Here is a 115,343-nt window from a genome sequence, read left to right on the forward strand (position 1 = left end):
ACCACGCACACCCGGCAGGCGTTCTTCGGGCGCAGGGTGTCGCCCTCGCACAGGGTCGGGACGTCCGTCCCGGCCGCCCGGCAGGCGTCCAGGATCGTGGCACCCTCCGGGACCCGCGCCGTCTCCCCGTCGATCGTGAACTCCAGCAGCCGGCGCGGTATCCCCAGCGGTGTGACGGTCATGCGTACGCCCCCAGACGGTCGATGGCGGACTCCACGGCGTTCCAGGCGGTCTGGCCGAGACCGCAGATCGAGGCGTCCCGCATGGCCCGGCCGACCTCGCGCAGCAGCGTGATGTCGGAGGCCGCCGCGGCACCGGTCCGCGTCACGATCCGGTGCAGTGCCTCCTCCTGCCGGACCGTCCCGACCCGGCAGGGCACGCACTGTCCGCAGGACTCGTCCCGGAAGAACTCGGCGATGCGCAGCAGCAGCCGGGGGAGGGGCACGCTGTCGTCGAAGGCCATGACCACGCCCGAGCCGAGGGTGGTGCCCGCCTCGCGGGTGCCTTCGAAGGTGAGCGGGATGGCGAGTTCGTCCGGCCGTACGAAGCCGCCGGCCGCCCCGCCCAGCAGGATCGCCCGCAACCCGTCCCTGCCCCCGGCCAGTTCGAGCAGCTCGCCGAGGGTGGCGCCGAACGGGAGCTCGTACACACCGGGCCGGTCGACGCTCCCCGACACGCAGAACAGCTTGGGGCCGGTGGACTTAGCCGTCCCGATCGCCGCGTACGCCGGGGCGCCCATGGTCAGGATCGGCAGGACGTTGACCAGCGTCTCCACGTTGTTCTCGACCGTCGGCTTCCCGAAGAGCCCCTGCTCCACCGGGAACGGCGGCTTCGAACGCGGCTCGCCCCGGAACCCCTCGATGGAGTTGAACAGGGCCGTCTCCTCACCGCAGATGTACGCCCCGGCACCGCGCCGGATCTCGATGTCGAAGGCGAAGCCCTGACCGAGGACGTCGTCGCCGAGGAAGCCACGGGCGCGCGCCTGCTCGACCGCGTGCCGGATCCGGCGGGTCGCCCGCGGGTACTCACCGCGGATGTAGAGGAACCCCCGGTGCGCGCCGATCGCGTACCCCGCGATCGTCATCGCCTCGACCAGGGCGTACGGGTCGCCCTCCAGCAGCACGCGGTCCTTGAAGGTGCCCGGCTCAGACTCGTCGGCGTTGCAGACCAGGTGGTGCGGACGGTCCGGCTGGGCCGCCGTCGCCTGCCACTTGCGGCCGGTGGGGAAGGCGGCACCGCCGCGCCCGACCAGACCGGAGTCGGTCACCTCGCGGATGACCCCGGCGGGGCCCAGGGCGAAGGCGTGGCGCAGGGCCATGTAGCCGCCGTGGGCGCGGTAGTCGTCGAGGGACGACGGGTCGACCACGCCCACCCGCCGCAACAGGATCAGACCCTCCTGCCCGGCCTGGGGTACGGCCGCGGCGGCCCGCGGTTCCTCAGGGGACGAGTCCGGGGCGACGGCCGCGAGGACGGCCGTCCCGGTCGTCGCCGGGGCCGACACGGCGGTGCGCACCGGATCCCCCGCCCGGATCGCGAGGGCGGCCGGGGCCCGTTCGCAGAGCCCGAGACAGGGGCTGCGCTCGACCCTGACACCGCCGCGCGCTCCTGCGCCGCGTCCCTTTCCGCTGTCGCCGCCGTCTCCTGCGCCGCGCCTCTCTCCGCTGTCGCCGCCGTCTCCTGCGCCGCTGTCGCCGTCTTCTTCTTCGCCGTGCCCTCCTCCTGTGCCGCCGTCCTCTCCCGCGCCCAGGTTCTCCTCCGTGCCGGCGAGCAGTTCGGCCGCTCCCGCCGTCGCGCACGCCAGGTCCGTGCAGACGTGCAGGACGGTCGCCGGGCGCGGCCGGACGGAGAACATCGAGTAGAAGGTGGCGACCCCGTACGCCTCGGCCGGGGGAACCGTCAGCCGGCGGCACAGGTAGCCGAGGGCGCCCTCGCTGATCCAGCCGATCCGGTCGTTGAGCGCGTGCAGTCCCGGCAGCAGCAGGTCCCGGCGGTCGCGGGCCTCCCGCCCGCCCCGCGCCCACCGCAGGTCCGCGTCCGAGCGGTCCGCGCCCTCCCACGAGGACTCGGGAGGGCCCAGCAGGGCGTCCACGGCGGCCCGTTCGTCGTCGGTCGGTTTGCTGTCGCCGAAGTGCAGGTCCACTTGCGTCACCTCACGATGGTCGCGACCGGGAGCTTGTCGATGCGGATCGCCGACGCCTTGAACTCCGCCGTCCCCGCGATCGGGCAGTTGGCCTCGATGGTCAGCTGGTTGGTGTCCACCTCGTCGGGGAAGTGCATGGTCATGAAGGCGAGGCCGGGCCGCAGCGCGGGGTCGATCCACACCGGTGCCACCACCGCGCCCCGCCGCGAGGAGACCCGCACCTCCTCGCCGACGACCACCCCGTACCGCTCGGCGTCCTCCGGGCACAGCTCCAGGTACTCGCCGCGCCGCAACGGGGAGGCGTAACCACCGCTCTGCACACCGGTGTTGTACGAGTCGAGGCGCCGGCCCGTGGTGAGCCGGAGCGGGTACTCCTCGTCGGTGAGGTCGACCGGAGGGTCGTGCCGGACCAGACCGAAGGGGGCCGGCGCCCCGCGCTCCGCCGGGTCCCTCTCCCACAACCTGCCGTGCAGATAGGGCGGTTCGAGACGGTCGGTGCTGGGGCAGGGCCACTGGATGCCGTGCTGCTCGGCGAGCCGCTGGTACGTCATCCCGTAGTGGTCCGGGGAGACCGACCGCAGTTCGTTCCAGACGGCCTCCGCGTCGGCGTACTTCCAGTCGTGGCCGAGCCGGGCCGCCAGTCCGCAGATGATGTCGATGTCCTCGCGGGCCGCGCCGGGCGGGGTCACGGCCCGGCGCACCCGCTGCACCCGGCGCTCGCTGTTGGTCGTGGTGCCCTCGGTCTCCGCCCAGCCGGCGGTCGCGGGCAGGACGACGTCGGCCAGTTCGGCCGTCCGGGTGAGGAAGATGTCCTGGACGACGAGGAAGTCCAGGGCCCGCAGCCGTCGTACCGCCTGCTCGCTGTCGGCCTCCGACTGGGCGGGGTTCTCGCCGATGCAGTAGACCGCCTTCAGCGTGCCCTCCTCCATCGCCTCGAACATCTCGGTGAGGTTCAGCCCGTAGTGCGGCTGGATGACGGTGTCCCAGGCCGACTCGAACTTCAGCCGGACGCCGGGGTCGAGGATGTCCTGGAAGCCGGGCAGGCGGTTCGGGATCGCGCCCATGTCGCCCCCGCCCTGCACGTTGTTCTGGCCGCGCAGCGGCTGCAACCCGGCGCCGTACCGGCCGACCTGGCCGGTGAGGAGGGAGAGGTTGATCAGGGCGCGGACGTTGTCGGTGCCGTTGTGGTGTTCGGTGATGCCGAGCGTCCAGCACAGCTGGGCGCGCTCGGCGCGGGCGTAGGCGTGCGCCAACTCCCTTATCGCACGCGCCGGAACGCCCGTGACCTTCTCCGCGAGCGACAGCGTCCACGGCTCGACGAGCGCCCGGTACTCCGCGAAGCCGGTGGTCGCCCGCTCGACGAACGCCTGGTTGGCGAGCCCCGCGTGGATGATCTCGCGGCCGATCGCGTGCGCCATCGGGATGTCCGTGCCGACGTTCAGCCCGAGCCAGCTCTCCGCCCACTCGGCGGTGGAGGTGCGGCGCGGGTCGACCGCGTACATCCGGGCGCCGTTCCTGATCCCCTTCAGCACGTGCTGGAAGAAGATCGGGTGCGCGAAGCGGGCGTTGGAGCCCCACATCACGATGACGTCGGTGTGCTCGATCTCCTCGTACGAGGACGTGCCGCCGCCGGAGCCGAAGGCGGCGGAGAGACCGGCGACGCTCGGGGCGTGGCAGGTCCGGTTGCAGGAGTCGACGTTGTTGGTGCCCATCACCACCCGGGCGAACTTCTGCGCCACGTAGTTCATCTCGTTGGTGGCGCGGGCGCAGGAGAACATGCCGAAGGCGCCGCGGGCCGCCGCCAGACCGCGGGCCGCCCGGTCCAGGGCCTCCTCCCAGCCCGCCTGCCGGAACGGCTCGTCGCGGGAGTCCCGGACCAGCGGGTGGGTGAGCCGGGTGTACGTCCGGTGCTGCCGTTGCCTCATGCGGCGCTCCTCAGCGCGAGCAGGTCCGAGATGGCGTGCACGGTGCGCAGGGTGGGCACCTGGACGCCGGTGATCTCCGCCAGTTCGACGACGGCCGCGAGCAACACGTCGAGTTCCAGCGGCTTGCCGCGCTCCAGGTCCTGGAGGGTGGAGGTGCGGTGGTCGCCGACCTTCTCGGCGCCCGCGAGCCGACGTTCGATGGAGACGCCGACCTCGCAGTCGAGCGCCTCGGCGACGTCGAGCGTCTCGCGCATCATGATCTCGATGACCCGCCGGGTGCCGCCGTGCAGGCACATCTGCCGCATGGTGGCGCGGGCCAGCGCGCTGATCGGGTTGAAGGAGATGTTGCCGAGCAGCTTGAGCCAGATGTCGTTGCGCAGGTCCGGCTCCACCGGGCACTTCAGGCCGCCTGCCTGCATGGCCTCGCCGAACCGCAGACAGCGGGCGGACACGGAGCGGTCGGGTTCGCCGATCGAGAACCTGGTGCCCTCCAAGTGCCGTACCACGCCGGGTGCCTCGAGTTCGGTCGCCGCGTAGACCACGCAGCCGACGGCCCGTTCGGGGGCGAGTACGGCGCTGACCGCGCCGCCCGGGTCGACGCTCTCGACGCGGTGGCCGTCGTACGGGCCGCCGTGCCGGTGGAAGTACCACCAGGGGATGCCGTTCTGGGCCGCGACCACCGCCGTGCGCTCGTGCAGCAGCGGCTCGATCAGCGGCCCGCACGCCGCGTACGCGTTCGCCTTCAGGCCCAGGAAGACGTAGTCGACCGGGCCGACCTCGGCCGGGTCGTCGGTGGTGTGGGCGTGCGCGGTGAAGTCGCCGCGCGGGCTCAGCACCCGTACTCCGTACTGCCTCATGGCCACCAGGTGGGGTCCACGGGCGATGAGGTGCACGTCGGCGCCCGCGCGGTGGAGCGCGGCACCGACATAGGCGCCGATCGCACCGGCGCCGAGGACTGCGACTTTCACGGAACACTCCGTTCGGTTTGAGGGATACCGCGGAGGCGGCCGACGGGCGGCCGAATCGTGTCGACGAAATATTGTCTACAGTATGGACTTGAGCCCGACAAGGGTCCCGACCATGACCGTTCGGCGCATTCTGGATACCGCTCACCGCATACGATCGAACCGTTGGGTTCTCAACTACCGTGCGGGGCCGTACCGTCCGGGTCTCATGAGCAGCCCCCCTGTAGCACCGCCGGGCTGGAGCCGCTGGCTCGTCCCGCCCGCCGCTCTCGCCGTCCATCTCTCCATCGGCCAGGCCTACGCCTGGAGCGTGTTCAAGCCGCCGCTCGAATCCGCGCTGAACCTGAGCGGCACCGAGAGCGCGCTGCCCTTCCAGCTCGCGATCGTGATGCTCGGGCTGTCGGCCGCGTTCGGCGGCACCCTCGTCGAGCGCAACGGACCGCGCTGGGCCATGACGGTGGCCCTGATCTGCTTCTCCTCCGGATTCCTGATCTCCGCGCTCGGCGCCGAGACGAAGCAGTTCTGGCTGATCGTCCTCGGCTACGGCTTCGTCGGCGGCATCGGCCTGGGCATCGGCTACATCTCACCCGTCTCCACGCTGATCAAGTGGTTCCCGGACCGGCCCGGCATGGCCACCGGCATCGCCATCATGGGCTTCGGCGGCGGCGCGCTGATCGCCTCGCCCTGGTCCTCGCAGATGCTCTCGTCCTTCGGCAGTGACAACGATGGCATCGCGCTGGCCTTCCTGGTGCACGGCCTCTCGTACGCCGTGTTCATGACCCTCGGAGTACTGCTGATCCGTGTCCCGCGCACCGAGAAGCCCGTCGTGGACGCGCCGAGCGCCTTCGAGGGCGTACAGGTCTCCGCGAACAACGCGATCCGCACCCCCCAGTTCTGGTGCCTGTGGGTCGTGCTCTGCATGAACGTGACCGCGGGCATCGGCATCCTGGAGAAGGCCGCCCCGATGATCACGGACTTCTTCGCCGGGAGCTCCACCCCGGTGTCGGTCTCCGCGGCGGCCGGGTTCGTCGCGCTGCTGTCCGCCGCCAACATGGCGGGCCGCATCGGCTGGTCCTCCACCTCCGACCTGATCGGCCGCAAGAACATCTACCGCGTCTACCTCGGCGTCGGCGCCCTGATGTACCTGCTCATCGCCCTGTTCGGGGACTCCTCCAAGCCGCTGTTCATCCTCTGCGCGCTGGTGATCCTCTCCTTCTACGGCGGCGGCTTCGCGACCGTCCCCGCCTACCTGAAGGACCTGTTCGGCACCTACCAGGTCGGCGCCATCCACGGCCGGCTGCTCACGGCCTGGTCCACGGCCGGCGTGCTCGGGCCGCTGATCGTCAACTGGATCGCCGACCACCAGAAGGACGCCGGCAAACACGGCTCCGACCTGTACACCCTGTCCTTCGGCATCATGATCGGGCTGCTGGTCGTCGGCTTCGTCGCCAACGAGCTCGTCCGGCCCGTCAACGCCCGCCACCACATCCCCGCACCGAGGGAGGCAGTCGATGTCGAACGACAGCAGCCGGCCTGAGCCCGACCGCCGCTGGCTGATCGCCGTGGCCTGGCTCTGGGTGGGCGCGCCCTTCGCCTACGGCGTGTACGAACTCGTACAGAAGGCCACACAGCTGTTCAACGGCTGAAGCGGAAGCATGTTCGGGCGTCCGGGAGTCTGCAAGAAGCCGACAACTCGGGCGCCCGTTTCCTGTGGCCTTACGTGCCGTCGTACCCGTGAGTCACTGAACAGACTGGTGGGCCCACACCGAGGCAACGAGGGGGACCCACCACCCATGAACGGCTCGCGCATCGCCGCCGTCGGCCACTACCAGCCCGCGAAGGTACTCACCAACGAGGACCTGGCGAGCATGGTCGACACCAGTGACGAGTGGATCCGCAGCCGGGTGGGCATCGACACCCGGCACATCGCGGGCCCCGACGAACCCGTCGACGAACTGGCCGCGCACGCCGCGGCCAAGGCCCTCGCCGCCGCCGGCCTCACCCCGGCGGACATCGACCTGGTCCTGGTCGCCACCTCCACCGCGATCGACCGCTCCCCGAACATGGCCGCACGGGTCGCCGCCCGGCTGGGTGTCCCGGGGCCCGCCGCGATGGACGTCAACGTGGTCTGCGCCGGCTTCACGCACGCGCTCGCCACCGCCGACCACACGGTCCGGGCGGGCGCCGCCACCCGTGCGCTGGTGATCGGCGCCGACAAGATGTCCGAGGTGACGGACTGGACCGACCGTACGACCTGCGTACTGGTCGGCGACGGGGCGGGCGCGGCCGTGGTCGAGGCGTGCGGGCCGGGCGAGGAGGCCGGGATCGGGCCGGTGCTGTGGGGATCCGTCCCCGAGATGGGCCACGCCGTGCGCATCGAGGGCACCCCGCCGCGGTTCGCCCAGGAGGGCCAGAGCGTCTACCGCTGGGCCACCACCCAGCTGCCGCCCATCGCCCGGCGCGCCTGCGAGAAGGCCGGGATCGCCCCCGCCGACCTGGCGGCCGTCGTCCTGCACCAGGCCAACCTGCGGATCATCGAGCCGCTCGCGCAGAAGATCGGAGCGGTGAACGCGGTCGTCGCGCGGGACGTCACCGAGTCCGGCAACACGTCGGCGGCCAGCATCCCGCTGGCCCTGTCCAAGCTGGTCGAACGAGGCAGCGTCTCGGCCGGCGACCCCGTCCTGCTGTTCGGCTTCGGCGGCAACCTGTCGTACGCCGGTCAGGTCGTGCGCTGCCCCTGAGGGGTCGGCCGAGGGGCTGGCCCCTGAGGGTCGGCCGAGGGGCTGCCCCTGAGGGGTCGGCCGAGGGGCGCGTGCCGCTCCGTGAGGCGCCCGATTCCCGCTTCCCCTGGCCTTTGGGCACCGTAGACTGTAGACGAAAGACAATCGATACTGAGTGTCCGCGTGTACGGGTGTCTGCCGAAGGGGGACCCGATGTTGTCTGCCGGACTGCCGCAGGGCGCGGTGCCGAAGCTCGAACGCCCCGGCCCGCTCCGCGACCGCGTGTACGAGGCGCTGCTCGAACTCATCACCACCCGCGCCCTCCAGCCCGGCCAGCACCTCGTCGAGAGCGAACTCGCCGGCCACCTGGGCGTCTCCCGGCAGCCGGTGCGCGAGGCGCTGCAACGCCTGAACACCGAGGGCTGGGTGGACCTGCGGCCCGCGCAGGGCGCCTTCGTGCACGAGCCGACGGAGGCGGAGGCCGACCAACTCCTCACGGTGCGCACCCTGTTGGAGGCGGAGGCCGCCCGGCTGGCGGCGGCCAACGCGGGCAGCGCGGGAGTGGCCGCGCTGGAGTCCCTGTGCGCCGAGGGCGAGCGGGCGGTCGCCGCGGACGACGTGGACACGGCGGTCGCCCTGAACGCCGCGTTCCACGCCAAGATCATGGACCTGGCCGGCAACACGGTCCTCGCCGGACTCGCCGCTCAGGTCGACCGCCGGGTCCGCTGGTACTACACGCCGGTGGCCCGCCAGCGCGGCCGCCAGTCCTGGATCGAACACCGTGCGCTGATCGCGGCGATCACCTCCCGGGACGAACAGCTCGCCACCACCCTGATGCGCGAACACACGGAGCACACCCGCCGCTCGTACCACGAGCGCGCGAGGTCCTGACCCTGGCCGGCACAGCGGGACGCCCCCTCCGGCGGGCGGACCCTGGCCGGCACAGCGGGACGCCCCCTCCGGCGGGCGGACCCTGGCCGGCACAGCGGGACGCCCCCTCCGGCGGGCGGACCCTGGCCGGCACAGCGGGACGCCCCCGGCGGCCGGTCGGATCCGGTCGCCGGAGGGGTGCGCGCGGGGCGGGGGAGGCGTTCAGGTCGCGGTCTGCGGCTGCACCGCCCCCGCTGTCGCGCTCGTGCCCGTTGCCCGGCCCGGCTGGCGGAGCAGCAGGGCTATCGCCGCCGCCACCATCGACACCCCGCCCGCCAGGGCGTACGCGCCGTTGTAGCCCCAGGCTCCGACGACCATGGAGCCCAGGCCGCCGCCGAAGAGGCCGCTGACCAGCTTGCCGCTGTAGACGAGGCCGTAGTTGGTGGCGTTGTAGTTCTCGCCGAAGTAGTCCGGGGTGAGGGCGGCGAAGAGGGGGTAGAAGGCGCCGCCGCCGAAGCCGGAGAGGAAGGCGAAGAACAGGAACAGCCACTCGCTCTTCAGGTCGCCGGCCCAGATCACGCCGAACTGCGCGAGGCCCAGGACGAGTATCACGAAGACCAGGGTCGGCTTGCGGCCCAGACGGTCGGAGAGCCAGCCGACCACGCCCCGGCCGACCCCGTTGATCACCGCCATCACGCCCATGGAGGAGGCCGCCACCAGGGGGCCGAAGCCGACGTCCTTCGCGAAGTCGACCTGGAAGGAGATGCCGAAGATCGAGACGCCGGCCGTCATGACGATGGAGATCCACATCAGCGGGAGCATGCCGGTGCGGATCGCCTCCTTGGGGGTGAACTGGCGTACCGCGGGCGGGTTCTTGGCGAGCGCCGTCGTGGTCTTCGAGCCCCCCGAGTGCGTGAGCGGGTCGATGTCGGCCGGCCACCAGTTCTTCGGCGGGTCCTTGAAGAAGAACGCGGTGACCAGGACCACGACCATCACGTAGGCGCCGATGAGGTCCAGGACGCGGTGGTAGTTCGCCGTGTCGAAGGCGTAGTTGAAGATGAAGATGAAGGGCAGCGAGCCGTAGGCGAAGCCACCGTTCACGAAGCCCGTGCGGGCGCCCCGGCGTTCGGGGAACCACTTGCCGACCATGTTGATGCAGGTCGCGTACACCAGGCCGGAGCCGAGGCCGCCGATCACGCCGAAACCGATGATCGCCAGCCAGATCTCGCTGATGTGGGAGAGGGCCAGGAAACCGATCAGGCACATGCCCGAGCCGGTGTACATGGCACGCCGTGCCGTGAGGATGCCCTTCTCGCGCAGCCAGCCCGCCGGGAAGGCGATGCCGGCCTGGAAGAACACCCAGACGCTCAGGATCCAGAAGGTGTTGGACTGCGTCCAGCCGTGCGCGTGGGACAGGGTGTCCTCGGCGGAGCCGTACGCGTACTCGAAGACGCTGATGGCCATCATGGCGATCCAGGGGAGGTACACCATGATGTTCCGGGAGTGGCCGAGGATGTCCCGGTCGGTCTCGCCGATCCGGTAGACACGGCCGCGGGCGTCCGTGACCTCGCGGTACGGGAGCCGTCCGGTGCCGGTGCTGTTCGTGGCTACAGGGTCTGCCGTCATGTCACGCCATCTCCTCGCCGAGCGGATGCGGGTTGGGGACGATGCGCCGGGCGCTGGGCCTGCCCGGTGCCTTGAGGAAGAGAGCCAGCACTGCGGAGGCCAGGCCGACTGAGCCCGCGAGGACGAACGCGCCGTGGTAGTCCCACTCACCGACGACGACCGCGCCCAGACCGGAGCCCACCAGGCCGGATATCAGCTTGGAGCTGTAGACCATCCCGTAGTTGGTGGCGTTGTTGTTCTCACCGAAGTAGTCCGCCGTCATGGCCGCGAAGAGCGGGAAGATCGCCCCGCCGCCGAACCCGGAGACCATGGAGCAGAACAGGAAGAACGGCATGCTGTGCAGCTGGCCGGAGACCAGCACCCCGAACTGGGCCGTGCCGAGGACGACACAGACGATGACGAGGGTGCTGCGGCGGCCGTACCGGTCCGAGATCCAGCCGATGACCCCGCGGCCGGTGCCGTTGACGATGGCCTTCAAGGACATGGCCGTGGCCACGATCCCGCCGGCGAACCCCATGTCCTTGCCGAACGGCACCTGGAAGGCGATGCCGAAGATGTTGATGCCGGCCGTGCAGAGCAGACAGAACCACATCATCCACAGGACGGGAGTACGGGCGGCCTCCTTGGGGGTGTACTGCTTCACCGCGGGCGGGTTCTTCTCCAACGCCCGCCTGATCCCCGGGTCCTGAGTGACCCTCAGCGGGTCGACGTGCGGCGGCCACCAGTTCTTCGGCGGGTCCTTGAAGAACCAGCCGGCCGACGCCACCACCAGGCACAGTCCGACGCCGACCGCGGACAGGACGGCCTTGTAGTTGCTCAGGTCGAGCACCGAGGTGAAGAGGAAGACGAACGGCACGGACCCGTAGGCGAAACCGCCGTTCACGAAGCCGGTCTTGCCGCCCTTGCGTTCCGGGTACCACTTGCCGACCATGTTCACGCAGGTCGCGTAGACCAGGCCGGCGCCGATACCGCTGCACATGCCGAAGCCGAGGTAGGCGACCACCACGTTCGGCGCGAACGCCAGCGCCAGATAGCCCAGCAGTGTGCCGGCCGCGCCGATCAGCATCGCGGTACGGGCGGGCAGCCGGCCGCTCTCCCGCAGCTGCCCGGCCGGGAAGGCCACGGCCGCCTGGAAGAACACCCAGACGCCCATCAGCCAGAAGATGTGCCCGCTGCTCCACAGATGCGCCTGGTGCAGCGTCTCCTCCGCCGACGTGAACGCGTACTCGGCGGAGCTGATGCCCATCATGCCCACCCAGGGCAGGACGACCATCCACTTCCTCGTCCGGCCCATGAGATCGACGTCTGTCTCGCCGATCCGGTATCTGCGGCCGTTGCGGTCCGTCACCTCCCTGAAGGGGACGGACGCCGTTAGATCGATGGATGACATGTTCGCTCAGCACCCCTTGCGTCGAAAGTTCTGGCCAGCGCCCCCTGTCCAATGCCTTTCGTGCGCGCACGGGTCCCGGGGCCGGCCGGGGACGCGCTCCGCCGGCCGGCCCCTTCCTCGGCTACGTCATGACGCGCCCCCCAGCAGCCCGGCCGCCCGCGCCCAGCGGTACTTGGCGCCCAGCACGGCCACCGGCCGTTCGGTCGTGTACGGGTACGCCACGACCCCCCGCTCGTACAGGTACTGGCAGGCCTCCTCGACCTCGACGTCCCCCGCGAGCGAGGCGACGACCGGCTTCTCGACGCCCCGCTCCCGGAACTCCGCGACCACGCGGGCCGTCAGTTCGGCGAAGACCATCGGCGGGGTGACGATGGTGTGCCAGTAGCCGAGGACGAGGGCGTGGATCCGCGGGTCCTCGAGTCCCAGCCGGATCGTCGCCTCGTACGTGGACGGCGGCTCGCCGCCCGTGATGTCCACCGGGTTGCCGGCGGCGCCGAACGGCGGGATGAAACGCCGGAACGCCTCGTCAAGGTCCGGCGGGATCTCCATCAGGGACAGCCCGTTGTCCGTCACGGCGTCCGACAGCAGCACGCCGCTGCCGCCCGCCCCCGTGATGATCACGATGTTGTCGCCCCGCGGGGTGGGCAGCACCGGCAGGCCACGGGCGTACTCCAGCATGTCGTTCAGGCCCGGCGCGCGGATCACGCCCGCCTGCCGCAGGATGTCGTCGTACACCGCGTCGTCGCCCGCGAGCGCGCCGGTGTGCGAACCGGCCGCCCTGGCACCGGCCGCCGTACGGCCCGCCTTCAGGACCACGACAGGCTTCTTCGGCACGGTGTTCCGTGCCGCGTCGACGAACGCGCGGCCGTCCTTGAGGTCCTCCAGGTGCATCGCGATGCACTCGGTGTGCGGGTCCTCGCCGAACCAGGTCAGCAGGTCGTCCTCGTCCAGGTCCGACTTGTTGCCGAGGCCGACGATCGCCGACACCCCGGTCTTCGTGGTGCGGGCGAAGCCGAGGATCGCCATCCCGATCCCGCCCGACTGGGACGTCAGCGCCACCCCGCCCTTCACGTCGTACGGCGTGCAGAACGTGGCGCACAGGTCCTGCCAGGTGGAGTAGTAGCCGTAGATGTTGGGGCCGAGGATCCGGATTCCGTGGCGCTCGCCGATCGCGACGATCTCGTCCTGGAGCTCCTGCTCGCCGGTCTCCGCGAAACCGGAGGGGATCAGGACGGCGTTGGGGATCTTCTTCCGGCCCACCTCCTCCAGCGCCGCCGCGACGAACTTGGCGGGAATGGCGAAGACGGCCACATCCACCTCACCGGGAACGTCCGTGACACTCTTGTACGCCTTGCGGCCCAGAATGTCATCGGCCCTGGGGTTCACCGGATGGATCTCGCCGGCGAAGCCGCCGTCGACGAGGTTGCGCATCACCGAATTGCCGATCTTCCCGGCCTCGTTGGAGGCGCCGATCACGGCGACCGAGCGCGGCCGCATCAGCCGGCGCATGGTCTCCAGGATCTCGTCGCGGGTGTACTTCCGGCGCGGTGGCGGCTGCTGGTCCGCGAGGATGATCCGGATGTCGGCGGCGACCGCGCCCTCCGCGGTGGCGATCACCGGGTTGAGGTCCACCTCGGCGATCTCCGGGAAGTCCGCGACCAGTTGGGAGACCCGGCGGATCTGCTCGGCGACCGCCCAGCGGTCCACCCCGGCCTGTCCGCGTACCCCGCGCAGCACCTCGGCGGCCTTGACGGAGTCCAGCATGGACAGCGCCTCGTCGGCGGAGACGGGCGCCAGCCGGAAGGTCACGTCCTTCAGCACCTCGACCAGCACCCCGCCGAGCCCGAACGCGACGACCTTCCCGAAGGTCGGGTCGGTGACCGCGCCGACGATCACCTCCGTGCCCTTCGGCAGCAGCTCCTGGACCTGGACGCCCTCGATGCGAGCCTCGGCGTCGTAGCCGCGCGCGTTCTCGATGATCCGGTGGAAGGCCGCGCGCACGTCCGCCGCGCCCTCGACGCCGACGACCACCCCGCCCGCGTCGGTCTTGTGCAGGATGTCCGGCGACACGATCTTCATGACCACCGGTCCGGCGAAGCGCGCGGCGTACGCCACCGCCTCGTCCACGTCGGTGGCCAGCTCCTCGCCCGGTACGGCGATCCCGTACGCGTCGGCGATCACCTTGCCCTCGGGCGCGGTGAGCGCGGCACGGCCCTGCGCGCGCACGGAGTCGAGGAGCGCACGGACCCGCAGCTCCCGGTCCTCTGCCATCACGTCAGATCACTCCGTTCGACTTGAGCAGGTGCAGCTCCTCGTCGCCGAGGCCCAGTTCGCCGATGTAGACCTCTTCGTTGTGCTCGCCCAGGAGCGGCGAACTGGTCACGTCCACCGGGGAGTCGGAGAGCTTGAGGGGGCTGCCGACGGTGACGAACTCGCCGCGCTCGGGGTGCGGGACGGTGACCACCATCTCGTTGGCGACCAGCGACTCGTCCTCGATGATCTCCTTGGTGGAGAGGATCGGCCCGCACGGGATGTTGTGGGCGTTGAGCCGTTCCAGGACCTCCCACTTGGGGAGTGTCGAGGACCACTCCTCGATCAGCTGGAACATCTTGCTGAGCTTGGGCAGCCGGGCCTCCGGGGTGGCCCACTCGGGGTCGTCCGCGAGTTCCGGCCGGCCGATGAGTCCGGTGATGGGCCGCCAGCCGACGGGCTGCACGATCACGTAGACGTAGTCGTTGGGGCCGCCGGGTGCGCACTTGACCGCCCAGCCGGGCTGGCCGCCCCCGGACGCGTTGCCGGAGCGGGGCACCTCGTCGCCGAAGTCCTCGTTCGGGTACTCCGCGAGCCGGCCGTGGGCGAGCCGCTGCTGGTCGCGGAGCTTGACCCGGCAGAGGTTGAGCACGGCGTGCTGCATCGCCACGTTGACGCGCTGGCCGCGTCCGGTGCGCTCCCGCTGGAGGAGCGCCGCCAGGATCCCGGCGACGGTGTGCACACCGGTGCCCGAGTCACCGATCTGCGCCCCGGTGGCCAGCGGCGGTCCGTCCTCGAAGCCGGTGGTCGACATCGAGCCGCCCATCGCCTGGGCGACGACCTCGTAGGCCTTGAAGCCGGTGTACGGGCCGTCCCCGAACCCCTTGATGGAGGCGTACACGATCCGGGGGTTGAGCTCCTTGATGCGGTCCCAGGTGAACCCCATCCGGTCCACCGCGCCCGGCCCGAAGTTCTCGACCATGACGTCCGAGCGCCGGATCAGCTCCGCCAGGATCTCCTTGCCGCGTTCGGTCTTGGTGTTGAGCGTGATGCTCCGCTTGTTGCAGTTGAGCATCGTGAAGTAGAGGGAGTCGACGTCCGGGAGGTCCCGCAGCTGCTTGCGGGTGATGTCACCGGTCGGCGCCTCCAGCTTGACGACGTCCGCACCGAGCCAGGCGAGCAGCTGGGTGGCGGACGGGCCCGACTGGACGTGGGTCATGTCGAGGACGCGAATGCCCTCAAGTGCCTTGGCGGTCATCGGCGTTCACCTCACTTGTACATGGTCTGGTTCATGGTTCCGGGGGCGTACGCGTCCGGGTCGACCCAGACGTTGATCAGCGACGGCTTGCCCGACTCGCGGGCCCGGCGCAGCGCGGGTCCGATGTCGGCGGGGTCGCGGACCTCCTCGCCGTGACCGCCCAGCAGCTGGGCGAACCTGTCGTAGTGGACGTCCCCGAGGGTGTTGCCGATCCGCTCGCGTTCCCTGCCGTACTTGGCGGCCTGGCCGTAACGGATCTGGTTCATCGAGGAGTTGTTGCCGACGATCCCGACGAAGGGGAGGTCGTAGCGGACCAGGGTCTCGAAGTCCCAGCCGGTGAGCGAGAAGGCGCCGTCGCCGAACAGGGCGACCACCTCCTTGTCGGGGCGGGCCTGCTTGGCGGCGAGCACGAAGGGGACGCCGACGCCGAGGGTGCCGAGCGGGCCCGGGTCCATCCAGTGGCCCGGCGACTTGGGCTGGACGACCTGCCCGGAGAAGGTGACGATGTCACCGCCGTCGCCGATGTAGATCGAGTCCTCGGTGAGGAAGTCGTTGATCTCGCTCACCAGGCGGTACGGGTGGATGGGGGACGCGTCCGACCGCAGGCTCGGCAGCCGCTTCTCCAGCGCGGTCTGTTCGGCGGCGCGCAGCTCGTCCAGCCACTCCTTGCGCCGGGAGGCCCCGCCGTTCACCCGGCCCGAGGCGGCCTCCGTCACCGACTTCAGGACCAGTCCGGCGTCCCCGACGATCCCGAGGTCGATGTCCCGGTTCTTGCCGACCGTGCGGTAGTCGAGGTCGATCTGCACGACGGTCGCGGTGGGGGACAGGCGCTTGCCGTAGCCCATCCGGAAGTCGAAGGGCGTGCCGACGATCACGATGACGTCGGCGTTGGCGAAGGCGTACCGGCGGGACAGCTGGAAGTGGTGCGGGTCGCCGGGCGGCAGGGTGCCGCGCGCCGCGCCGTTCATGTACGCCGGGACGTTCAGGGTGCGTACGAGGTCGATGGCGGCCGCGGTGCCCCGGGTCGTCCAGACCTGACTGCCCAGCAGGACGGCAGGCTTCTCGGCGTGCACGAGGAGGTCGGCGAGCTTCTCGATCGCCTCGGGGTCGCCGGCGGAGCGGGTGGAGGCCCGGTAGCCGCCGCTCTTGGGTACGCGCGCCCTGTCCGCCGGGACCCTGGCGTCCAGGACGTCACGGGGGATCTCCAGGAAGGACGGTCCGGGCGCGCCGTGGTAGCACTCGCGGAACGCCATCGACACCATGTCGGCGGCGCGCGCGGTGTCCGGGACGGTCGCCGCGAACTTGGTGATCGGCGCCATCATGTCGACGTGCGGCAGGTCCTGGAGCGAGCCCATCTTGTGCTGGGTGAGCGCGCCCTGGCCGCCGATCAGGAGCATCGGGGACTCCGCGCGGAAGGCGTTGGCCACCCCGGTGACGGCGTCGGTCGTGCCGGGGCCGGCGGTGACGACCGCGCACCCCGGCTTGCCGGTGACGCGCGCGTAGCCGTCGGCTGCGTGGGCGGCCACCTGCTCGTGGCGGACGTCGACGACTTCTATGCCCTCGTCCACGCAGCCGTCGTAGATGTCGATGATGTGGCCGCCGCACAGGGTGTAGATGCGGTCGACCCCCTCGGCCTTCAGCGCCTTCGCAACGAGATGACCACCGGATATGACGTCCTGGGTGTCGTCGGGCATGGCGAAGTCCTGTCCCTTCGTAGGGGGTTGGATGCCGTCTCGGTACATTGCATACAGTCGACGAATACTGTATGAACCTTGTTATCCCGCATCCGGTGGGTGGTGTCCAGGGGGCGTGCGGCACTTTCGAGACAGGAGCCGGAATGGACCTGTACGAACACCAGGCAAGGGAACTCTTCGAGGAACACGGCATCTCGGTTCCGAGGGCCGAGGTCACCGACTCGCCCAAGGAGGCGCGGGAGATCGCCCGCCGGCTCGGCGGGCGCGTGGTGGTGAAAGCCCAGGTGAAGACCGGCGGCCGGGGCAAGGCGGGCGGCGTGAAGTTCGCCGCCGACCCGGCTGCCGCGGAGCTGACCACCCGTCAGATCCTCGGCATGGACATCAAGGGCCACACCGTCGGCAAGGTGATGCTGGCCCGACCCGTCGACATCGAGGCCGAGTTCTACGTCTCCTACGTCCTCGACCGGGCGGCCGGCGGCTTCCTCGCCATCGCCTCCGCCGAGGGCGGCACGGAGATCGAGGAGGTGGCCGCGGCCCGGCCCGAGGCGGTGGCACGCATCCCCGTCGACCCCGCCAGGGGTGTCACGTCGGCGAAGGCCGCCGAGATCGCGGCGGCCGCCGGACTGCCGCCCCGGACGGTCGACGTGCTCGTACGCCTGTGGGACGTACTCGTCCTCGAGGACGCCCTGCTCGTCGAGGTGAACCCGCTCGTCCGCACCCGGCAGGGCCAGATCCTGGCCCTCGACGGCAAGGTCACCCTCGACGACAACGCCCGCTTCCGACAGGCCCGTTGGGGAGCCGACGGTGCCGGGCACCACGATCCGCTGGAGGCGGCCGCCGCCGCGAAGGGCCTCAACTACGTGAAGCTGGACGGCGAGGTCGGCGTGATCGGCAACGGCGCGGGCCTGGTGATGTCCACCCTGGACGCGGTGGCCGGCTGCGGCGCGCGGCCCGCCGACTTCCTGGACATCGGGGGCGGGGCATCCGCCCGGATCATGGCCGACGGACTCGCCGTGATCCTCTCCGACCCCGACGTGAGGTCCGTCCTCGTCAACGTCTTCGGCGGGATCACGGCGTGCGACGCGGTCGCCGACGGCATCGTCCAGGCCCTCGGCACCGTCCGGCTGACCAAGCCCCTGGTGGTCCGCCTCGACGGCAACAACGCGGCGCGCGGCCGGGCGATCCTCGACGCCCGCGCGCATCCCCTGGTCGAACAGGCCACCACCATGGACGGCGCCGCCCGCCGCGCCGCCGAACTCGCCCACAGCGCCTGAGGAGCCGGGACATGGCGATCTATCTCACCAAGGAGAGCAAGGTCCTCGTCCAGGGCATGACCGGCGGCGAGGGCATGAAGCACACCCGGCGGATGCTCGCCGCCGGCACCGACGTCGTCGGGGGCGTCAACCCGCGCAAGGCGGGCCGGACCGTCCAGTTCGACGAGCGGACCGTGCCGGTTTTCGGGTCGGTCGCCGACGGCGTACGGGCCACCGGCGCCGACGTCACCGTCGTCTTCGTGCCACCGGCCTTCGCCAGGGCCGCGGTGCTGGAGGCCGCCGACGCCGGAATCGGCCTCGCGGTGGTCATCACCGAGGGCATCCCGGTCCACGACTCCGTCGCCTTCACCTCGTACGCCCGTGCCCGGGGCACCCGGATCATCGGACCCAACTGCCCCGGGCTGATCACGCCCGGCCAGTCCGACGCGGGCATCATCCCGGCCGACATCGCCAGGCCGGGCCGGATCGGACTCGTCTCCAAGTCGGGCACGCTGACCTACCAGCTCATGCACGAACTGCGGGACATCGGCTTCAGCACCTGCGTCGGCATCGGCGGTGACCCGGTCGTCGGCACCGGTCACATCGACTGCCTGGCCGCCTTCGAGCAGGACCCGGACACCGAACTCGTCGTGCTCATAGGGGAGATCGGCGGCGACGCGGAGGAGCGGGCCGCCGCCTACATCCGGGAGCACGTCAGCAAGCCGGTCGTCGGCTACATCGCCGGGTTCACCGCGCCGGAGGGCCGGACCATGGGACACGCCGGGGCGATCGTCTCCGGCTCCACCGGTACCGCACAGGCCAAGAAGGAGGCACTGGAGGCGGCCGGGGTGCGGGTGGGGAGCACACCCACCGGGACGGCCCGGCTGGTGCTGGAAGTCCTGGCAGCGGGGGGCCGGTCATGAATCTGGTCCGCAAGCCCGGCACCGGCTGGGACGACGCCTGGACGCGCTGTCTCGCCGTCGCCCCCGAGGCCTTCCGGGACGACCGCGTCCTCAATCTCTGGGCCGCCGGCTGGCGTCCCGACGGCAGGCCGCTGCCCGCCACCAGTCCCGTGGACGGCAGCCCCGTCGCCGGCGCGCCACGCCTCGACCGGGACACCGCGCGGCGGGCCGTGCGCGCCTGCCTCGACCAGCACCGAGCCTGGCGGCACATCCCGCTGGCGGAGCGCCGGGCGCGGGTGGCCGCCACCCTGGACGCGCTGGCCGAGCACCGCGAACTGCTCGCCCTGCTCCTGGTCTGGGAGATCGGCAAACCCTGGCGGCTCGCCCAGGCCGACGTGGACCGGGCGGTCGACGGGGTGCGCTGGTACGTCGACGGCATCGAACCGATGCTGGCGGGGCGGGTCCCGCTGGACGGCCCGGTGTCCAACATCGCCAGCTGGAACTACCCGATGAGCGTGCTCGTTCACGCGGTACTGGTCCAGGCTCTCGCGGGCAACGCGGTGGTCGCGAAGACCCCGACCGACGGCGGGGTCGCCTGCCTCACCCTGGCCGTGGCGCTGGCCGCCCGGGAGGGCCTGCCGGTCACGCTGCTCAGCGGCAGCGGGGGAGAGCTGTCCGAGGCGCTGGTGCGGGCGCCCGAGATCGGCTGCGTCTCCTTCGTCGGCGGCCGGGACACCGGTGCCGCGGTGGCCACCGCCGTCGCCGACCTGGGCAAACGGCACGTACTCGAACAGGAGGGACTCAACACCTGGGGCATCTGGAACCTCACCGACTTCACCGCGTTCGCCGCCGCCGTCCCACGGCTCTTCGACTACGGCAAGCAGCGCTGCACGGCGTATCCGCGGTTCGTCGTCCAGCGCGAGCTGTTCGACGCGTTCCTCACCGCCTACCTGCCGGCGGTCCGCGGCCTGCGCATCGGCCACCCGCTCGCCGTCGCCGACCCCGGGGACCCGCTCCCGGAACTGGACTTCGGGCCGCTGATCAACGCGGTCAAGGCGAAGGACCTCACCGACCAGGTGGCCGAGGCCGTCGACCGCGGCGCCGTCCCGCTGCACCGCGGCAGCCCGGCCGACGCGCACTTCCTGCCCGGCCAGGACACCTCGTCGTACGTCCACCCGGTCACCCTCCTCAACCCTCCCCCCTCCTCGCCGCTCCACCACGCGGAACCCTTCGGCCCGGTCGACACGATCGTCCTCGTCGACACGGAGGCGGAGCTGCTGGCCGCCATGAACGCGTCCAACGGCGCGCTGGTCGCCACGCTCTCCACCGACGACGAGGCCACCTTCGCGCGCCTGGCCCCGCAGATCCGCGCCTTCAAGGTCGGCCACGGAAAGCCCCGCTCCCGCGGCGACCGCGACGAGCTCTTCGGCGGCTTCGGCGCGTCCTGGCGGGGCGCGTTCGTGGGCGGGGAACTCCTGGTCAAGGCGGTGACCCAGGGCCCGGCGGGGGAGCGGCTGCCGGGGAACTTCCCGGAGTACCAGCTCATGCCCTGAGGGCGGGCGGCGACCGCGGCGCGGGCCGCCGTACGGACGCGACCGCGCCGTGCGGCGACCCCGCGTGCCGGGCCCCGGCGCCCGCCGGGTAGCGGACCGGGCACAATCCGTGAGGACCGCGCCCACCTGCGGCTATGCCACGGGAAACGCAGGTGAAGGGCACTCCGAAAGCTTGGTATTGTTGTCCATGTCGCCGCGGGGAACACCCCCGGTCAGGCGGCAGACACCTGGTCCGGGTGGCGGAATGGCAGACGCGCTAGCTTGAGGTGCTAGTGCCCTTTATCGGGCGTGGGGGTTCAAGTCCCCCCTCGGACACAGAACAGATCAACACCCTCCTTGTGCGGGCCGAGCCGATGCTCGGTCCGCACAAGTCGTTTCGGGAGGGGGTTCAGCCGGTCTTGGCGCAGATCGCGTAGACGGCGGCGGTGTAGTGCGGTTCGTACCCGCCGTTCAGGAAGCCGGCGGTCCATCCGACGGGTGTGGTGCCGGAGACGACCGGGTTCGAGTGCAGCGCCGCGCCGTAGGACTGGGCGGTGCTGCCCGGCAGGTACCACCCGCCGCCCGTGGCGACCTCGCCGTCCGGGCAGCGGGCCTCGACGTCGACCATGTCCAGCACGCCGACGTCCTTGGTGGCGGTGACCACATGCGCCCCCGCCACCCCGTCCGCCCCAGCGGGCCCCTGGGCCCCCGTGTCCCCCTTGGCCCCGGTGTCGCCCTGGGGTCCCGTGGCCCCCTTCTCCCCTTGGGGACCGGTATCGCCGGTGTCGCCCTTGGCCCCGGCGTCGCCCTTGTTCCCGGTGTCGCCCTTGTCGCCCTTGGGGCCCTGCGGGCCGGTCTGGTTCCAGGTGACGGTGTCCTCGCCGTGGTGGCAGGCGGAGTCCGGTTCCACGAGGCGCAGCCGCCCGTCCGCGGCCACGCACCCGTGGATCGTGCCGTCCTCGGCGACGTACGACTGCTGTACGTCCCTGGCGAGGGCGAAGCCCGCCGAGGCCGGGACGATCACGACGCAGACGGCGGCAGCCGTCACGACGGCACGGCGAATGAGAGTCACAGGTCTCCCCGGAACTGTTGAGTCATCGACTTGACGACTTGCTCCCCTGGCATGCCCAACCACCCCGTGGGAAAACACCTGTCACCGGAGCGAGGCCTCCCGCCGGCGGCGGATCAGCGCAGGCCGGCGAAGAGGTCGTTCTCCGGTACGGCCGCGCCGGTGGTGTCCTGCACCCGCACGAAGGTCTCGACGCCCATCAACTCGGTGAACCTCTCCCGGCCCATCTTGAGGAAGAAGATGTTCTCGCCCTGGCTGGCGTGCGCGGCGAGCGCATCGAACTTCTGGCCCCCGAACGCGGTGGTGTCCACCCAGGTGGTGATCTCCTCGTCGGGAAGTCCGATCTCCGCCATCGCGGCGGCCTCGGCCGGATCCGGCTCCGGCAGGTCCGCACCGAACTCGCGCATGGTCTCCCCGAACCGCTGCATCATCGAGCGGGGTGCCGTCGTCCAGTACACCTTGGGCGTCGGTTCGGTCATGGCCAGCGCCGCCATCGTGATGCGGTGGGCCTGGATGTGGTCGGGGTGGCCGTAGAAGCCGTTCTCGTCATAGGTGACCACCACATCGGGCCGGTAGCGCCGCATGAGTTCCGCGAGCCGGGCGGCGCCCTCCTCCACGGGGGTCCGCCAGAAGGATCCGGGGGCGTCGTTGCTCTCCCAGCCCATCATTCCGGAATCGGCGTAGTCCAGCGTCTCGAGGTGGCTGATCTTCAGGACCTCGCAGCTCGCCTCGAGTTCCTGGCGCCGCAGCCGGGCGACGGCCGCCGGGTCGTGTCCGGGGTCGCCCGGCTTGACACCCCCCGGCCCGTCACCGCAACCGCCGTCGGTACACGTCACGAGGACGGTGCGGATGCCTTCCGCCGCGTACCGCGCGAGCACACCGCCCGTCCCGGTGGCTTCGTCGTCGGGATGGGCGTGCACCGCCATGAGCGTCAAGGGCCGGTCAGGCATGTAACGGTCCTCCTGGTGTGAAAAGGCCTCGGTCCGAGTTCCCCGCTCGCGCGGTACCGGTCTGTCTGCTGGTAGCAACGGTGCCCGCCGGACGGGCTGTTCCCGCGGACCCGGAAAGATTTACCGGCAGGCGGTTCACCTGGATCTTGCGTGTTTCATTTTTCTTGTTGCAAAGTTCTGTCTTTTTCTTGCGTAGATGTGTCTCCGATATTACGGTCCCCCGTGCGTCACCCGTGCCCCCCTGACGTAAGGAGTGGTTAGTGCTCCATTCCATCCGAGCTCTGAGACGTGCCCTCGTCCCGGCGGTCAGCACCGCGATGGTGGCTGCCGCAGGCGTCCTCGTGCTGGCCGCCCCACCGGCGTGGGCGGCGGCCGCCGCCACCGGCGGCAGCGGCGCGAGCCTGCCGTACGTCGAGGTACAGGCGGAGAACTCCGCCACCAACGGCACCGCCATAGGCCCGAGTTACACCCAGGGTCAGCTGGCCGACGAGGCGTCGTACCGCAAGGCGACGACGCTGCACGGCACCGGCGAGTACGTCACGTTCACCACGCCGGTGGCGACCGACTCGATCAACTTCCGGTACAGCATCCCCGACACCTCGGGCGGCTCGGTCCACACCGCCGCGCTGTCCCTGTACATCAACGGCGTCAAGCAGCCCGACTTCACCCTGACCAACGCCTACAGCTGGTACTACGGCAGCTACCCCTTCACCAACACACCTGGCAGCAACCCGCACCACTTCTACGACGAGGCCCACCGCCTGTTCTCCACCACGTATCCGGCGGGCACGACCTTCAAGCTCCAGATCGACCCGGGGGACACCGCCTCCTCCTACACGATCGACTTCGCCGACTTCGAGCAGGTCGGCGCCGCACTGACGGCGCCCTCGGGCTCGGTGTCCGTGACCAGCAAGGGCGCGGACCCGACCGGTGCGACCGACGCGACCAGCGCGTTCAACTCCGCGATCAGCGCGGCGGGCCCCGGCGGCACCGTGTGGATCCCGCCGGGTACCTACAACGTCCCCGGCCACATCAGCGTCAACAACGTCACGATCGCCGGCGCCGGCATGTGGTACTCCACCGTCACCGGCACGGCACCCGGCTTCTACGGCAACTCCGCGCCCTCGGCCAGCACCGGCGTGCACCTGCACAACTTCGCGATCTTCGGCGACGTGCAGGAGCGCAACGACAGCGCCCAGGTCAACGGCATCGGCGGCGCCATGAGCAACTCGACCGTCGCCAACCTGTGGATCGACCACATGAAGGTCGGCGCCTGGATGGACGGGCCGATGGACGGGCTGACGTTCAGCGGCATGCGCATCCGGGACACCACCGCGGACGGCGTCAACTTCCACGGCGCCGTCACCAACTCGAAGGTGACCGACAGCGACATCCGCAACACGGGCGACGACGCCATCGCCACCTGGGCGGACTCCGGCATCGGCGCCGACGCCTACGACACGATCTCCGGCAACACCGTCTCACTCCAGATCCTCGCCAACGGCATCGCGATCTACGGCGGCCACGACAACACCGTCAGCGGCAACCGGGTGGTGGACTCCGGCATCACCCAGGGCGGCGGCATCCACGTGGGCCAGCGCTTCTCGTCGACGCCGGTCGGCACCACCACCATCTCCGGCAACACCCTGGTCCGGGACGGCAGCCTCGACCCGAACTGGCAGTTCGGCGTGGGCGCGTTGTGGTTCGACGGCAGCCAGGGCGCGATCACCGGCCCGATCAACGTGACCAACGCACTGATCCAGCAGAGTCCCTACGAAGCCGTCCAGTGGGTCGAGGGCACCATCAGCGGCGTCAACCTCGACAACGTGACCATCGCCGGCACCGGCACCTTCGCCCTCCAGGAACAGACCGGCGGCGCCGCCAGGTTCACCGACGTCACGGCCACGGGCGTCGGTCACTCCTCGCCGGTGTACAACTGCTCGGCCGGGAGCTTCACGGTGACCGACGGCGGCGGCAACTCCGGCATCGGCTCCACACCGTACTGCGGTGGATGGCCGGCGCCGGTCTACCCGCCGTACCCCTCCGAAGGCGTGACGGCCGCCCCGGGCGCGCTCAACTTCGGCTCGGTCCCGACGGGTTCGGCCAGCGACGCGCAGACCGTGACGGTCTCCAACCCGACCAACAGCGCCGCGTCCGTCTCGTCGGTCGCCACCAGCGGCGACTACTCCCAGACCAACACCTGCGGCTCGTCGATCCCGGCGAACGGCTCCTGCGCCGTCAGTGTGAGGTTCGCGCCGACCGCGACCGGCAGCCGTACCGGCACCCTGACCGTCAACGCGGGTGGGGTCACCGGCACCGTCTCCCTCTCCGGGACCGGCACCGCGCCCGGCCCGGTGCTGACCACCGACCCGGCGAACCTGACCTTCGCCGCCACCGTCGTCGGCTCCCCGGCCACCGCGCAGACGGTGAAGGTGACGAACTCGGGCACCACGTCCGCGACCGTCTCGGCGGTCTCGGCGACCGGTGACTTCAGCGAGACCGACAACTGCGCCACCCTCGGGGTCGGCGCCTCCTGCACGGTGACCGTCGGCTTCAAGCCCACCACCGGCGGCTCCCGCACCGGGAACCTGACCGTCACCAGCAACGCCAACAACAGCCCGACCGTCGTCACCCTGGCCGGCAGCGGCATCGACAGCACCACCGACATCGCCGCCGGACGTCCGGCGACGGCGAGTTCCAGCAACAGCCCGTACGTCGCCTCGAACCTCACGGACCCGGACGCCGCCACGTACTGGGAGGGCACCGACGGCGCCTTCCCGCAGTGGGCCCAGGTCGACCTCGGCCAGAACTACGGCGTCGGCAAGGTCGTCCTCAGGCTCCCGCCGGCGACGGCCTGGTCGGCCCGCACGCAGACACTGTCGGTACAGGGGTCCACGGACGGCACGGCCTTCTCCACGATCAAGGCGCCGGCCGGGTACACCTTCGACCCGAACACCAACGGCAACACGGCGACCATCACGTTCGGCGCCGCCACGACGAGATACGTGCGGGTGAACATCACCGCCAACACAGGCTGGAACGCCGCCCAGTTGTCGGACCTCGAGGTGTTCCCCAGCGCCGGCGGCTCCTCGTCGGCGACCCTCACGGCCGACCGGGCCTCACTGTCGTACCCCACCCAGGCGCTCAACACCGCCAGCAGTGCGCAGACCGTCACGGTGACCAACACGGGCACCGCCGCCGCGACCGTCTCCGGCATCACCGTGACCGGTGACTTCTCCCAGACCAACACCTGCGGGACGTCGATCGCGGCGAACTCCTCCTGCACGGTCGCCGTCACCTTCACGCCCACCGCGTCCGGCACCCGCACCGGCGATCTCAGCATCGCCGGCAACGCGTCGAACGGCACCACCACGGTCGGGCTGACCGGCACCGGCGCCGGCGCCGGCCCGGTGAGCAGGAACCTGGCAGCCGGCGCGGCCACCACCGAGTCCAGCCACACCGACGTGTACCCGTCCTCCCACGTGACCGACGGCAACCAGGGCACCTACTGGGAGAGCTCGAACAACGCCTTCCCCCAGTGGGTCCAGGTCGACCTCGGATCCGCGCGGAGCACGAGCCGTGTCGTCCTCCAGCTCCCCGCGACCTGGGGAACCCGCCACCAGACGCTGACCCTGTCGGGCAGCACCGACGGCTCCTCCTTCAGCACCGTCAAACCGTCGGCCTCGTACACCTTCGACCCCACCACCGACAACACGGTCACCATCACGTTCACCGCGACCACCCAGCGGTACCTCCGGGTGAACATCACGGCGAACGACGGCTGGCCGGCCGGCCAGATCTCCGAGTTCCAGGTCTGGAACACCTGACCGGTTCGCGGGCGCCGACGGCTCATGCGGCCGACGTATAGTCGGCCCCATGAGCCGTTGGCAGGAGCTGACCGGGGGGACGTCCGGGACCGACTACGCGGCACGGTTCGCGGCGCTGGCCCGCAGCGGCAAGGACGTGCACGGGGAAGCGCGGTTCTGTGCCGCACTGGTGCCCGCCGGAGCCCGGGTGCTGGACGCCGGGTGCGGCACCGGCCGGGTCATGATCCGGCTCGCGGAGCTCGGGTACGACTGCGTCGGGGTGGATCTCGACGCGTCGATGCTGGCCGTGGCGCGGCGGCAGGCGCCGGAGCTGCCCTGGCTCCAGGCCGATCTCGCCACGTTCGAACCCGGACCGCTCGGCATCACGGCCGACTTCGATCTCGTGGTCGCCGCGGGCAACATCTTCCCCCTGCTCGCGGCGGGCACCGAGGCCGCGGTGGTCGGACGCCTGGCCGCGGCGCTGCGGCCGGGCGGTCTGCTGGTCGCCGGGTTCGGCCTCGACCAGGCCCATCTGCCGGTGCCGCCGGGCATCACCCTGCCCGAGTACGACGACTGCTGCGCCGCGGCCGGTCTCACCCTCGTCGACCGCTTCGCCACCTGGGACGCCGACCCCTACGACGACGGAGGGTACGCCGTCAGCGTGCACCGTCGCTGAACTCCCGGACCGAGCCGTCCCGGTGAGGTGGCCGGCGGCGCCGCTTCCCGTGCGCCGCCCGTGGAAACCCTGTGGAAGTCGTGTCAGTGGGTCCGCTTATGCTGCACCAGACGATCACGCGGGACCTGGGGAGGGCGCGGCATGTTCGGCAAGCTGTTCGGCAGAGGCGGGGAGAGACCGGCGGCGGATCCGCACGCGCTTCCCGCGCCGCGCAGGCAGAACGGGGTGTACAGGCTCCAGTCCCTCGGGGACACCCGGGTGATGGCGCTGGTGGTGGCGGCGGAGTCGGGTGACTGGGACGCGGTCAAGATGGCGTCCGCCCACTTCGACCTCGGCCGCGACCACCAGGTGCTGGGCGAGCTGAGCGACGTGGACGGGGTGCAGGGCTGGATCGGCCGGGTCGTCGAGGAGGACCCGGAGCACCGGGCGACCGCCCTGCTCATATCCGGCTCGCGCCACATCATCTGGGGCTGGGAGGCACGTACCTCCGCGCGTGCCTCGGACGTGTCGCGGGACCAGTGGCGCACCTTCTACGAGCGGCTGCGTACCGCCGAGGAGCACCTGCTCGAAGCCGCCGAGCTGCGACCGGAGTGGATCACGCCGTGGCGCCGTCTGCTCACCTCGGGCCGCGGCATGTCGCTGGGCGGCGCTGTCAACGAGGCCCGGCTCGGAGCCGCCCTGCGCCGTGACCCGCTGGACCTGGCGACCCACCTCGAGTGGGTGTCGTACCTCCAGCCGCGCTGGCACGGCGAGCCGGGCGAGGCCCTGGAGTTCGCCCGCGAGGCCTTCGCCGGTGCGCCCGACGGCCATCGCCTCGGCTGCGCCGTCGCCATGGCCCACATCGAGGACTGGGTGGAGGCGGACACCAAGAACTGCCTCGACACCCCGGAGATACAGGCCGAGTTGAGGGACGCGGCCAAGCGCAGCATCCTCCACCCGGGCTATCAGCGGCGCCCGGGCTGGCAGGAGGACTTCAACATCTTCGCCATGGCCCTGTCGCTGGCCTGCGAGAGCGTCGTGGCCCCGCGCGTCTACCACGAACTGGACGGCGCCTTCACCCGGTGGCCCTGGACGTACATGGCGCAGCCGGAGAAGGCGTACGCCCGTTTCCGGCGCCACGCCTGAGCCCACCGCGGCCGGACACCGCTCCCGTCCCGGACACCGCTCCCGTCCCGGACACCGCTCCCGTCCCGGACGCCGCTCTGGTCTCGGAACACCGTTCCCGTCACGTCCCATGCACCGGCCCGACGCACCGCCCCGACGCACCGCCCCGACGCCACCGTTCGATCACCCGACCCCGGACTCTGTGATGACTCTGCCCCACCCGCCCGTGAGCCCGGCCGGCGCCGACCGCACCTTCCAGGTGGATCTGCGCGGCCTCGTCGACCTCCTCTCCCATCACCTCTACTCCAGCCCCCGCGTCTACCTGCGTGAGCTCCTTCAGAACGCGGTGGACGCGCTGACCGCGCGGCGCAGCCTCGAACCGGGCGCCCCCGCCGACGCGTTCGGCATCCGCCTGTACGCGGACGGCGCGGTGGTACGGGTGGAGGACGACGGTGTCGGTCTCACCGAGGCCGACGTGCACACCTTCCTCGCCACCATCGGCCGCAGCAGCAAGCGCGCCGAGCAGATAGCCGAGCAACGCGCTGACTTCATCGGCCAGTTCGGCATCGGCCTGCTCTCCTGCTTCCTGGTCGCCGACGAGATCCACGTGGTCAGCCGCTCCGCCCGCACCCCCGACGCCCCTGCCGTGGAGTGGCGGGGGCGCGGCGACGGCAGCTACTCCGTCCGCACCCTCCCCGCCACCGCCCGCCCGCGGCCCGGCACCACCGTCACCCTGACGCCCCGCGCCGACACGGACGAATGGACCCGTCCGAGCCAAGTGCAGACGCTCGCCCGGCACTTCGGCTCCCTGCTGCGTCATCCGGTGACGTTCGACGACGGCCGGGGCGGCGGTGTACCCGTCAACCCCGAGCCCGCGCCCTGGGCGCGCACGTACCCCACGCCCGGCGCCCGCTCCCGGGCACTGGCCGCGTACGGCGAGGAGGTCTTCGGGTTCGCGCCGCTGGACACCATCGACCTCGACCTGCCGGCCGTGGGCCTGAAGGGCATCGCGTGCATCCTGCCCGAGGCGGTGCCCGCCGGGCGCCGGCACGGCCACCGCGTGCACGTCAAGGGCATGCTGCTGTCCGAGCAGGCCGAGGAGATCCTGCCCGAGTGGGCGTTCTTCGTCCGCTGCGTCCTCGACGCCGAGAGCCTGCGCCCGACGGCGTCCCGCGAGTCCCTGTACGAGGACGACACCCTCGCCGCGGTCCGTGACGCCCTCGCCGACCGGCTGCGCGCCTGGATCGCCCGGACCGCGGCCAGCGACCCCGACCTGCTCGGCCGCTTCCTCCAGGCCCACCATCTGGCCGTGAAGTCCCTCGCCGTGCACGACGACGAGATCCTGCGGATGCTGCTGCCCTGGCTGCCGTTCGAGACCACCGACGGACACGCCACCCTCGACGAGTTCGCCCGCACCCACCGCACCGTGCTCGTCACCTCCAGCGTGGAGGAGTTCCGGCAGGTCGCCGCGATCGCCGCGGCCGCCGGCCTCGGAGTCGTCAACGGCGGATACACCTACGACCGTGAACTGGTCCACCGGCTGCCGGAGATCAGGCCGGAGGTGAGCGTCGCCGACCTCGACCCGGCCACCCTCACCGCCCACCTCGACCCCGTCGACCGGGAGACGGAACTCGCCGCCTCCGCCTACCTCGCCCTGGCCCGCGACGCCCTCGCCGTCTTCGACTGCGACGTCGCGCTGCGCACCTTCCAGCCCGCCTCCGCGCCCGCCCTGCTCCTCGACAGCCGTGAGGCCCGGCACGAGCGCACCCGCTCTCAGCTCGCCCGCGAGCAACAGGGCGGCGTCTGGGGCGACATCCTCGGCCACCTGCGCCAGGAGGCCCCGCGGGCCCAGCTGATCCTCAACCAGCTCAACCCGCTGGTCCGCACCGCGGTGACCATCGACGAGCCCGAACTGGCCCGCACCAGCGCCGAAGCCCTCTACGGACAGGCCGCGCTGCTGTCCCGGCGTCCGCTCAGGCCCGCCGAGTCGAGCCTCATCAACCGCTCCTTCCTCGACCTCCTCGCCCACGCCCTCCGCAAGGACAGCTGACGATGCCCACCGCACCCCATCCCCAGAACACGGACGAGCTGTACCAGGCGCTCCAGGAGAACGACCGGCGTCCCTACGGCCGTGCCCGCACCGTCACCGCCGAGGAACTGGTCGACGTCGCCGAGCAGTTCGCGGAGCCTCGCCCGCTCGTGCACGCCCTGCTCGAACTCCAGGAGGCGTACACCTACGGCTCCGAACCCAGGAAGTCGCCGGTCGTCTTCGCCCGGCTGCTCACCCTCTTCGACGAGCAGCCCGACGTGTTCGACGAGCGGCTGCGCCACACACTGTTCTGGCGGTTCAAGTGGGTGGCCAACGCCCTGGTCGCGCTGCCGGAGATGCCCCTGCCGAGTCTGCGCCAGTGGCTCACCGAGATGCGCGACCGGTACGAGAAGGCCGGTCTCGAACTCCAGCCGTACTACGGCCAGGCCTACCGGCTGGCCGCACACGTCGGCGAGGACGCCGACCTGGCCTTCGAACTGTGGGCGGGACGGGCCCGCACCCGGCTCAGCGACTGCGAGGCCTGCGAGATCTGCGAACGCGCCCTGTACCACCTCACCGCGGGCGACGACGAACGGGCACTGCGCGTCTGGGAGCCCGTGCTGGCCGGCAAGGAATCCTGCCAGGAGGAGCCCGTCCGCTCCATCTCGTACGCGCTGCTTCCGCTGCTGCGCACCGGCCGTACCGACCGGGCCCGGGAACTCCATCTCACCGGCTACCGCGCCTGCCGCCGCAACCCCTCGATGTCCGGCGAGGTCGGCCGGCACCTGGAGTTCTGCGCGCTCACCGGCAACGAGGCCCGCGGCCTGGAACTCCTCGCGGAGAACCGGAACCTGTTCGACGACGTCGACTCGCCGCAGGACCTGCTCGCCTTCCTCACCGGCGTGGAGGTCCTCCTCCAGCGCGTCGAACTCCTCGGCCACGGCGACCTGCCCGCCGCCGGACCCGCGGGCCGCACCTGGACGGTGGCCGGCCTGGGCGCCGAGGTGCGCGGCCGGGCCGACGACCTCGCCGCCCGCTTCGACGCCCGCAACGGCACCACCGCCCACACCGACCGGCGACGCGCCCGCCTCGACCGCGCCCCCCTCCTGGACACGCTGCGACTGACCCTGCGCGCCCGCGACCTCGACGACGTCGCGCCGGCCACGCCGTCCGCCGCGCCCGCCCGCACGGCCACCGCCGTCCCCGAGCAGCTGACCGAACTCATCATCCGAGCACGGGAGCTGGACGAGAAGGGGCATCCCGACGCGACGGTCTGCTGGGCGCGGCTGCGAGCGCTCGTCGCCGCCCCCGGCTACGTGCACCCCGACGACCCCGCCGTGGGCCCGCTCGAACGGCTGCGCGCCGACCTGCTCGACGACGAGGCGAGCCGGGCGGCCCTGCGGGACAGGTTCGACGAGGCCGCCGCCCTGCACGAGGCAGCCGCGAGCCGGTACGACGAGGCCGGAGCGCCGGGACACGCGGTGCTCGCCCGCGCCTGCGCCCTGCTCCCCGCGGCCGGGATCCCCGCGGAGCACGCCGACGGAGCCGAGGCGAAGGCCGCCGCGCTGACCGCCGCCCACGCGGCCCTCGTCCGGCTGCACGAGGAGACGTCCGGCCTCGCCCCCTACCTGGAGGCCCGGCTGCTGCGGCTGCGGGCGACCGCGCTCGGACTGCGCCTCCAGACGTCGAGGAACGAGGAGCACGCCGCGCCGGTGTTCGCGGAGGTGGACCTGCTGCTCGACTTCGCCACCCGGCACGGCATCGCCGGACAGGTCTCCGGCGCCCTGCTGCTGCGGGCCAGCGCGCACGCCGTCTCCGGCGACCTGCCCGCCGCGGTCACCGAGATCGACGCCCTCCTCGACCGGCTCAAGGCGCACGGCCCCGCCTGGCACCTGCCCCGCACCCTGGGCCTGCGCGGCCGGATCCAGCTCGGTCTCAGGGACGCCCAGGCCGCGCACACGGACCTGGCCGAGAGCCTGCGGCTGGCCGCCGAGTGGCCGTCCGACACCGTCGACACCGCCCGGCTGCACGGTGACCTCGCCGAGGCCGCCCTGCACCTGGGCCGCCCGGACGAGGCGCTGCGGCACCTGACGCGCTCCGCGGAGCTGGAACTGCGCCACGGCAGCCGTTCGGACGCCTACTGCGCCTACAGCAACGCGGCCCGGCTCAGCCTCGACCTGGAACGCGTCGAGGACTGCATCGCGCTGCTCGACTCCGTGCTGGCCGAGCCGGACGTCGTCGCCGGGGAGGTGGACGACCGGCTCGTCGCCGAGTTGCGCCTGACCCGGGCCCGCGCGCTGCACGCCGGAGCGGACCTCAAGGCCGCCACCGCGGAGTTCGCCGCCCTCGCGGCCGAGTCGGCGGGCTGGGACGACGACCCGGGGAGCCACGCCGGGATCGCCGCCGAGACGGCCGTACTCCTCGCCGAGGGCGGCGAGTTCGGCCCGGCCCGGGAGGCCGCGGACCAGGCTCTCGCCGCCCATGCCCGGGCTCCGCGCTACGAGAAGCTCAGTAATTGCCTGCGCGAACTCGCCCGTCTCCAGGCCCAGCAGCAGGGCGCCGACGGCCTGGCCGACGCCCTCGCCCACCTGGCCGACGCGGGGCGGGTCGCCGACGAGGCCCGCGCCGCCGGGTACGAGGCCCACGGCCGCTCCCTGGACAGCGCCCTCGCCTACGAACACGGCCGGGTCAACGCCTACGCCGCCGAGTACGAGTCCGCCCTGGCCGCCCTCGACAAGGCCCTCGCCCTGCTCGGCGAACCGGAGGCAGGCGACGACCGTGCTGGTGAATGGGCCGAGTGCGTCCGGCTCGCGGCCGTGGTGGAGGGCAATTACCTGGAACGTGCCGACGCCGCCCTCTCCCGACTCGACGGCGCGGTCTCCCGGCTCACCGCACTCGGCCACACCGAGGAGGCCGCGGCGCTGACCTCCCTGGCGGCCCGCCTGCGCGACGAGGAGTGACCCGGCGGCCGAGGTGCCGGGGCGCCGAGCGCGCCCCGGCACCGCGACCGGCCGGCCCCGCGGTCGTGTCCGGCCGTTCGTGAACTTCGCACTCAGAAAGTCCGGTTGGCCTCGTTGACATGCCACCGGCGCACGCGTTTCACTCGACTCTCGTGCATGGCAACGTTGTCAGGCCGTGGGAGCGACCGGAACCGTTGCCTGTCGCCGGCTTTCCGGTGTTATTCGGCGCGCCGACACCTGATGTGCGAAGCACGAACTGCTGCGGAGGCAACCGATGGTGAGACCCCCACGTTCAGCCGCACCGACCGCCCCACCCAGATTCCGGCAACGCCTCGCCGTGATCTGCGTCCTGGGCATGGCACTCCTGCCGCTTCCGGCGATCGGAAGCGCCCAGGCGGCGGGCACCGCGACGCCGCCCCTGGTGAAGGACCCCGCGTCCCTCGTGAACCCCCTGATCGGCACCTCCGGTGCGGTGGACACCTTCCCCGGACCCGACATGCCGGCCGGCATGGTGCAGTGGGGCCCCGACACGACGCCCGACCGGCCCGACGGCGGCGGCTACGAGTACAACGACAAGAAGATCTCCGGCTTCAGCCTCACCCACGTGTCGGGACCCGGCTGTCCCGTCGCGGGCGACCTGCCCGTCCTGCCGGTGACCGGCGCGCTCTCGGGCAACCTCGGCACCACGTCCGTCGGCTTCAGCCACGACGACGAGCAGGCCGGCATCGGGTCCTACAAGGTCACCGACGCGAACGGGGTCAGCTCCGAACTGACCGACACCACCCGCGCCGGACTGGGCTCCTTCACGTTCCCGGCGGGGCAGCAGGCGAACCTGCTGTTCAAACTCAGCGGCGGCGCCACCCAGGTGGACGGCACCCGCGTCCAGGTGGTGAACGGCAAGGAGATCAGCGGCGCCATCGACAGCGGTCACTTCTGCGGCGCGGGCAACAGGTACACGCTGCACTTCGACATCAAGTTCGACCGGCCGTTCACGGCGAGCGGCACCTGGGTCGGCGGCACCATCACCCCCGACGCGACGTCGCTGAAGGCCGGGAAGGTCCGGCAGACCCCGCAGCCCTCCCGGTCGGCGCCGCTGAAGGAGAAGCACTTCACCGTGCCGGCGAAGCCGGCGCCGACGGTCCACGACAGCGCTGCCGCCAGAACCTCCGCCACCTCGCGGCCGTCCGCCACGGCCCGGGCCGCCCAGCCGCCCACGACCGGCGCGAACGGCATGTACCTGACCTTCGACACCGCCACGAACCCCACCGTGAAGGCGAAGGTCGGCATCTCCTACACGAGTGACGCCAACGCGGCCGCCAACCTCGGCAGCGAGATCGGCAACTGGAACACCGCCGCCGTGGAGCGGGCCAACCACGACGCCTGGAACGCCGTACTGAAGAAGATCCAGGTCGGCGGCGGCTCCGCCGACCAGCAGACGCAGTTCTACACCGCGCTCTACCACGCCCTGCTGCACCCGAACGTCTTCTCCGACGCCAACGGCCAGTACATGGGCATGGACAACCAGATCCACAAGCTCGCCAAGGGGCAGCAGGCCCAGTACGCCAACTACTCCGGCTGGGACACCTACCGTTCCCAGACCCAGCTGATGGCGCTGGTCGAGCCGAAGGTCGCCAGTGACGTCGTGACGTCGATGCTCAACGGCTACGACCAGACGGGCCTGCTGCCCAAGTGGGCCTCGAACAACGGCGAGAGCTACGTGATGGTCGGCGACCCGGCCGCCGGCATCATCACCGACGCGTACGCCTTCGGCGCGACGGACTTCGACACCGCCAAGGCCCTCGCCGCCCTCCAGCACGAGGCCACCGCCCCGAACAACGACCGCCCCGGCGAGTCGGTGCGGGACGCCAAGGGCTACCTCCCGCTGGACGAGAACGACTACAACTGCTGCAACTTCTACGGCCCCGTCTCCACGCAACTGGAGTACGACAGCGCCGACTACGCCCTCGCCGCGTTCGCGAAGTCGCTCGGAAGGACGGACGTCTACACGAAGTTCGCCACCCGCGCCCAGGACTGGATGAACGTCTTCAACCCGCAGACCGGCTACATGCAGGCGAAGAACAAGGACGGCCAGTTCGCGGGGGGCTTCACCCCCGGCACCTCCAACGGCTTCGTGGAGGGCACCTCCGCCCAGTACACCCCGATGGTCCCCTTCAACCTGCAACAGCTCATCCAGGCCCGCGGCGGCAGCAAGGCGTACTCGGCCTACCTGGACAGTCTCCTCGACGACATCACCAGCCCCGGTGGCACCGACGCCGACCTGAGCAACGAGCCCAGCGTCGAGATCCCCTGGGAGTACGACTACACGGGCCAGCCGTGGAAGACGCAGGCGGCCGTCCGCGCGGCCCAGCAGGGCCTGTACTTCAACGCCCCGGTCGGCTCGTTCGGCAACGACGACCTCGGCGCCATGAGCTCCTGGTACGTCTGGTCCGAGCTCGGCATGTACCCGGAAACCCCGGGCACGGACACCCTGGTGCTCGGCAGCCCGGCGTTCCCGGTCGCCCAGGTGACCCTCGGCAACGGCAGGACGGTGCGGATCAACGCGCCGCAGGCCGCGCCCGACGCGCCGTACGTGCAGTCCCTGAAGCTCAAGGGCCAGGCCTGGAACGCCTCCTGGCTGACCTACCGGCAGTTCAAGGGCGCGGGCACGCTCGACTACACGCTCGGTACCCAGCCGAACACCTCGTGGGCGTCCGGTCCTTCGGCGGTGCCGCCGTCGGACACCACGGGCGGCGGCCGGGTACTGGCGGCCACCGGTCCCAGCAACGGCCTGGTCCTCCAGCCCGGCAAGGGTGACGACGCCACCCTCGACCTGACCAACCTCGGCGGCAAGGCCGTCACGGTCGACTGGACGGCGACGGCGCCCTCCGGCGTCACCCTCGACACGGCGTCCGGCTCGCTGACGGTGCCCGCCTCGGGCAGCGCCGAGGCCGAGGTCCACGTGACGGCGGGCGCGAGCGAGGGGACGTACCCGGTCACTTTCGCCCTGACCGATCACAGCACGGGTACGGCACTGTCCGGGGCGACCCTCCGCGTGGCCGTAGCCAAGCCCGGCGCGCTGTGGCCGTACGCCACCAACGAGGGCATCTACCCCGACGGCACCACCTACTCGGGCGGCTTCGACGGCGGCGGCTGGGCCTACTCGCAGAACGCGCTGTCGGCGGCCGGCGTCACGAGCGGCTCCACCCTCACCGTCGACGGCGTCTCCTACACCTGGCCGACGGTGACGTCCGGTCAGCTCGACAACCTGGAGATGGCCGGCCAGACGATTCCCATGCCGGCCGGCACTTCGGGGTCGTCGCTGGGCCTGCTGGGCGCCGCGGTCAACGCCCCGACCGACGGCAGCGGAGTCTCGGGCACGCTGACCGTCACCTACACCGACGGCACCACCTCCCAGGCGACGGTCGGCTTCTCGGACTGGACGCTCAACGGCGGCCCCAGCAAGCCGCTGCCGAGTGACACGACGGCCGTCACCACCACCTACCGGAACACCGGGAGCGGGGGCCGGGACGGCGTGAAGACCTACGTCTTCGCGACGAAGGTCGCCCTGGACCCGTCCAAGCAGGTGGCGTCGGTGACGCTGCCGGTGACCGGCTCCACGGGCACCGACCACCTGTTCGCCTACGGGTTCGCGCAGTAACAGACCAGCAGACAGGGCCGGTTCCCGGGTTCCGCCCGGGAACCGGCCCTGCTCCATGCCGGCGCGGCGCCTCAGCTCAGGCTGAAGTCGTCGGCGTGGACGTCGGACTGGCCGTACCAGCCGTGGACGAAGACGGTGACCGTCCCGCTGCTGCCGGTGGTGAAGCCGACCGAGAGCTGGTTCCAGCTCGTGTTGTTCGACCAGGTGCTCGCACTGGCGCCACCGGAGACTCCGATGTACGCGTACGGTCCCTGCACCCAACCGGAGAGCGTGTAGGTGTGGTTGGGGGAGAGGGTGACCGTCTGGTCGCACTCCCCGGTGCCGCTGGAACTCGGCGTGACCTGCAAGGCGTGGCTGCCGCCGTGGACCGGCGTGGAGACCACCGCGCTGCCGGCCGCGCAGGTCCAGGGGCTCGGCGCGCCGGTCTCGAAGCCCGCGTTGGTCAACGAAGCCCCGCCTCCTCCTCCGCCGCCGCCGGTGCTGGTGACGGTGAGCGTGTACGTCGCGCTGTGGGTGCCGCTCGCGGCCGTGCCGGTGACGGTGATCGGGTAGGAGCCCGCGGCGACGGACGAGCCGACCGCCGCCGTGAGCGTCGCACCGCTCCCGGAGGTCACGGACGCGGGACTGAAGGAGACGCTGACGCCCGAGGGCGCGCCGGAGGCGGAGAGGCTGACGGATTCGGCGCTGCCGGAGGTGACGGCTGTGGCGACGGACGCGGTCGCCGAACCACCCTGGGCGACGGAGGCGGAAGCCGGTGTCAGGGACAGGGAGAAGTCGGTGGTGGTGCCGCCGCCCGAACCGCCCTCGTAGGGCACGAACGTGTCGGTGAACGCGAGACTGTTCTGGCTGATCTCACTGCACGTGGACAGGGAGTTGGCGCTGCCGCTGCACGGCTGGTCCCGGTTGGCCGACCAGAACGACAGCCGCCCGACACCGTTCTGCGCGGCGAAGCTCTCCACCGCCTGGGCGTCCGCGAGCGTGAAGGTGGACCCGTCGTCGTTCTTCCCGATCATCGGGGTGATGCCGAGGTTGGCATAGGTGTAACCGGAGTCGACGGACTGCATCTGCGCGAGCGTGGCGCGGGCCGCGGAGAGGGCGGCCTGCCCCATCTCGGTGCCGGTGCCGGCGTAGTAGTCCATGGCCATGACGTTGACCACGTCGATCCTGATGCCCGCGTTCTTGGCGGCCTTGAGGATGTTGACGCCGTCGCCGGTCAGGCCGCTGGTCAGCACCGGCAGGGTCATGGAGAACCGCAGGTTCGGGTTGGACGCCTTCAGGTCCTTCATCGCCTGCATCTGACGGGCCGCGGCCGCGGTGTCCGCGACGGCGGCGCCCTCGACGTCGAAGTCCAGCTGGGTCACGCCGTAGTCGTCGATGACGGCCTGGTACCCGGCGTCGATGCTGCTCTGGGTGGCGCAGGTCCAGGCGAGCGGTTCGCCGCTCGCTCCGCCGGAGGAGATGATGACCGACGCGCCCTCGGACCGCGCCCTGGCGATCTCCGGGTCGGTGTAGGAGTCGTTGCCGATGGGGAGCGTGTCGCCCCAGATCTGGGTGCAGCCTTCGCCGAGCACGAAGGCGGCCGTGTAGGCCTTGAGTCCGTGTCCGGTGACCGCTGTGTCGAGCAGCCCTTCCTGACTGTTCGACATGTCGACGTAGGGAGCCACGGAGTAGACGCTGCCCGCGGCCGCGTTGCCGGCGGGGGCCAGCGCGACGGCCACGCCGGTGGCCGTGAGCGCGAGGGCGCACGCGGACGCCGCGAATCTCGCCAGGTGCATGACATTGGCCCTTTCGGGATGCCCATCTGGGCGGAGTGGTGGGGGGTGGGCCGCAAGGGATTTGGTACATACCAAAGCGCTGCCGGCCCTCTCCGTCAAGAGGACTAGACCAAGTTGGGCGCCGTGCGGGGGCGGCCGAGCGGCCGCGCGAGGTCGGGCGGGGGGCCGCGTCGTGGCGGGCTCGCGCGAGGTCAGGCGGAGGGCCGCGTCGTGGCGGGCTCGCGCGAGGTCAGGCGGAGGGCTCCGTCGTGGCGGGCTCGCGGCGGCGGACCATGACCAGGGCCGCCCATGCCATCGCCACCAGCGGGATGACACCCGAGATGATCACCTGCCCCCGGCTGGAGACCAGGCCGTTCGGGGTGCCCAGCAGATAGCCGAGGCCGATGCAGCTGCGGGACAGCGCCTGGAAGCAGGCCCAGGCGCTGCCGTGCACCTCGGCGGGCACCCGGGAGTGGACCGCGTTGCGCAGGCCGACGTTGCAGGCGCCGTTGCCGAAACCCGCCAGCAGGAACAGCGGGAAGATCACCGCGGCGACCGGGACGAGGCCGGCCACCAGCAGACCCAGGGCCATGCCCATGATGCCGCCGACGATCAGCAGCGTGTGCCGGTCCGACCAGTCCTGACGGCCCGCCAGCAGCGCTCCCGGGACGGAGCCCAGGGCCCAGGTGGCCAGGAAGAGACCGAACACGGTGTCGTTGCCGTTCACCACGTCCCGCAGATAGAAGACGCCCGCGACGTTCTCGATGCTGGTGGCCAGCATCGCCGCCGCCAGCGCCGGCATCAGCGTGCCCACGACCGGTGCGTCACGCAGCGCCCGGTAGCCGTCCGCGAGCCTGGTGGCGGGACGGCGGCCGAGTGCGACGTCCACCGTGCTCGGCACCGCCAGCACGGTGCAGCCGGCGAGCACGAGGAAGGACACGGCGTCCGCCGCGAGCAGGACCGGCGTGCCCCACAGGGAGTTCAGGAAACCGGCCAGCGGCGGCCCGATCAGCCCCGCGACGGACAGGCCCGCCGTCAGCAGGCTGTTCGCGCGGCCCGTGTACCGCTCACCGGCCACGGCGGGCAGCATCTTGAACCCGGCCGCCACCGAGGCCACCCCGGCCAGGCACGACAGCGCGATCAGCGCCACCTGTACGTGGAAGCCGCCGACCGCGGTGGCCGCGCCCAGCGACAGCGCCTGGACCAGCAGCGCCCACAGGCACACCGCGCGCGCACTGAAACGGTCCACCACCGACCCGATCAACGGTGCCGCGAGCACGGTGGGGATGAGCTCGGCGAGCATCACCTCGGTCACCCCGAAGCGGATGTCCCGGTCCGCCGCGTGCAGCACCAGCCCCAGCGAGGCGAGCGTGTCACCCAGGCGGGAGAACAGCGTCCCCGCGATGAGCACCTGCGCGGCGACCGGCATCGCGGCACCCGGGCGCGCGGTGAATGGTGCTCTCCGCGTCTTTTCCGTGTCCAATCGAGTCCAATCCGTCCGCCTGCCGGGCCTATTCAGCCTGCTCACGCATCAGATTAGGCCTGCGCTCCCCGTGGTGGAGCGTTCACCGGCCACCGGGCGAACCGCTTCCCGGCCATTGCGTGGCCCGCCCTGACCCGCGGCGGGATCCCAATTTCTCAGCCACGAAGAGCGCTTCACGGAAGGTCCACACATGTTCCACACCAACTCCCGCAGTATCGGGCCGGGAAGTCCGAGTACGCGCGTGGGCCGGGATGATGTGTATCCGGGGCGATCCGGGCGTCCTTTCCCGACGGTCCGGCCGAGGGGCGGCCGGCGGGTTACCTGATGTCCCACTGGGAGCTGTAAAGCGTGCTTTTCGGCCAATCGCTGGAGTTGCGGCGGTCTCGGCCGGTGCATCGCGCCGCGCTCAGCCGGTGAAGCGGAAAGCGCCTTCCGTGTTCCGGGAGTTGCCGATGTCGGCCGAATGAATGTCCGGAAAATGCCGGGCCGACGGGTCGCGCATTCTCCGGGGGGCGGAAAAAGGGAACGAACCGGAATCTCGGCAAAGTGACCGCGGCCGCGCGCGTCGCCGAGCATCCCGCCGCATACCACGCCGCGCGCCTCGCCAAGCGCCCGGTCACGCGCCCTGCCACGCGCCCTGCCGTGTGCCGTCGGCTGCGGGGGGCTGCCGGCCCGGCCGCCGGCTTTCCGGCCGGGGGGTGGGCGGGCCCGGTCGAAAATCGGGTGCCACGGCCCGCGCCCGCTGCCTACACTCGCTCCGTTATCACGCACCGTAGCCGCGAAACGCGCTCCCGGTGCTTTGTCGTGACGAGTTCGGACGAATGAGGGGAGAAGGTCATGCGTGAGCGCACGGCCGCCGTCTCTCCCCGTTCCCGCTACGACGTGATCCTCGTGTCCCCGTCACTCCGGTGCCCGCCGCGCGGCCGGTACCGGACTCCGTGACGCACGACTGATCTCCTCAACCACCGGCATATGCCAGCACTTTGACGTGCCGTCAGTCCTGGCCCGGTGCACTGTGCCGCACGGGGAATTGCGCTGCCCTTCCGCAAGTCATTCCGGGAACCCCATTCGAAAGGCATCGGGCCATGCGCACCGAACTCCGCCCGAACTCCGTCAACCCCCTTGCCGTTGTTCGCAACCTCGGCATCCTCGCCCACGTCGACGCCGGAAAGACCACCGTCACCGAGCGCATCCTCTTCGCGACCGGCACCATCCACAAACGCGGCGAGGTCCACGACGGCACCACCGTCACCGATTTCGACCCCCAGGAACGCGACCGAGGCATCACCATCTTCGCCGCGGCCGTCAGCTGCGCCTGGGACGGCCACCGTGTCAACCTCATCGACACCCCCGGCCACGTCGACTTCGCCGACGAGGTCGAGCGTTCCCTGCGCGTCCTCGACGGGGCGATCGCCGTGTTCGACGCGGTGGCCGGCGTCGAGCCGCAGAGCGAGTCGGTCTGGCGGCAGGCCGACCGGCACGGCGTGCCCAGGATCGCGTTCGTCAACAAACTGGACCGCGCGGGTGCCGACCTCGACAGAGCCGTCGCGTCGATCCGGGACCGGCTGCACCCGGTGCCGCTCGTCGTGCAGCTGCCGATCGGTGCGGAGGAGGGTTTCACCGGCGTCGTCGACCTGGTGCGGATGCGCGCGTTGGTCTGGCCGGACGGCGGCGGCGCACCGGTGGAGGGGCCGGTGCCCGTCGAACTCGGCGAGGAGGCGCGCCGACGGCGACGGCTGCTGGAGGAGACGGTGGCGGGACTGCACCCGGCCGCGCTGGAGGAGTTCTGCGGGCCGGCCGGCCGGCTGTCCACCGGCACCCTCGTCTCCGCCCTGCGCGACCTCACCCGCACCGGTGACGCCGTGGTCGTCCTGTGCGGGTCCGCCTACCGCAACCGGGGCGTCGAACCACTGCTGGACGCGGCCGTGGCGTACCTGCCCTCGCCGCTCGACGTGCCCGCGGTGCGCGGCAGCCACCAGGGTGACGAACAGCGGCGGACCGCCGACCCCGGCGGGCCGTTCGCGGCGCTCGCGTTCAAGGTGACCGCGACCGCCACCGGACGCCTCACCCATGTCCGCGTCTACTCCGGCACGATCGAGAAGGGGGACACCGTGTGGGACCCGGCAACGCGCCGCACCGAACGCGTCGCACGCATCCTGCGCGTCATGGCCGACCGGCACGAGCCCCTGGACCGGGCGGTGGCCGGTGACATCGTCGCCGTCGTCGGGCTGAAGTCGGCCCGCCCCGGAGCCACCTTGTGCGCCCGGGACGCCCCGCTGCTGCTGGAGCCGCCGCGGGTCGCGGACCCCGTGGTGTCCGTCGCCGTCGAGGCCCGCCGTCGTACCGACACCGAACGGCTGGCGCAGGCGCTGGCCCGGATCGCCGAGGAGGATCCCTCGCTGGTGGTGCGCACCGACGCCGAGACCGGGCAGACCGTGCTGTCCGGGATGGGTGAACTGCACCTGGAGGTGGCGGTGGAGAAGATCCGGCGCGACGGCGGCCCCGAGGTGACCGTGGGCCGGCCGCGGGTCGCCCTCCGGGAGACCGTCGGCCGCGGGGTCACCGGCCATGTCCACCGGCACGTCCACCAGACCGGCGGGGCGGGGCAGTTCGCGCATGTCGTGCTGGACGTCGAACCGCTGGCGGAGGGCGCCGGATTCGAGTTCCGGTCGGCGGTCGTCGGCGGCCGGGTGCCGCAGGAGTACGTCCGCGCGGTCGAGGCCGGCTGCCGGGACGCGCTCGCCGAGGGACCCCTCGGCGGGCATCCGGTGACCGGGCTGCGGGTCACCCTGACCGACGGTTCCACGCATGTGAAGGACTCCTCCGACACGGCGTTCCGGGCGGCGGGGCGGTCCGGTCTCCGGGACGCGCTGCGGGCCTGCGCGATGGTCCTGCTGGAGCCGGTCGCCGAGGTCACGGTCACCGTGCCCGAGGAGGGCGTCGGCGGTGTTCTCGGCGACCTGGCGGCGCGCCGCGGTCGGGTCACCGGGTCCGGGTCCCGGGGCGGCGCGGCGACTCTGACCGCCACCGTGCCGCTGGCCGAACTGTTCGGCTACGCGACCCGCCTACGGGGCCGCACCCAGGGCCGCGGCACCTTCACCACCCGCCCGACCGGCTACGCCCCGACCCCGGCGACGGCCCCGCCCCGGTGACACCGCCGACCCCCGCCCCGCCCCGGTGACACCGCCGACCCCCGCCCCGGCTCGGTGACCGACGGGCAGCCAGGACGCGGGCTCGGTGTCATCGGGCGGCCAGGGCGCGGGCCAGGTGTCATCGGGCGGCCAGGGCGGGCGGCCGCGGTGGGCGTCCGGTGGCCCGGGGTGTGGGGGCCGGGGGGAAACCTCCCCGGCCCCCACGTCGTACGGTCCCGTGCTGTCGAGACACAACCGTTGTGGAACAGGAAGGGGCCCGCCGCCGCCCGGATCGGGCCGCTTCGTCCCAGGTCACACCCTCGGGCGCGGCCGGCCCCCGCTCCGGAACCGGCTCCGCCGCCGCCCGCCTGCGCCGACACCCGTGCCGGATCCCTTGACGCGCCCCTGATCGGAGTATTAACTCACGTCCTAAATTAAGCCATGAGGGGCTTCGGAAGCCGAACGTCGGTCCCGGTCTCCGCGCATGCGGACGCCGGCCTTCGTGAAGCCCTCTCGGGGTTCTCGACTCCCGGAAAGGCACAGCAGGAGCCATGCGCAGCATCCGAGCCGCGGCCGTAGGCGCCGTCACCATGTCTCTCGCCCTCGCGGCCACGGCCTGCGGTGGCGGTTCGTCCGCCGGGGGCGGGTCCGACGACTCCCCGAAGACGCTCACTTACTGGGCCTCCAACCAGGGCGCCAGCATCGAGGTCGACAAGAAGGTGCTCCAGCCGGAGCTCGACAAGTTCCAGAAGCAGACCGGCATCAAGGTCAAGCTGGAGGTCGTGCCCTGGTCGGACCTGCTCAACCGGATCCTGACCGCGACCACTTCGGGCCAGGGCCCCGACGTGCTGAACATCGGCAACACCTGGAGCGCCTCGCTCCAGGCCACCGGCGCGCTGCTGCCCTGGGACGCCAAGAACTTCGGCAAGATCGGCGGCAAGGACCGCTTCGTCGACTCCGCGCTGGGCTCCACCGGTGCCGAGGGCAAGGACCCGGCGGCCGTACCGCTCTACTCGATGGCGTACGCGCTCTACTACAACAAGAAGATCTTCGCCGACGCCGGTATCGCCAAGCCCCCGGTCACCTGGGACGAGTTGGTCGCCGACGGCAAGAAGATATCCGCCAAGGGCAAGTCGGTGCTCGGCGCCGAGGGCGGCAACGTCTCGGAGAACATCCACCACGTCTTCGTCTTCGCCAAGCAGCACGGCGCCGACTTCTTCACCGCCGACGGCAAGCCGGACTTCACCAACGACAAGATCGTGGCCGCGGTGCAGCAGTACGTCGACCTGATGGCCAAGGACAAGGTCATCCCGACCGGCGACGCCGAGTACGCGCAGAACCAGTCGGTGAGCGACTTCGCCAAGGGCAAGCAGGCCATGCTGCTGTGGCAGTCGGCGTCCTCCAACCTCAAGTCGCAGGGCATGAGCGACAGCGACTACGGCATCGCCCCGGTGCCCGTGCAGTCCGGCACCCCCGGCACCGGTACCCAGGTCAACTCGATGGTCGCCGGCATCAACCTGGCGGTCTTCAAGAACACCAAGAACCTCGACGGCGCCGCCAAGTTCGTGAAGTTCATGACCAGCGACGACGAGCAGAAGATCCTCAACACCGCCTACAGCTCCATCCCGCCGGTCAAGACCGCCCAGGAGGACCCGGCCTTCAACACCCCGGCCAATTCGGTCCTGAAGAACACCCTCGCCACCAGCGCCGCGGCCCTGCCCCAGGTGTCGTCGGAGTCGCAGTTCGAGACCACGGTCGGTACGGCGGTCAAGAACCTGTTCGCCGACGCCGCCGCCGGCCGCGCCATCACCACCGACTCCGTCAAGGCCGAACTGGAGAAGGCCCAGCAGCAGATGCCGGCGGCCTGAACGAGATGACGACCACCACCACCGTGCGAGAACCGGCGCAGGTGAACTCCCCCGGGGCGGCGGGCGGCTCGGGCCGCCGCCCCGGGCGGATCCGCCGCATCGGACTGCCCTACCTGCTGCTCCTGCCCGCCCTGCTGCTCGAACTCCTCGTCCATCTCGTGCCGATGGTCATCGGCGTCGTGATGAGCTTCAAGGAGCTCACCCAGTTCTACATCCGCGACTGGGGCACCGCCCCCTGGTCCGGGTTCGACAACTACCGGATGTCGGTCGACTTCGACGCGCCGGTCGGCAACGCCCTGTTGCACTCCTTCTTCGTCACCGTCGGCTTCACCCTGCTCTCCGTCGGCCTGTGCTGGCTGATCGGCACGGCGGCGGCGGTGTTCATGCAGGACACCTTCCGGGGCCGGGGCCTGCTGCGCGCCCTGTTCCTCATCCCGTACGCGCTGCCCGTGTACGCGGCCGTCATCACCTGGGTGTTCATGTTCCAGCACGACAACGGCCTGGTGAACCACGTCCTGCACGACCAGCTGCACCTCACCGACAAGCCGTCCTTCTGGCTGATCGGCGACAACAGCTTCTGGGCGCTGCTCATCGTGTCGGTGTGGAAGGGCTGGCCGTTCGCCTTCCTGATCGTGATGGCCGGCCTCCAGAACATCCCGCGGGAGCTGTACGAGGCGGCCGCCCTGGACGGCGCAGGCCTGTGGCAGCAGATCCGCCGGATCACCCTGCCGTCGCTGCGCCCGGTCAACCAGGTCCTGGTCCTGGTCCTGTTCCTGTGGACGTTCAACGACTTCAACACGCCGTACGTGCTGTTCGGCAGGTCCGCCCCGGAGGCCGCCGACCTCATCTCGGTCCACATCTACCAGGCCTCCTTCGTCACCTGGAACTTCGGCACCGGCTCGGCCATGTCCGTGCTCCTGCTGCTCTTCCTGCTGGTGGTGACCGGCGTGTACCTGGTGTTCACCTCGCGCGGACGGAGGACCGCCGATGTCTAGCCCGTCCGGCTCGCCGATGGCCCCGCCGCGCTCCTTCCTCTGGTCCCGGCGGATCTTCCTCACGCTGCTCACCGGGTTCGTGCTGGTCCCCGTGTACGTGATGGTCTCCAGCTCGCTGAAGCCCCTCGCGGACGTCACCGGCAAGTTCCGCTGGCTGCCCAGCGGTCTGACCATCCGCCCGTACATCGACATCTGGTCGACGGTCCCGCTCGCGAAGTACTTCGTGAACTCGCTGATCGTGTCGGTCGCGGCGACGGTCTGCTCGGTGGTCGTCGCGGTCTTCGCCGCCTACGCGGTCAGCCGCTACGACTTCCGCGGCAAGCGGGTCTTCACGGTCACCGTGCTCTCCACCCAGATGTTCCCGGGCATCCTCTTCCTGCTCCCGCTGTTCCTGCTGTACGTCAACATCGGCAACGCCACCGGCATCGCCCTGTTCGGCTCGCGCGGCGGACTGATCCTGACGTACCTGACGTTCTCGCTGCCGTTCTCGATCTGGATGCTCATCGGGTATCTCGACTCCGTGCCGCGGGACCTGGACGAGGCGGCACTGGTGGACGGCTGCGGCCCGCTCGGCGCGCTGTTCCGGATCGTGGTCCCGGCCGCGATCCCGGGCATCGTCGCGGTCGCCGTCTACGCCTTCATGACCGCCTGGGGCGAGGTCCTGTTCGCCTCCGTCATGACCAACGACACCACCCGCACCCTCGCCGTCGGCCTCCAGGGCTACTCCACGCTCAACGACGTGTACTGGAACCAGATCATGGCCGCTTCGCTGGTGGTGAGCGTTCCCGTCGTGGCCGGCTTCCTGCTGCTCCAGCGCTACCTCGTCGCCGGACTGACGGCCGGCGCCGTCAAGTGAATCCGCCTCGACAGCCAGTTCCGAAAGGACTTACGTGACCATCGACCTCGCCGCCCTGCCGCACGACTTCCTGTGGGGCACGGCAACCGCGGCGTACCAGATCGAGGGAGCCGTCGACGAGGACGGCCGTGCGCCCTCCATCTGGGACACCTTCTCGCACACCCCGGGGAAGATCGCGAACGACGACAACGGCGACGTCGCCTGCGACCACTACCACCGCTGGCGCGAGGACATCGGCCTGATGCGCCGGCTCGGCGCCAACGCCTACCGGCTGTCCGTCGCCTGGCCTCGCGTGCGGCCCGGCGGCGACGGCCCGGACAACGCCAAGGGCCTCGACTTCTACGACGAGTTGGTCGACGGCCTGCTGGAAGCGGGCATCACGCCGTCCGTCACCCTCTACCACTGGGACCTGCCGCAGGCCCTCCAGGACCGGGGCGGCTGGCCCGAGCGGGCGACCGCCGAGCACTTCGCCGCGTACGCCTCCGTGGTCGCCGACCGGCTCGGCGACCGGGTGCACCACTGGACCACCCTCAACGAGCCGTCCTGCTCGGCCTGGATCGGCCACCTGGAGGGCAAGATGGCCCCCGGCTGGACCGACCTCACGGCCGCCGTCCGCGCCTCCTACCACCTGCTCCTCGGTCATGGCCTGGCCGCGCAGGCGATCCGCGCCGCCGCGCCCGGCGCCCAGGTCGGCATCGTCAACAACCTCTCCACGGTGTTCACGGTGACGGACCGCCCCGAGGACGCGGCCGCCGCCCGCCGTCACGACGGGCACGTCAACCGCTGGTGGCTGGACCCGGTGCACGGCCGCGGCTTCCCGGCCGACATGGTCGAGACCTACGGCGTCGAACTCCCCGAGCGCCCAGGCGACCTGGAGACCATCGCCACCCCGCTGGACTGGCTGGGCCTGAACTACTACTTCCCGGCCTTCATCGAGGACGACCCGGACGGCCCCGCGCCGTACGCCCGTTCGGTCTACCGTGAGGGTGTCCCGCGCACCGGCATGGACTGGGAGATCGACGCGAACGGCATCGAGACGCTGCTGCTGCGCCTCACGAACGAGTACGGCGCCCGCAAGCTCTACGTCACCGAGAACGGCTCCGCCTACCCGGACGTGGTCCGCCCCGACGGGACGATCGACGACCCCGAGCGCCAGGAGTACCTGGCCGGCCACCTCGCGGCCTGCGCCTCCGCGGCCCGCAAGGGCGCCCCGCTGGCCGGCTACTTCGCCTGGTCGCTGCTGGACAACTTCGAGTGGGCGTACGGCTACGACAAGCGCTTCGGCCTGGTCCACGTCGACTACGAGACGCAGGTCCGCACGATCAAGGGCACCGGACGCCGGTACGCGGACATCATCCGCGCCCACCGGGGACAGGCCAGCAAGGCGGCCTGACCAGGACCGGGCCGCCGTCCGGCCCGGCACGACCGCGGTGGGCGCGGTCCAGGGGAGTTCCGCGCCCACCGCCCACCCGACTGTCATGCGTACGAGCAACAGGCACGGAGACCAATCTGTCATGTACGCGACATGTGCATGACGTACCTGAAGGCACCGCCGACGCTCAGGAGACCCGCATGCGATCCCGTATCCCCCGTACCCTCATGGCCGCCCTCGCGACGGCCGCCCTGCTGACCTCGGGCGTCAGCGCCCTGGCCGCACCCGCTTCCGCCGCCACCGCCGCCGCCTGGGACACCGACCGGGCCGGCGCCGCCTACGCCGCGAACCCGGCCGCCGTCACCGCCTCCGGCTCCGAGAACCCCGGCACCACCCCGGGCCTGGCCTTCGACGGCAACGGCGCGACCCGCTGGTCCAGCGACTTCGCCGACGGCGCCTGGATCCGCGTCGACCTCGGCACCACGATCCGCATCGACAGCGTGGTGCTCGACTGGGAGGCCGCGTACGGCAAGAAGTACGTCCTCGAGGCCTCGAGGAACGGCACCGACTGGACGCCCTTCTACACCGAGACCGACGGCACCGGCGGCTCGGTCACCGCGCACACCTACCCGCAGGAAGTCACCGGCCGCTACGTCCGGATGCGCGGCATCCAGCGCGCCACGCCCTACGGCTACTCGCTCTGGAACTTCAAGGTCTACGGGGGCGAACCGGCCCAGGCGTCCTCGACGGTCACCAACCTCGCCCTGAACCACCCCGCGTACTCCGACTACTACCAGCACGCGGGCAATTCACCGGCGTTCGCCACCGACGGCGGCCGGCCCGCCGACCTGAAGGGCGACTCCACACGCTGGTCTAGCGACTGGAACGCCGACCGCTGGATCTCGGTCGACCTCGGCGCCACCGCGACCATCTCCTCGGTCGACCTGTACTGGGAGTCGGCGTACGCCGTCGACTACCTGCTCCAGGTCTCCGACGACAACGTCAACTGGCGCACCGTGTACGAACCTTCGGCCGCCGACATCGCCGCCCGCCGTGCGAACGTGGCCTCCCCCTCGGACGCGGCGGGCCGCCACGACACCGTCACCCTGCCCTCCCCGGCGACCGGCCGCTACGTCCGCATGCTCGGCAAGGAGCGCCGCAGCTTCTACAACCCGGCCCCCTACACGGCCCAGTTCGGCTACTCCCTCTACGAGTTCCAGGTCTGGGGCACCGGCGGCAGCGCCTCGGCGGCCTATCCGCCGCTGCCGGGTGACCAGTCGGGCACCTACCGGACCACGTTCTTCGACGACTTCACCGGATCCACCCTCGACCGCTCCAAGTGGCGGGTGGTCCGCACCGGCACCGAGATGGGCCCGGTCAACGGCGAGTCCCAGGCGTACGTCGACTCCACGGACAACATCCGTACGCAGAACGGTGAGTTGCTGCTGAAGGCGAAGTACTGCAAGGGCTGCGCGCAGGCGGGCGGCGGCACCTACGACTTCACCTCCGGCCGCATCGACACCGACACCCACTTCGACTTCACGTACGGCCGCGTGAGCGCGCGCATGAAACTCCCGGTCGGCGACGGGTTCTGGCCCGCGTTCTGGCTGCTCGGCAGCAACGTCGACGACCCGTCGGTCTCCTGGCCGGCCTCGGGCGAGACCGACATCATGGAGAACATCGGCTACGACAACTGGACGAGCACCGCCCTGCACGGCCCCGGCTACTCCGCCGACGGGAACATCGGCGCCCGCCAGACCTTCCCGAACGGCGGCACGACCGACCAGTGGCACACGTACGCCGTCGAATGGACCCCCACGGCGATGCGCTTCTACGTCGACGACGCCCTCCTCCAGGAGACCACCCGCAACAAAGTGGAGTCGACCCGCGGCCAGTGGGTCTACGACCACAACCAGTACGTCATCCTCAACCTCGCCCTGGGCGGCGCGTACCCGGCCGGCTGGAACCAGGTCACCACCCCCTACTGGGGCCTGCCCCAGTCCAGCGTCGACAGGATCGCGGCCGGGGGAGTGCAGGCGGAGGTGGACTGGGTCCGCGTCGAGCAGAAGCGGTGAGGAACCGGGCGCGGGGGGAGCGGACCGCCTCGAAGGCTTAATGCATATAGTGTGCAGGTGCGTGACTACTGCATCAGGGTGGCGACCCGCGACGACCTCGACGGCGCGCGGGCCGTCATGCTCGACACCGTCTACCGCGACTTCGGGACCGGGTACGTACCGCGGTGGCACGGGGACATCATCGATCCGGCCGCGGCCTACCTCGCCTCCCGCCGGCACACGCTGCTGGTCGCAGTCGACGGCGCCGGGCGGGTGGCCGCGACCGGCGCGCTCGACTCGCGGGGCCCCGCATACCCGCCGAATCCGCCGGAGTTGGCCGAGCGGTACCCGTCGGGGGAGACCGCGCAGGTGCGGCGGCTGTACGTGCGGCCGGAGAGCCGGCGGCGCGGAATCGCCCGTCGACTGGTCGCCGGACTCGTCGACTTCGCGGTCGCCGACGGGGGGTACCGGGCCGTGTACCTGCACACCGACCCCGCCGTGCCCGGCGCCGAGGCGTTCTGGCGCTCGCTCGGCGAGGTCGTGCTCGACGAGCGCGAGGGGCCGGGCGGTGGGCAGGGGATCGTGCACTTCGAGGTGCCGATGGGGTGAGAGGTCGAGAGATGGGACCAGATGAAAATGATTGTCATGTAGTGTGATGATCGTTCGCCGCCCGCGCCCGTACCGCACCGAACCGAGGAACATGTCACTCCCGCGCCCCCCGTGCCGTCCCCGGCTGCTCGCCGCACTCCTGCTCACCCCGCTCCTTACCGGCTGCTTCGCCGAATCCGGCGGCTCCCCGGCCACCGACGGCAAGGGCGACGCGGGTTCCCGGCTCCGGGTCGCCCTCGCCTTCCCGCCCGCCGAGCGGCTCTCGCCCCACGGCGCCGACGCCACGATCCTCAGCCGGCTCGGCGTCACCGAGGGCCTGACCGCGCTCGACGCCAACGGCACCGCCGCGCCCGCGCTCGCCGAGTCCTGGCGCCGGGCGGGGCCGCGCAGTTGGGTGTTCACCCTGCGCGAGGCCGAGTTCCAGGACGGCACCGACGTCACCCCGGCCGCCGTCGCCGCCGCCCTCACCCACGCCACGCGGGCCAGGCCCGCCCCGGCCGCCCTGACCGGCGTCACCCTCACCGCCGCACCCGAGGGCGACCGCGCGGTGCGCGTCACCACCGGCGCGGCCGACCCCGTACTGCCGCTGCGGCTGTCCAGCCCCGGTCTCGCCGTCCTGTCCGCCGCCGCGTACGGCAAGGACGGCACCGTCGACCCCGTCGGCACCGGCACCGGCCCCTTCGAACTCACCGAGGTCACCGGCGCCACGGCCGCCACCCTCGACCGGTACGACGACTACTGGGGCGGCCGGGCCCAGGCCGCCGGTATCGACGTCCGCTTCGTCGCCGACGGCACCGCCCGCGCCAACGCCCTGCGCACCGGCGACGCCGACATCGCCGAGGCCGTCCCGGTGGCCCAGGCCGCCGCCCTGGCCGCGGACACCCGGCGCGAGACCGCCACCACCCGCACCACCAGCCTCCTCCTCAACTCCGGTACCGGCCCCTTCGAGAGCCCCGGACTGCGCGCCGCCGCCCGTGAAGCCGTCGACACCTCCGCTCTCGCCCAGGGCGTCTACGAGGGCCACGCCGACACCGGTGCCGGGATCTACGGGCCCGCCGTGACCTGGGCTGCGGCCGAGCGGGTCCGGCCCGTGGGGCGCGCCCGGGCGAAGCGGCCCGACGGCACCGCCGTCACCCTCGCCACCTACGACAACCGGCCCGAACTCCCCGAGGTCGCCCAGGTGCTGAAGCAGCAGCTGGAGAAGGCCGGGTTCACCGTCAGGCTGGTCGTACGCGACTACTCGCGGCTGGAGAGCGACGCCCTCGCCGGGAAGTTCGACGCGTTCGTCCTCGCCCGCAACACCCTCGTCGACACCGGTGACCCGGTCGCCGTCCTCGCCTCCGACTACACCTGCGACGGCGGCTACAACCTCGCCCGGCTGTGCGACACCGGCGTCGACCGCGCCGTCGCGAGGGCCGAGGCCACCGCCGACACCGGTGAGCGGCGGGCCGCGGCGCTGGCCGCCGAAGCCGGGATCCTCGGGACCGATGCCGTCGTACCCCTGGTCCACCAACGCGTGATCACCGGCGTGGGCGCCGGGGTGAAGGGCGTGCGCCTGGACCCGTACGAGCGTGTCCTCGTCGGCACCGGCACGCGGCGCTGACCCGTGCCGACCCTGCTGTGGCGAGCCGTGCTCGCGGCCGGCCTGGTGTGCGGGATCGGGGTGCTGCCCTGGCTCGCGCACACCGACCCCGCGCTGACCGTCCTCAGGGCACGCTCCCAGGACCGCGACCCCGCGCCCGAGGTGCTCGCCGACATACGCGACCGACTCGGCCTGGACAAAGGGCCGTTCCACCTCCTCGCCGAATGGGCGGGCGGTCTGCTGCGAGGCGACGCCGGACGGTCGTGGATCTCCGGCGGAGAGGTGACCCCTGCCGTGCTCCAGGCGCTCGGCGCCTCCCTGCTGCTGATGACGGTCGCCCTCGTGACCGCCGTCTGCACCGCCGGCCTGGTGTGCGCCCGCACCCTGAGATCGGGCGGCGCCCGCCGCTCCGGCGGCACCGGATCCGCGATGCTCGCCGCGCTGCCCGAGTTCCTCACCGCCTCCGTCCTCGCCACCGTCGTCGGCGTCCAGCTCGGCTGGCTGCCCGCCCTCGGCTGGTACGGCCCCCGCTGGACCGTGCTGCCCGCACTCGCCCTCGGCCTGCCCGCCGGCGCCGTCCTCGGCCGGCTCCTCGACGACCTGCTGCCCGGCGCCTTCGCCGAACCCTGGGCACGGGCCGCGGCCGCCCGCGGCCTGCCCCCGCACCGCGTCGCCCGCCAGGCACTGCGACGCTGCGTCCCCGGACTCCTGCCCAACGCGGGCCTGTTCGTCGTCGGTCTCACCGGCGGTGCCGTCGCCGTGGAACAGATCTTCGACGTCCCGGGACTCGGCCGCACCACCCTCCAGGCCGCCCTCGCCCAGGACCTGCCCGTCCTCCAGGCGGGCACCCTGGCCCTGCTGCTGCTCGCCGCGGCCGCCGCTCTCGCCACCCGCGCGCTGGTACGACTGCTCGTCGGCCCCGCCCTGAACGACCGAGCGCTGCCCGCGCCGCACCGGACCGCCCCGCCCGCCCGCCGGGCCACCCCGCTCGTCCTGGCCTCCGTACTGCTCACGGTCGTCGCCTCCGGACTGCCCCGCGACCCCCTCGCCCTCGACACCACCGAGCGGCTTCGACCGCCCTCCCCGGCGCACCCGTTCGGCACCGACGCGCTCGGCCGCGATCTGCTCGCCCGGGTCGCGCACGGCGCCCTCGACACCCTGCTGCTCGCCCTCGCGATCAGCGCCGGCGCCCTGTTCGCCGGCGTGCTCCTCGGGCTGCTGCCCCGGCTCTCCGGACCGCTCGTCGACACCGTCAACGCCGTGCCGCCGGTACTGGCCGCCCTGCTGGTCACGGCGGTCGCCGGCGGGGGGCCGCGGACCCCCGCCCTCGCCGTCGCCGCGGTGGCCTGGGCACCCCTGGCCGCCCACACCTCCGCGCTGCTCCGGCAGGAACGCGCCACCCTCCATCTCACCGCCACCGCCGCCCTGGGCGCCGGCCGCGGGTACCTGCTCCACCACGAACTGCTGCCGGCCGTGGTGCCGCCCGTCGTCCGGCACGCGCTGCTGCGGCTGCCCGGCGTCGCACTCGCCCTCGCCTCGCTCGGTTTCCTCGGCCTGGGTGCCCAGCCGCCGTCCCCGGAATGGGGCCGGCTCCTCGCCGAGAACCAGCCGTACGCCGAACGCGCCCCCTGGGCGGTCCTCGCCCCCGCCGCCGTGCTCGCCCTGCTGGGCGCGCTGGCCGTGACCGCGTCGACCGCGGGCACCGGGCGGACACGGAAGCCGAGGAAGCCGAGGCCGGTGTGAACCCGAGGAAGCCGAGGCCGGTGTGAACCCGAGGAAGCCGAGGCCGGTGTGACCCCGAGGAAGCCGAGGCCGGTGTGACCCCGAGGAAGCCGAGGTCGGTGTGACGCCACTGCTGCGGCTGCTGATCCTCACCCAACTCGCCTTCAACGTCGGCTTCTTCGCCGTGCTCCCGTTCCTCGCCGCGCACCTCGGGCAGGCGATCGGGATGGCCGGGTGGCTGGTCGGACTGGTCCTCGGGCTGCGCACGTTCAGCCAGCAGGGGCTGTTCGTGGTCGGCGGGGCGCTGACCGACCGGTACGGGGTGCGGCCCGTCGTGCTCACCGGCTGCGTGCTGCGGATCGCCGGGTTCGGCTGGCTCGGATACGCCGAACGGACCTGGGCGGTGATCGGGTCGGTGCTGCTGACCGGGTTCGCGGCGGCGCTGTTCTCGCCCGCGGTGGAGTCCGAGGTGGCCCGGCAGGCCGTGCTCCGCGAGGAGGCGGGCGGCGGACCGCGCACCCGGGTCCTCGCCCTGTTCACCGTCGCCGGACAGGCGGGCGCGTTCGTCGGGCCGCTGCTGGGCGCGCTGTTGCTGGCCGTGGATTTCCGCGCGGTGTGCCTGGCCGGGGCCGGCGTCTTCGTCGTGGTCCTCGCCGGGCACGCGCTGCTCCTCCCGCGTCGCGTGCCCGGCCGCCGGCAGGTCCGGGTCCGGGGCGGCACGCGTGACCTGGTGCGCAACCGGGCCTTCCTCGGGCTGTGTTGCGGATACGGCGCCTGCCTGCTCGCCTACAACCAGCTCTACCTCGCCCTGCCCGCCGAGGTGGCGCGGGCCACCGGTTCGCAGACGGCGCTCGCCTGGCTGTTCGCGCTGTCCTCGGCGCTGGTCGTCACCGCACAGTTGCCCGTCACCCGCTGGGCGGGGGAGCGGCTGGCACCGCGCCGGTCCATGACGGCCGGGCTGCTGCTGACCGCCGCCGGGTTCACCGTGGTCGCGGCGGCCCGGCCGGCCGATGTCAGGGGCGTCGCCGGACTGCTGCCCGCCGCCGTGCTGGTCGTCCTGCTCACCCTCGGCCAGATGCTGGTCGCCCCCGTCGCCCGGGCCTGGGTCCCCGACCTGGCCGCGGACGGGCGGCTCGGCCTCTACACGGGTGCCCTCTCCTCCGTCTCCGGGCTGATCGTCCTGCTCGGCAGCGCGGGGACCGGCACGCTGCTGGACGCGGGGTGGCTCCCGCCGGCCTTGCCGTGGCTGGTGCCGGCCGGGATGACCGCCGTGGCGGTGCTGGTGTTGCCGAGACGGGAGGGGAGGCGGTCGCGGCCCGCTCCCGGGTGCGGCTGAGCGGGGGCCGGTCGCGCGGTTCCCCGCGCCCCTGAGAGGGCGGCTCACCCCGCGTCGCCCTCGTGACTGAACCTGGTGTCCGCGCCACGCGTACCTCTCCACCGTGGGAGGATCGCTCACCATGAGTGCGTCACCGGCGGTACGGAGCCTGCGTGCCGCGGTGTTCGCCGCGGTGTGCGTGCTCCTGGCCGCCGCCGGGCACGGCCTCGCCATGGGCGACATGCCGCCGCTCTGGGCCGACGCGGCTGGATTCGCCGCGGTCTTCGTCCTCGGCCGCGCCCTCGCGGGCCGGGAGCGCGGACTGCCGGAGATCGGTGTCGGCATGCTCCTCACCCAGGCGGGCCTGCACATGGGGTTCGACGCGGCCCGCCGGGTCACGTCGGTCCACACCGCGCGCATGGCCGACATGCCCGTGAACATGCCGATGCACGGTCACGCCATGGCCGCCGGGACGGCCCCGCACGCGCACGCCCTGACCGCGCACGCCACCGTCGCCCACGTCGTCGCCGCCCTGGTCGCCTCCTGGTGGCTGCGGCGCGGCGAGGCGGCGCTGTGGTCGCTGCTGCGCCGCGCGGTCGCCCTCGTCCCCGGACTCGCGGCCTGGTGGTACGACACCCCGCTGCCCACGCCGGCCGACCGCGGCCTTCCCGCCCTCGCCCGGCCCGTCCGCCCCCGGCTGCTCACCCTGCGGCACGCGGTGACCCGACGCGGCCCACCGAACCCGATCCCGTACGCGGTCTGACCCGGTCTGACCCCCGCAACAGACGTTCCGTCCCTGTCCTTTCCTTCGTACGGAGATCCACTCAGCCATGTCCGCAACCCGCGCCACCCTGCGCCGCGCCGCCACCGTCACCGCGCTCACCGCCGCCTCCGTCCTGGTCGCCGCCGGAGTCGCCGCCGCGCACGTCACGGTCCACCCCGAGAGCTACGCCAAGGGCGCCACCGACGGTGTGCTGACCTTCCGCGTGCCCAACGAGGAGGACACCGCCGCCACCACCAAGGTGCAGGTCTTCCTGCCCACCGACCATCCGGTCCTCGGCGTCCTCGTCACCCCGCAGGCCGGCTGGACCGCCAAGGTCACCACCACCAAGCTCAAGACGCCCGTGAAGACCGACGACGGCACCATCACCGAGGCCGCCTCCGAGATCACCTGGACCGGCGGCAGGATCGGCGCCGGCCAGTACGTGGACTTCGACGTGGCGTTCGGCCAACTGCCCGAGGACACCGACCAGCTGACGTTCAAGACGCTCCAGACCTACTCCGACGGCAAGGTCGTCCGCTGGATCGAGCAGGCCCAGGGCGGCGACGACGAGCCGGAGAACCCGGCGCCCACCCTCAAGCTGACGGCGGGCGACGACACGGCGGCCTCGGCCGCGCCGACGGCGGAGAGCGCCGGCGCCAAAGCGACGTCCGCGTCCGCCGACGCCGGCGACTCCACCGCCCGTGGCCTCGGCATCGCGGGCCTGATCGTCGGCGCGCTGGGCCTCGCGGCAGCCGCGTTCACCTTCGTCAGGACCCGCGGCACACGGTCGTAGGCAACGAGCAGGGGCCCGGACCATCCCCCGGTCCGGGCCCCTGCTCCTGCCGTCCTCGCCTACCGCGCCGCGAGTTCCAGCAGTTCACGTTCCAGCGCGGCCACCGACTCGTCCTCCAGGGCGGTCGCCGACGTGTCCTCCAGCGCGGCCACCGACGCGTCGGCCTCGCCGGCCGCCCCGGTCTCCGCCGTCATCGCGGCCCCGGCCGTCGTCTCCCGCGCCGCGCCCCGCTCGTTGCGCCACAGCCACACCACGTCCCGCCCGAAGGACCACACCAGGGAGCCCAGCGCCAGCAGCACCACGGCCAGGTTGGCGAGGTGGGGCAGCAGGTCCGCGCCCGCCAGCAGCAGGCAGACGCCCTGCATCGCGGCGACCGTCTTGCGGGCCATCGAGTGCGGCAGCGGCGCGTTCAGCCAGGGCGCGAGCTTCGCCGCCGCGACGAACGCGTAGCGCATGGCGCCGATCAGCAGCACCCACGGACCGAGCTGCGTCGAGACGTACACGCTCAGCACCAGGATCAGGAACGCGTCGACCTCCATGTCGAAGCGGGCGCCCAGCGCGGTCGACGTCCCGGTCCTGCGGGCCACCTTGCCGTCGACGCCGTCGAGGATCAGGGCCACGGCGGTCAGGCCGACCAGCAGGGTGACCGGCGGTGAGCTCTCGAACGAGTCGGCGACCAGGGCCGTCACCCCGCCGACGAGGATCGCGCGGCCGAGGGTCACCCGGTTGGCCGGGCCGAAGGAGCGCGGCCGGGTGCGGTGCAGGGCCCTGGAGAGCACCGCCCAGGTGGCCATCGCGAACGCGAGGCCCGTCAGCCAGCCCGCCGGCCCCATGCCGATGGCGGAGCCCAGCAGCGCCAGCAACAGGATCTGCACGCCCGCTCCCACAGCGGTCTCCTGCTGGACCAGCCTGGCTTCGTAAGTGTTGTTCAGGGCCACCGCACGTCCTCCGGCCGAGTGACAGAGTCGATCAACGCCGCGTACTGTGCGCGGCCTGTGCACTTATCGCTGTGCACACCTCGGTACGTGAACAACTTCCCGATCGTTCAGGAGGATGCCGATGAACCGCTCGGCTCGCGCGTTCTGGCTCCGCTCTCCGGGCCACGGAGAGCTGCGTGACGTCACCCTCGCGGCGCCCGCCCAGGACGAGGTGCTGGTCCGCGCGCTGTACTCCGGAGTCAGCCGGGGGACCGAGACCCTGGTCTTCCGCGGAGGCGTCCCGGAGAACCAACACGCGGTGATGCGCGCGCCGTTCCAGGAGGGCGAGTTCCCCGGTCCGGTGAAGTACGGCTACCTCAGCGTCGGGATCGTGGAGGAGGGGCCCGATGAGCTGACCGGGCGTACGGTCTTCTGTCTGTATCCGCATCAGACGCGTTACGTCGTTCCGGTGAGCGCGGTGACGGTGGTACCGGAGCGGGTACCCCCGGCGCGCGCGGTGCTCGCGGGCACCGTGGAGACCGCGGTGAACGCCCTCTGGGACGCCGCGCCCCTGGTCGGCGACCGGATCGCGGTGATCGGCGGCGGCATGGTCGGCTGCTCGGTCGCGGCCCTGCTGGCCCGCTTCCCCGGGGTACGGCTCCAGCTGGTCGACGCCGACCCGGCCCGCGCCAGGACCGCCGAGGCCCTGGGCATCGACTTCGCGGCCCCGGAAGACGCCCTCGGCGACTGCGACCTGGTCGTGCACGCCAGCGCCACCGAACAGGGCCTCACCCGTGCCCTGGGGCTCCTCGCCGCCGAGGGCACGGTCCTCGAACTGAGCTGGTACGGCGACCGGCGTGTCGCCCTGCCGCTCGGTGAGGCCTTCCACTCCCGCCGCCTCACCGTGCGCAGCAGCCAGGTCGGCACCGTCTCCCCGGCCGCCCGGGCCGGCCGGAGCTACGCCGACCGCCTCGCCCTGGCCCTGGACCTGCTGGCGGACCCGGCGCTGGACGCCCTCATCACTGGCGAAAGCGCGTTCGAGGAGCTGCCGGAGGTCCTCCCGAAGCTGGCCTCCGGGGAGATCCCCGCCCTCTGCCACCGGGTCCGCTACGGCGACGACGGCTGACGCGATGTCCAATGGGGCCCCGCCAAGAGGTCCTGACCTGAGAAAAGGGTGAGAGTGGACTGAACGCGGGGAAGTCGAGAGCCGTATTAAGGGGTCCGCCGGCAGGCATCAGCCGGGGGACCAGACGCGCCGCACCTGGAGGGTCGTCCGTTGTTCAGCATCACCGTCCGCGATCACATCATGATCGCCCACAGTTTCCGCGGCGAGGTGTTCGGGCCCGCGCAGCGACTGCACGGCGCCACGTTCCTCGTGGACGCCACCTTCCGCCGTGAGCAGCTGGACGACGACAACATCGTCGTCGACATCGGTCTCGCGACCCAGGAACTCGGTGCCGTGGTCAGCGAGCTGAACTACAGAAACCTCGACAACGAGCCGGACTTCGCCGGGATCAACACCTCCACGGAGTTCCTGGCCAAGGTCATCGCGGACCGGCTCGCCGAGCGCATCGAGAAGGGCGCGCTCGGTGAGGGCGCCAAGGGCCTCGCCGGACTGACCGTCACCCTCCACGAGTCGCACGTCGCCTGGGCGAGTTACGAGCGTGCCCTGTGACCGACATGGCCATCGGCCGCCCGCCGGCCCTCACCTACGTGCCCGCGCAGCGCGCGGCCACCGCCGACCCCTCGGGCCAGAACGCCCCCGCGAACATCGGGATCCTCCCCATGTCCCTGCGCACCGTGCACTTCCTCATGCCGGGCGGTGTCGACGACCCGGCCCAGCCGAGCGGCGGCAACGCCTACGACCGGCGGGTCTGCCTGGACCTGCCCGGCTTCGGCTGGCAGGTCACCCGGCACGTGGTGGCCGGCTCCTGGCCACGCCCCGAGCAGGCCGCCCGGGACAGCCTCGCCCGGACCCTGCGCGAACTGCCGGACGGCGCGGTGGTCCTCGTGGACGGCCTGGTGGCCTGCGGTGTCCCGGAGATCGTCGTACCCGAGGCCGAACGGCTGCGGCTCGCCGTCCTCGTGCACCTGCCGCTGGGCGACGAGACCGGTCTCGACGCGGCCGTGGCCGCCGACCTGGACGCCCGCGAGCGCGCGGTGCTGCGCGCCGTGCCCGCGGTGATCGCGACCAGCGACTGGGCGGTACGACGGCTGGTCTCGCACCACGGCCTGGCCCCCGGCCGGGTCCATGTGGCCGCCCCCGGCGCCGACATCGCCCCCCTCGCCAGTGGCACCGACGGGGTCTCGCACCTGCTGTGCGTGGCCGCCGTCACCCCGCGCAAGGGCCAGCACCGGCTGGTCGAGGCCCTTGCCGCGGTCCGGGACCTGCCGTGGACCTGCACCTGCGTCGGCGGACTCAACCAGGACCCCGAGTACGTCGCCCACCTGCGGTCGCTGATCGAGCGGCACGGGCTGACCGACCGGCTGCACCTGGCGGGCCCGCGCTCCGGCGCCGACCTGGACGCCAGTTACGCCGCCGCGGACCTGATGGTCCTCACCTCCTACGCCGAGACCTACGGCATGGCGGTCACCGAGGCCCTCGCCCGGGGCATCCCGGTGCTCGCCACCGACGTCGGCGGGCTGCCCGAGGCGGTCGGCCGTGCCCCCGACGGCGGGGTGCCCGGCATCCTGGTGCCGCCGGAGGACCCCGCCGCGCTCGCCGCCGAACTGCGCGGCTGGTTCGGCGAGGCGGACGTACGCCGCCGTCTCAAGGCCGCCGCGCGCGGCCGGCGGGCGGCGCTCGACGGCTGGGCGACCACCGCCCGCAGCCTGGCCGGAGTCCTGCTGAGGCTCCCCGACGAACCGCGGAGGGCGGCATGACCGGCATGACGAGTGAGACGACCACCACTGCTCCGGCCGGAGCGATCCCCGCGCAGCCGGGGCCCGGGGATGTCACGGACGCAGGGATGGGACGGGACCGAATGGACGCGGCGGCTTCCGGTGAACCCACGGGCTCCGAAGTGATCGCGGGCGCCGGCCCCGTCACCCGTCCGGGCGAACGGGCCACGGTACGACTGCGCGAGACCGACCCCGAGGAGCCGCCGCGGTACGCGCCCGAGTGGCTGCAACTGCGGGAGAGCGCGGACGCGGCGGCCCGGGCGCACGACCTGCTGGACCCGCTGCGGATCCGGCTCGCCAACCTGCCCGGCAAGGCCGGCGGCGTCGTCGTCCACGACCTGGGCTGCGGCACCGGCTCCATGGGCCGCTGGCTGGCGCCCCGGCTGGACGGCGCCCAGCACTGGATCCTGCACGACCGCGACCCCTACCTGCTGCACTTCGCGGCCGTCGCCTCGCCCCGGGCCGCCGCCGACGGCAGCCGGGTGACGGTGGAGACCCGGCGCGGTGACGTCGCCCGGCTCACGCCGGACGCGCTCATAGGCGCCTCGCTGGTGACCGCCTCCGCCCTGCTGGACGTCCTCACCCGGGAGGAGGTCGACACCCTCGCCGAGGCCTGCACCGGGGCCGGCTGCCCCGCCCTGCTCACCCTGTCGGTCGCCGGCCGCGTGGACCTCTCCCCGTCCCTTCCGCTGGACGCGGAGATCGCCGAGGCGTTCAACGCCCACCAGCGGCGCGGCGGGCTCCTCGGTCCGGACGCGGTCACCGCCGCCTGCGAGGCGTTCGCCGACCGGGGCGCCACCGTGAAGGTGCACCCCAGCCCCTGGCGGCTCGGTCCCGACGAGAAGGCGCTCACCGAGCAGTGGCTGCGCGGCTGGGTCGGCGCGGCCGTCGAGGAACGCCCCGGACTCGCCGGGCGAGCCGAGGCCTACCTGGCCGAGCGGCTCGCCGCGAACGCGGCCGGTGAACTGCGGGTCGTGCTGCACCACAGCGACCTGCTCGCGCTCGCCCGGCCGACCGGAGGCACCTCATGACCACCCCGGCCCTGGTCCGGGAGAGCGCGCCGGTCGCCGCGGTGACCGTGCCCCGGCGGCTCGGCCTCCGTGCCGTCCGCGCCCACCTGGGCACCCTCGGCGGGGTCGCCATCCTCGCCGTGCTGCTGTGGCGGCTCGGTACCGGGGTCTTCCTCGACGGACTGCGCCGAATCGACACGCCGACCCTCGTGGCCGGCCTGGTGATCGGCGCGGTCACCACCGTACTGAGCGCCTGGCGCTGGCAGTTGGTGGCCCGCAGCCTCGGCCTGCGGCTGCCGCTCGGACCCGCGGTCGGCGACTACTACCGGGCGCTGTTCCTCAACGCGGCGCTGCCCGGCGGGGTGCTCGGCGATGTGCACCGGGCGGTCCGGCACGGGCAGAGCGAGGGCGACATCGGGCGCGGGGTCCGCGCGGTCGTCCTCGAACGGGCCGCGGGACAGCTCGCGTTGACCGTGTTCGGCGCGGGCGCCCTGCTGATCCTGCCGTCACCGGTCCGCGCCGACGTGCGCAGCTTCGCCCCGCTGGCGGCCGCCGGCGTGGCCGGCGCGTGCGCGATCGTCGTCGCCCTCCGGATGAACCGGGCGCCCGGCAGGCGGGTCGGCGCCCTGCGCTCGGCCCTCGCCGAGGCCCGCCGCGCCCTGCTGTCCCGGCGCAACGGGCCGGGCGTGGCGCTGTCCTCGGCGGTCATCCTCGCCGGGCACGTCGGGATGTTCGTGGTGTCCGCGCGGGTCGCCGGGTCCGCCGCCCCCGTGGCGATGCTGGTCCCGATCTCCGTGCTCGCCCTGGTCGCCATGGGACTGCCGCTGAACGTCGGCGGCTGGGGCCCCCGGGAAGGCGTCACCGCCTGGGCGTTCGCGGCGGCCGGGCTCGGCGCGGACAGCGGACTCGCCACCGCCGTCGTGTACGGCGTCCTCAGCTTCGTGGCGGCCCTGCCCGGCCTCGTGGTCCTGGTCGTCCGCTGGTCCGCCGGGCTGCGCTACTCCCGGCCCGGGGAGAGCAGTTCGAAAACCGTACCGAAGGAATCGGTGAGGCCCGCGAGGAGTTCCTTCCCCTTTTCCGCCGACCCCAGGGAGGGCCGGCCGATCACACCCGACTCGGTATAGGCGGACATTCCCAGGGTGAGGAGATGACGACGGTCGTCAGCGGTGAAATCGGCGGACTCGTAACCAGGGCGGACCAATTCGGGATGAGCGTGCAGCAGAATGGACGTCTCGATTTCCCCGGCATGCATGTCGGTGAGCGCGGAGGTCTCCACCCCGGCCCGCGTCAGCGCCGTCTCCCAGTCCTCCGCGGCCGGGTACAGCGCCAGTCGCTCGCCCCGCGCGGACGCCTCCTGTACGACGTTGCCCAGCACGTAGTTGCCGCCGTGGCCGTTGACCACGACCAGCGCGTCGACGCCCGAGCGGCGCAGCGAGGCGGCGATGTCGTTCACCACCGCGTGCAGGGTGACCGAGGAGATGCTGACGGTCCCCGGCCAGGCCGCGTGCTCGTGCGAGCAGGAGACGGTCACCGGAGGAAGGAGGTGCACCGGGTACGCGGCGGCGATCTCCCGGGCCACGGCACAGGCGACGAGCGTGTCCGTCGCGAGCGGAAGGTAGGGGCCGTGCTGTTCGAAGCTCCCCACGGGAAGGACGGCGACCTGTGTTGAAACGCCCGCCCCCCTGGTCCGTACCTCTTCCGTAGTGTCCGCCGGCAACAGACCGTGTGCCGCCGTACGCGCGCCCGAACCACTCATCTTTACACGGCCTTTCGTCTCTGCTTAGGAATCAGATCATGACAGAAAACCTCGGCGTACTCGGCACGAAGTCCCCACGGCGTTCGGGCGTGGAACGCGTCGTGAATGCACCGCTGCCCACCGTGTACGGGAAATTCCAGGCGATCGGCTACCTGGACCACGACCGCGGTGACGAGCAAGTGGCCCTGGTCTACGGCGACATCGGCAGCGACCGGGTGCTGACCCGGCTGCACTCGGAATGCCTCACCGGGGACGCGTTCGGCTCCCAGCACTGCGAGTGCGGCGACCAACTGGCCGCCGCGCTGCGCGCGGTCGTCTCCGAGGGCAGCGGAATCGTCGTCTACCTGCGCGGCCACGAGGGCCGCGGCATCGGACTGCTCGCCAAGCTGCGCGCGATGGCCCTTCAGGCGGAGGGCCTGGACACCGTCGAGGCGAACCTCGCGCTCGGCCTGCCCGTGGACGCCCGTGACTACGGGGTCGCCGCCGGCATCCTGCGCGACCTCGGGGTGGACTCGGTCCGCCTGATGTCCAACAACCCGCGCAAGCGCGAGTCCCTGGTGAAGCACGGCATAGAGGTCGCCGAGACGGTCCCGCTGCTGATCGAGCCGTGCGAGAACAACATCACGTACCTGCGCACCAAGCGGGAGCGCCTGGACCACGTGCTGCCCCACCTGGACGCGGTCGCGCACTGGTCCTGAGGTACCCGGTGGCCTCCCGGGGAAGGATCGGGGGAGACCGACAGGAGGTACACGCGTGAATCTTCGGGCCCAGGCAGTGATCGTCGGCGGCGGGGTGATGGGTACCAGCATCGCCTACCACCTCGCGAGCGCGGGCGTCCGCGACGTCGTCCTCGTCGAACGCGACGAGCTGGCCGCCGGATCCACCTCGAAGGCCGCGGGCGGAGTGCGCGCCCAGTTCTCCGACGAACTCAACATCCAGCTGGGCGCGCGGAGTCTGGAGGCCTTCGCCCGCTTCGAGGAGGAGACCGGGCACGACATCGGGCTGCGCCGCGTCGGCTACCTCTTCCTCCTGTCCACCCCCGAGGAGGTCGCCTCCTTCGAGGCGAGCGTGCGGCTCCAGAACCACCTCGGTGTGCCCAGCCGGATGCTCACCCCGAAAGAGGCGGCCCGGCTCTCCCCGCTGATCGACACCGACGGACTGCTGGCCGCCGCCTACTCCCCGGACGACGGCCACTGCACCCCCGAGTCCGTCGTGCACGGCTACGCGGCCGCCGCCCGCGCCCACGGCGTCCGGATCCTGCGCCACACCGAGGTCACCGGCATCGAACGGGACGGGCGCTGGGTCACCGCCGTGCACACCGGCCTCGGCCGGATCGCCACCGAGACGGTGATCTGCGCGGCCGGACCCTGGTCGCGGGCGGTCGGCGCGATGGCCGGCGTCGACTTACCGGTGCAGCCGCTGCGCCGCCAGATCGCGGTCACCGAACCGGTCCCGGGCCTGCCGCCGACGCTCCCGATGACCATCGACTTCACCACCAGTCTGTACTTCCACGCCGAGGGCCCGGGGCTGCTGCTCGGCATGTCCGACCCGGACGAGCGGCCGGGCTTCGCCGTCGACGCCCACGACCGCTGGATCCCCCGCCTCTGCGAGGCGATGCGGCGCCGCGCCCCGGCCCTGCTCGACCTGCGCCGCACCGGCGGCTGGGCGGGGCTGTACGAGAACACCCCCGACCACAACGCCCTGATCGGCGAGGCGACTTCGGTCTCCCGTTTCCTGTACGCCACCGGCTTCTCCGGCCACGGCTTCCTCCAGGGCCCGGCGGTCGGCGAGGTGATCCGCGACCTGTATCTGGGCCGGGCGCCCTTCCTGGACGTCCGGCCCCTGAACGCCGGCCGGTTCGCGGCCGACGCCCCGCGCCCGGAGGCCAACCTCGTGTGAGCGGCGCTCAGTCCAGGATCGACTCGTGGACCAGCCGGCGCAGCTCCGGGAAGACCTTCAGGGTCTTCGGGCGTACCTGGGTGTGGAACTGCACGGTCAGGTCGTGCGCCGGGTCCACCCAGAAGGCGGTGGTCGCGGCCCCGGTCCAGCCGTAGGCGCCGGGGCTGCTCGGCGCGAGCGTACGGGCGGGGTCGATCACGACCGACACGCCGAGCCCGAAGCCGAGGCCGTCGTTCCCGGGCTCCTGGTGCGGGGGTGCGCCGAAGGACCGCAGGTCGGCGCCGCCGGGCAGGTGGTTGCGGGACAGCAGGGCGACCGAGCCGGGGGAGAGCAGCCGGACGCCCGCCAGCTCGCCGCCCCGGCGCAGCATCTCCATGAAACGGTGGTAGTCGTACGCCGTCGCCGCGAGACCGCCACTGCCGGACAGCATGCGGGGGCGGCCCCGCAGCGGCAGCCCGGGGATCGCCTCGATGCCGCCGCCCTCCGTCTCCCCGTACAACTCCGAGAGCCGGTCCGCCTGTTCGGGGACGATGTGCAGGCCCGCGTCCGGCATGCCGAGCGGGCGGAAGATCCGGTCCGCGAAGAACTCGTCGAGCGGCTGCCCCGAGACCACCTCGATGACCCGGCTGAGCACGTTGAAGCCGACCGAGTAGTTCCACTGCGTGCCCGGCTCGAACTGGAGGGGCATCCGCGCGTACACGGCCGTCGTCTCGGCGAGGTCCGCGCCCGCCGGCACCGAGAACTCCAGGCCGGCTTCCCGGTACCGGGCGTCCACCGGATGCGAGTGGTAGAAGGCGAACGTCAACCCGGCCGTGTGGGTGAGCAGATGACGGATCAGGACCGGGCCTTCGGCGGGCCGGGTCACCATGTCCTCGCCCGAACCGCTGACGTGCACCCGGGGTTCGGCGAACTCCGGCAGGAAGCGGTCGACCGGATCGTCCAGCGACAGCAGGCCTTCCTCGGCCAGCAGCAGTATCGCGACCGCGGTGACCGGCTTGGTCATGGAGTAGACGCGCCAGATGGTGTCCGGCTCGACCGGCAGTCCGGCCGCGCGGTCGCGGTGGCCGTGGCAGGTGAGGTGGGCGACCCGGCCGCCGCGCGCCACGGCCACCAGGTAGCCGGGCAGGCGCCCTTCGTCGACGTAGTGGGCGAAGTGCTGGTCGAGGCGGTCCAGCGCCTTCACGTCCAGCCCGACCTCACTGGGGTCGACTTCCTGTCGCAGCTGTGCCATCGCTCTCCTCCGGTCGCGTCGTCCGCGGTGCGGTCCGACCTCGGTGCCCTCATCGTCGCGCAGGAAGCGGGGAACGGTCCCGCCCAACCGCGTGTGGTGTGACGGACGCTATAGAAGAGGCAGCGGGCAACGGACGGGCGAGCCCCACGCCGAGCAGCGCCAGGAACGCCAGTACGAGCAGCGGTGCCACGTTCCCCGAGCCCAGCAGTGCGCCCGCCACGGCCACCCCGAGCGTCGGCCCGACGTTGAGCGCGGTCTGCTGCATACCGCCCGCCACCCCCGCCGACCCGGCGTCCGCCTGCCGTACGACGACATGCGTCGCCGCCACCATCACCGTGCCGAACCCGGCGCCCAGCAGCCCGAATCCGCCGTACAGCGCGGGCGGGACCGAGGGCCGGGTCAGCAGCAGGACACCGAGTGCGAGGAGCGCCATCGCCGTCGCCGTGGTGCGGCGCGGGCCGAGACGGCGCAGCAGCACGGGGCACCCGGCGGCGGCCGCGACCATCAGCCCGGCCAGCGGCAGGCTGCGCAGGGCGCCGGCGAACGGGTCGAGGCCGAGGGCGCGTTGCAGCACGTACACGGCGACGAACAGGGTGCCGGACAGGGCCGCCGACGCGGCCACCAGCATCCCGAGGGCCGCCCCGACCGCCGGGGTTCCGATCACCCCGGGCGGCAGCAGCGGGCTCGCCGTCCGCCGTTCGTGCCGTACGAACGCGACTCCGGTGGCCACGGCCACCCCGAGGCTCACCGGCGCCCCGGCGGCCAGCCCGTGCACCAGCCCGGCCAGCGCCGCCGCGAGCAGCAACGCCCCCGGCACGTCCAGCGGCGTACGGACCGCCGGCTCCCGCTCCCGCCCGGCCAGCGCGAGCACCCCGAGGACCGTCGTCGGCACTACATGGAGGAAGAACACCGCCCGCCAGCCCAGCCCTGTCACCAGTGCCCCGCCGACCAGCGGCCCCGCGGCGGCCGCCAGTCCGACGGCCGCGGTGCGCAGGGCCAGCGGCCGCGCGAGCCCGTCCGGTGGATACGCGGCCCGCAGCATCCCGAGGGTGGCCGGTTGCAGCAGTGCCCCGAACACCCCCTGCGCCACCCGCAGTCCGATCACCCAGCCGATCCCGGGCGCCACTCCGATGCCCGCGGAGGCGGCGCCGAAGCCGAGCATTCCGACGCCGAAGGCCCGCCGCTGTCCGTACCGGTCGCCGAGCCGCCCGGCGAACACCAGCAGGCTCGCCACCGCGATGAGGTAACCGGTGCTGGTCCACTGCACCTCGGTGAAGGAGGCGCCCGACTCCTTCTGAAGCGTGGGCTGTGCGACCGTGAGCACGGTGCCGTCCAGGGCGACGACCACGGCGCCCGCGACACTGCTCACGAGGGTCAGGCGCCGGTTCACCGGCTGGTCACCGGGCCCAGGTGGGCGTCCAGGGCCGAGTGCAGCAGCGGCTCGGGGTCGACGGTTCCGGTCGCCAGTCGGAGGCTGCCCCAGGACCAGAGCTGGGCGATGCCGTGCAGGTTCGCCCACAGGGCCCCCGCGACGAGCCGGGCGTCCACGCCGGGCCGGGCCCGGCCGACCAGGTCCGCCAGCAGTCCGAACAGCGGCAGGCTGGTCTCCCGGAGCCGCAGGTGACCGCTCTCCAGCAGGTCGTGACGGAACATCAGCTCGTACATGCCGGTGTTGTCCCGCGCGAACTCCAGATACACCCGGCCCAGCGCGGCGACCTGCGCGCCCGGCGCTGCCGTACCGTCCCCCAGCGCCTCCCGCGCGCGTCCGGCCAGTGCGGTGAAGCCCCGGTGCGCGATGGCCGAGAGCAGTTCGAGATGGGTGGGGAAGTAGCGGCGCGGCGCCCCGTGCGAGACCCCGGCGCGACGGGCGATCTCCCGCAGGGTCAGCGCGGGCGCGCCCTCCGCGGCCACCAACTCCACGCCGGCGTCGACCAGCCGGTCCCGCAGGCTCCTGTCGGACTCAGTCATGGACAGTGTCTACCAGGCGTCGGTAGACACTGTCTACCAGCGCCCGGCGGGAATGCCGGACCCGAGCCGCGCGGTTGCAGCGGATATGACCCAGGACACACTTCTGAAGCTGCTCGCCGAAGGTCACGCCGGGGTGCTGGTCACCCTCAAGAGAGACGGCCGCCCCCAGCTGTCCAACGTCAGCCACGCCTACTACCCCGACGAGCGGACCGTGCGCGTCTCGATCACGGACGACCGCGCGAAGACCCGCAACCTGCGCCGCGACCCGCGCGCCTCCTACCACGTCACCAGCCCCGACCGCTGGGCGTACACGGTCGCCGAGGGCACCGCCGAGCTGTCACCGGTCGCCCAGGACCCGTACGACGAGACGGTCGAGGAACTCATCCGCCTCTACCGTGACGTCCAGGGCGAGCACCCCGACTGGGACGACTACCGCGCCGCGATGGTCCGCGACCGCCGGCTGGTGCTGCGGCTGCGCGTGGACCGGGCCTACGGCATCCCGCGCGCGTAGGGTCCGGGTCGTCCGCCCGGCCCGCCGGCGCACCCGGCCTAGGGCCGTGGTCCGGGGGCGGGGACCGTGGGCCCAGGACGATCGGCCGATGGTCCGGCGATCACCGGGCACCTAGGCTGCCGGGCAGGTAACGGCAGCTCAGGAAGAGGTCACGATGCCCGTCAACGGCCGCAGTCACATCCGCGTCGCCCGGCCCTCCCGGGACCTGGCGGCGGCCGAGCGGTTCTGGGTGCACGGGCTGGGGCTCGGTGTGCTGTGGCGGGCGGAGGGCGGGCCGGAGCCCGGCGAGCACGACCTGCTGATGGTGGGCTGGCCGGACGCCGACTGGCACCTGGAGCTGGTCCACGAGCCCGCCCGGCCCGTGGAGCCCCGGCCCACCGAGGAGGACCTGCTGGTCGTCTACGTCGACGGACCGGTGCCCGCGGAACTCGTCGCCCGGCTGGAGGAGCACGGCGGCCGGCGGGTGCCGTCGCCGAACCCCTACTGGAACCAGTGGGGCGTCACGGTGGCGGACCCGGACGGGTACCGGCTCGTGCTCTGCGAGCGGGGCTGGTCGAACGCGTAGCGGCGAACGCCCGCCGCCGATCCCGTCCGGCGCCGGCCTGCTCGCGGACCCAGCTCTCCAGGCAGTACGTGAACTCGGCTGCTCTGTCGGGCCAGTTGTAGTGGGTGAGCGCCGCCTCGCGGCCGCGCTGGGCCGCGGTGTGCCGCAGGATCGCGTCGGCTCCCAGCCGTCGTATCGCCTCCGCCGCCGCCGGCGGGTCCCGGTACGGCACGACGATCCCGCAGCCGTGCCGCTCGACCATCTCGGCCGCCAGCGGGGTGGGCGTGGTGATCACGGGGACCCCGTGGGCCATGTACTCGACCACCTTGGTGGGCCGCGAGTGACGGTAGTTGGGGTGGTCGTGAAGCAGGGAGAGGCCGGCCAGCGCGCCGGAGAACAGGGCCAGCGCACGGTCGTTGGGCAGGAAGCCGTGCCAGCGCAGCACCCCGTCCCGGTCGGCCGCGGCCAGCGCGTCCCGGACGTCCGGGTCCGCCGCGCCCGCCACCTCGACCCGCGGCCCGGGGCCCAGGTGCCGGGCCGTCTCGATCAGGTCCAGCGCCCCACGGGCCCGGGACAGGTGGCCGACGTAGACGACCCGTTCGGTGCCCGGCGGCTCGGGCGCCCGGACCGGCGCGGTGGTGAAGTTCGGCACCACCGGGTGGGTGCGGCGGAAGCGCGCCTGATAGGCGTCCTCGGCGAGCAGCAGCCGCAGATGGCGTTCCGCGAGCCGCTCGGCCGCCCGCACCCCGAACCGCAGCGGCGCCCGCAGCGGCCGCGGTATCCAGCGTTTCGTGGTGAGCGCGGCGGCGGTGTCCTCGTGCACGTCCCACACCACGACCGGACCCGTCCCGGACCGCCGCCAGCGACGCAGCGTGCCCGGCAGCGCCAGCAGCAGCTCCGGGTCGTGCAGCAGGACCACGTCCGCCTCGGGACCGCGCTGGGCGAGCAGCGCCCTGGCCGCGCCCACCGCGTCCCGGCGGCTGCGGCCCGCCGCCCTCGGCAGGTCGATGCCTTCGAGGTCGGGCCGGGGGAGCACCTCGCGGGCCGCGAACGGGGCCGCGTACACCACATGGTGCCCGCGGTCCCGCAGTGCGCCGATCTGCCGGTGCAGGATGCGCGCGTCCTCGGGGTGGTGGACGACGGTGACGACGAGTATCCGCATCTGGGCACCTTTCGACTCCACGTCCCGGAGTCCTTCGACTCCGGGACGTGGAAGGGGAGTTGCTACACGAATCGGCTTGCGCGGGTGGGTTCGCCCAGGTGGGCTACAGCACCTCGACCCCGGGCCGGAAGATCCGTCCCCGGGTGTCGAAGAGCAGCCGGGCCTCGTCGCCGAGGGCCGGGAGGTCGTACGCGGAGTGGTCCTGGAGCAGGACGGTCAGGTCGTGCGAGCGCGCCGCCGCCATGACGTCGGTGACGCGCGGCACGGCCTGCCCGTCCACGAACCAGGCCGGTACGAACGGGTCGTGGAAGGAGAGCTCCGCCTCCCGCTCCCGCAGCAGCCGGGCCACCGGCACCGCCGGCGCCTCCCGCTGGTCGGCGACGTCGGGCTTGTAGGTGACGCCGAGGAGCAGCACCCGGGAACCGTGCAGGGCGCGGCCCTCGTGGTTGAGCAGGTCCTGGGCGCGCCGGACGACGTACTCCGGCATATGGGCGTTGATCTCCCGGGCGAGTTCCACGAACCGGAACTCGTAGCCGATCGAACGCACCTTGTAGGAGAGGTAGTTGGGGTCGATCGGGATGCAGTGGCCACCCACCCCGGCGCTGGGCCTGAAGGGCTGGAAGCCGAAGGGCTTGGTGCCGGCGCAACGGATCGCGTCCCACACGTCGACCCGCAACTCACGGCACAGGATGGCCAGTTCGTTGACCAGGGCGATGTTGACGTGTCGGTAGGTGTTCTCCAGGAGCTTGGCCATCTCGGCCTCGCGGGTGCCCTTCGCCTGCACGACGGTGTCGACGAGCTTGCCGTAGAAGGCCGCGGCCCGGGCGGCGCACGCCGGGGTGCAGCCGCCGACCACCTTCGGTGTCTCGCGCAGCCCGTGCGTGGTGTTGCCGGGGTCGATGCGCTCCGGGGAGAAGGCCAGCGCGAAGTCCTCGCCGGCCCGCAGCCCGGCCTCCTCCAGGAGTGGCTTCACGACCTCCTCGGTGGTGCCCGGATAGGTGGTCGACTCCAGGACGACCAGCTGTCCGCGGCGCAGCCTGCCCGCCACCGCCCGCACGGCGGACCGTACCGCGCCCAGGTCCGGGCCGCCGTCCTCGCCGAGCGGGGTCGGCACACAGATCACGATCGTCTGCGCCCGGGCCAGACACGCGTCGTCCGTGTACGCGGTGAACCCGGCCTGCCGCATCCGGGCGACGTCGTCGTCCGAGACGTCGTCCACATGGGAATGACCGGCGTTCAGGCCCTCCACGACCCGGGGGTCGAGGTCGAGCCCGGCTACCCGCAGCCCGACCGCCGAGGCCTCCCGCGCGAGCGGAAGGCCGACGTAGCCGAGTCCGATGACGGCCAGTTCCAAGCCGTCGGTCTGTTCCTGGTCCCCGAGCGATTCGCTCAATTCCCCGAGCGGTACGGCCTGTTCGACCTGCATAGGGATTCACTCCGCCCTCGACGGGGGCCTCAGACACTTCCAAGGGCGCGATACGCCTCTCGGGTCGTGGCAGCGACCCTTTTCCAGGTGCGTTCACGCGCTACCAGAGCGCGGGCGGACGCTCCCCATTCATGCCGCCGTTTTCGACTGTAGAGCAATACTTCGAGAGCTTCTGCCCAGGCTTGTGGTGATTCAGCGGGAATCAGCCGCCCGTTCACCTCGGGTTCCACCAGCTCTCGGAGCGCCGTGAGATCACTGGCCGCCACGGGAACACCGCTCGCCATCGCCTCGACCGGCTTGAGCGGGGTGACCAGACGGCAGACCCGTTCGTCGGTGCGCGGCACCGCGAAGACGTCCAGAACGGCGTGGTAGGAGCGCACTTCGCGATGCGGCACCCGGCCGGTGAACAGCGCCGTGCCGTCGTCCAGACCCAGCCGTGCGGCCAGCGCCTGGAGCGCCCCCCGCTCCGGTCCCTCGCCCACGATCAGCAGCCGCAGCGGAACCCCCCGGCGGCGCAGTTCGGCACCCGCATGGAGCAATGTGCCGATTCCCTCGTGTGGAGTAAGGCTGCTGACGGTGCCCACCACGTAGTCGTCCGCCGCGATGCCGAGCCGGGCGCGCAGTTCCGCCCCGTCCGGCGGCGGAGCGAGGAACGCGTCGTCCACCGCGTTGGGCACGATCAGGACCCGTTCCTCGGGCACCCCACGGGCCACGATCTCCGCCTTCATCGCGCAACCCAGCGTCAGCACCAGATCGGCCCCGCGCATGCAGTACGTCTCCAGGGCGCGCCGGGCCCGGTAGGTCCGGTCGGCCGGGCTCCGTCCGGGCGCCTGGGTCAGCCAGGTCTCCTCCAGGAAACCGCGCACCTCGTAGACCACCGGCAGCCGGTAGGTCTCGCGCAGGGCCAGCGCCACCCGCCCGTTGCCGTGGTCGGTGGCCGCGTGCAGCACGGCCGGCCGCAGCCGCTCCACCAGCCGCCCGGCGAGCTCGGCGTTCCGGGCGAGCACCGCCCCCTGCCCGTACGGCAGGACGGGCGGCAGCAGCCGGTGCTGCGGCACCCCGTTCACGATCTGCAACGGGCGAGCGTCCAGGACGCCCTGCGCCACCGGGAACCCGACCCGGGTCACCACGTGCGGATCGAGCCCGGCCGCGCGCTGCGCCTCGGCGAGGGCCTGGGTGCGCACGGTGTAACCGGCGTGCTTGAACGGCAGCCCGTTGGTCACCAGATGGAGCACCCGGCCGGGCACGGCCCGCACCGGCCGCCCGGGTGGCGGGGGCACCCGGGCGGCGGACGGGACGGCGGCCGGGCCGGCCGTACCGGCCCGGGCGGCCAGCCGCTCCTCGACCGGTCCGAGACCCCGCCGCACCCGCCCCGGCAGCAGCCGGACACCGAGCAGCGCGGCCCGGGCGGGGTCGTGCCGCAACTCGCCCCAGGCGACGGATGCGGCCAAGCTGAGTGCACGGGGGATCCGAAGGACACGGCGCGGCACGTGCGGAGACTGACGTCGGGCCATGCCGCCAAGGTAGGCCGACAGAGCGGAGAACGTACGACATGAACGGCCGCGTACTCCATGTCGTAGGGACCAGGCCGAACTTCGTGAAGGCCGCGCCCGTCGTCGCCGCCCTGCGCGCGACCGGGCACGACCAGGTCCTGGTGCACACGGGTCAGCATTACGACGAACGGATGTCGCACGTCTTCTTCCGGGAGCTGGGCCTGCCCGCCCCCGACACCGACCTCGGCGTCGGCTCCGGCAGCCACGCCCGGCAGACCGCCGACCTGCTGGTCGCCCTGGAGGGTGAGCTGCTCGCCCGGGCCCCGGCCCTGGTCGTCGTCTACGGCGACGTGAACTCCACCCTGGCCGCGGCCCTGGCCGCCGCCAAGCTGGGCATCCCGGTCGCCCATGTCGAGGCGGGCCTGCGCAGCTTCGACATGGCGATGCCGGAGGAGGTCAACCGGCGCCTGGTCGACCAGCTGGCCGAGCTGCACTTCGTCACCAGCCCCGAGGCCGTCGGCCACCTCGCCCGTGAGGGCGTCGACCCGGCCCGGGCGCACTTCGTCGGGAACCCGATGATCGACACCCTGCTCACCCATCTGGAGCATTTCGACCCGGCCGCCGCCCGCGCCGCCCACGGACTGCCCGAGCGCTACGGCGTGGTCACCCTGCACCGGCCGGCCAACGTCGACGACCCCGAGGCCGCGGCCGCGGCCGCCCGTGCGCTCACCGAGGCCGCCGGCCACCTGGATCTCGCGGTGCCCCTGCACCCGCGCGGCCGGGCGGCGCTGCGCAAGGCGGGCCTGGCCGACGCGCCCGGCATCCGGCTGCTCGAACCGCTCGGCTACGTCGAGTTCATGGGCCTGGTCCGGGGCGCCGCCGCCGTGATCACCGACTCGGGCGGGGTGCAGGAGGAGACCACCGTGCTCGGCGTGCCCTGCCTGACCCTGCGCACCACCACCGAACGCCCGGTCACCGTCACCCACGGCACCAACCGCCTGGTACGCCCCGGCGAACTGGTACCCGCCCTGTGCAAGGTCCTCGACGGCCGGCCGGCGGCCGGCCCCGAAGGGCCCCCGTTGTGGGACGGCAAGGCCGGCCCCCGGATCGCCCGCGTCCTCACCGAGTGGCTGGAGCGCCATGCCTGACGTCACCCGCACCCAGGACGCCACCCACACCAAGGGCGCCACCCGCACCAAGGGCGCCGAGCGGGCCAAGGGCGCCGAGCGGGCCCAGGGCGCCGAGCGTGCCCAGGACTCCGAGCGCGCCCAGGACTCCGAGCGCGCCCAGGACTCCGAGCGCGCCCAGGGCGCCGAGCGTGCCCAGGGCGCCGAGCGCGTCCCGGACTCCGTGACCGCCTTGCGTTCCCCGGAGGCCGCCCGCACCTACTGGGACGCCCGGCACCGCGATCGCGACGATCTCGCCTCCGGCGGTCACATCGGCCTGGACCGGCCGGGCAACGAGATCTTCTACGCCGTCCGGCTCGGTCAGCTGCTCACCCTCATCGGCGACCTGTCCAGCCCGGCGTCCCCGCTGTTCGTGCTGGACGCGGGCTGCGGCAAGGGGCACTTCGCCCGCTCGCTGGCCCGCTGCGGCCACCACGTCGACGCCTTCGACACCAGCGAGGAGGCCGTCACCCACGCCCGGGCGGAGGGCGGCGGACCGCGGTACGCCCGCGCCGCCCTCGACGAGTGGCGCAGCCCCTGGCTCTACGACGTGGTGCTGTGCGTGGACGTCCTCTTCCACGTCCTCGACGACGCCGAGTGGCGGGCCGGACTGCGCAACCTGGCCTCGCTGGTCCGGATCACCGGCCGGCTGGTCGTCACCGACGAGAACACCGAGGAGCCCGTGGCACGCGGCGACTACATCCTGCACCGCCCGATCGCCGCGTACCGCGCGGAACTGGAACCCCTCGGCCTGCGCCACACCCTCTTCCGGCCCTACGGCTTCCGCGAGAACCGGGTCGGCTTCCACGTCTTCACGAGGACCAGCTGATGCGCCTGACCGATCTGCTCCACCCGCATCTGGACGACGTGACCTCGGTCGTCGACGCGACGGCCGGCGGCCTGCGTCTGGACCCCTATCTGCACCTGCCGCCCGGCGTCACCCCGACCAGGCACGAACAGCCCGTCGGCGAAGGGGAGCTGATGCTCCTCTGCTACGGCCCCGACCCGGACCTGCACGGCGGCGAGGCGGACTGTCTCGCCGCCCTGGAGCGGATGCGGCCCGGTGGCCGCGGCCTGATCGTCTTCGGTCACCCCGGCACCGAACTGCCGTACCACCGGCTGCTGGACGCCCTGGTGGCACACCGCTGCCAGGTCCTGCACGCGGCCGCGCTCGGCTACACCCACCTGCACGCGGGCGCGGTGTTCGCGTGCACCGAGGAACTGCTCCCGCCGCACGACTGGTTCGGCCGTCCGCTGCCCGCCGACGGCTTCGCCACCGCTCTGCGGATCGCCGACGAGTACGTCCTCGCCGACTTCGTCTCCCGCTCCCAGCGCGCTCGCCTGATCGACCTGGAGAGGGCCGCCGAGGAGACCGCCCGCGCCCTGGCGAACGCCCGCGAGGACGGCCTCGCGGAACGGCTGGCCGCCGCCCTGCGCGACAAGGACCAGCTGGCCGCCGCCCTGCGCGGGGCCCGGGAGCGGACCGGGGTGCTGGAGGCGCGGGTGACCATGCTGGAGGGCTCCACCTCGCTCCGGGTGGGCAAGGCCCTGGTGTCGGCCGCCCGTTCACCACGCAGGGGCGCGACCCGGCTGCCCGGCGAACTGTACGGGCTGTGGCGGCAGCGGAAGACGAAGGGGCGCCCGGCGCGCGCCCTGAGCACCGCCCCGGCCCCCGAGGCACCGGCCGACGACCGCTTCCACCTCTCGCACCGCGCCCTGTCCGTGGCACCCCGGGACCGGCTGGTGATCACCGGTGTGCTGACCGACCGCACCGCCGCGGACTTCGCGGCCGACGCCGTGGTGAGCCGGGTGCTGCCGCACGACGGCCGGCTGCTCGTGGAGCGCACCGACCCCGACGTCCTCCTGGTCCAGCTGAGTGCCTGCGCGGCCGGCACCGGCCCCTGGGCGCTCGCCGGCACCGGCCTCGCCCCCGACCTGGACCGGTCGCTCGCCGAACTCGTCGGCCGGGCACGGGGGCTGGGCCGGGCGGCGGTGCTGTGGCGGGACGGCCCGGCCTCGGCCGCCCCGGGTCTGGCGCAGCTGCCCTGGGACGGCGTCCTGGACGGCGACACCGGGACGGCGCTGCGCCGGCTCGACCCGGTCACCGACGGCCGGGACCGGCTCCGCGAGGTCTTCCAGCAGGACAGCACCCGGGTACGGCTGGCCCGGCTCGCGGCGCTCACCGGCGCCCCCGACCCGCTCGCCGAACGCCGGGTCGCGATCCTCGCCGCACCCCGGGACGCCACCGACGTGGCCCGGCTCGTCGCCCAGACCCTCGGCCAGCTGCACCGGCCGGCCGAGGTGGTCGTCGCCGACCAGGCGGCCCTCGAGCTCGGCGAACTCACCGCCGCCTCGGTCACCGTCCACGCCGGGCCGCCCACCGCCCCCTGGGTCGCCGACTGGACCGACCTGACCGAGGACCGCCCCGACACCCTGCTGCTCGACCTGCTCTGCGCCCAGGAGTTCTCCGGCGCCGACGCGGTGGGCCACGATCCGGCCGCCGACGACTACGCCTTCGTACCGACGCTGCGCCCGCTGCTCGTGCGCCGCTCGCTGCTCGACGCCGGTACCCCACCGGCCGCCTGGTCGCGCGCCGGGTACCGGTTGTTCGCCGTGCGTGGAAAGGAACCGTCATGACCCGCACCCTCAGGGCGCTCGTCTACGGCGACGTGGACCTCAACCTCATCGACGGCTCCGCCGTCTGGGCCCAGTCGACGGTCCAGGCGCTGTCCCGGGCGGGCTGCCGGACCCGCCTCGTCCTCAAGGCCCCGGTGGAGACCGGCCGGCTCACCGACCCGCTGGCCGGACTGCCCGGCGTCACCGTGGTCCGGCCCTACGAGGAGCGCCTGGTCCCCGGCCAGGGCGCGCACCCCCTCTCCCCCTACCAGGCCTCGCAGTTGCTCGCCCGCCTCGACGCGGGAGAGCCGTGCGACCTGCTGGTGCTGCGCGGGCGCCGGCTGGTCAAGCAGATCGTCGCCGACGGCGCCTTCGACGGCCGGATCTGGGCCTACCTCACCGACATCCCGCAGTCCCCGGCCGAGATGACGGAGGAGGCCCGCGCCGACCTCGTCCGCATCGCCGAAGCCTCCCGGCAACTGCTCTGCCAGACCGAGGAGTTGCGCTGCTTCCTGGAGGCCTGGGTGCCGGCGGCCTGCGGCCGGGCGGTGCTCAGCCCGCCCGCCGTACCCGAGCCCGGCCTCACGGTGCCGGACCGGGACGGCCTGCACACGCCCGTACGCCTCGTCTACACCGGCAAGTTCGCGCCCCGCTGGAACACCCTGCCCATGACCCGGCTGCCCGCGCTGCTCGCCGAACGCGGTGTCCGGGCCGAACTGCACACCGTGGGCGACAAGATCCACCGGGATGCCGCCCACCCCGGCTTCGACACCGCCATGGCCGAGGCGCTGCGCACCACCCCCGAGGTCGTCCACCACGGCGGGGTGCCGCGCGAGGAGGCCATGCGGATCGCCGCCGACTGCGACCTCGGCCTCGGCTGGCGCGACGCCTCCCTCGACGCCAGTCTGGAACTCTCCACCAAGGTCCTGGAGTTCGGCTCCCTCGGGCTGCCCGTCGTCCTCAACCGCACACCCGCCCACGAGGCCCTGCTCGGCGCCGACTACCCGCTGTTCGTGCCGGGGCTCGCCACCCTCACGGACGCCGCGGACGCCGTCCGCACCGCCGTCCAGGACGAGGGAGCCCGGCGGCTCGCCGCCGACCGGTGCACGCGGGCCGCCCGGCAGTACACCATGGAGGCCGCCGCGACGCGCTGGCGTGGCCACCTCGACCGCGCCTTCCCCGCCGCGCCCGCCGCCGTCACCGGCCGAGGGCGCCCGCTGCGGGTCGGGGTCGCGGGCCACGACCTGAAGTTCCTCACCCGGCTCCTCGACCACCTCCGGGCGCTGCCCGGCCTCGACGTCCGGGTGGACGCCTGGCCCGCGCTGGCCCGGCACGACCCGGCCGAGAGCCGCCGGCTCGCCGAGTGGGCCGACGTGGTGGTGGTCGAGTGGTGCGGCCCGGCGGCCGTCTGGTACAGCCGTCACAAGCGGCGCGGCAGCCGGCTGATCGTGCGGCTGCACCGCTTCGAACTCGACGCCGGCTACCCGCAGCAGGTCGACATCGACGCCGTCGACCGGGTGGTGTGCGTCAGCCCCTACTACGCCCGCGCCACCCGGGAGCGCACCGGCTGGCCCGCCTCGAAGATCGTCACGATCGGCAACTGGGTGGACGTCGACCAACTGGACCGGCCCAAGGCGCCCGGCGCCCGGCACCGCCTCGGCATGATCGGCATCGCGCCCAGCCGCAAGCGCCTCGACCTCGGCCTCGACGTCCTCGAAGCGCTGCGCGTCCACGACCGGCGCTGGCACCTCTCGGTCAAGTCCAAGCCGCCGTGGGAGTACTGGTGGATCTGGAACAAGCCCGAGGAACGCGCGCACTACGACGCGGTCCTGCGCCGGATCCAGACCTCGCCGCTGCTCGAAGGGGCCGTCGTCTTCGACCGGTTCGGGCCCGACGTGCCGGGCTGGCTGCGCCGCATCGGGCATGTGCTGTCCACCAGCGACGACGAGAGCTTCCACCTCGCCCCGGCCGAGGGCATGGCCTCCGGCGCCGTACCCGCGCTGCTGCCGTGGCCGGGCGCGGACGAGATCTACGACCGGCGGTGGATCCACCAGGACCCGCGGGCGATGGCCGCGGCCGTCGCCGCCCTCGCCGAGCAGGCGGACTGGCAGGACGCCGGGGAGGTGGCACGCGGCCAGGTACGGGAGGGGTTCTCGCTGGAACGGGTGGCGGCGGACTGGACGGAGCTGCTGGTGTCCGGCTGACACGGAGGTTCCCCCCCGGGCCACCGAGGGCTCGGGGGGAAGCCTCCGCCGGAGCTCAGGCCGACACCTTCTCCGGTCGGACCGCCGCCGACTCCGGCCGCTCGCCGAGCAGTTCGGTCGGCACCCGGTGCGTCTCCCGGGCCGTCAGCGCCGCGATCACCGGCGGCACGCACAGCGCGGCCGTGAACAGGGCCACCGCCGACCAGTCGTCGCCGCCCGGACCCGCGATCCGCGCCGCGAAGGTCACCGCGAACCCGGCCACCGCGAACCCGATCTGGGTGCCGATCGCCATGCCGGACAGCCGTACCCGGGTCGAGAACATCTCGCCGTAGAAGGACGGCCAGACGCCGTTCGCCGCGCTGTAGACGACGCCGAAGGCCACGATCCCGAGGAGCATGACCAGCGGGTACGAGCCGGTGGAGATCGCCCACAGGTAGCCGCACATCGCGGCCGCGCTGCCCACCGCGCCGATCAGGTACACCGGCCGCCGGCCGATCCGGTCCGACAGCGTCGCCCACGCCGGGATCGCGCCCAGCGCCACCAGGTTCGCCAGGGCGCCCACCCACAGCATCGACGTCTTGGACATGCCCACCGCGTCGCTCGTCGCGTAGGCCAGCGCCCACACCGTGAAGATGGTGCTCACCGACGCGATCAGCGCGCCCCCGATCACCCGCAGCACGTCCGCCCAGTGGTGGCGCAGCAGCGTCACCAGCGGCAGCCGCTCGACGCCCTCGGCGGCCGCCTGCCGTGCGAAGGCCGGGGTCTCCTCCAGTTTGCGCCGGATCACCCAGCCGACCACGGCCACCACCACACTCGCCCAGAACGGCACCCGCCAGCCCCAGGACAGCAACTGGTCGTCGGGCAGCTGGGCGACCGGGATGAAGACCAGGGTGGCGATCAGCTGACCGCCCTGGGTGCCGCTGAGGGTGAAGCTGGTGAAGAAGCCCCGCCGGTCCGGCGGCGCGTGCTCCAGACTCATCGAGCTGGCGCTGGCCTGCTCTCCGGCGGCCGAGACGCCCTGGAGCACCCGGCACAGCACCAGCAGCACCGGGGCGAGGGACCCGACCTGGGCGCGGCTCGGCAGACAGCCGATCAGGAACGTCGACAGACCCATCAGGATCAGTGTGAAGACCATGATCTTCTTACGGCCGATCCGGTCCCCGAAGTGCCCGAGGAACAACGCGCCGACCGGCCGGGCCGCGTACGCCACCCCGAACGTGGCCAGTGACAGCAGGGTCGCGTTGGCGGGGTCCGACTCGTCGAAGAAGACCTTCGGGAAGATCAGCGCGGCCGCGCTGCCGTAGATGAAGAAGTCGTAGTACTCCAGGGCGCTGCCGATCCAGGCGGCCAGGGCGGCCTTCCTCGGCTGGCCGCCGGGCGGTGCGGCGGTGGCGGCGGGCGGGGCGGGGACGGACACGGCGGTGCTCCTTCGGGGAACTCCAACGTAGGCGGAGTGAGCGGCGGGGGAGAAGGCCGGTTCCCAGGGATGACGGGTTCGGCGGACCAGGGGTTCGGTGCTAATTAACCCACTGGGTAGTTAGTCGCGATGGGTACGGATGTTGCGCCCGCGTTTCCCCGCTGTCAAGAGGTGGCGCCGGATGCCGGGCCCCGGCGGTCAGCCCGCCGCGCGCTCCGCGGTGAGGTAGGCGATCACCATGTCGCCGAGCATGGCGCGGTAGTGCTCGCGCTGCGCCGGGTCCACCAGGTCACGCCCGAACAGGGCGCCGAAGGTGGCCCGGTTCGCCACCCGGAAGAAACAGAACGAGCTGATCATCGCGTGCAGGTCGACGGCGTCGACGTCCGCGGTGAACAGCCCGGACTCCTGGCCCGCGGCGAGGATCCGGCGGATCACCTCCAGGGCGGGGGAGCCGATCCGGCCCAGTTTCTCGGAGGCCGCGATGTGCTCCGCGCCGTGGATGTTCTCGATGCTGACCAGGCGGATGAAGTCGGGGTGCTGCTCGTGGTGGTCGAAGGTCAGCTCGGCGAGCCGGCGGATCGCCGCGACCGGGTCCAGATGCTCCACGTCGAGCCGCTGCTCGGCCTCCCGGATCACGCCGTACGCGCGCTCCAGGACCGCCGTGAACAGCTGTTCCTTGCCGCCGAAGTAGTAATAGATCATCCGCTTCGTGGTGCGCGTGCGGGCCGCGATCTCGTCCACGCGGGCACCGTCGTAGCCGGCCCGGGCGAACTCCTGGGTGGCCACGTCGAGGATCTCGGCCTGGGTGCGGGCGGCGTCACGGATCCGCCCGTTGGTGGGTGCCGGTTCGTCGACGCTGGTCATCGGGTTCCTATCGGGTGCCTCGGAAGGGGTGGCCGGTGCGGAGATTCTAGAAGCCGCGCCGCGGTCGTCTCCCGAAGGGTCTTCCCCTGTCGTGGCCTCCGGTGTTATAGCTAACGTACTGGTTCGTACATTAGCTATGCCGCTCAGGAGGGCCACGTGGCCAAGGACGCGTATCTCGTCGGACTGATCGGTGCCGGTATCGGCCCGTCGCTCAGCCCGGCCCTGCACGAGCGCGAGGCCGGCCGGCAGGGGCTGCGGTACCTGTACCGGCTGATCGACATCGACGCGCTCGGCGTGCCGCCGGAGGCCGTGGGCGACCTGGTCCGGGCGGCACGTGACCTGGGCTTCGACGGGCTGAACATCACGCATCCGTGCAAACAGCTGGTCATCGAGCACCTGGACGCGCTGGCCCCGCAGGCCGAGGCGCTCGGCGCGGTCAACACGGTGGTGTTCGAGGCCGACGGCAGGGCGGTCGGACACAACACGGACGTGACCGGGTTCGCGGCCTCGTTCGCGCGGGGGCTGCGGGACGCTCCGCTGGAGCGGGTGGTGCAGCTCGGCGCCGGGGGTGCCGGGGCCGCCGTCGCGCATGCCACGCTCACCCTGGGGGCCGAGCGGGTCACCGTCGTGGACGCGCTGGCCGACCGGGCCGTCGATCTCGCGGGGGCCCTGAACCGGTACTTCGGCGCGGGACGTGCGGTCGCCGCGGAGCCGGAGCGGTTGCCGGAGCTGCTCGCGGGGGCCGACGGGCTGGTGCACGCGACGCCGACCGGGATGGCGGCGCATCCGGGGCTGCCGTTGCCCGCGGAGTTGCTGCGGCCGGAGCTGTGGGTGGCGGAGGTGGTGTACCGGCCGCTGGAGACGGAACTGGTGCGGACGGCACGGTCGTCGGGGTGTGCGGTGCTGGACGGGGGTGGGATGGCGGTGTTCCAGGCCGCGGACGCGTTCCGGTTGTTCACGGGGAGGGAGGCGGACGCCTCGCGGATGCTGGCCGACATCGGGGAGCTGACGGAGTCGGCGGAGTCGGCGGAGAGGCCGGCGGGGCAGGTCGTGTGACGGGTGCGGGTGCGGGTTCGTGGTCGCTGGTCGCGCCCACGCGGCGGCAGCCGCACATCGATACAGCCCCGCGCCCCTGAGCAGGTGCGGTGCACGTCAGGAAAAGGATCATGCGTACTTCGATTGCCACCGTTTCGCTCAGTGGGTCGCTCACCGAGAAGCTGACCGCCGCCTCCCGGGCCGGGTTCGACGGGGTGGAGATCTTCGAGAACGATCTGCTGGCCAGTCCGCTGTCGCCCCGGGAGGTACGGGCGCGGTGCGCGGATCTCGGGCTGACCGTCGACCTCTACCAGCCCCTGCGGGACATCGAGGCCGTGCCCGAGGGCGAGTTCGGCCGGAACCTCCGCCGCGCCCGGCACAAGTTCGAGCTGATGGGGGAACTGGGCGCCGACACCGTCCTCGTCTGTTCCTCCGTCTCCCCGTCGGCCGTCGACGACGACGCACTGGCCGCCCGGCAGCTGTCGGAACTGGCCTCGCTCGCCGCTGACTTCGGTATCCGTGTCGCCTACGAGGCGCTGGCCTGGGGGCGGCACGTCAGTACGTACGACCATGCCTGGCGGATCGTCGAGGCGGCCGGGCATCCCGCGCTCGGGACCTGTCTCGACAGCTTCCACATCCTCTCCCGGGGGTCCGACCCGAAGGGCATCGAGGACATCCCCGGCGAGAAGATCTTCTTCCTTCAGCTGGCCGACGCCCCGCTGCTCGCCATGGACGTGCTCCAGTGGAGCCGCCACTACCGCTGCTTCCCGGGTCAGGGCGGGTTCGACGTGGCCGGGCTCGTGCGCCATGTGCTGCGGACCGGGTACGACGGACCGCTCTCCCTCGAAGTGTTCAACGACGTCTTCCGGCAGGCCGAGGCCGGGCCGACCGCCGTCGACGCCCGGCGTTCCCTGCTGATGCTCCAAGAAGCCGTCGGCGTGGCGGAGTTGCCCGCGCCGGTCGTGCCGACGGGAGTCGCGTTCGCCGAACTGGTCACCCCGGACGCGGAACCCGTCTCGGCGCTGCTCGGCGCCCTCGGCTTCGCGCGGACCGCGCGTCATCGGAGCAAGCCCGTCGACCTGTGGGAGCTGGGCGAGGCGCGGATCCTGGTCAACACCGGGCCCGCCGCCCGGCGTGACGGCACCGGACTCGCCGCGATCGGCCTGGAGTCACCGGACCCACGGGCCGCCGCCCGCCGCGCCGAGGCGCTGCTCGCCCCCGTACTGCCCCGCCGCCGGGCCCCCGAAGACGTCCCACTGGACGCGGTCGCGGCACCCGACGGCACGGAACTGTTCTTCTGCGCCACCGGACGCGCCCCCGAACTCCCGGACTGGCTGGCCGACTTCGCCGCCGTGCCGCACGAGCCTGCGCCGTCTCCGGCCCGTATCGACCACCTGGCCCTGGTCCAGCCCTGGCACCAGTACGACGAGGCGGCCCTCTTCCACCGTGCCGTCCTCGGCCTGCACGCCCAGGACAGCGTCGATGTCGCCGACCCCTACGGGCTGCTGCGCTCCCGCGCCGTCACCGACGCCGGCGGCCGCGTCCGGATCGCCCTCGGCGTGGGCGCTGCCCCGGCCGACGACACCCTGCACGCCCAGCACATCGCCCTCGCCGTCGACGACGTGGTGGCCGCGGCCCGTGCCTTCCGGGCGGCCGGCGGCGCGCCGCTGCCCATTCCGGGCAACTACCACGACGACCTGGCCGCCCGGTACGAGTTCCCCGACGGGGAGTTGGAGACGTACCGGGAACTAGGCATCCTCTACGACCGGGACGCGGGCGGGGCCTTCCGGCACTGCTACACCCGGACCGTCGGACGGGTGTTCTTCGAACTGGTCGAACGCGACCCCGGATACCGCGGGTACGGCGCACAGAACGCGCCGGTGCGGCTCGCGGCCCAGCACGCCGGACGGCCGGCGCGCTGAGACACGGGCGGAATTCAGGATCCTTACGGCTTTCACGGCCGATCCTCACGAACATCCTGCATGTTCCTTGACATTCCGGACGTGACGTTCGCCGGGATCCGGTCGTCCTACAGGCCGTAACGGTCCAGGGCCCTCTCGAAGCCCTGGACACCGGAGTCCTGGAGGCCGTCCGCGATGCCGAGCCCTGTCAGCGCCGAGCCGCTCGTCCATGTCGAGGGGGCGCCGCCTCCGCCGGCCGGGCCGCGGAGCCGAACCCGGCGCTACGAGCGTCCGATCCTCGCCGGCATCGCCACCGTCGCCGCGCTGTTCTTCTGCTGGGGCATCTGGCACAGCGCGTACCACTCCTTCTACGCGAGCGCCGTCCGCAGCATGACCGACAACCCGGTGGCCTTCTTCTACGGCTCCTTCGACCCCGGCGACTCCATCACCCTGGACAAGCTGCCCGGCTTCCTGTGGCCGCAGGCCCTGTCGGCGCTGGTCCTCGGCTTCCACCCGTGGTCCCTGGTGGTCCCGCAGGCCCTGGAGGGCGTGGCCTCGGTGGTCCTGCTGCACGTGGTGGTACGACGCTGGGCCGGCGTCCCCGCCGGACTGCTGGCCGCCGCCTTCCTCACCCTCACCCCGGTGACCGTGGGCCTCGGCCGCTCGGTCACCGAGGACGCGCCGTTCGTCCTGCTGTTGCTGCTGGCCGCCGAGGCCACCCAGCGGGCCACCGCCCGCGCCCGGCTGCGCACCCTGGTCCTGGCGGGCGTCTGGGTGGGGGTGGCCTTCCAGTGCAAGATGCTGGAGGCCTGGGCGGTGCTGCCCGCGCTGACCGTGACCTACCTGGTGGCCGCGCCGACCACCCTGCGCCGCCGGCTCCGGGACCTCGCGGTGGCCGGGGCGGTCATGCTGACGGTGTCGCTGTCCTGGATGCTGGCCGCCGGTCTCACCCCGGCCGCCGCCCGCCCCTACCTGGACGGCACGACCGACAACTCGCCGGTCGCCCTGGTCGTCGGCTACAACTTCCTGACCCGCTTCCAGGCGCTGGGTGTCGACGCGGCCGGCACCGGGAGCATCGTCGCGGACCGGGCGCACGGCAGGGCGTCGGCGGGGATGGGGGACAGCGTCTGGAAGATGTTCAGCCCCGGACTGGCCAGCCAGACCGGCTGGCTGTATCCGCTGGCGGCGCTGGGCCTGGCAGCCGGGGTGTACGGGCTGTGGCGCCGCCGCCCGCCGCGCACCGACCCCTTCCTCGCCGGCCTCCTGCTGTGGGGCGGCTGGCTGGTGACGTTCTTCCTGGTCTTCAGTTTCGGCAGCGTGACCGGGCACACCTACTACATGGGCGTGGTGGCGGTCGGTCTGTCGGCCCTGGCGGCGGTGGCCGTGACCCGGGTGCGGCGCCGTGGCGTGATGTGCGCGGTCCTGGCCGTGAACGTCGGCTGGTGCGCGGCCCTGACCCTGTACTACCCGGGCTTCTTCACCTGGTCGGTCGTGGTCGCCGTGGTCCTGGCCCTGCCGGCGCTGGCCCTGTTCGCCGTGGGCGGGTCGCGTCCGCGCCGGACCGCGCTGGCCGTCGCGCTCGTCGCGGTCCTGGTCGTGCCCGCCGTCTGGTCCGCGTCCGCGATGTCCCTGCGCTACAACCAGCCCGGCGGTTTCGGCCGGATCGGTCCCGGCAGCATCGCCACCCGCAACGGCGCCTCCGCGCTGAACCCGGCCCAGCGACGGGTCCTCGCCTACCTCACCGCCCACCGCGACGGCGCCCGTTACCTGGCCGCGGTGCCCCGCTGGCAGATGGCGGCGCCGTACATCCTCTCGGACAACGCCGCCATCCTTCCGATCGGCGGCTTCACCGCCCATGTGCCGTACCCCGCGCCCAGCGCCTTCCACCGCCTCGTGGACACCGGCCGGCTCCGCTACGTCCTGCTCTCCACCGCCGACCTCACCCACCGCGCCCGGGGCGCGAAGACGCCCGGCCGGGCACTGGTCCGGTGGGTCCTCGGACACTGCTCGCCGGTCCACGTCTCCCACTACGTCCTGTACCGCTGCGGGCCCGCCGGGCAGGGAGGCTGAGCAGCCGGAGGGCCCCCGGACCAGGCACGGTCCGGGGGCCTCCGGGCGGGTGCCCGCGGATCAGCCGACGTCCGCGAACACGAAGGTGAACTCGGCCGGCGCGGCATGGAGTCGGTACGGGGGCAGGACCCCCGGGCCGCAGGACTGCGAGCCGATGCCGTGCTGACCGTGGTCCAGGTTGACCCACACGGTGTCACCGGGGGTGAGGTCGGTGCGGTGGGCCGCCGCGTCCAGCTGCTCGGTGGTCCAGCGACGGGCGGTGAACCAGAACTCCGGGTCGCCGTCGATCCGCAGGCCGCCGAGCTCCGCCCAACGGACGTCCGCGCGGGCGCCGTTCTCCTGAGGCCGGACGTAGGGGGTCTGGAGGCCGTCCACGGGAGACTCCCAACGGCTCACCAGCGCGGCCGACCTGGTGTCCGGGTAGGCCTCCTCGGGTCCGCCGCCGAACCACCGCACCCGGTCCGCGGCCGGCAGCCCGAAGCGGATGCCGAGCCGGGGCAGCGGCACCGTCCAGTCACCGTCGGGGGTGACGGTGACGGTCAGCCGGAGACGGTCGCCGTCCGAGGTCCAGCGGTAGCCGGTGGCGAGCCCGAACTCCCAGGCGGCGGGCGCCACCCGGGTCCGCACCGTCAGCGCGTTCCCGTCCGCCTGCACCGCGTCCAGGCGGTGCCGCATGCGGTGCAGACCGAACTTCCGCCACAGCTCGCCGTAGCGCAGATCGCTCTGCCAGGCGGCACCGTCGTCGTTGTCGGTGGGCGCCCGCCACACGTCGAGGCGCAGTCCGGTCACGGCCACCGAGCCGATGCTCAGCAGCGCGCCGGTGCGCGCGTCGAAGGTGCCCGGACCGAGCGTGATCCGTCCGCCGTCGGTCACCGGGGCGGCGGTCGCGGCGACCGACGGCGACCGTCGTGCCGAGGCCGGGATCTGGCCCCAGGCGACGACATGCCCGGCGGGCCCCCAGGAGGTGTCGGCCGCCAGCAGCGCCCGGACCGTCCACCGCGCCTCGCCGCCGTCCGTCGCGGGCGGCTCCGGCAGCTTCGCCTCCGCCGACTCGCCGGCCGCGAGGGCCGGCACCGCGAGGCTGCCCGATGCCACCGTCTCCCCGTCCACCTGGTACGACCACTCGAAGGCGAACGCCGACAGGTCGGCGAAGTCCTGTCCGTTGGTGACGTGGACGGTGGTGCCGTCGCCGTCGCCGTCGATCCGGACCGGCTCGATCACCTTCTTGTACTCCAGCAGGCCGGGTGAGGGCCGCCGGTCCGGGAAGACCAGGCCGTCGCAGACGAAGTTCCCGTCGTGCAGTTCCTCGCCGAAGTCACCGCCGTACGCGTAGCCGTACCGTTCGTCCTCGACGCCGTGGTCGATCCACTCCCAGATGAAACCGCCCTGGAGCCGGTCGTGCGACTCGAAGATCCGCTGGTAGTCGGCGAGTCCGCCGGGTCCGTTGCCCATGGCGTGGCCGTACTCGCAGAGGATGAAGGGCAGTTGACGGCGCTTGTGGGTGCCGCCGTCCAGTCCCCGGCCGATCCGCTCGACCTCCGCGTGGTCGGCGTACATCCGTGAGTACACGTCCGTGTCACGGCAGTCGATGTCACCCTCGTAGTGCACGAGACGAGAGGTGTCGCGGCCGTGGATCCACTCGGCCATCGCGGTCAGGCCCCGGCCCGTGCCCGCCTCGTTGCCCAGCGACCAGATCACCACCGACGGGTGGTTCTTGTCGCGCTCGACCATCCGGGCCGCCCGGTCCAGCAGGGCCGGGGTCCAGCGGTCGTCGTCGACGGGGTTGTCCCGCCAGGCCTGCTCGGTGAAGCCGTGGGTCTCCAGGTCGCACTCGTCGATCACCCACAGGCCGTACTCGTCGCACAGGTCGAGGAAGGCCGGGTGCGGCGGGTAGTGGGAGGTACGGACGGCGTTGAGGTTGTGCCGTTTCATCAGCAGCACGTCCTCACGCATGGTCTCCAGGTCGAGGGCGCGCCCGAGCCGGGGGTGCCACTCGTGCCGGTTGACGCCCTTGAAGAGGACCGCCTTCCCGTTGACCTTGATCAGACCGTCCGCCAGCTCCACCGTCCGGAAGCCGATCCGCAGCGGCACCCGTTCGCCCTCGGTGGCCAGCAGCCCGTCGTACAGCCGCGGGGTCTCGGCCGTCCACGGCTCGACCGGGACGGTCGCGGACTCGCCGGTGGCGATGTCGATGCCGAGGTCCGGCACGGTGACCCGGCCGTCCACGTCGGAGTCGACGCGCAGCGTGCCGGTGCCGCCGACGTGGTCGTAGGAGGCGTGCACGAAGAAGTCGAGGGCGCTGCCCGCCGGGCGGTGCAGCAGGGTGACGTCACGGAAGATGCCGGGCAGCCACCACTGGTCCTGGTCCTCCAGGTAGGAGCCCGCCGACCACTGGTGGACCCGGACCGCGAGGACGTTCCCGGCCGGCTCGAGCAGATGGCCGACCGCGAACTCGTGCGGCAGCCGGGAGCCCTTGAACTCGCCGATGTCCGTGCCGTTGAGCCAGACCCGGGCGCAGGACTCGACGCCGTCGAAGCGGAGGACCGCCCCGCCGTCGGTGACGTCCCAGCCCGCCGGCAGGTCGAAGAACCGCAGGTGGTCACCGGTGGGGTTCTCGGTCGGCACCCGGGGCGGGTCGACCGGGAACGGGTAGAGGTGGTTCGTGTAGACCGGTGCGCCGTGTCCCTGGAGCACCCAGTGGCCCGGGACCGAGACCTCCGCCCAGCCACCGGCGTCGTACCCCGGCTCGGCGAACGCGTCGTCCTCGGCGTCGGCCGTCGCCGACAGCCGGAAACGCCAACTGCCGTTCAGCGAGAGCGACGCGGTGTCCGAGCGTGGGTACCAGGCCCGGGGCGGCAGGGCACCCGAGCCCGGGGAGACGTCCTCGACGTAGTCGGTGGCGGAGGTGCGGAAAGACATCGGTCTCCAGGTCGTGAGAGTGCGGTGTCAGCCCTTGATGCCGGTCTGCGCGATCCCCTGGACCAGCCAGCGCTGGAGGAAGAGGAAGACGAACACCAGGGGCAGGATGGAGATGGCGGTGGCCATGAAGATGGTGTGGAAGACGACCGTCTGGTTGGTCATGTATGACGAGAGCACGACCTGGACGGTCCACGCCCCGGGGTCCTGGCCGATGACCAGGGGCCACAGGAAGGCGTTCCAGGCGCCGATGAAGGTGATGGTGGCGATCGCCGCGAAGAAGTTCAGCGAGTTGGGTACGACGACCCGCCAGTACGAGCCCCAGTAACCCAGCCCGTCCACCCGCGCCGCCTCCTCCAGCTCCTTCGGGAACCCCAGGAAGTACTGCCGGAACAGGAAGCAGGTGAAACCACTGAACAGGCCGGGGATGATCAGACCCCGGTAGGTGTCCACCCAGCCGAGCGAGGAGACCAGCACGAAGCTGGGCACGAAGGTCACCGAGGTCGGGACCATCAGGGTGCCCAGGACGAGGTAGAAGATCTTGTTGGCGTGCTTGTAGGGGATGCGGGCCAGGGCGTAGCCGGCCAGCGAGCACACCAGCAGGATGCCGACGGTCATGGAGACGGCCACGACCAGTGAGTTCCACATCGACCGGGCGAAGTCGACCTGCGGGTCGTCGAACAGTTCCTTGATGTTGCCCCACTGAAGGTGCGTGGGGAAGAACTGCCAGCTCGGCCCGGTGATGGCGGTGTCCGTGGTGAGGGCGTTGCGGAGCAGGATGTAGAACGGGACCAGGAAGAGGAAGGTGGCGACACCGGTGGCGATCCACAGGCCGGTGCTGCCCATCACCCCGCCGCGTCGGCGTCCGGCCTTCGTGGGCGTGGTCTTGTTCATGTCGGGCGTGGTGGTGGTCACTTGGACTCCTCCCCCCTTCCGAAGCCCATGATCTTGCCCTGGAACAGGGTGACGATGATGATCAGCAGGGTCAGGATGACGGCCCCCGCGCTGCCCGCGCCGTAGTCCTGTGATGTGCCGAGGGCGGTGGCGTACAGCTCGACCAGCGGCGGCCGGCCCCAGGTGGTCTTGTCGAGCAGGTTGTAGAACTCGTCGAAGGCCTGGTAGGCGGCGATGAGCAGGAGCAGGACCACCGCGGTCGAGGTGGCCCGCAACTGCGGCAGGGTGATGTAACGGAAGGTCTGCCAGCCCCGCTTGGCGCCGTCGATGGCCGCGGCCTCGTACAGCTCGCCCGGGATGTTCTGAAGGGCCGCCAGGAACAGGATCATGTAGAAACCGGACTGTAGCCACAGCCGGAGCGTGACGATGACGAGCCAGTACCAGGGGGGACTGGGGGAGGCCAGCCAGGCGACGCTGTCGACCCCGAACCAGCCGAGGACCGTGTTCAGCAGGCCGAAGCGGACCCCGCTGAAGATGGACATCTTCCAGATCAGCGACGCGGCGACGTAGCTGCACGCGGTCGGCAGGAAGAACACCGACCGGAAGAACGCCCGCATGAACCGGATCCGGTTCACCAGCAGGGCGAGGCCGAGCGACACCGCCCAGGTGGTCGGCACGATGAACGCGGCGAACACGGTGAAGGTGCCGAGCGAGCCGACGAACTTGGGGTCCGTCAGCATGTACGTGTAGTTGTCGAAGCCGACGAACTTGTCCGGCGTGACGGTGAACCGTGCGTCGAAGAAGCTGAGGTAGAGACTCCAGCCGATCGGCACGTAGACGAAGACGATCAGCCCGATCAGGAAGGGGCTGATGAAGAGCCAGAAGTTGAGGGTGCGGCTGCCCCGCAGGCCCCGCCGCGGCCTGGCCTGACTGGCCTTCGCCGGGGCGGGGTTCGCGAGGTCGCGTGTCGTGGTCGTCGACATGGGTCCGGTCCGTCCGAGACTTATCCGAAGAGCTTCTTCAGCTCGCGGTTGACGGTCGTGTCGCACTGGTCGAGCGCCTTCTCCGGGTCACCGGACTTGCGGACGCAGTTGGCGAGCACGTCCCACGACGCCTGGATCATGGCCTGGGTCCAGCCGATGTTGTCGAAGTGCCCGAACTCGTTGAAGAGCTTCACGCCCTCCGCGGGGAGGCCGGACTTGAGCTTGGTGGCCGACGCGGCGATCGACGTGCGCGGCGGGATGTGGAAGCCGTACGACGTCGCGAAGTCCTCCTGGTCCTTCTTCTGGTCGATCCACAGCCACTTGACGTACTCCTTGGCCGCGTCGACGTGGTCGCCCTTGGCGTTGACGAACATCGACCAGCCGCCGTTGTAGACGGACTGCTTGCCGGAGTCGACGGTCTTCGGGAAGGGGAAGATCCCGATGTCGTCGCCGAGCGCCTTCTGGAACTGCGGCATCGCCCACATACCGCAGAACTGGATGGCACACAGGCCCTGGTTGAGCGCGGACGGGTCCCAGTAGTCGGTCGGCGCACCGAGGAGCAGGTCTCCGCTGGTGAACAGCTTGCGCATCTTCTTCAGGCCCTCGACGACGCCGGGCGTGTGGTAGGCGATCTGGTTCTTGTCGTCGAGGGTGTCGGCTCCCGCGGACCAGATCAGCGGGCTGATGATCGCGTGCAGGTCGTTGCCGAGGTACAGGCCCTTCATCTTGCTGGTGGTGAGCTTGGCCGAGATCTCGATCAGCTCGTCGAGGGTCTCCGGGACCTTCACGCCGGCCTTCTCGAAGAGCGAGGGCCGGTAGAAGAAGAACTGCGGGTCGTCGATCATCCGGACGCCGTAGATCTTCCCGTCGACCGTGTGCGACTTGATGTCGGCCGGGTTGAAGTCGTCCTTGACCGGGTTGATGATGTCGCTCAGGTCGGCGACCTGACCGCTCTTGACCATCTGGATCTGCGGGTGGAACTCGAACACGTCGGGGGCGGACTTGGTGAGCAGCGTGGCGAAGAGCTTGCTCTCGTAGTCGGAGCTGGTGATCCACTGCGTCGTCACGTTGGCGGCCTTGTAGGCGGTGGGGTACCGCTTGACCGCCTGCTCGACGCCCGCCTCGCCGTAGGCATGGAACATCTGGGTGAGCTGGGTGCCCGACCCGCTGCCGCCGCCCCGGCCGTTGTTGCCGCCGCACGCGGCCAGCGTGCCGGCGGCGGCCATGCCTGCGGCCGCCCGGAAGAGGGACCGGCGGGACCAGTTGGTGTTGCTCTGTGCCGACATGCTGACGTCCTTGTCTGTCGAGTGCGGCTGTGGTGCTGCGGCCGTGCGGGGCCCTGACCACCTCGCGAGCCAGATGGCTGAAATTGCGTTGCGGAGCGGGACGTTAACCTTCGGCTAATACTTCGGCAAGAGGTTGGACGAAGTCTGCGCGAAACGTTGTACCCGGTTCGGGATGACGAACGGAAAGGAGAGCAGGGGGAGTTGAGGGCCGCCGGGAATCGGGGAGGCCGGCGGCCCTCGGGTCGGGTGGGACGGGGTCGCTACCGCCTGGTCCAGGCCTCGTTGGCGCCGCCGTTGCAGCTGTAGAGGATCACCTTGCTGCCGTCGGCGGTGGCCTGCCCGCTCACGTCCAGGCACTTGCCGGACGCCTCGCTGAGGATCTGGCCGTCGGCGTTCAGCAGCCAGCGCTGGCTCGCGTCACCGGTCGGTTCGGCGGTGGCGGTCAGAGCCGGACCGGCGGCCGTCAGATAGCCGTTCGCGCCCTTCAGGGTGCCGTCCGCGGCGTACGACCAGGACTGGCCGTCGGCGCCCGTGCAGGTGGCGAGGGCGGCCCCGGCGGTGTCGGCGGTGAGGCACTTGCCGGACTGCTTGCCCACCAGCGCGCCGGTGACGGCCGAACCGCCGTGGCCCTTCTGGTCGAGGACGTACGTGGTGATCGAACGGGCGGCGAGGGTCGCGGAGACCGTGCCCGCGCTCACCGTCGGCTTCGCGACGTCCGCCCAGTCCTCGGTCGCCGAGGTCCGCACCGCCTGCCGGGCCCGCACCGGCGTCCCACTGTTGAAGTGCAGACTCAGCGGGGTGTCCGTGGTGTTGTGGTTGTTGACCACGACCACCCACGTGCCGTCCCGGTCGTACGACGACACCTCGACCCCGTCCGGTGCCCCGGTCACGTTGTGCGCGACCGAGCCCGGCCGGACGAACTTGCTGTACTGGCCGAGCGCGTAGTACCGCTTGGTGAAGTACAGCGTCTGGTTGCCGTCGGTCGCGTAGTCGGGGTCGTAGTAGATCAGGCCGTCGTTCCAGCCGACGTCGTTCTTCTCCGTGGGGGAGGTGCCGTAGCCGCCGGCCAGCGCCACCCACCACTGGAAGGCGGAGTCGTGGGCGCTCGCGAAGTCCTTGTAGACGATCCGGGACAGCAGCAGGGCGTTGTCGATGGTGGGGTCGTACTCCTGGTTCCAGCCGGTCGAGCCCTTGCCGAAGCAGCAGATCTCCGATGCCCAGGACTTCTGGCCGACCGTCCTCGACGTCTCGTAGACGTTGCCGAGCTGACCGTCGCTCGGGTTGTTGTACGTGTGGTGCGCCAGCGCGGAGACGTACTGCGCGGTGTCCGGCTGCGAGATCCACTGCGGGAGTTCGGAGACGAACTGGGTCGTCTGGCTGGACTCGTCGGCGATGATCGACGTCTTCTGGTGCCGGGCCCGCTGCTCGGCGCCGAGCGCCCGTACGATGTCGTCGCGCTGGTCGACGGTGACCTTCATGCCCTCCTGGCCGCACGAACCGAAGTCGTTGTCAGGCTCGTTGAAGGGGCTGATGTAGTCCAGCCGGACGCCCTGCCGGGCGAAGTGGTCGGTGACGTCGGCGACGTACTTCGCGTAGTCGCCCTCGTTCTCCGTCTTCAGCCGGCCACCGCAGCTCTGCCCGTTGGTGGTCCACCGGGCCGGCGCGCTGTTGACGAAGCCGATCAGGTCCTGCACGCCGTACTTCGCGGCGTACCGCAGGAACGTCCGGCCGCCCTTGTCCCTGCTCCAGTCGTAGGAGCCGTCGTCGTTCAGGAAGTCCTCGGCGGCCCGGGCCGGGGTGGTGACCGCGACTCCGCCGCCGCCGATGTTGTAGCGGTACGCGGACAGGGCTAGGCCCTGCCGGGAGAACAGCAGCTTCGCCACCCTGGCCTGGACCTTGGGGTCGAAGTGCTGGAGGTCGTCGACCCACCAGGCGCCCGAGGCGCCGATGTCGTCGATGGTCTGGGCCGCGTGCGGCGAGACCTCGGCGGCCGCGACGGTGTCGGCGGCGTTCGCGGGCGGGCCGCTGAGCAGGGCGCCGGTCACGGCCAGTACGGCCGCGGCCGTGGCGAGGACCGGTCTCGTGGTGCGGGTCAAAACGGCATCCCTTCCGTCGTCATACGGGCGGTGCGGTACGGCTCCTCAAGGGGGCGGTGCGTCTGGGGGTCCGCTGTCCCACCGCCTGAAGGGCGCCCTCCAGTGCGAAGGTGGCGGCGCCCAGGCACACCGGGTCGGTGGGGATGGGGGAGAGCACGATCTCGGTGGCGGCGAACGGCCGCCGCAGCGCGTGCCGCCGGACGGCCTCGCGCACTTCGTCCAGCAGCGGAGCGCCGAGTTTCCTGGCGACCCAGCTGCTGAGCACGACCACTTCGGGGTTGTACAGGTTCACCAGGTCCGAGATGCCGGCGCCCAGGTAACGGGCGGTGTCCCGGACCACCTTGACGGCCACCGGGTCGTCCGCGGCGACCCCGCGGGTCAGCGCGTCGATGGTCGCGGTCTGGTCCTCGGGGTGCAACAGCGCGCTGCGCGGGCTGAGTTCGCGCAGGTTGAGCATGATGCCGGGGGCGCCGACGTACGTCTCGACGCAGCCGTGGTTGCCGCAGTGGCACAGCCGGCCGTCCAGCACCAGCGTCGTATGGCCCCACTCCCCGGCGCTGTTGCTCACCCCCCGGTACAGCCCGCCGGCCAGCACGAGCCCGGCGCCCACGCCGGTCCCGAGGTTCACCACCACGGCGTCCTCGCGCCCGCGCGCGGCCCCGAACCACAGCTCGGCCACCGCGCTCGCCCGCAGCGGGTTGTCCAGGTACAGCGGGTAGGCGATGTGTTCGGAGAGCAGGGCGAGCAACGGCACGTCGTGCCAGTCCCAGTTGGGCGCGTACTCGGCGATCCCGGTGTCCCGGTCGACCTGCCCCGGTACGCTCACCCCGACCCCCAGCACCCGGGCGCCCTCGACGCCGGCCTGGGCGACCACCGAGCCGACGGCCGTGGCCACGTGACCGACCGCCTGTTCGGGCCGGTGCTCGCCGGGGCGCATGTCCTCCTCGGCCCGGGCCAGCACGTTCAGTCCCAGGTCGAACAGCTCCACCCGGACGTAGGTCTCGGCCATGTCGACGCCGATCAGCGCGCCGCCGGCCGCGTTGACGGCCACCAGTCCGCGGGGACGGCCGCCCGCGGAGTCCTCGAAGCCGACCTCCGTGATCATCCGCAGGTCGAGCAGCTCCCCGACGAGCGTGGCGACCGTGGCCACGCTCAGTCCGGTGGCGGCGGCCAGCGTCTGCCGGGAGGTGGGGGACTGGGCGATGATCTGGCGCAGCACCTCGTAGCGGTTCGCGGTGCGGATGTCACGCGATGTGCGCTTCACGCGGCTGCCCCTCCCATCCCGTCACGACCGGGCCGGGGCGTACGACGGCACCGGCGCGGCGCAAGGCTATGGGCTTCGCGAGACTTTCGACAAGGGGTTAGGAAAGGGGCCGTAGAAACTCTTCCGGCAGGCACCCGGTGCGGCAACCCTCGTGGCCGGGGCCCAACACGTCGAAACGGTCTCGGCCCGGCGCGTCGAAACGGTCTCGGCCCGGCGCGTCGAACGCCGGGGCCCAACACGTCGAAACGGCCCGCCGGTTGTCACCGGCGGGCCGTCACGACAGGGTCAGGGCGTCTTGTTCCACTCCGCGATCACGGGCCAACCGTGCTCCATGGACAGCCTGCTGACCGTCCCGGTCGCCAGCTGGAACAACCGGCCCTCGGCGGGCGGCAGGCCCAGCCGCCGGGCCGTGAGCACGCGCAGGAAGTGGGCGTGTGCCACGAGGACCACGTCGCCGTGGCCGTCGGCGAGCGCCCTCTCCACCGTGGCGAGCACCCGGTCGGCGCGAGCCCCGATCTGCTCCGGGGACTCCCCGGGGTGCCCGTCCGGACCGGGCGGGACACCGTCGGACCACAGGTACCAGTCGGGGCGGGAACGGTGGATCTCCACCGTGGTGATGCCCTCGTAGCCGCCGTAGTCCCACTCGTGCAGGTCGGGATCGGGCACGACCCCGGTGAGGCCCGACAGTTCGGCCGTGCGTATCGCACGGTCCAGCGGGCTGGCCAGTGTCAGTGCGTAGGTCCGGTCGGCGAGCAGCGGGGCGAGGGACTTGGCCTGTTCCTCGCCGTGCTGGGTGAGGGGCAGGTCGGTCCAGCTGGTGTGCCGGCCCGACAGGCTCCACTCCGTCTCACCGTGGCGGACCAGAAGGAGGTCCCCCACGGCGCACTACTCCTTGGACTCGACGGCGTGACCGCCGAACTGGTTGCGCAGCGCCGCGATCATCTTCATCTGCGGGGAGTCGTCCTGCCGCGAGGCGAACCGGGCGAACAGGGAGGCGGTGATCGCGGGCAGCGGCACCGCGTTGTCGATGGCGGCCTCCACGGTCCACCGGCCCTCGCCGGAGTCCTGCGCGAAGCCCTTCAGCTTGTCCAGGTGCTCGTCGTCGTCCAGCGCGTTGACCGCGAGGTCGAGCAGCCAGGAACGGATGACCGTGCCCTCCTGCCAGGAGCGGAAGACCTCACGGACGTTGTCCACCGACTTGACCTTCTCCAGGAGCTCCCAGCCCTCGGCGTAGGCCTGCATCATGGCGTACTCGATGCCGTTGTGGACCATCTTGGAGAAGTGCCCGGCGCCCACCCGGCCGGCGTGGACGTAGCCGTACGGGCCCTCCGGCTTGAGCGCCTCGAAGATCGGCTCCAGCCGCTCGACGTGCTGCTTGTCGCCGCCGACCATCAGGGCGTAGCCGTTCTGTAGGCCCCACACCCCGCCGGAGACACCGGCGTCCACGAAGCCGATGCCCTTGATGCCGAGTTCGGCGGCGTGCTTCTCGTCGTCCGTCCAGCGGGAGTTGCCGCCGTCGACCACCGTGTCGCCCTCGGACAGCAGGTCCTTGAGCTCGTCCACGACGGACTGGGTGGCGGTGCCCGCCGGGACCATCACCCACACCGTGCGCGGCGCGTCGAGCTTCTCGACCAGTTCCGCCAGGGACTTCACGTCGGAGACGTCGGGGTTGCGGTCGTAGCCGATGACGGTGTGGCCGGCGCGGCGGATCCGCTCGCGCATGTTGCCACCCATCTTGCCGAGACCGATCAGACCCAGCTGCATGGCTGTCATGTCCTTCACTTCCTGAGGGTGCGGTACGTCGAGACGAGCGCGGTGGTGGACGGGTCGAGGCCGGGGACGGCGGCGCCCTCGGTCAGGGCGGGTTCGATGCGCTTGGCGAGCACCTTGCCCAGTTCGACGCCCCACTGGTCGAAGGAGTCGATGTTCCAGACCGCGCCCTGCACGAACACCTTGTGCTCGTAGAGGGCGATCAGCTGGCCGAGGACGGAGGGGGTCAGCTCGCGGGCCAGGATCGTCGTGGTGGGGTGGTTCCCCCGGAAGGTGCGGTGCGCGACCTGCTCCTCGGCGACGCCCTCCGCGCGGACCTCGTCGGCGGTCTTGCCGAAGGCCAGCGCCTGGGTCTGGGCGAAGAAGTTGGCCATCAGCAGGTCGTGCTGCGCCCTGAGTTCACCGCTCAGCTCGGCGACCGGCTCGGCGAAGCCGATGAAGTCCGCCGGGATCAGCTTCGTGCCCTGGTGGATCAACTGGTAGTAGGCGTGCTGCCCGTTGGTGCCGGGCGTGCCCCACACCACGGGACCCGTCTGCCACTTCACCGGCCGGCCCTCCCGGTCCACCGACTTGCCGTTGGACTCCATGTCCAGCTGCTGGAGGTAGGCGGTGAACTTGGAGAGGTAGTGGCTGTACGGCAGCACCGCGTGCGACTGGGCGTCGAAGAAGTTGCCGTACCAGATGCCCAGCAGGCCCAGCAGCAGCGGTGCGTTGGCCTCGGCGGACGCGGTGCGGAAGTGCTCGTCGACCAGGTGGAAGCCGTCCAGCATCTCGCGGAAGCGGTCCGGGCCGATGGCGATCATCAGGGAGAGGCCGATGGCGGAGTCGTAGCTGTAGCGGCCGCCGACCCAGTCCCAGAACTCGAACATGTTGTCCGGGTCGATACCGAACTCCGTCACCTTGCCGGCGTTCGTGGACAGGGCCACGAAGTGCTTGGCGACGGCCTCCTGACCGGCCTTCAGCTCGCCCAGCACCCAGTTGCGGGCCGACGTCGCGTTGGTGATCGTCTCGATCGTGGTGAACGTCTTGGAGGCGACGATGAACAGGGTCTCCGCCGGGTCCAGGTCGCGGGTGGCCTCGTGCAGGTCGGCGCCGTCGACGTTGGAGACGAAACGGACCGTGAGGTCGCGGTCCGTGAAGGCCCGCAGGGCCTCGTAGGCCATCGCGGGGCCGAGGTCGGAGCCGCCGATGCCGATGTTGACGACGTTGCGGATGCGCTTGCCGGTGTGGCCGGTCCAGGCGCCGGAGCGGACCCGGTCGGCGAAGTCGCCCATCTTGTCGAGGACCGCGTGCACCTGCGGCACCACGTTCTCCCCGTCGACCTCGACCACCGCGTCGCGCGGGGCGCGCAGGGCGGTGTGCAGCACCGCGCGGTCCTCGGTGACGTTGATCTTCTCGCCGCGGAACATGGCGTCCCGCAGCCCGGCCACGTCGGTGGCGGTGGCGAGTTCCTGGAGCAGGGCGAGGGTCTCGTCCGTGATCAGGTGCTTGCTGTAGTCGATGTGCAGGTCGCCGACCCGTACCACGTACCGCTCGGCGCGCCCCGGGTCGGCCGCGAACAGCTCACGCAGGACCGGCTGTCCCTCGCCGCGGTGGTCCTCCAGGGCGGCCCACTCGGGCCGCCGGGTGAGTTCGGGGGTGTCAGGCATGGGAGACGGTCTCCTTGGTGCCCTCGCCGCGCAGGGCGATGGCGTACATCTCGTCGGCGTCGAGGCGGCGCAGCTCCTCGGCGATCAGTTCGGAGGTGGGGCGGACCTTGAGGGCCAGGGTGCGCGGCGGCTGGCCCGGCAGGGTCAGGCTGGCGAGGGGGCCCTCGGGGCGGTCGATGACGATCTCCCCGGTCGCGGTGGCGAGGCGGACGGCCGTGACCACCGGGCCCGCGGAGACCACGCGGTCCACCTTGACCTTCAGGCGGGCCTCCAGCCAGCGGGCGAGGAGTTCGGCGCTCGGGTTGTCGGCCTCGGCCTCGACGGCCGCCCCGGTCACGGTGGCCCGGGCCTGGTCGAGGGCGGCGGCCAGCATGGAACGCCACAGGGTGAGCCGGGTCCAGGCGAGGTCGGTGTCGCCGGGCGCGTAGTTGCGGGCCCGGTTCTCCAGGACCTGCATCGGCCGCTCGACCGCGTACAGATCGGTGATCCGGCGCTGGGCGAGTGCCCCCAGCGGGTCCTTGGAGGGGGTCTCCGGGGCCTCCACCGGCCACCACACCACCACGGGCGCGTCCGGCAGCAGCAGCGGCAGCACCACCGAGTCGGCGTGGTCGGAGACTTCGCCGTAGGTGCGCAGCACGACCGTCTCGCCGGTGCCGGCCTCGGAGCCGACCCGGACCTCCGCGTCCAGGCGGGAGCTGGTGCGGTCGCGCAGGGTGCGGGCGTGCCGCTTGATGACGACCAGGGTGCGCGAGGGGTGCTCGTGCGAGGCCTCCTCGGCCGCCTTGATCGAGTCGTAGGCGTTCTCCTCGTCCGTGACGATCACCATCGTCAGGACCATGCCCACCGCGGGGGTTCCGATGGCGCGGCGACCCTGCACCAGCGCCTTGTTGATCTTGCTTGCCGTGGTGTCGGTCAGGTCGATCTTCATGGCCTGCGCCAGCTCCGTCCGTCTAGTGCGAGCATCTCGTCGGCTTCCTTCGGTCCCCAGCTGCCCGACTCGTACTGCGCGGGCCTGCCATGCTTCGCCCAGTACGTCTCGATCGGGTCGAGGATCTTCCAGGACTCTTCCACTTCCTGGTGACGGGGGAACAAATTGGCGTCGCCGAGCAGCACGTCCAGGATGAGCCGCTCGTACGCCTCAGGGCTGGACTCCGTGAAGGACTCGCCGTACGCGAAGTCCATCGACACGTCCCGGATCTCCATCGAGGTGCCCGGCACCTTGGAGCCGAACCGGACGGTCATGCCCTCGTCGGGCTGGACCCGGATGACGATCGCGTTCTCGCCCAGTTCCTCGGTGGCCGTGGAGTCGAAGGGGGAGTGCGGGGCCCGCTTGAAGACCACCGCGATCTCGGTGACCCGGCGGCCCAGGCGCTTGCCGGTGCGCAGGTAGAAGGGGACGCCCGCCCACCGGCGGTTGTCGATGCCCAGCTTGACGGCCGCGAAGGTGTCGGTCTTCGACGAGGCGTCGATACCGTCCTCCTGGAGGTAGCCGATCACCTTCTCGCCGCCCTGCCAGCCCTCGGCGTACTGGCCGCGCACGGTGTGCCGGCCCAGTTCCTCCGGCAGCCGCACCGACTTCAGGACCTTGAGCTTCTCGGTGAGCAGCGCGTCCGCGTCGAACGCGATCGGCTCCTCCATGGCGGTCAGCGCCATCAGCTGGAGCAGGTGGTTCTGGATGACGTCACGGGCCGAGCCGATGCCGTCGTAGTAGCCCGCCCGGCCGCCGATGCCGATGTCCTCGGCCATCGTGATCTGCACGTGGTCGACGTACGACCGGTTCCAGATCGGCTCGTACATCTGGTTGGCGAAACGCAGCGCCAGGATGTTCTGGACGGTCTCCTTGCCCAGGTAGTGGTCGATCCGGAACACCTGGTCCGGGTCGAACACGTCGTGCACGACCGTGTTCAGGTCCTGCGCCGACTTCAGGTCGTGGCCGAACGGCTTCTCGATGACCGCGCGCCGCCACGAACCCTCGGGCGGGGTGGCGAGACCGACCTTCTTCAGCTGCCGTACGACCTTCGGGAAGAACTTCGGCGGCACGGAGAGGTAGAACGCGAAGTTGCCGCCGGTGCCCCGGGACCGGTCCAGCTCGTCGACGGCCGCCTTGAGCTGCTTGAACGCGGTGTCGTCGTCGAAGTCGCCGGGGATGAACCGCATGCCCTCGGCGAGCTGCTGCCAGACCTCCTCGCGGAACGGGGTCCGGGAGTGCTCGCGCACCGCGTCGTGGACGACCTGGGCGAAGTCCTGGTCCTCCCAGTCCCGGCGGGCGAAACCGACGAGCGAGAAGCCCGGCGGCAGCAGTCCGCGGTTGGCCAGGTCGTAGACGGCCGGCATCAGCTTCTTGCGGGACAGGTCACCGGTCACCCCGAAGATGACCAGGCCGGACGGGCCCGCGACCCTCGGCAGCCGCCGGTCACGCGCGTCGCGCAACGGGTTGTCCCAGTCGGCGGCGGGCGCCACCGGCACCCGCACCTCCTTGGCGGTCTCGCTCATCACACCTCAACTCCCTTGCTGTCCAGGGACTTCGTGACGGCGTCCAGCAGCTCCTGCCAGGCCGCCTCGAACTTGGCGACGCCCTCGTCCTCCAGCTTGCCCACGACCTCGTCGTAGGAGATACCGAGCTTCTCGACGGCCGCCAGGTCGGCGCGGGCCTGCGCGTAACCGCCGGTCACCGTGTCGCCGTGGATGTCACCGTGGTCGGCGGTGGCGTTCAGGGTGCCCTCGGGCATGGTGTTGACGGTGCCGGGAGCGACCAGCTCGTCGACGTAGAGGGTGTCCTTGTAGGCGGGGTCCTTCACGCCGGTGGAGGCCCACAGCGGGCGCTGCCTGTTGGCCTTCGCGCCGGCCAGCGCGGTCCAGCGGTCGCCGCCGAAGACCTCCTCGTACGCCTCGTACGCCAGCCGTGCGTTCGCCAGCGCGGCCTTCCCCTTCAGGGCCAGCGCCTCGTCCGTGCCGAGGACGGTCAGCCGCTTGTCGATCTCGGAGTCGACGCGGGAGACGAAGAAGGAGGCCACGGAGTGGATGGCGGCGAGATCCAGCCCCTTGGCGGCGGCCTGCTCCAGACCGGCCAGGTAGGCGGCCATGACCTCGCGGTAGCGCTCCAGGGAGAAGATCAGAGTGACGTTGACGCTGATGCCCTGGGCGATGACCGCGGTGATCGCGGGGAGGCCGGCCTTCGTCGCCGGGATCTTGATCATCACGTTGGGGCGGTCGACCAGCCAGGCCAGCTGCCGGGCCTCGGCGACCGTGGCCGCCGTGTCGTGGGCGAGGCGCGGGTCGACCTCGATGGAGACCCGGCCGTCCCGGCCGCCGGTCGCGTCGTACACCGGGCGCAGCACGTCGGCGGCGGCCCGCACGTCCTGGGTGGTCATCATCCGTACGGCCTCGTCGACCGTGACACCCCGTACGGCGAGGTCGGCGAGCTGCTCCTCGTAGCCCTCACCGGAGCCGATGGCGGCCTGGAAGATCGACGGGTTGGTGGTGACGCCCACGACGTTCCTCGTGGCGACCAGCTCGGCGAGGTTGCCGGTGCTGATCCGCTTGCGCGACAGGTCGTCCAGCCAGATCGAGACGCCCTCGTCGGAGAGGCGCTTGAGTGCTCCCGCGGTGGCGGTTGCTTCGGTCACAGTGATCATCTTCCTCTACTGAACTGTTTCTGGCTGGTCGATCAGGCGGTGCGGGCGGCGGCGAGCGACTCGCGGGCCGCGGCCGCCACGTTCTCGGGGGTGAAGCCGAACTCGGCGAACAGGGTCTTGGCGTCTGCGGAGGCACCGAAGTGCTCCAGCGAGACGATCCGTCCCGCGTCGCCGACGAACCGGTACCAGGTCAGGCCGATCCCGGCCTCGACGGCGACCCGCGCGCGCACGGCCGGCGGCAGCACGCTGTCGCGGTACTCACGGGGCTGTTCCTCGAACCACTCCACGGACGGCATCGACACCACCCGGGTGCCGGTCCCCTCGGCCTCCAGGAGGTCGCGGGCCGCGACGGCGAGGTGCACCTCGGAACCGGTGGCGATCAGGACCACCTCCGGGGTCTCGGTCGACGACTCGCGCAGCACGTAGCCGCCCTTGGCCGCGTCCGGGTTCGGCGCGTACGTCGGCACGCCCTGGCGGGTCAGCGCGAGCCCGTGCGGGGCCGGGTGCGTGGCGTGCCTCTTCAGGATCTCGGCCCAGGCCGTCGCGGTCTCGTTGGCGTCGGCCGGGCGGACGACGTTCAGGCCCGGGATGGCGCGCAGCGCGGCCAGGTGCTCGACCGGCTGGTGGGTCGGACCGTCCTCGCCGAGCCCGATGGAGTCGTGCGTCCACACGTAGGTCACCGGGAGCTGCATCAGCGCCGACATGCGGACCGCGTTGCGCATGTAGTCGGAGAACACCAGGAAGGTGCCCCCGTAGATCCGGGTGTTGCCGTGCAGGGCGATGCCGTTCATCTCGGCGGCCATCGAGAACTCGCGGATGCCGAAGTGGACGGTTCGGCCGTACGGGTTCGCCTCGGGCAGCGGGTTGCCCTTCGGCAGGAAGGAGGAGTTCTTGTCGATGGTGGTGTTGTTCGAGCCCGCGAGGTCGGCCGAACCGCCCCACAGCTCGGGCAGCACCGGGCCGAGCGCCTGGAGGACCTTGCCCGAGGCGGCCCGGGTGGCGACCGCCTTGCCCTCCTCGAAGACGGGGAGCTCGGACTCCCAGCCCTCGGGGAGCTGACCGGCCACCACCCGGTCGAAGAGCGCGGCCTGCTCCGGCCGCGCGGTGCGCCACTCGGCGATCCGCTTGTCCCAGGCCGCGTGCGCCTCGGCGCCCCGGTCCAGGGCCCGGCGGGCGTGGGCCAGCACCTCGGCGTCGACCTGGAAGGACTGCTCCGGGTCGAACCCGAGCAGGCGCTTGGTGGCGGCGATCTCGTCGGCGCCGAGCGCGGAGCCGTGGGAGGCCTCCGTGTTCCGCGCGTTCGGGGCGGGCCAGGCGATGATCGTGCGCATCGCGATGACGGACGGCCGGCCGGTCTCGGCCTGCGCCGCCTTCAGGGCGGTGTACAGGGCCCGGGGGTCGACGTCGCCCTCCGCGGTGGGCTCGACGCGCTGGGTGTGCCAGCCGTAGGCCTCGTACCGCTTCAGCACGTCCTCGGAGAAGGCGGTCGCGGTGTCGCCCTCGATGGAGATGTGGTTGTCGTCGTAGACGAAGACCAGGTTGCCGAGCTTCTGGTGGCCGGCCAGCGAGGAGGCCTCGGCGGAGACGCCCTCCTCCAGGTCGCCGTCGGAGACGATGGCCCAGATCGTGTGGTCGAAGGGGGAGGCGCCCTCGGGTGCCTCCGGGTCGAAGAGGCCGCGCTCGTAGCGGGCGGCCATCGCCATGCCCACGGCGTTGGCGACGCCCTGGCCGAGCGGGCCGGTGGTGGTCTCGACGCCCGCGGTGTGCCCGTACTCGGGGTGGCCGGGGGTCTTCGACCCGTGCGTGCGGAACGCCTTGAGGTCGTCCAGCTCCAGCTCGTACCCGGCGAGGAACAGCTGGGTGTAGAGCGTCAGCGAGGTGTGGCCGGGGGAGAGGACGAAGCGGTCGCGGCCGGTCCACTCCGGGTCGGCCGGGTCATGGCGCATCACCTTCTGAAAGATCGTGTACGCGGCCGGGGCCAGGCTCATCGCGGTGCCGGGGTGCCCGTTGCCGACCTGCTGCACGGCGTCGGCCGCGAGGAGGCGCGCGGTGTCCACGGCACGCCGGTCGAGGTCGGTCCACTCGAACCCGTCTGCTGTCTGCGTGCTCATCTTCAAGAAGTCCTCGTTCGAAGCGTTCTGGCTGGCCTGACGCGTTCAAAAGTAAAAGTCTGACTTTTGGGAAGGAAGGTCGGGGTGTGTCAGCCTGTGGTGAAAGTGGGACACGGATCTTCGACAGGGACGGCACGAGAAGGACATGGCGGACAGAACGCCCGGCACGGCAGGCGACGGTGACGGAATCAGAACCTTCCCCTTCCCGGTGGATCTGAGCGTCGGCGGTGTCGGCATTCAGGTCGGCCCGATGGGGACCGAGCGCCTGTGGCACGCGGATGCCCCGCTGGAGCGCGTTCACCGCATCGACTTCCACGTGGTGATGCTCTTCACCGAGGGCCCGGTCCGCCACATGATCGACTTCGCCGAGTACGAGGCCCGGGCCGGCGACCTGCTCTGGATCCGCCCCGGACAGGTGCACCGCTTCTCGCGGACCTGCGAGTACCGCGGAACCGTCCTGACCATGCAGCCCGGATTCCTGCCGCGGGCGACCGTGGAGGCGACCGGCCTCTACCGCTACGACCTGCCGCCCCTGCTCCGCCCCGACGCACCCCAGCTCGCCGCGCTCCAGGCGGCGCTGGCCAACCTGCGACGCGAGTACGAGGACACCGAGACCCTCCCCCTGAGCCTGCACACCTCGGTGCTGCGGCACTCCCTCACCGCGCTGCTGCTGCGCCTCGCCCATCTCGCGGCCAGCTCGGCGGAGGCGGCCCGCCGCCAGGCCGACACGACGTTCACTCTCTTCAGGGACGCGGTGGAGAAGGACTTCGCCGCCAACCACAGCGTCAGCGCCTATGCCGACGCGCTCGGTTACTCCCGCCGCACCCTGGTCCGCGCGGTCCGCGCCGCGACCGGGGAGACCCCGAAGGGCTTCATCGACAAGCGGGTCGTGCTGGAGGCCAAGCGCCTCCTCGCCCACACGGACCTTCCGATCGGCCGGGTCGGCGCGGCCGTCGGCTTCCCGGACGCGGCGAACTTCTCCAAGTTCTTCCAGCTGCACACCGGTCAGACGCCGGTGGCCTTCCGGACGGAACTGCGCTGACACGAAGGCGGCGCCGGGGAGGTCCCGGCGCCGCCGTGTGCCCTGCGTGCGGGTCAGTGCCCGAAGTCGAACCAGTTCAGATTGACGAAGTCCGCCGACTGGCCGCTGCTGAAGGTCAGATACACGTCGTGCGTCCCGGTCACCGCGCTGATGTTCGCCGGGACCGTCGTCCAGGTCTGCCAGCCCCCGGTGCTCGACACCGCGAAGCTGCCCACGGGGGAGTTGGCGGGGCTGTCCAGCCGGACCTGGACCAGCCCGCTCACTCCGGTCGCCGCGCCGCTCGCCACCCGGGCGTAGAACTGGGTGGCCGCCGTGGAGCCGAAGTCGACGCCCTTGTACAGCGCCCAGTCGCCGTTGGCGATGTAGCCGAGGTCCTGGCCGCCGCCGGTGTCGGTGGTGGTCTCGGCGGTGACGCCGGACTGGCTGTCGTACGACTCGGCCTGGATCGCGCTGTACGCGTCACGGTTGCCGGTGGGCGGGGTCGTGGTACCGCTCCCACTCGCCGACAGCACCTGGACGTAGTCCACGACCATCGGGTGGCCGGACTCGGTTGCGCTGGTGGGTCCGCCGCCGAACGCGTCCGGGAAGCCGCCGCCCATCGCCACGTTCAGGATGACGAAGAATCCGTGGTTGGTGGCGTTCGCCCAGGTGGTGGCGTCGACCTGACTGGACGTCACCGTCTGGTAGTTGACGCCGTCGACGTAGAAGCGGATCGCCTCGGGGCTCACCGAGCGGTCCCACTCCATGGTGTAGGTGTGGAAGCCGGACTGGCAGGTGGTGTCGGGGCAGGCGGTCGAATTGCCCAGGCCCGTCGTCTCGTTGCAGGGGCCGCCCGGGTTGGTGCCGCAGTGCATGGTCGCCCAGACCTTGTTCAGGCCCTGCACGTTCTCCATGATGTCCAGCTCGCCGACGCCCGGCCAGTTCTGGTAGTTGCCCCGGTAGGGGGCGCCCAGCATCCAGAACGCCGGCCAGTAGCCGTAGGCGGCGGTCCCGGTGACGTTCGGCATCTGGATCCGGGCCTCGACGCGCAGTTTGCCGCCGGCCGGGGGCTGGAAGTCCGTACGGGTGGTCTCGATCCGGCCCGATGTCCAGTTCCCGGACGAGTCCCGGACGGGCGTGATCTTCAGGTTGCCGCTGCCGTCGAGGGCGACGTTGGTGGTGGACGAGGTCATCGTCTCGACCTCGCCGGTGCCCCAGTTGGCGGCCCCGCCGGGATACGAGGTCCCGGTGTCGTACTGCCAGTCGGAGGTGTTGACCCCGGTTCCGGCGGTGCCGTTGAAGTCGTCGAGGAAGACCTGGCTCCAGCCGGACGGCACGCCGGGCGCCGACGCGCTGGCGGGCAGGGTGCCGGCGGTGGCGGCCGTGACCGCCAGGCCGACGGTGGCCAGGGCGGCGAGCAGGGCGCGGCGGATCGAGCGGCGCCGTCTGTGGTCCGCGGGAGGTATACCGGAGGTTTCGCTCATGGGGGTGCCTCTCGGGTACGGAGGGGGTGCGCGGGTGGGTCTCCGAGAGCGCCGGCATGATCTGAGAGCGCTCTCAAAGTGGGCCCAATGTGCTCTCCGTGCCTGCGGCCGTCAAGAGTTAAAACAAAGAATCACCCTGATTCTCAACGGAGTTCACGCTGTGAAGCCACCCGTTCGCTAGACGGCGCTGCCCGCCTTCCAGTCCGCCCAGGAAAGGTTCCAGCCGTTGAGGCCGTTGGACGCCTCGACGGTCTTCTCGCCGGAGTTCTTGACGATCACCACGTCGCCGAGCATCGAGCTCTCGTAGAACCTGTAGCCCGCGACCGAGGAGTCGCCCGCTCCCTTCGCGTCGTGCAGGCCGACACAGCCGTGGCTGGTGTTCTCGTGGCCGAAGACCGAGGTCGACGCCCAGTAGTTGCCGTGCACGAAGGTGCCGGACGTGGTCAGGCGCTGGGCGTGCGGGACGTCCGAGATGTCGTACTCGTCGCCGAGGCCGACCGTGGAGGACTCCATCCGGGTCTGCTTGAACCGCTCGCTGATCACCATGATCCCGGACCAGGTGGTGTGCTGGGCGTTGCCGCCGGAGACCGGGTAGGTGGCGTGGGTGGCGCCGTCCCGCTTCACCACCATCTCCTTGGCGGCCAGGTCGACCGTGCTGATCTGCTCCCGGCCGATGTGGAAGGTCACGTCCTTCGACTGCACCCCGTAGACGCCGTCCGAGCTCTCCACGTCCTTCAGCCGCAGGCTCAGCGTGATCTTCGTGCCGGACGCCCAGTACGCCTCGGGGCGGAAGTCGAGCCGCGTGTCGCTGAACCAGTGCCCGACCACCTCCACCGCCGGCTCGGCGGTCACGGTGATCGCCTTCTGGACGGCCGCCCGGTCCGTCACCGCGTGCGTGAAGTTGATCGACACCGGCATGCCGACCCCGGACGTCGAGTCCGCCTCGGGCGTGAAGTAGCCGACGAACGTCTCGCCGGGGGACTTCGTGGTGAAGGTCGCCACCGTCTCGTCGGCCGCTCCCCGCGCCTTCGCGGTCACCGTGTACCTGGTGCCGGAGTACGGGTTCCGTGACGACGTCCACTTCGTCCGCGCGTCGTCGAAGGTGCCCGCCAGTGTCGAGCCGTCGTTGCCCCTGACCGTCACGGAGGCCAGCGTGCCGTCGGTCACCGTGACCGAGACGGGGCTGGTGAAGTCGGCCTTCGTGGTGCCCGAGACCGGTGTGACCGTGATCGTGGCCTTCTTGGTCGCGGACTTCACCGAGGCCGTGGCACCCTTGCCGGACGTGGTGGCCGAGGCGTCCGCCGAGGAACTGCATCCGGCCAGAGCCGCACCCGCGGGCACCGCGCCCAACGCGGCGAGGATCCCGCGCCGGGACCACTTCCCCGACTGCCGTCCGGACCCGTTCGATATGTGCTGGACGCCCACGACACGCCTTCCTGACTTGTCCACCTGTGTCAGGCATCCTGCGCTCGTTGTATGGGTGGCGCCTTTGAATCACGGGGGTGATCCCTGAGATTCCGATGAGGGCGAGTCGGCCGGAACCCGGGTTGTCCCCGACGGGGTTCGTGAACAGAGTATGAACGCCCGACCGGCGGCCCGGGTTTCCGGTGAGTTCCCCTGTCACGAGTTCCCGGTGACTTCACCGTCCCGGGACGACCTCCCCGCCCAGCCGATCAGAATCGTAGAGAAGCAGCTCACCGATCCGCCGGAGGTATTCCGTGACCGATGTCCGCAAGCGCCCGAGCGTGGCCATCGTGGGAGCGGGAGCGGCGGGCACCCTCACCGCCGTCCAGCTCTGCGAGACCGCACACCGCCGCCGGACTCCGCTGGACCTCGTCCTCGTCGACCCGGCCCCGGAGGCGGGCCGGGGCGCCGCCTACGCCACCTGCGACCCCCGGCACCGCCTCAACGTGCCCGCCGGGAACATGAGCGCCTATCCGGACGACCCCGGCCACTTCGTCCGCTGGCTCTGCCGGCACGGCGAACCCACCGTCACCGGTGCCGACTTCGCCACCCGCTACCGCTACGGCGCCTACCTCGCCGACACCCTCGGCCAGGCCATGGTCCGCGCCCACGGCACGGTCGCGGTACGCCGGGTGCGCACCCGGGCGGAGAGCTGTACCGGTACCCCCGACGGCCGGGTGGAACTCCGCCTCGCCACCGGGGAACCCCTGACGGCGGACGGCGCGGTCCTGGCCACCGGCCCCGCCGGTGCCACCGCCGGCTGGGCACCGGCCGCCCTGCGCACCTCGCCCCGCTTCGTCGCCGCCCCGTGGACCCCCGGCGCCCTGGACCCCGTACGCGACAGCCCGGAGGACGTCCTGCTGGTCGGCACCGGCCTGACCGCCGTCGACCTCGCCCTCACCCTCGACCGTCCCGGCCGCACCCTGCACGCCCTGTCCCGCAGCGGCCTGCTGCCCCAGCCGCACGCCCTGGGCCCGGCCGGGACCATGCCCGCACCGGACGGCCTCGACGACTCCTCGCTGGGCCGGCTGCGCCGCGCGGTCTGGCGCCATGTGAGCCGCTCCGTGCGCACCCACGGCGACTGGCGCCCCGCCCTGGACAGTCTCCGCCCGCACACCGCCCGGCTGTGGCGCAGCCTCACCCCCGAGGAGCGCGAGGAGTTCCTGGCCCGTGAGGGCGCCCTGTGGAACACCCACCGCCACCGGATGGCTCCCGCCACCGCCGAACACGTCTCCCGCGCCCGCACCGCCCGCCGCCTGCACGTCCACACCGGCACGGTCACCCGCGTGACCGCCGCCGAGGCCGGCGCCCTCACGGTCGAACTGTCCAACGGCCACACGCTGCACGTCGGTTGGGTAGTCGACTGCACCGGACCCGGCCGCCGCCTCGACGACCCGCTGTGGCAGGGGCTGTTCGGCTCCGGTACGGCCGTCCCCGGCCCGCTCGGCATGGGCGCGGCCACCCGGGACGGCCGGCTCCTCGACGCCCGCGGCCGTACCGGGCTGCCCCTGTTCACGCTCGGGGCGCCGCGCCGGGGCGAGTTGTGGGAGACCACCGCGATCCCCGAGATCCGGGTCCAGGCGGCCGAGCTGGCGCAGCGGATCCTGCCGCCCGAGCCGGTGCGCCGGCGGCCCGGACGGCGTCCCCTGGACGGCAACGGACAGCCCCTGTCGACCCGCGCCGAGGCGGCCGCCGCCTACCGCAGCGGTCTCGACCGGGTCCTGAAGGTGCGCTCCGGCGCCGAGGAGGCGTTCGCCCGCGCGGTCGCCCTGGACCCCGGGTTCGCCCTCGGCCACGCGGCCCTGGCCCTGCTCGGCCACGAGTGCGCCGCCGCCGTCGACGTGCCCCGCGCCCTCGCCGACGCCCAGCGCGCGGCCCGTGAACGCGCCGACGAACGCGAGCGGTCCTTCGTGGCCGTGGTGACGCGCCGGGTGACCGGTGACGACGGGGACCAGGCCCTCGTACGGCACCTGCGGGAGCATCCGGGGGACGCGCTGGCACTCGCCGCGGCCGTGCCCACGATCGCGTTCTCCGGAGTGAGCGACCTCCAGGACGCCGACGCCCTGCGGCTGCTCGAACTGACCTCGCCCGCCTACGACGGACACTGGTTCCACACCTCGCTGCTGGCCTTCCTGCGCCAGGAGCAGGGCCGGCTGCACGAGGCGGGGGAGCTGGCGCACCGCGCGCTGGCCGCAGAGCCGGCCTCCGGGCACGCGGTGCACGCCCTCGCCCACGTCCACTACGAGTCCGGGGCGCACGAGGCGGGCCGGGACTGGCTCGACGGCTGGGTGTCCGGGCGCGGCCGGGGCGCGGTGCACCGGGCGCACTTCTCCTGGCACATCGCCCTGCACGAACTCGCCCTCGACGATCCGGGTGCCGTGCGCCGCCGCTGGTTCACCCAGCTGGCGCCCGGCCGGGTCCGCGGGGTACGGGCGCTGGTGGACTCCGGGTCGCTGCTGTGGCGGGCCCGGCTCAGCGACAGCTGGGACGGCGATCTGCCGACGGCGGACGTGCTCGACTCGGTGGCCCGCGAGGTGCTGGAGCGGCCCGCCACCGCGTTCACCGCCCTGCACGCGGCCGTCGCCCTCACCGCCGCCGGGGACCTGCCCGCGCTGCACCGGCTCCGGGACCACGCGGCCGGCGCCGATCCGGTGCAGCGGGAGGTGATCGCACCGCTGTGCGAGGCGTTCGCGGCGCTGGTCGAGGAGCGGTTCCACGAGGCGGCCCGGGGGCTCGACGCCCTGCTGCCGGTGCTGGCCAGGGTCGGCGGCAGCGCGGCCCAGCGGGAAGTGGTCGAGGAGACGCTGCTGTACGCGCTCGTCGCGGACGGCCGCTGCGACGCGGCCCGGCGCCTGCTGGACGCCCGCCTGGACCGCAAACCGGCCCCCCGCGACCGACGCCTGCGGGCGGCCCTGCTCACCTAGGGCGGCCCTGCTCACCTAGGGCGGCCGGCCCCGCGCCACACGCCGACGGCCCGGCCCGCCCGGCGGCACACCCCACCCGGCTCACCGGGCTGTCCGACTCACCGACCCGTCCGGCTCACCGACCCGTCCGGCTCACCGGGCTGTCCAGTTCACCGGGCTGTCCGGCGGCTCGGCCTGTCCGGCCTGTTCAGGTTGTCCCGGCGGCCCGGCCAGTCCGGCTCGCCGGGCTGGCCGGCGGAGCGGTCGGTTCGGTTATCCGGTCCGGTCGGGGCGGTCCGGCTGCCAGCCCAGGGCCCGGGAGATTCCGCGGGCCGCCAGTCGTACCGCCGGGACCAGGGCCGGTACCTGGGCGTCGGACTGGGGCACCACCACCGAGACGGCCGCGGCCACCTGGCCCGTCGCCCCGCGCACCGCGGCCGCCACCGACAGCGCGTCGTCGGTGACCTGACGGCTGCTCACCGCCACACCGGTACGCCGTACTTCGGCGAGCGAGCGGCGCAGCCGGACCGGATCCGTGATCGTGTACGGCGTGAACGCGGCCAACGACCCGGCGCAGTAGTCCTGTTGGAAGGCCGGGGCCTCGTGCGCGAGCAGCGCCAGTCCCACGCCCGTCGCGTGCAGCGGCCAGCGGGCGCCCACCCGGATGTGCACACCCACCGCCGAACGCCCCGACAGCCACTCGATGTAGACGACCTCGGTGCCGTCCCGCACCGCCAACTGGACGTTCTCGTGGGTGGCTTCGTACAGGTCCTCCAGGTACGGCAGCGCGACCTGGCGCAGTGCGAGACCCCGGGGGGCCAGGGCGGCCAGCTCCCACAGGCGCAGCCCCACGTGGTAGAGGCCGTCCGCGTCCCGCTCCAGCGCACCCCACGCGGTGAGCGCGCCGACCAGCCGGTGCGCGGTGGTCAGGGAGAGGCCGGCCCGGCGGCTGACGTCGGTCAGGCTCAGCGCGGGATGCGCGTGGTCGAACGCGGCCAGGACCGCCAGCAGCCGGTCGGGCGCGGAGCGGCCGCCGTCGGTCATGGCCGGTCGGCGACGCGCAGCAGCAGGGCGTGCAGGGTCTCCCGCTCGGCGGGGTCGAGCGGGGCCAGCAGGTCGTTCGTCACGCGCAGACCGGCCTCGTCGGTGTCCCGCAGGAAGGTCCGGCCCCGCTCGGTGAGGACGACGATCCGGCTGCGCCGGTCGTCGGGGGAGGGGCGCCGCTCGGCGAGGTCCTGCTTCTCCAGGTCGTCGACCAGGCCGACGATGGCGCTCGGGTCGTAGCCGAGCCGGGTGCTCAGCTCCCGCTGGAGGGCGCCCTCGGAGGTGGCGAGGTAGCGCAGCACCGCGTAGTGGCGCAGCCGTACGCCCGACTCCTGGAGGAACGTGTTGAAGGCCTGGCCCGAGCGCAGGCCCAGGCGGTACAGCAGGTACCCCGTGTCCGCGTGCAGTCCGCGCATCCACGGCTCGTCGGCGTCGATGGGGGACGGGTTCTCGGTGGGCTGGCGGGCGATGGCGGGCTCCCTGGTACGGGCCCCGGCGGCGGGGCGGTCGGTGGCACGCATTCCAGCATGACGCACCCGTGGGTAGGCAACAACTATTGACGTCAACAATTATTGCTTTTAGCTTCGATCTCACAGCCCCACCCTTGTGACCCACCATGCGACCCACGTGAAGGGACCAGCCGTGCCCACCATCGATCTCACCGGCAAGGCCGCCGTCGTCACCGGCAGCGGCCGGGGACTCGGCCTCGCCTATGCCCATGCCCTCGCCGCACACGGGGCCTCCGTGGTCGTCAACGACGTGGACGAGGCCGTCGCCGAGCAGGCCGTGAAGTCCATCACCGGGGCCGGCGGCACCGCCGTCGCCGAGGTGGTCCCGGTCGGCACCGCCGAGGCCGCCGACCGGCTCGTGAACCGGGCCGTCGAGGAGTTCGGCCGCCTGGACGTCCTGGTCACCAACGCGGGCATCCTGCGCGACAAGGTGCTCTGGAAGATGACCGACGACGACTTCGACGCCGTCGTCACCACCCACCTCAAGGGCACCTTCACCTGCGCCCGCGCCGCCGCCGTCCGGATGCGCGAGCAGGGCGAGGGCGGCACCCTGATCCTGGTCGGCTCCCCGGCCGGGCAGCGCGGCAACTTCGGCCAGACCAACTACGCCGCCGCGAAGGCCGGCATCGCCGCCATGGCCCGTACCTGGTCGATGGAGCTGGGCCGGGCGGGCATCACGGTCAACGCGATCGTCCCGGTGGCCGCCACCGCGATGACCGAGACCATCCCCGCCTTCGCCCCCTACATCGAGGCGATGAAGAACGGCGAGCCGCTCCCGGACTTCCTGCGCAAGGGCGAGGGCTTCGGCACCCCCGAGGACTGCGCGGCCGTGGTCCCCTTCCTCGCCTCCGCGGCCGCCCGGGGGATCACCGGCCAGGCCATCGGCATCGGCGGCGACAAGGTGGCACTCTGGTCGCACCCCCAGGAGGTGCGGGCGGCCTACGCCGACGGCGGCTGGACCCCGGACACCCTGGCCGACGCCTTCCCCACCTCGGTCGGCGCCGAACTCCAGACCGTGGGCATCCCCGCGCCCAAGCTGCCGGAGGCGTGATGGACATCGAGGCACTCACCGCGATCGACGTCCACACCCACGCCGAGGTCTCCTCCCGGGGCCACTCCTCCCTCGACGACGACCTGCACGACGCCTCC

General features: G+C 72.0%; 84 protein-coding genes, 1 tRNA gene and 1 pseudogene (2 of these 86 cut by a window edge). 46 read left to right on the forward strand and 40 right to left on the reverse strand.

What is annotated here, in order from left to right:
* The 4 genes in view from AAW13_RS09685 to AAW13_RS09700 are tightly spaced (at most 5 nt apart) and all read right to left on the reverse strand, a layout consistent with a single transcriptional unit that may run on beyond the window.
* A protein-coding gene (locus tag AAW13_RS09685; RefSeq protein ID WP_046730818.1) for a 2Fe-2S iron-sulfur cluster-binding protein crosses the window boundary here: on the reverse strand, nt 1-182 show its start. The gene continues 679 nt to the left of window position 1, outside the view; the window shows 182 of its 861 coding nt (coding positions 1-182); its start codon is at nt 180-182; its stop codon lies beyond the left edge, outside the window.
* The gene (locus tag AAW13_RS09690; RefSeq protein ID WP_046730817.1) at nt 179-2,140 is read right to left on the reverse strand and encodes an NADH-ubiquinone oxidoreductase-F iron-sulfur binding region domain-containing protein; all 1,962 of its coding nucleotides are present in this window, start codon (nt 2,138-2,140) and stop codon (nt 179-181) included. Before AAW13_RS09690 ends, AAW13_RS09685 begins: the two co-directional genes overlap by 4 nt.
* Nucleotides 2,141-2,145: 5 nt before the next feature.
* Nucleotides 2,146-4,065 carry a molybdopterin oxidoreductase family protein gene (locus AAW13_RS09695; protein WP_046730816.1) on the reverse strand — a complete coding sequence of 640 codons (1,920 nt, stop codon included), beginning with the start codon at nt 4,063-4,065 and terminating at the stop codon, nt 2,146-2,148.
* A complete protein-coding gene (locus AAW13_RS09700) occupies nt 4,062-5,033 on the reverse strand; it encodes a 2-dehydropantoate 2-reductase (RefSeq protein WP_046730815.1) in 972 nt (323 codons plus the stop codon). Before AAW13_RS09700 ends, AAW13_RS09695 begins: the two co-directional genes overlap by 4 nt.
* A gap of 205 nt (nt 5,034-5,238) precedes the next feature.
* On the opposite strand from AAW13_RS09700, the gene AAW13_RS09705 reads away from it, so the two are divergent.
* The 4 genes from AAW13_RS09705 to AAW13_RS09715 all read left to right on the forward strand — a co-directional run bounded on the left by AAW13_RS09705 (nt 5,239) and on the right by AAW13_RS09715 (nt 8,641).
* Complete coding sequence (locus AAW13_RS09705; RefSeq protein WP_046730814.1) at nt 5,239-6,567, forward strand: OFA family MFS transporter; 1,329 nt, start codon at nt 5,239-5,241, stop codon at nt 6,565-6,567.
* Entirely contained in the window at nt 6,542-6,676 is a 135-nt protein-coding gene (locus AAW13_RS47395) for an MFS transporter small subunit (protein WP_268239940.1), read from the forward strand. The genes AAW13_RS09705 and AAW13_RS47395 overlap by 26 nt, the downstream gene beginning before the upstream one ends.
* A 147-nt stretch (nt 6,677-6,823) precedes the next feature.
* On the forward strand, nt 6,824-7,771 hold the full coding sequence (locus tag AAW13_RS09710) for a beta-ketoacyl-ACP synthase III (RefSeq protein WP_046730813.1): 948 nt from the start codon (nt 6,824-6,826) through the stop codon (nt 7,769-7,771).
* 192 nt (nt 7,772-7,963) lie between these two features.
* Nucleotides 7,964-8,641 (forward strand): GntR family transcriptional regulator, encoded by a 678-nt coding sequence (locus tag AAW13_RS09715; RefSeq protein WP_046730823.1) that lies wholly within the window; start codon nt 7,964-7,966, stop codon nt 8,639-8,641.
* Between the two features lie 201 nt (nt 8,642-8,842).
* On the opposite strand, the gene AAW13_RS09720 is transcribed toward AAW13_RS09715, so the two are convergent.
* The 5 genes from AAW13_RS09720 to AAW13_RS09740 form a co-directional block, all read right to left on the reverse strand.
* Nucleotides 8,843-10,246, reverse strand: coding sequence for an OFA family MFS transporter (locus AAW13_RS09720; RefSeq protein WP_046730812.1), 1,404 nt, complete (start codon nt 10,244-10,246; stop codon nt 8,843-8,845).
* 1 nt (nt 10,247) lies between these two features.
* Nucleotides 10,248-11,636 (reverse strand): OFA family MFS transporter, encoded by a 1,389-nt coding sequence (locus AAW13_RS09725; RefSeq protein ID WP_046730811.1) that lies wholly within the window; start codon nt 11,634-11,636, stop codon nt 10,248-10,250.
* Between the two features lie 126 nt (nt 11,637-11,762).
* Nucleotides 11,763-13,907: an acetate--CoA ligase family protein gene (locus AAW13_RS09730; RefSeq protein WP_046730822.1), complete on the reverse strand. Its 2,145-nt coding sequence runs from the start codon at nt 13,905-13,907 to the stop codon at nt 11,763-11,765.
* A 4-nt stretch (nt 13,908-13,911) separates the two neighbouring features.
* Nucleotides 13,912-15,144 (reverse strand): formyl-CoA transferase, encoded by a 1,233-nt coding sequence (gene frc / locus AAW13_RS09735; protein WP_046730810.1) that lies wholly within the window; start codon nt 15,142-15,144, stop codon nt 13,912-13,914.
* Between the two features lie 11 nt (nt 15,145-15,155).
* Nucleotides 15,156-16,838 carry a thiamine pyrophosphate-binding protein gene (locus AAW13_RS09740; protein WP_046730809.1) on the reverse strand — a complete coding sequence of 561 codons (1,683 nt, stop codon included), beginning with the start codon at nt 16,836-16,838 and terminating at the stop codon, nt 15,156-15,158.
* Nucleotides 16,839-16,981: 143 nt separating this feature from the next.
* Between AAW13_RS09740 and sucC the strand changes: the two genes are divergently transcribed.
* From sucC to AAW13_RS09760, 4 genes are all read left to right on the forward strand, one after another.
* On the forward strand, nt 16,982-18,112 hold the full coding sequence (gene sucC, locus AAW13_RS09745; protein ID WP_046730808.1) for an ADP-forming succinate--CoA ligase subunit beta: 1,131 nt from the start codon (nt 16,982-16,984) through the stop codon (nt 18,110-18,112).
* Between the two features lie 11 nt (nt 18,113-18,123).
* Nucleotides 18,124-19,014, forward strand: a complete 891-nt coding sequence (gene sucD / locus AAW13_RS09750; protein ID WP_046730807.1) for a succinate--CoA ligase subunit alpha — start codon at nt 18,124-18,126, stop codon at nt 19,012-19,014.
* Nucleotides 19,011-20,546, forward strand: a complete 1,536-nt coding sequence (locus tag AAW13_RS09755; protein ID WP_046730806.1) for an aldehyde dehydrogenase family protein — start codon at nt 19,011-19,013, stop codon at nt 20,544-20,546. Before sucD ends, AAW13_RS09755 begins: the two co-directional genes overlap by 4 nt.
* A 230-nt stretch (nt 20,547-20,776) precedes the next feature.
* Nucleotides 20,777-20,861, forward strand: a tRNA-Leu gene (locus tag AAW13_RS09760).
* A 73-nt stretch (nt 20,862-20,934) separates the two neighbouring features.
* On the opposite strand, the gene AAW13_RS47400 is transcribed toward AAW13_RS09760, so the two are convergent.
* Together AAW13_RS47400 and AAW13_RS09770 are read right to left on the reverse strand one after the other, a co-directional pair.
* Nucleotides 20,935-21,597: a hypothetical protein gene (locus AAW13_RS47400; RefSeq protein ID WP_276207588.1), complete on the reverse strand. Its 663-nt coding sequence runs from the start codon at nt 21,595-21,597 to the stop codon at nt 20,935-20,937.
* Between the two features lie 113 nt (nt 21,598-21,710).
* Complete coding sequence (locus tag AAW13_RS09770; RefSeq protein WP_046730805.1) at nt 21,711-22,544, reverse strand: PIG-L family deacetylase; 834 nt, start codon at nt 22,542-22,544, stop codon at nt 21,711-21,713.
* Between the two features lie 260 nt (nt 22,545-22,804).
* On the opposite strand from AAW13_RS09770, the gene AAW13_RS09775 reads away from it, so the two are divergent.
* From AAW13_RS09775 to AAW13_RS09800, 6 genes are all read left to right on the forward strand, one after another.
* On the forward strand, nt 22,805-26,371 hold the full coding sequence (locus tag AAW13_RS09775; RefSeq protein ID WP_046730804.1) for a choice-of-anchor D domain-containing protein: 3,567 nt from the start codon (nt 22,805-22,807) through the stop codon (nt 26,369-26,371).
* 49 nt (nt 26,372-26,420) lie between these two features.
* Nucleotides 26,421-27,026: a class I SAM-dependent methyltransferase gene (locus tag AAW13_RS09780; RefSeq protein ID WP_046730803.1), complete on the forward strand. Its 606-nt coding sequence runs from the start codon at nt 26,421-26,423 to the stop codon at nt 27,024-27,026.
* A 141-nt stretch (nt 27,027-27,167) separates the two neighbouring features.
* A complete protein-coding gene (locus tag AAW13_RS09785; protein WP_046730802.1) occupies nt 27,168-28,151 on the forward strand; it encodes a hypothetical protein in 984 nt (327 codons plus the stop codon).
* 184 nt (nt 28,152-28,335) lie between these two features.
* A complete protein-coding gene (locus AAW13_RS09790; RefSeq protein ID WP_046730801.1) occupies nt 28,336-30,180 on the forward strand; it encodes an HSP90 family protein in 1,845 nt (614 codons plus the stop codon).
* Nucleotides 30,181-30,182: 2 nt separating this feature from the next.
* Nucleotides 30,183-33,119: a hypothetical protein gene (locus AAW13_RS09795; RefSeq protein WP_046730800.1), complete on the forward strand. Its 2,937-nt coding sequence runs from the start codon at nt 30,183-30,185 to the stop codon at nt 33,117-33,119.
* Nucleotides 33,120-33,474: 355 nt separating this feature from the next.
* Complete coding sequence (locus AAW13_RS09800) at nt 33,475-36,777, forward strand: lectin (protein ID WP_046730820.1); 3,303 nt, start codon at nt 33,475-33,477, stop codon at nt 36,775-36,777.
* 71 nt (nt 36,778-36,848) lie between these two features.
* Here the strand turns inward: AAW13_RS09800 and AAW13_RS09805 are convergent, their stop codons facing one another.
* Together AAW13_RS09805 and AAW13_RS09810 are read right to left on the reverse strand one after the other, a co-directional pair.
* Entirely contained in the window at nt 36,849-38,552 is a 1,704-nt protein-coding gene (locus tag AAW13_RS09805) for a carbohydrate binding domain-containing protein (RefSeq protein WP_046730799.1), read from the reverse strand.
* A 229-nt stretch (nt 38,553-38,781) separates the two neighbouring features.
* Nucleotides 38,782-39,960 carry an MFS transporter gene (locus AAW13_RS09810; RefSeq protein WP_046730798.1) on the reverse strand — a complete coding sequence of 393 codons (1,179 nt, stop codon included), beginning with the start codon at nt 39,958-39,960 and terminating at the stop codon, nt 38,782-38,784.
* 1,139 nt (nt 39,961-41,099) lie between these two features.
* Here AAW13_RS09810 and fusA point away from each other — a divergent pair.
* From fusA to AAW13_RS09870, 12 genes are all read left to right on the forward strand, one after another.
* Complete coding sequence (gene fusA / locus AAW13_RS09815) at nt 41,100-43,166, forward strand: elongation factor G (RefSeq protein ID WP_046730797.1); 2,067 nt, start codon at nt 41,100-41,102, stop codon at nt 43,164-43,166.
* Between the two features lie 530 nt (nt 43,167-43,696).
* Nucleotides 43,697-45,013: an ABC transporter substrate-binding protein gene (locus AAW13_RS09820; protein WP_046728389.1), complete on the forward strand. Its 1,317-nt coding sequence runs from the start codon at nt 43,697-43,699 to the stop codon at nt 45,011-45,013.
* Between the two features lie 5 nt (nt 45,014-45,018).
* Nucleotides 45,019-46,008, forward strand: a complete 990-nt coding sequence (locus AAW13_RS09825; protein WP_046728390.1) for a carbohydrate ABC transporter permease — start codon at nt 45,019-45,021, stop codon at nt 46,006-46,008.
* A gap of 16 nt (nt 46,009-46,024) precedes the next feature.
* Entirely contained in the window at nt 46,025-46,864 is an 840-nt protein-coding gene (locus tag AAW13_RS09830; RefSeq protein ID WP_046728391.1) for a carbohydrate ABC transporter permease, read from the forward strand.
* Nucleotides 46,865-46,898: 34 nt separating this feature from the next.
* Nucleotides 46,899-48,257, forward strand: a complete 1,359-nt coding sequence (locus AAW13_RS09835; RefSeq protein WP_046728392.1) for a GH1 family beta-glucosidase — start codon at nt 46,899-46,901, stop codon at nt 48,255-48,257.
* A gap of 179 nt (nt 48,258-48,436) precedes the next feature.
* Nucleotides 48,437-50,311, forward strand: a complete 1,875-nt coding sequence (locus AAW13_RS09840) for a discoidin domain-containing protein (protein WP_046728393.1) — start codon at nt 48,437-48,439, stop codon at nt 50,309-50,311.
* A gap of 57 nt (nt 50,312-50,368) precedes the next feature.
* Complete coding sequence (locus tag AAW13_RS09845; RefSeq protein ID WP_079178773.1) at nt 50,369-50,899, forward strand: GNAT family N-acetyltransferase; 531 nt, start codon at nt 50,369-50,371, stop codon at nt 50,897-50,899.
* A 91-nt stretch (nt 50,900-50,990) separates the two neighbouring features.
* Nucleotides 50,991-52,502: an ABC transporter substrate-binding protein gene (locus AAW13_RS09850; RefSeq protein WP_046728395.1), complete on the forward strand. Its 1,512-nt coding sequence runs from the start codon at nt 50,991-50,993 to the stop codon at nt 52,500-52,502.
* 3 nt (nt 52,503-52,505) lie between these two features.
* Nucleotides 52,506-54,224, forward strand: coding sequence for an ABC transporter permease subunit (locus AAW13_RS09855; protein ID WP_046728396.1), 1,719 nt, complete (start codon nt 52,506-52,508; stop codon nt 54,222-54,224).
* 100 nt (nt 54,225-54,324) lie between these two features.
* Complete coding sequence (locus AAW13_RS09860; RefSeq protein ID WP_046728397.1) at nt 54,325-55,539, forward strand: MDR family MFS transporter; 1,215 nt, start codon at nt 54,325-54,327, stop codon at nt 55,537-55,539.
* A gap of 121 nt (nt 55,540-55,660) precedes the next feature.
* A complete protein-coding gene (locus tag AAW13_RS09865; RefSeq protein WP_046728398.1) occupies nt 55,661-56,281 on the forward strand; it encodes a hypothetical protein in 621 nt (206 codons plus the stop codon).
* Between the two features lie 67 nt (nt 56,282-56,348).
* Complete coding sequence (locus AAW13_RS09870) at nt 56,349-57,074, forward strand: YcnI family protein (protein ID WP_046728399.1); 726 nt, start codon at nt 56,349-56,351, stop codon at nt 57,072-57,074.
* A 59-nt stretch (nt 57,075-57,133) separates the two neighbouring features.
* Here the strand turns inward: AAW13_RS09870 and AAW13_RS09875 are convergent, their stop codons facing one another.
* Entirely contained in the window at nt 57,134-58,012 is an 879-nt protein-coding gene (locus AAW13_RS09875; protein ID WP_079178768.1) for a CDP-alcohol phosphatidyltransferase family protein, read from the reverse strand.
* A 121-nt stretch (nt 58,013-58,133) separates the two neighbouring features.
* Between AAW13_RS09875 and AAW13_RS09880 the strand changes: the two genes are divergently transcribed.
* The 5 genes and pseudogenes from AAW13_RS09880 to AAW13_RS46675 form a co-directional block, all read left to right on the forward strand.
* Complete coding sequence (locus AAW13_RS09880) at nt 58,134-59,117, forward strand: zinc-dependent alcohol dehydrogenase (RefSeq protein ID WP_046728400.1); 984 nt, start codon at nt 58,134-58,136, stop codon at nt 59,115-59,117.
* Nucleotides 59,118-59,267: 150 nt separating this feature from the next.
* Nucleotides 59,268-59,666: a 6-pyruvoyl trahydropterin synthase family protein gene (locus AAW13_RS09885; protein WP_046728401.1), complete on the forward strand. Its 399-nt coding sequence runs from the start codon at nt 59,268-59,270 to the stop codon at nt 59,664-59,666.
* A gap of 5 nt (nt 59,667-59,671) precedes the next feature.
* A complete protein-coding gene (locus AAW13_RS09890) occupies nt 59,672-60,874 on the forward strand; it encodes a glycosyltransferase family 4 protein (RefSeq protein ID WP_420855450.1) in 1,203 nt (400 codons plus the stop codon).
* An 86-nt stretch (nt 60,875-60,960) separates the two neighbouring features.
* Complete coding sequence (locus tag AAW13_RS09895) at nt 60,961-61,923, forward strand: hypothetical protein (RefSeq protein ID WP_046728403.1); 963 nt, start codon at nt 60,961-60,963, stop codon at nt 61,921-61,923.
* Nucleotides 61,920-62,798 (forward strand): annotated as a pseudogene (locus tag AAW13_RS46675) (lysylphosphatidylglycerol synthase transmembrane domain-containing protein); the annotation flags it as partial. The gene AAW13_RS09895 and the pseudogene AAW13_RS46675, both read left to right, overlap by 4 nt.
* A 101-nt stretch (nt 62,799-62,899) precedes the next feature.
* Here the strand turns inward: AAW13_RS46675 and AAW13_RS09905 are convergent.
* Entirely contained in the window at nt 62,900-63,658 is a 759-nt protein-coding gene (locus AAW13_RS09905; protein ID WP_071659495.1) for a creatininase family protein, read from the reverse strand.
* Nucleotides 63,659-63,696: 38 nt separating this feature from the next.
* On the opposite strand from AAW13_RS09905, the gene ribA reads away from it, so the two are divergent.
* A complete protein-coding gene (gene ribA, locus AAW13_RS09910) occupies nt 63,697-64,356 on the forward strand; it encodes a GTP cyclohydrolase II (protein WP_046728406.1) in 660 nt (219 codons plus the stop codon).
* A gap of 55 nt (nt 64,357-64,411) precedes the next feature.
* A complete protein-coding gene (locus AAW13_RS09915) occupies nt 64,412-65,557 on the forward strand; it encodes an NAD(P)/FAD-dependent oxidoreductase (protein ID WP_046728407.1) in 1,146 nt (381 codons plus the stop codon).
* Nucleotides 65,558-65,564: 7 nt separating this feature from the next.
* Here AAW13_RS09915 and AAW13_RS09920 read toward each other — a convergent pair whose 3' ends face one another.
* From AAW13_RS09920 to AAW13_RS09930, 3 genes are read right to left on the reverse strand one after another with little or no spacing between them, the layout of a single operon-like run.
* On the reverse strand, nt 65,565-66,788 hold the full coding sequence (locus tag AAW13_RS09920) for a serine hydrolase domain-containing protein (protein WP_046728408.1): 1,224 nt from the start codon (nt 66,786-66,788) through the stop codon (nt 65,565-65,567).
* 49 nt (nt 66,789-66,837) lie between these two features.
* Nucleotides 66,838-68,178 (reverse strand): MFS transporter, encoded by a 1,341-nt coding sequence (locus AAW13_RS09925; RefSeq protein ID WP_046728409.1) that lies wholly within the window; start codon nt 68,176-68,178, stop codon nt 66,838-66,840.
* Nucleotides 68,175-68,756, reverse strand: coding sequence for a TetR/AcrR family transcriptional regulator (locus tag AAW13_RS09930; RefSeq protein WP_046728410.1), 582 nt, complete (start codon nt 68,754-68,756; stop codon nt 68,175-68,177). The genes AAW13_RS09925 and AAW13_RS09930 overlap by 4 nt, the downstream gene beginning before the upstream one ends.
* A gap of 85 nt (nt 68,757-68,841) precedes the next feature.
* Here AAW13_RS09930 and AAW13_RS09935 point away from each other — a divergent pair, with 85 nt between their 5' ends.
* Together AAW13_RS09935 and AAW13_RS09940 are read left to right on the forward strand one after the other, a co-directional pair.
* On the forward strand, nt 68,842-69,267 hold the full coding sequence (locus AAW13_RS09935) for a PPOX class F420-dependent oxidoreductase (RefSeq protein ID WP_046728411.1): 426 nt from the start codon (nt 68,842-68,844) through the stop codon (nt 69,265-69,267).
* A gap of 154 nt (nt 69,268-69,421) precedes the next feature.
* Complete coding sequence (locus AAW13_RS09940) at nt 69,422-69,832, forward strand: VOC family protein (RefSeq protein ID WP_046728412.1); 411 nt, start codon at nt 69,422-69,424, stop codon at nt 69,830-69,832.
* Here the strand turns inward: AAW13_RS09940 and AAW13_RS09945 are convergent.
* The 3 genes from AAW13_RS09945 to AAW13_RS09955 all read right to left on the reverse strand — a co-directional run bounded on the left by AAW13_RS09945 (nt 69,768) and on the right by AAW13_RS09955 (nt 73,850).
* Nucleotides 69,768-70,973: a glycosyltransferase gene (locus tag AAW13_RS09945; RefSeq protein WP_052768501.1), complete on the reverse strand. Its 1,206-nt coding sequence runs from the start codon at nt 70,971-70,973 to the stop codon at nt 69,768-69,770. The genes AAW13_RS09940 and AAW13_RS09945 overlap by 65 nt on opposite strands.
* A gap of 103 nt (nt 70,974-71,076) precedes the next feature.
* Entirely contained in the window at nt 71,077-72,399 is a 1,323-nt protein-coding gene (locus AAW13_RS09950) for a nucleotide sugar dehydrogenase (RefSeq protein WP_079178769.1), read from the reverse strand.
* A gap of 29 nt (nt 72,400-72,428) precedes the next feature.
* Entirely contained in the window at nt 72,429-73,850 is a 1,422-nt protein-coding gene (locus AAW13_RS09955) for a glycosyltransferase family 4 protein (RefSeq protein ID WP_240528585.1), read from the reverse strand.
* Nucleotides 73,851-73,951: 101 nt separating this feature from the next.
* Here AAW13_RS09955 and wecB point away from each other — a divergent pair, with 101 nt between their 5' ends.
* From wecB to AAW13_RS09975, 4 genes are read left to right on the forward strand one after another with little or no spacing between them, the layout of a single operon-like run.
* Nucleotides 73,952-75,040 carry a non-hydrolyzing UDP-N-acetylglucosamine 2-epimerase gene (gene wecB / locus AAW13_RS09960; protein ID WP_046728415.1) on the forward strand — a complete coding sequence of 363 codons (1,089 nt, stop codon included), beginning with the start codon at nt 73,952-73,954 and terminating at the stop codon, nt 75,038-75,040.
* Nucleotides 75,033-75,887 carry a class I SAM-dependent methyltransferase gene (locus AAW13_RS09965; RefSeq protein ID WP_046728416.1) on the forward strand — a complete coding sequence of 285 codons (855 nt, stop codon included), beginning with the start codon at nt 75,033-75,035 and terminating at the stop codon, nt 75,885-75,887. Before wecB ends, AAW13_RS09965 begins: the two co-directional genes overlap by 8 nt.
* Nucleotides 75,887-77,695, forward strand: coding sequence for a hypothetical protein (locus AAW13_RS45845; protein WP_052768502.1), 1,809 nt, complete (start codon nt 75,887-75,889; stop codon nt 77,693-77,695). Before AAW13_RS09965 ends, AAW13_RS45845 begins: the two co-directional genes overlap by 1 nt.
* On the forward strand, nt 77,692-79,878 hold the full coding sequence (locus tag AAW13_RS09975) for a glycosyltransferase (protein WP_046728417.1): 2,187 nt from the start codon (nt 77,692-77,694) through the stop codon (nt 79,876-79,878). Before AAW13_RS45845 ends, AAW13_RS09975 begins: the two co-directional genes overlap by 4 nt.
* 55 nt (nt 79,879-79,933) lie before the next feature.
* Here the strand turns inward: AAW13_RS09975 and AAW13_RS09980 are convergent, their stop codons facing one another.
* Entirely contained in the window at nt 79,934-81,295 is a 1,362-nt protein-coding gene (locus AAW13_RS09980) for an MFS transporter (RefSeq protein ID WP_046728418.1), read from the reverse strand.
* 198 nt (nt 81,296-81,493) lie between these two features.
* Nucleotides 81,494-82,159: a TetR/AcrR family transcriptional regulator gene (locus AAW13_RS09985; protein WP_046728419.1), complete on the reverse strand. Its 666-nt coding sequence runs from the start codon at nt 82,157-82,159 to the stop codon at nt 81,494-81,496.
* Nucleotides 82,160-82,315: 156 nt separating this feature from the next.
* On the opposite strand from AAW13_RS09985, the gene AAW13_RS09990 reads away from it, so the two are divergent.
* The 3 genes from AAW13_RS09990 to AAW13_RS10000 all read left to right on the forward strand — a co-directional run bounded on the left by AAW13_RS09990 (nt 82,316) and on the right by AAW13_RS10000 (nt 87,165).
* Nucleotides 82,316-83,215, forward strand: a complete 900-nt coding sequence (locus tag AAW13_RS09990) for a shikimate dehydrogenase (RefSeq protein WP_046728420.1) — start codon at nt 82,316-82,318, stop codon at nt 83,213-83,215.
* Between the two features lie 110 nt (nt 83,216-83,325).
* Nucleotides 83,326-85,116, forward strand: a complete 1,791-nt coding sequence (locus AAW13_RS09995) for a bifunctional sugar phosphate isomerase/epimerase/4-hydroxyphenylpyruvate dioxygenase family protein (protein WP_046728421.1) — start codon at nt 83,326-83,328, stop codon at nt 85,114-85,116.
* Between the two features lie 174 nt (nt 85,117-85,290).
* A complete protein-coding gene (locus AAW13_RS10000) occupies nt 85,291-87,165 on the forward strand; it encodes an ArnT family glycosyltransferase (RefSeq protein WP_052768503.1) in 1,875 nt (624 codons plus the stop codon).
* A gap of 60 nt (nt 87,166-87,225) precedes the next feature.
* Here the strand turns inward: AAW13_RS10000 and AAW13_RS10005 are convergent, their stop codons facing one another.
* The 13 genes from AAW13_RS10005 to tkt all read right to left on the reverse strand — a co-directional run bounded on the left by AAW13_RS10005 (nt 87,226) and on the right by tkt (nt 105,769).
* Nucleotides 87,226-90,084 carry a glycoside hydrolase family 2 TIM barrel-domain containing protein gene (locus tag AAW13_RS10005; protein WP_046728422.1) on the reverse strand — a complete coding sequence of 953 codons (2,859 nt, stop codon included), beginning with the start codon at nt 90,082-90,084 and terminating at the stop codon, nt 87,226-87,228.
* 27 nt (nt 90,085-90,111) lie between these two features.
* Nucleotides 90,112-90,996, reverse strand: a complete 885-nt coding sequence (locus AAW13_RS10010) for a carbohydrate ABC transporter permease (protein WP_046728423.1) — start codon at nt 90,994-90,996, stop codon at nt 90,112-90,114.
* Nucleotides 90,993-91,958, reverse strand: a complete 966-nt coding sequence (locus AAW13_RS10015) for a carbohydrate ABC transporter permease (protein ID WP_046728424.1) — start codon at nt 91,956-91,958, stop codon at nt 90,993-90,995. Before AAW13_RS10015 ends, AAW13_RS10010 begins: the two co-directional genes overlap by 4 nt.
* A gap of 20 nt (nt 91,959-91,978) precedes the next feature.
* Entirely contained in the window at nt 91,979-93,244 is a 1,266-nt protein-coding gene (locus AAW13_RS10020; RefSeq protein ID WP_046728425.1) for an ABC transporter substrate-binding protein, read from the reverse strand.
* Nucleotides 93,245-93,504: 260 nt separating this feature from the next.
* On the reverse strand, nt 93,505-95,340 hold the full coding sequence (locus tag AAW13_RS10025) for a glycoside hydrolase (protein ID WP_046728426.1): 1,836 nt from the start codon (nt 95,338-95,340) through the stop codon (nt 93,505-93,507).
* 19 nt (nt 95,341-95,359) lie between these two features.
* Nucleotides 95,360-96,604 carry an ROK family protein gene (locus tag AAW13_RS10030; protein ID WP_046728427.1) on the reverse strand — a complete coding sequence of 415 codons (1,245 nt, stop codon included), beginning with the start codon at nt 96,602-96,604 and terminating at the stop codon, nt 95,360-95,362.
* A 285-nt stretch (nt 96,605-96,889) separates the two neighbouring features.
* Nucleotides 96,890-97,483 carry a histidine phosphatase family protein gene (locus tag AAW13_RS10035; protein ID WP_046728428.1) on the reverse strand — a complete coding sequence of 198 codons (594 nt, stop codon included), beginning with the start codon at nt 97,481-97,483 and terminating at the stop codon, nt 96,890-96,892.
* A 6-nt stretch (nt 97,484-97,489) separates the two neighbouring features.
* Complete coding sequence (gene gnd, locus AAW13_RS10040) at nt 97,490-98,368, reverse strand: phosphogluconate dehydrogenase (NAD(+)-dependent, decarboxylating) (protein WP_046728429.1); 879 nt, start codon at nt 98,366-98,368, stop codon at nt 97,490-97,492.
* A 14-nt stretch (nt 98,369-98,382) separates the two neighbouring features.
* On the reverse strand, nt 98,383-100,023 hold the full coding sequence (gene pgi / locus AAW13_RS10045) for a glucose-6-phosphate isomerase (RefSeq protein WP_046728430.1): 1,641 nt from the start codon (nt 100,021-100,023) through the stop codon (nt 98,383-98,385).
* Nucleotides 100,016-100,951, reverse strand: coding sequence for a glucose-6-phosphate dehydrogenase assembly protein OpcA (gene opcA, locus AAW13_RS10050; RefSeq protein ID WP_046728431.1), 936 nt, complete (start codon nt 100,949-100,951; stop codon nt 100,016-100,018). The genes pgi and opcA overlap by 8 nt, the downstream gene beginning before the upstream one ends.
* Complete coding sequence (gene zwf / locus AAW13_RS10055; RefSeq protein ID WP_046728432.1) at nt 100,948-102,516, reverse strand: glucose-6-phosphate dehydrogenase; 1,569 nt, start codon at nt 102,514-102,516, stop codon at nt 100,948-100,950. The genes opcA and zwf overlap by 4 nt, the downstream gene beginning before the upstream one ends.
* Nucleotides 102,516-103,658 (reverse strand): transaldolase, encoded by a 1,143-nt coding sequence (gene tal / locus AAW13_RS10060; RefSeq protein WP_046728433.1) that lies wholly within the window; start codon nt 103,656-103,658, stop codon nt 102,516-102,518. Before tal ends, zwf begins: the two co-directional genes overlap by 1 nt.
* A 32-nt stretch (nt 103,659-103,690) precedes the next feature.
* On the reverse strand, nt 103,691-105,769 hold the full coding sequence (tkt, locus tag AAW13_RS10065; protein ID WP_046728434.1) for a transketolase: 2,079 nt from the start codon (nt 105,767-105,769) through the stop codon (nt 103,691-103,693).
* Nucleotides 105,770-105,914: 145 nt separating this feature from the next.
* On the opposite strand from tkt, the gene AAW13_RS10070 reads away from it, so the two are divergent.
* Nucleotides 105,915-106,811, forward strand: a complete 897-nt coding sequence (locus tag AAW13_RS10070) for a helix-turn-helix transcriptional regulator (RefSeq protein ID WP_046728435.1) — start codon at nt 105,915-105,917, stop codon at nt 106,809-106,811.
* Nucleotides 106,812-106,864: 53 nt separating this feature from the next.
* On the opposite strand, the gene AAW13_RS10075 is transcribed toward AAW13_RS10070, so the two are convergent.
* Nucleotides 106,865-108,274, reverse strand: coding sequence for a glycoside hydrolase family 16 protein (locus AAW13_RS10075; RefSeq protein ID WP_046728436.1), 1,410 nt, complete (start codon nt 108,272-108,274; stop codon nt 106,865-106,867).
* Nucleotides 108,275-108,451: 177 nt separating this feature from the next.
* Nucleotides 108,452-109,699 (reverse strand): L,D-transpeptidase, encoded by a 1,248-nt coding sequence (locus AAW13_RS10080; protein ID WP_046728437.1) that lies wholly within the window; start codon nt 109,697-109,699, stop codon nt 108,452-108,454.
* A 293-nt stretch (nt 109,700-109,992) separates the two neighbouring features.
* Between AAW13_RS10080 and AAW13_RS10085 the strand changes: the two genes are divergently transcribed.
* Nucleotides 109,993-112,662 carry an FAD/NAD(P)-binding protein gene (locus AAW13_RS10085; RefSeq protein ID WP_240528586.1) on the forward strand — a complete coding sequence of 890 codons (2,670 nt, stop codon included), beginning with the start codon at nt 109,993-109,995 and terminating at the stop codon, nt 112,660-112,662.
* Between the two features lie 252 nt (nt 112,663-112,914).
* Here the strand turns inward: AAW13_RS10085 and AAW13_RS10090 are convergent, their stop codons facing one another.
* Together AAW13_RS10090 and AAW13_RS10095 are read right to left on the reverse strand one after the other, a co-directional pair.
* Nucleotides 112,915-113,685 carry an IclR family transcriptional regulator gene (locus AAW13_RS10090; protein ID WP_046728438.1) on the reverse strand — a complete coding sequence of 257 codons (771 nt, stop codon included), beginning with the start codon at nt 113,683-113,685 and terminating at the stop codon, nt 112,915-112,917.
* A complete protein-coding gene (locus tag AAW13_RS10095; RefSeq protein ID WP_046728547.1) occupies nt 113,682-114,101 on the reverse strand; it encodes a MarR family winged helix-turn-helix transcriptional regulator in 420 nt (139 codons plus the stop codon). Before AAW13_RS10095 ends, AAW13_RS10090 begins: the two co-directional genes overlap by 4 nt.
* A gap of 226 nt (nt 114,102-114,327) precedes the next feature.
* Between AAW13_RS10095 and AAW13_RS10100 the strand changes: the two genes are divergently transcribed.
* Together AAW13_RS10100 and AAW13_RS10105 are read left to right on the forward strand one after the other, a co-directional pair.
* Nucleotides 114,328-115,245, forward strand: coding sequence for an SDR family NAD(P)-dependent oxidoreductase (locus AAW13_RS10100; protein WP_046728439.1), 918 nt, complete (start codon nt 114,328-114,330; stop codon nt 115,243-115,245).
* Nucleotides 115,245-115,343: the 5' end (the start) of an amidohydrolase family protein gene (locus tag AAW13_RS10105; RefSeq protein ID WP_046728440.1), read on the forward strand. Its footprint extends 777 nt past the window's final position; the window shows 99 of its 876 coding nt (coding positions 1-99); its start codon is at nt 115,245-115,247; its stop codon lies off the right edge, out of view. Before AAW13_RS10100 ends, AAW13_RS10105 begins: the two co-directional genes overlap by 1 nt.

It is taken from the genome of Streptomyces humi (genome assembly GCF_001005085.2).
Taxonomy (GTDB): domain Bacteria; phylum Actinomycetota; class Actinomycetes; order Streptomycetales; family Streptomycetaceae; genus Streptomyces; species Streptomyces humi.

Bases quoted from the DNA above. Each gene is read 5' to 3' on its own strand.
- AAW13_RS09695 (WP_046730816.1), bottom strand. From the start codon at position 4,065: ATGAGGCAACGGCAGCACCGGACGTACACCCGGCTCACCCACCCGCTG.
- AAW13_RS09705 (WP_046730814.1), top strand. From the start codon at position 5,239: ATGAGCAGCCCCCCTGTAGCACCGCCGGGCTGGAGCCGCTGGCTCGTC.
- AAW13_RS47395 (WP_268239940.1), top strand. From the start codon at position 6,542: ATGTCGAACGACAGCAGCCGGCCTGAGCCCGACCGCCGCTGGCTGATC.
- AAW13_RS09710 (WP_046730813.1), top strand. From the start codon at position 6,824: ATGAACGGCTCGCGCATCGCCGCCGTCGGCCACTACCAGCCCGCGAAG.
- AAW13_RS09715 (WP_046730823.1), top strand. From the start codon at position 7,964: ATGTTGTCTGCCGGACTGCCGCAGGGCGCGGTGCCGAAGCTCGAACGC.
- AAW13_RS09720 (WP_046730812.1), bottom strand. From the start codon at position 10,246: ATGACGGCAGACCCTGTAGCCACGAACAGCACCGGCACCGGACGGCTC.
- AAW13_RS09725 (WP_046730811.1), bottom strand. From the start codon at position 11,636: ATGTCATCCATCGATCTAACGGCGTCCGTCCCCTTCAGGGAGGTGACG.
- AAW13_RS09730 (WP_046730822.1), bottom strand. From the start codon at position 13,907: ATGGCAGAGGACCGGGAGCTGCGGGTCCGTGCGCTCCTCGACTCCGTG.
- frc (WP_046730810.1), bottom strand. From the start codon at position 15,144: ATGACCGCCAAGGCACTTGAGGGCATTCGCGTCCTCGACATGACCCAC.
- AAW13_RS09740 (WP_046730809.1), bottom strand. From the start codon at position 16,838: ATGCCCGACGACACCCAGGACGTCATATCCGGTGGTCATCTCGTTGCG.
- sucC (WP_046730808.1), top strand. From the start codon at position 16,982: ATGGACCTGTACGAACACCAGGCAAGGGAACTCTTCGAGGAACACGGC.
- sucD (WP_046730807.1), top strand. From the start codon at position 18,124: ATGGCGATCTATCTCACCAAGGAGAGCAAGGTCCTCGTCCAGGGCATG.
- AAW13_RS09755 (WP_046730806.1), top strand. From the start codon at position 19,011: ATGAATCTGGTCCGCAAGCCCGGCACCGGCTGGGACGACGCCTGGACG.
- AAW13_RS09770 (WP_046730805.1), bottom strand. From the start codon at position 22,544: ATGCCTGACCGGCCCTTGACGCTCATGGCGGTGCACGCCCATCCCGAC.
- AAW13_RS09780 (WP_046730803.1), top strand. From the start codon at position 26,421: ATGAGCCGTTGGCAGGAGCTGACCGGGGGGACGTCCGGGACCGACTAC.
- AAW13_RS09785 (WP_046730802.1), top strand. From the start codon at position 27,168: ATGTTCGGCAAGCTGTTCGGCAGAGGCGGGGAGAGACCGGCGGCGGAT.
- AAW13_RS09790 (WP_046730801.1), top strand. From the start codon at position 28,336: ATGACTCTGCCCCACCCGCCCGTGAGCCCGGCCGGCGCCGACCGCACC.
- AAW13_RS09795 (WP_046730800.1), top strand. From the start codon at position 30,183: ATGCCCACCGCACCCCATCCCCAGAACACGGACGAGCTGTACCAGGCG.
- AAW13_RS09800 (WP_046730820.1), top strand. From the start codon at position 33,475: ATGGCACTCCTGCCGCTTCCGGCGATCGGAAGCGCCCAGGCGGCGGGC.
- AAW13_RS09805 (WP_046730799.1), bottom strand. From the start codon at position 38,552: ATGCACCTGGCGAGATTCGCGGCGTCCGCGTGCGCCCTCGCGCTCACG.
- AAW13_RS09810 (WP_046730798.1), bottom strand. From the start codon at position 39,960: ATGCCGGTCGCCGCGCAGGTGCTCATCGCGGGGACGCTGTTCTCCCGC.
- fusA (WP_046730797.1), top strand. From the start codon at position 41,100: ATGCGCACCGAACTCCGCCCGAACTCCGTCAACCCCCTTGCCGTTGTT.
- AAW13_RS09820 (WP_046728389.1), top strand. From the start codon at position 43,697: ATGCGCAGCATCCGAGCCGCGGCCGTAGGCGCCGTCACCATGTCTCTC.
- AAW13_RS09825 (WP_046728390.1), top strand. From the start codon at position 45,019: ATGACGACCACCACCACCGTGCGAGAACCGGCGCAGGTGAACTCCCCC.
- AAW13_RS09830 (WP_046728391.1), top strand. From the start codon at position 46,025: ATGGCCCCGCCGCGCTCCTTCCTCTGGTCCCGGCGGATCTTCCTCACG.
- AAW13_RS09840 (WP_046728393.1), top strand. From the start codon at position 48,437: ATGCGATCCCGTATCCCCCGTACCCTCATGGCCGCCCTCGCGACGGCC.
- AAW13_RS09850 (WP_046728395.1), top strand. From the start codon at position 50,991: ATGTCACTCCCGCGCCCCCCGTGCCGTCCCCGGCTGCTCGCCGCACTC.
- AAW13_RS09865 (WP_046728398.1), top strand. From the start codon at position 55,661: ATGAGTGCGTCACCGGCGGTACGGAGCCTGCGTGCCGCGGTGTTCGCC.
- AAW13_RS09870 (WP_046728399.1), top strand. From the start codon at position 56,349: ATGTCCGCAACCCGCGCCACCCTGCGCCGCGCCGCCACCGTCACCGCG.
- AAW13_RS09880 (WP_046728400.1), top strand. From the start codon at position 58,134: ATGAACCGCTCGGCTCGCGCGTTCTGGCTCCGCTCTCCGGGCCACGGA.
- AAW13_RS09890 (WP_420855450.1), top strand. From the start codon at position 59,672: ATGGCCATCGGCCGCCCGCCGGCCCTCACCTACGTGCCCGCGCAGCGC.
- AAW13_RS09895 (WP_046728403.1), top strand. From the start codon at position 60,961: ATGGGACGGGACCGAATGGACGCGGCGGCTTCCGGTGAACCCACGGGC.
- AAW13_RS09905 (WP_071659495.1), bottom strand. From the start codon at position 63,658: ATGAGTGGTTCGGGCGCGCGTACGGCGGCACACGGTCTGTTGCCGGCG.
- ribA (WP_046728406.1), top strand. From the start codon at position 63,697: ATGACAGAAAACCTCGGCGTACTCGGCACGAAGTCCCCACGGCGTTCG.
- AAW13_RS09920 (WP_046728408.1), bottom strand. From the start codon at position 66,788: ATGGCACAGCTGCGACAGGAAGTCGACCCCAGTGAGGTCGGGCTGGAC.
- AAW13_RS09930 (WP_046728410.1), bottom strand. From the start codon at position 68,756: ATGACTGAGTCCGACAGGAGCCTGCGGGACCGGCTGGTCGACGCCGGC.
- AAW13_RS09935 (WP_046728411.1), top strand. From the start codon at position 68,842: ATGACCCAGGACACACTTCTGAAGCTGCTCGCCGAAGGTCACGCCGGG.
- AAW13_RS09940 (WP_046728412.1), top strand. From the start codon at position 69,422: ATGCCCGTCAACGGCCGCAGTCACATCCGCGTCGCCCGGCCCTCCCGG.
- AAW13_RS09945 (WP_052768501.1), bottom strand. From the start codon at position 70,973: ATGCGGATACTCGTCGTCACCGTCGTCCACCACCCCGAGGACGCGCGC.
- AAW13_RS09950 (WP_079178769.1), bottom strand. From the start codon at position 72,399: ATGCAGGTCGAACAGGCCGTACCGCTCGGGGAATTGAGCGAATCGCTC.
- wecB (WP_046728415.1), top strand. From the start codon at position 73,952: ATGAACGGCCGCGTACTCCATGTCGTAGGGACCAGGCCGAACTTCGTG.
- AAW13_RS09965 (WP_046728416.1), top strand. From the start codon at position 75,033: ATGCCTGACGTCACCCGCACCCAGGACGCCACCCACACCAAGGGCGCC.
- AAW13_RS45845 (WP_052768502.1), top strand. From the start codon at position 75,887: ATGCGCCTGACCGATCTGCTCCACCCGCATCTGGACGACGTGACCTCG.
- AAW13_RS09975 (WP_046728417.1), top strand. From the start codon at position 77,692: ATGACCCGCACCCTCAGGGCGCTCGTCTACGGCGACGTGGACCTCAAC.
- AAW13_RS09985 (WP_046728419.1), bottom strand. From the start codon at position 82,159: ATGACCAGCGTCGACGAACCGGCACCCACCAACGGGCGGATCCGTGAC.
- AAW13_RS09995 (WP_046728421.1), top strand. From the start codon at position 83,326: ATGCGTACTTCGATTGCCACCGTTTCGCTCAGTGGGTCGCTCACCGAG.
- AAW13_RS10000 (WP_052768503.1), top strand. From the start codon at position 85,291: ATGCCGAGCCCTGTCAGCGCCGAGCCGCTCGTCCATGTCGAGGGGGCG.
- AAW13_RS10005 (WP_046728422.1), bottom strand. From the start codon at position 90,084: ATGTCTTTCCGCACCTCCGCCACCGACTACGTCGAGGACGTCTCCCCG.
- AAW13_RS10015 (WP_046728424.1), bottom strand. From the start codon at position 91,958: ATGTCGACGACCACGACACGCGACCTCGCGAACCCCGCCCCGGCGAAG.
- AAW13_RS10020 (WP_046728425.1), bottom strand. From the start codon at position 93,244: ATGTCGGCACAGAGCAACACCAACTGGTCCCGCCGGTCCCTCTTCCGG.
- gnd (WP_046728429.1), bottom strand. From the start codon at position 98,368: ATGCAGCTGGGTCTGATCGGTCTCGGCAAGATGGGTGGCAACATGCGC.
- pgi (WP_046728430.1), bottom strand. From the start codon at position 100,023: ATGCCTGACACCCCCGAACTCACCCGGCGGCCCGAGTGGGCCGCCCTG.
- opcA (WP_046728431.1), bottom strand. From the start codon at position 100,951: ATGAAGATCGACCTGACCGACACCACGGCAAGCAAGATCAACAAGGCG.
- zwf (WP_046728432.1), bottom strand. From the start codon at position 102,516: ATGAGCGAGACCGCCAAGGAGGTGCGGGTGCCGGTGGCGCCCGCCGCC.
- tal (WP_046728433.1), bottom strand. From the start codon at position 103,658: ATGATCACTGTGACCGAAGCAACCGCCACCGCGGGAGCACTCAAGCGC.
- tkt (WP_046728434.1), bottom strand. From the start codon at position 105,769: ATGAGCACGCAGACAGCAGACGGGTTCGAGTGGACCGACCTCGACCGG.
- AAW13_RS10070 (WP_046728435.1), top strand. From the start codon at position 105,915: ATGGCGGACAGAACGCCCGGCACGGCAGGCGACGGTGACGGAATCAGA.
- AAW13_RS10075 (WP_046728436.1), bottom strand. From the start codon at position 108,274: ATGAGCGAAACCTCCGGTATACCTCCCGCGGACCACAGACGGCGCCGC.
- AAW13_RS10090 (WP_046728438.1), bottom strand. From the start codon at position 113,685: ATGACCGACGGCGGCCGCTCCGCGCCCGACCGGCTGCTGGCGGTCCTG.
- AAW13_RS10095 (WP_046728547.1), bottom strand. From the start codon at position 114,101: ATGCGCGGACTGCACGCGGACACGGGGTACCTGCTGTACCGCCTGGGC.